The 86,163-nt window shown below is 61.9% G+C and carries 93 protein-coding genes, 1 tRNA gene and 1 pseudogene; 78 read left to right on the top strand and 17 right to left on the bottom strand.

Annotation, left to right across the window (positions count from 1 at the left end):
* From AC1DZP_RS31035 to rpoC, 13 genes are all read left to right on the top strand, one after another.
* Positions 1-363: EF-Tu C-terminal domain-related protein (locus tag AC1DZP_RS31035; RefSeq protein WP_477307634.1), on the top strand; the 363-nt coding region annotated here is incomplete at its 5' end.
* A 159-nt stretch (positions 364-522) separates the two neighbouring features.
* Positions 523-2,196, top strand: a complete 1,674-nt coding sequence (locus AC1DZP_RS31030; RefSeq protein WP_477307638.1) for a COG3904 family protein — start codon at positions 523-525, stop codon at positions 2,194-2,196.
* Positions 2,197-2,320: 124 nt separating this feature from the next.
* On the top strand, positions 2,321-2,803 hold the full coding sequence (locus tag AC1DZP_RS31025) for a group II truncated hemoglobin (protein ID WP_477307632.1): 483 nt from the start codon (positions 2,321-2,323) through the stop codon (positions 2,801-2,803).
* Between the two features lie 30 nt (positions 2,804-2,833).
* Complete coding sequence (locus AC1DZP_RS31020; protein WP_095090663.1) at positions 2,834-3,385, top strand: putative glycolipid-binding domain-containing protein; 552 nt, start codon at positions 2,834-2,836, stop codon at positions 3,383-3,385.
* Positions 3,386-3,466: 81 nt separating this feature from the next.
* Positions 3,467-3,542, top strand: a tRNA-Trp gene (locus tag AC1DZP_RS31015).
* A 396-nt stretch (positions 3,543-3,938) separates the two neighbouring features.
* Entirely contained in the window at positions 3,939-4,142 is a 204-nt protein-coding gene (secE, locus tag AC1DZP_RS31010; protein ID WP_013531408.1) for a preprotein translocase subunit SecE, read from the top strand.
* 27 nt (positions 4,143-4,169) lie between these two features.
* Positions 4,170-4,697, top strand: a complete 528-nt coding sequence (nusG, locus tag AC1DZP_RS31005; protein ID WP_013895710.1) for a transcription termination/antitermination protein NusG — start codon at positions 4,170-4,172, stop codon at positions 4,695-4,697.
* A 173-nt stretch (positions 4,698-4,870) separates the two neighbouring features.
* Complete coding sequence (rplK, locus tag AC1DZP_RS31000) at positions 4,871-5,299, top strand: 50S ribosomal protein L11 (protein ID WP_006333334.1); 429 nt, start codon at positions 4,871-4,873, stop codon at positions 5,297-5,299.
* A 4-nt stretch (positions 5,300-5,303) separates the two neighbouring features.
* The gene (gene rplA, locus AC1DZP_RS30995) at positions 5,304-6,002 is read left to right on the top strand and encodes a 50S ribosomal protein L1 (RefSeq protein WP_095089662.1); all 699 of its coding nucleotides are present in this window, start codon (positions 5,304-5,306) and stop codon (positions 6,000-6,002) included.
* 396 nt (positions 6,003-6,398) lie between these two features.
* Positions 6,399-6,917, top strand: a complete 519-nt coding sequence (gene rplJ / locus AC1DZP_RS30990; RefSeq protein WP_095089664.1) for a 50S ribosomal protein L10 — start codon at positions 6,399-6,401, stop codon at positions 6,915-6,917.
* 54 nt (positions 6,918-6,971) lie between these two features.
* Complete coding sequence (rplL, locus tag AC1DZP_RS30985; RefSeq protein WP_095089666.1) at positions 6,972-7,349, top strand: 50S ribosomal protein L7/L12; 378 nt, start codon at positions 6,972-6,974, stop codon at positions 7,347-7,349.
* 253 nt (positions 7,350-7,602) lie between these two features.
* Complete coding sequence (gene rpoB / locus AC1DZP_RS30980; protein WP_184879345.1) at positions 7,603-11,739, top strand: DNA-directed RNA polymerase subunit beta; 4,137 nt, start codon at positions 7,603-7,605, stop codon at positions 11,737-11,739.
* Positions 11,740-11,924: 185 nt separating this feature from the next.
* Positions 11,925-16,121, top strand: a complete 4,197-nt coding sequence (gene rpoC / locus AC1DZP_RS30975) for a DNA-directed RNA polymerase subunit beta' (RefSeq protein ID WP_095089695.1) — start codon at positions 11,925-11,927, stop codon at positions 16,119-16,121.
* A gap of 264 nt (positions 16,122-16,385) precedes the next feature.
* On the opposite strand, the gene AC1DZP_RS30970 is transcribed toward rpoC, so the two are convergent.
* The 4 genes from AC1DZP_RS30970 to AC1DZP_RS30955 all read right to left on the bottom strand — a co-directional run bounded on the left by AC1DZP_RS30970 (position 16,386) and on the right by AC1DZP_RS30955 (position 19,108).
* Complete coding sequence (locus AC1DZP_RS30970; protein WP_457153011.1) at positions 16,386-16,580, bottom strand: hypothetical protein; 195 nt, start codon at positions 16,578-16,580, stop codon at positions 16,386-16,388.
* Between the two features lie 101 nt (positions 16,581-16,681).
* A complete protein-coding gene (locus AC1DZP_RS30965; protein WP_457153010.1) occupies positions 16,682-17,608 on the bottom strand; it encodes a Gfo/Idh/MocA family protein in 927 nt (308 codons plus the stop codon).
* Between the two features lie 89 nt (positions 17,609-17,697).
* On the bottom strand, positions 17,698-18,810 hold the full coding sequence (locus AC1DZP_RS30960) for a PLP-dependent cysteine synthase family protein (RefSeq protein WP_477307629.1): 1,113 nt from the start codon (positions 18,808-18,810) through the stop codon (positions 17,698-17,700).
* A gap of 16 nt (positions 18,811-18,826) precedes the next feature.
* A complete protein-coding gene (locus AC1DZP_RS30955; RefSeq protein WP_477307627.1) occupies positions 18,827-19,108 on the bottom strand; it encodes a transcriptional regulator in 282 nt (93 codons plus the stop codon).
* A gap of 477 nt (positions 19,109-19,585) precedes the next feature.
* Here AC1DZP_RS30955 and rpsL point away from each other — a divergent pair, with 477 nt between their 5' ends.
* The 31 genes from rpsL (at position 19,586) to rplQ (ending at position 38,492) form a co-directional block, all read left to right on the top strand.
* Positions 19,586-19,957, top strand: coding sequence for a 30S ribosomal protein S12 (gene rpsL / locus AC1DZP_RS30950; RefSeq protein ID WP_006333356.1), 372 nt, complete (start codon positions 19,586-19,588; stop codon positions 19,955-19,957).
* Positions 19,958-20,032: 75 nt separating this feature from the next.
* On the top strand, positions 20,033-20,503 hold the full coding sequence (gene rpsG, locus AC1DZP_RS30945; protein WP_008875664.1) for a 30S ribosomal protein S7: 471 nt from the start codon (positions 20,033-20,035) through the stop codon (positions 20,501-20,503).
* A 29-nt stretch (positions 20,504-20,532) separates the two neighbouring features.
* Complete coding sequence (gene fusA / locus AC1DZP_RS30940) at positions 20,533-22,623, top strand: elongation factor G (protein ID WP_095089675.1); 2,091 nt, start codon at positions 20,533-20,535, stop codon at positions 22,621-22,623.
* Positions 22,624-22,689: 66 nt separating this feature from the next.
* Positions 22,690-23,865 carry an elongation factor Tu gene (gene tuf / locus AC1DZP_RS30935; protein ID WP_013531404.1) on the top strand — a complete coding sequence of 392 codons (1,176 nt, stop codon included), beginning with the start codon at positions 22,690-22,692 and terminating at the stop codon, positions 23,863-23,865.
* Between the two features lie 69 nt (positions 23,866-23,934).
* On the top strand, positions 23,935-24,243 hold the full coding sequence (gene rpsJ, locus AC1DZP_RS30930; protein WP_010909272.1) for a 30S ribosomal protein S10: 309 nt from the start codon (positions 23,935-23,937) through the stop codon (positions 24,241-24,243).
* A gap of 61 nt (positions 24,244-24,304) precedes the next feature.
* Positions 24,305-25,033, top strand: coding sequence for a 50S ribosomal protein L3 (gene rplC / locus AC1DZP_RS30925; protein WP_184874355.1), 729 nt, complete (start codon positions 24,305-24,307; stop codon positions 25,031-25,033).
* Positions 25,033-25,653 (top strand): 50S ribosomal protein L4, encoded by a 621-nt coding sequence (gene rplD, locus AC1DZP_RS30920; protein ID WP_006333366.1) that lies wholly within the window; start codon positions 25,033-25,035, stop codon positions 25,651-25,653. Before rplC ends, rplD begins: the two co-directional genes overlap by 1 nt.
* Positions 25,650-25,943, top strand: coding sequence for a 50S ribosomal protein L23 (locus AC1DZP_RS30915; RefSeq protein ID WP_010909275.1), 294 nt, complete (start codon positions 25,650-25,652; stop codon positions 25,941-25,943). The genes rplD and AC1DZP_RS30915 overlap by 4 nt, the downstream gene beginning before the upstream one ends.
* A 22-nt stretch (positions 25,944-25,965) precedes the next feature.
* Complete coding sequence (gene rplB / locus AC1DZP_RS30910; protein ID WP_095089679.1) at positions 25,966-26,799, top strand: 50S ribosomal protein L2; 834 nt, start codon at positions 25,966-25,968, stop codon at positions 26,797-26,799.
* A gap of 16 nt (positions 26,800-26,815) precedes the next feature.
* Positions 26,816-27,094, top strand: coding sequence for a 30S ribosomal protein S19 (gene rpsS / locus AC1DZP_RS30905; RefSeq protein WP_006205463.1), 279 nt, complete (start codon positions 26,816-26,818; stop codon positions 27,092-27,094).
* A gap of 2 nt (positions 27,095-27,096) precedes the next feature.
* Complete coding sequence (rplV, locus tag AC1DZP_RS30900; RefSeq protein ID WP_006205462.1) at positions 27,097-27,486, top strand: 50S ribosomal protein L22; 390 nt, start codon at positions 27,097-27,099, stop codon at positions 27,484-27,486.
* Complete coding sequence (gene rpsC / locus AC1DZP_RS30895) at positions 27,486-28,211, top strand: 30S ribosomal protein S3 (protein ID WP_013895697.1); 726 nt, start codon at positions 27,486-27,488, stop codon at positions 28,209-28,211. Before rplV ends, rpsC begins: the two co-directional genes overlap by 1 nt.
* 27 nt (positions 28,212-28,238) lie before the next feature.
* Positions 28,239-28,652, top strand: a complete 414-nt coding sequence (gene rplP / locus AC1DZP_RS30890) for a 50S ribosomal protein L16 (RefSeq protein WP_013531427.1) — start codon at positions 28,239-28,241, stop codon at positions 28,650-28,652.
* Between the two features lie 13 nt (positions 28,653-28,665).
* The gene (gene rpmC / locus AC1DZP_RS30885; protein WP_006205459.1) at positions 28,666-28,866 is read left to right on the top strand and encodes a 50S ribosomal protein L29; all 201 of its coding nucleotides are present in this window, start codon (positions 28,666-28,668) and stop codon (positions 28,864-28,866) included.
* An 11-nt stretch (positions 28,867-28,877) separates the two neighbouring features.
* Positions 28,878-29,117, top strand: a complete 240-nt coding sequence (rpsQ, locus tag AC1DZP_RS30880; protein ID WP_010909280.1) for a 30S ribosomal protein S17 — start codon at positions 28,878-28,880, stop codon at positions 29,115-29,117.
* Positions 29,118-29,188: 71 nt separating this feature from the next.
* On the top strand, positions 29,189-29,557 hold the full coding sequence (rplN, locus tag AC1DZP_RS30875) for a 50S ribosomal protein L14 (RefSeq protein WP_006205457.1): 369 nt from the start codon (positions 29,189-29,191) through the stop codon (positions 29,555-29,557).
* A gap of 12 nt (positions 29,558-29,569) precedes the next feature.
* Positions 29,570-29,884 carry a 50S ribosomal protein L24 gene (gene rplX / locus AC1DZP_RS30870; RefSeq protein WP_013531428.1) on the top strand — a complete coding sequence of 105 codons (315 nt, stop codon included), beginning with the start codon at positions 29,570-29,572 and terminating at the stop codon, positions 29,882-29,884.
* Complete coding sequence (gene rplE / locus AC1DZP_RS30865) at positions 29,877-30,476, top strand: 50S ribosomal protein L5 (protein WP_477307625.1); 600 nt, start codon at positions 29,877-29,879, stop codon at positions 30,474-30,476. Before rplX ends, rplE begins: the two co-directional genes overlap by 8 nt.
* Positions 30,477-30,504: 28 nt before the next feature.
* Positions 30,505-30,810, top strand: a complete 306-nt coding sequence (rpsN, locus tag AC1DZP_RS30860) for a 30S ribosomal protein S14 (protein ID WP_013895695.1) — start codon at positions 30,505-30,507, stop codon at positions 30,808-30,810.
* Positions 30,811-30,822: 12 nt separating this feature from the next.
* Positions 30,823-31,221: a 30S ribosomal protein S8 gene (rpsH, locus tag AC1DZP_RS30855; protein WP_006205453.1), complete on the top strand. Its 399-nt coding sequence runs from the start codon at positions 30,823-30,825 to the stop codon at positions 31,219-31,221.
* Between the two features lie 90 nt (positions 31,222-31,311).
* The gene (rplF, locus tag AC1DZP_RS30850; protein ID WP_095089683.1) at positions 31,312-31,845 is read left to right on the top strand and encodes a 50S ribosomal protein L6; all 534 of its coding nucleotides are present in this window, start codon (positions 31,312-31,314) and stop codon (positions 31,843-31,845) included.
* A gap of 140 nt (positions 31,846-31,985) precedes the next feature.
* A complete protein-coding gene (gene rplR / locus AC1DZP_RS30845) occupies positions 31,986-32,345 on the top strand; it encodes a 50S ribosomal protein L18 (RefSeq protein WP_023757972.1) in 360 nt (119 codons plus the stop codon).
* Between the two features lie 86 nt (positions 32,346-32,431).
* Positions 32,432-32,995, top strand: coding sequence for a 30S ribosomal protein S5 (gene rpsE / locus AC1DZP_RS30840; protein ID WP_006333394.1), 564 nt, complete (start codon positions 32,432-32,434; stop codon positions 32,993-32,995).
* Positions 32,996-33,019: 24 nt separating this feature from the next.
* Positions 33,020-33,217 (top strand): 50S ribosomal protein L30, encoded by a 198-nt coding sequence (gene rpmD, locus AC1DZP_RS30835; RefSeq protein WP_023736690.1) that lies wholly within the window; start codon positions 33,020-33,022, stop codon positions 33,215-33,217.
* A 22-nt stretch (positions 33,218-33,239) separates the two neighbouring features.
* Entirely contained in the window at positions 33,240-33,713 is a 474-nt protein-coding gene (rplO, locus tag AC1DZP_RS30830; protein ID WP_027028844.1) for a 50S ribosomal protein L15, read from the top strand.
* A gap of 184 nt (positions 33,714-33,897) precedes the next feature.
* On the top strand, positions 33,898-35,238 hold the full coding sequence (gene secY / locus AC1DZP_RS30825; protein ID WP_379097713.1) for a preprotein translocase subunit SecY: 1,341 nt from the start codon (positions 33,898-33,900) through the stop codon (positions 35,236-35,238).
* Positions 35,235-35,831 carry an adenylate kinase gene (locus AC1DZP_RS30820; protein WP_095089687.1) on the top strand — a complete coding sequence of 199 codons (597 nt, stop codon included), beginning with the start codon at positions 35,235-35,237 and terminating at the stop codon, positions 35,829-35,831. The genes secY and AC1DZP_RS30820 overlap by 4 nt, the downstream gene beginning before the upstream one ends.
* 192 nt (positions 35,832-36,023) lie before the next feature.
* Positions 36,024-36,392 (top strand): 30S ribosomal protein S13, encoded by a 369-nt coding sequence (gene rpsM / locus AC1DZP_RS30815; protein ID WP_006205445.1) that lies wholly within the window; start codon positions 36,024-36,026, stop codon positions 36,390-36,392.
* Between the two features lie 125 nt (positions 36,393-36,517).
* Complete coding sequence (gene rpsK, locus AC1DZP_RS30810; RefSeq protein ID WP_006205444.1) at positions 36,518-36,907, top strand: 30S ribosomal protein S11; 390 nt, start codon at positions 36,518-36,520, stop codon at positions 36,905-36,907.
* A gap of 105 nt (positions 36,908-37,012) precedes the next feature.
* Positions 37,013-38,023 carry a DNA-directed RNA polymerase subunit alpha gene (locus AC1DZP_RS30805; protein ID WP_013531438.1) on the top strand — a complete coding sequence of 337 codons (1,011 nt, stop codon included), beginning with the start codon at positions 37,013-37,015 and terminating at the stop codon, positions 38,021-38,023.
* A 37-nt stretch (positions 38,024-38,060) separates the two neighbouring features.
* Positions 38,061-38,492 carry a 50S ribosomal protein L17 gene (rplQ, locus tag AC1DZP_RS30800; RefSeq protein WP_477307623.1) on the top strand — a complete coding sequence of 144 codons (432 nt, stop codon included), beginning with the start codon at positions 38,061-38,063 and terminating at the stop codon, positions 38,490-38,492.
* A 70-nt stretch (positions 38,493-38,562) separates the two neighbouring features.
* On the opposite strand, the gene AC1DZP_RS30795 is transcribed toward rplQ, so the two are convergent.
* Positions 38,563-39,168, bottom strand: a complete 606-nt coding sequence (locus AC1DZP_RS30795; protein ID WP_477307621.1) for a hypothetical protein — start codon at positions 39,166-39,168, stop codon at positions 38,563-38,565.
* Between the two features lie 140 nt (positions 39,169-39,308).
* On the opposite strand from AC1DZP_RS30795, the gene AC1DZP_RS30790 reads away from it, so the two are divergent.
* From AC1DZP_RS30790 to AC1DZP_RS30740, 11 genes are all read left to right on the top strand, one after another.
* Complete coding sequence (locus AC1DZP_RS30790) at positions 39,309-40,796, top strand: DegQ family serine endoprotease (protein WP_477307619.1); 1,488 nt, start codon at positions 39,309-39,311, stop codon at positions 40,794-40,796.
* Positions 40,797-40,838: 42 nt separating this feature from the next.
* Entirely contained in the window at positions 40,839-42,146 is a 1,308-nt protein-coding gene (locus AC1DZP_RS30785) for a replication-associated recombination protein A (RefSeq protein ID WP_477307617.1), read from the top strand.
* Positions 42,147-42,151: 5 nt separating this feature from the next.
* Positions 42,152-42,823, top strand: a complete 672-nt coding sequence (locus AC1DZP_RS30780) for a DUF930 domain-containing protein (RefSeq protein WP_477307615.1) — start codon at positions 42,152-42,154, stop codon at positions 42,821-42,823.
* Between the two features lie 160 nt (positions 42,824-42,983).
* Positions 42,984-43,814: an aspartyl/asparaginyl beta-hydroxylase domain-containing protein gene (locus tag AC1DZP_RS30775; protein ID WP_477307613.1), complete on the top strand. Its 831-nt coding sequence runs from the start codon at positions 42,984-42,986 to the stop codon at positions 43,812-43,814.
* A gap of 284 nt (positions 43,815-44,098) precedes the next feature.
* Positions 44,099-45,757, top strand: a complete 1,659-nt coding sequence (locus AC1DZP_RS30770; RefSeq protein ID WP_477307611.1) for a hypothetical protein — start codon at positions 44,099-44,101, stop codon at positions 45,755-45,757.
* Positions 45,758-45,762: 5 nt separating this feature from the next.
* Positions 45,763-45,891: a hypothetical protein gene (locus AC1DZP_RS30765; RefSeq protein WP_477307609.1), complete on the top strand. Its 129-nt coding sequence runs from the start codon at positions 45,763-45,765 to the stop codon at positions 45,889-45,891.
* 6 nt (positions 45,892-45,897) lie between these two features.
* Positions 45,898-46,272, top strand: coding sequence for a fluoride efflux transporter CrcB (crcB, locus tag AC1DZP_RS30760; protein ID WP_477307607.1), 375 nt, complete (start codon positions 45,898-45,900; stop codon positions 46,270-46,272).
* A 59-nt stretch (positions 46,273-46,331) separates the two neighbouring features.
* A complete protein-coding gene (locus tag AC1DZP_RS30755) occupies positions 46,332-47,312 on the top strand; it encodes an RluA family pseudouridine synthase (RefSeq protein ID WP_256753646.1) in 981 nt (326 codons plus the stop codon).
* A 47-nt stretch (positions 47,313-47,359) separates the two neighbouring features.
* Positions 47,360-48,232 carry a DMT family transporter gene (locus tag AC1DZP_RS30750; RefSeq protein ID WP_477307636.1) on the top strand — a complete coding sequence of 291 codons (873 nt, stop codon included), beginning with the start codon at positions 47,360-47,362 and terminating at the stop codon, positions 48,230-48,232.
* Positions 48,233-48,244: 12 nt separating this feature from the next.
* Positions 48,245-49,036, top strand: coding sequence for an ATP12 family chaperone protein (locus tag AC1DZP_RS30745; protein WP_477307605.1), 792 nt, complete (start codon positions 48,245-48,247; stop codon positions 49,034-49,036).
* A 192-nt stretch (positions 49,037-49,228) separates the two neighbouring features.
* Entirely contained in the window at positions 49,229-51,118 is a 1,890-nt protein-coding gene (locus tag AC1DZP_RS30740) for an MFS transporter (protein ID WP_477227540.1), read from the top strand.
* Between the two features lie 76 nt (positions 51,119-51,194).
* Here AC1DZP_RS30740 and AC1DZP_RS30735 read toward each other — a convergent pair whose 3' ends face one another.
* Positions 51,195-51,392, bottom strand: coding sequence for a DUF2735 domain-containing protein (locus AC1DZP_RS30735; protein ID WP_457155357.1), 198 nt, complete (start codon positions 51,390-51,392; stop codon positions 51,195-51,197).
* Positions 51,393-51,708: 316 nt separating this feature from the next.
* Here AC1DZP_RS30735 and AC1DZP_RS30730 point away from each other — a divergent pair, with 316 nt between their 5' ends.
* Positions 51,709-52,749 (top strand): glutamine synthetase beta-grasp domain-containing protein, encoded by a 1,041-nt coding sequence (locus AC1DZP_RS30730; protein ID WP_477227099.1) that lies wholly within the window; start codon positions 51,709-51,711, stop codon positions 52,747-52,749.
* Positions 52,750-53,440: 691 nt separating this feature from the next.
* Here AC1DZP_RS30730 and glnA read toward each other — a convergent pair.
* Together glnA and AC1DZP_RS30720 are read right to left on the bottom strand one after the other, a co-directional pair.
* Positions 53,441-54,850: a type I glutamate--ammonia ligase gene (gene glnA / locus AC1DZP_RS30725; RefSeq protein ID WP_095091650.1), complete on the bottom strand. Its 1,410-nt coding sequence runs from the start codon at positions 54,848-54,850 to the stop codon at positions 53,441-53,443.
* A 66-nt stretch (positions 54,851-54,916) separates the two neighbouring features.
* A complete protein-coding gene (locus AC1DZP_RS30720) occupies positions 54,917-55,255 on the bottom strand; it encodes a P-II family nitrogen regulator (protein ID WP_006205430.1) in 339 nt (112 codons plus the stop codon).
* 358 nt (positions 55,256-55,613) lie between these two features.
* Here AC1DZP_RS30720 and AC1DZP_RS30715 point away from each other — a divergent pair, with 358 nt between their 5' ends.
* Both AC1DZP_RS30715 and AC1DZP_RS30710 read left to right on the top strand, forming a co-directional pair.
* Positions 55,614-57,146, top strand: a complete 1,533-nt coding sequence (locus tag AC1DZP_RS30715; protein WP_477307603.1) for an NAD(P)H-hydrate dehydratase — start codon at positions 55,614-55,616, stop codon at positions 57,144-57,146.
* A complete protein-coding gene (locus AC1DZP_RS30710; RefSeq protein WP_477307602.1) occupies positions 57,143-59,146 on the top strand; it encodes a hypothetical protein in 2,004 nt (667 codons plus the stop codon). Before AC1DZP_RS30715 ends, AC1DZP_RS30710 begins: the two co-directional genes overlap by 4 nt.
* A gap of 46 nt (positions 59,147-59,192) precedes the next feature.
* On the opposite strand, the gene AC1DZP_RS30705 is transcribed toward AC1DZP_RS30710, so the two are convergent.
* Positions 59,193-60,725 carry an acyl-CoA carboxylase subunit beta gene (locus AC1DZP_RS30705; protein ID WP_477307600.1) on the bottom strand — a complete coding sequence of 511 codons (1,533 nt, stop codon included), beginning with the start codon at positions 60,723-60,725 and terminating at the stop codon, positions 59,193-59,195.
* Between the two features lie 409 nt (positions 60,726-61,134).
* On the opposite strand from AC1DZP_RS30705, the gene AC1DZP_RS30700 reads away from it, so the two are divergent.
* Positions 61,135-62,556, top strand: a complete 1,422-nt coding sequence (locus AC1DZP_RS30700; protein WP_477307598.1) for a DEAD/DEAH box helicase — start codon at positions 61,135-61,137, stop codon at positions 62,554-62,556.
* A gap of 105 nt (positions 62,557-62,661) precedes the next feature.
* Here the strand turns inward: AC1DZP_RS30700 and AC1DZP_RS30695 are convergent, their stop codons facing one another.
* Both AC1DZP_RS30695 and AC1DZP_RS30690 read right to left on the bottom strand, forming a co-directional pair.
* The gene (locus AC1DZP_RS30695) at positions 62,662-63,636 is read right to left on the bottom strand and encodes an alpha/beta hydrolase (protein ID WP_457153881.1); all 975 of its coding nucleotides are present in this window, start codon (positions 63,634-63,636) and stop codon (positions 62,662-62,664) included.
* A gap of 96 nt (positions 63,637-63,732) precedes the next feature.
* Positions 63,733-64,554 carry an SDR family oxidoreductase gene (locus tag AC1DZP_RS30690; RefSeq protein ID WP_095091643.1) on the bottom strand — a complete coding sequence of 274 codons (822 nt, stop codon included), beginning with the start codon at positions 64,552-64,554 and terminating at the stop codon, positions 63,733-63,735.
* Between the two features lie 227 nt (positions 64,555-64,781).
* On the opposite strand from AC1DZP_RS30690, the gene AC1DZP_RS30685 reads away from it, so the two are divergent.
* The 5 genes from AC1DZP_RS30685 to AC1DZP_RS30665 all read left to right on the top strand — a co-directional run bounded on the left by AC1DZP_RS30685 (position 64,782) and on the right by AC1DZP_RS30665 (position 68,693).
* Positions 64,782-65,816: a cysteine synthase A gene (locus AC1DZP_RS30685; protein ID WP_477307596.1), complete on the top strand. Its 1,035-nt coding sequence runs from the start codon at positions 64,782-64,784 to the stop codon at positions 65,814-65,816.
* Positions 65,816-66,559 carry an alanyl-tRNA editing protein gene (locus AC1DZP_RS30680; RefSeq protein WP_477307594.1) on the top strand — a complete coding sequence of 248 codons (744 nt, stop codon included), beginning with the start codon at positions 65,816-65,818 and terminating at the stop codon, positions 66,557-66,559. The genes AC1DZP_RS30685 and AC1DZP_RS30680 overlap by 1 nt, the downstream gene beginning before the upstream one ends.
* 144 nt (positions 66,560-66,703) lie before the next feature.
* The gene (sseA, locus tag AC1DZP_RS30675) at positions 66,704-67,555 is read left to right on the top strand and encodes a 3-mercaptopyruvate sulfurtransferase (protein WP_477307592.1); all 852 of its coding nucleotides are present in this window, start codon (positions 66,704-66,706) and stop codon (positions 67,553-67,555) included.
* A gap of 5 nt (positions 67,556-67,560) precedes the next feature.
* Entirely contained in the window at positions 67,561-68,124 is a 564-nt protein-coding gene (locus AC1DZP_RS30670; protein WP_477307590.1) for a GNAT family N-acetyltransferase, read from the top strand.
* Between the two features lie 101 nt (positions 68,125-68,225).
* Positions 68,226-68,693 carry a DUF1203 domain-containing protein gene (locus AC1DZP_RS30665; protein ID WP_477307588.1) on the top strand — a complete coding sequence of 156 codons (468 nt, stop codon included), beginning with the start codon at positions 68,226-68,228 and terminating at the stop codon, positions 68,691-68,693.
* A 231-nt stretch (positions 68,694-68,924) separates the two neighbouring features.
* Here AC1DZP_RS30665 and ald read toward each other — a convergent pair whose 3' ends face one another.
* Positions 68,925-70,040: an alanine dehydrogenase gene (ald, locus tag AC1DZP_RS30660; protein ID WP_095091638.1), complete on the bottom strand. Its 1,116-nt coding sequence runs from the start codon at positions 70,038-70,040 to the stop codon at positions 68,925-68,927.
* Positions 70,041-70,196: 156 nt separating this feature from the next.
* Here ald and AC1DZP_RS30655 point away from each other — a divergent pair, with 156 nt between their 5' ends.
* Complete coding sequence (locus AC1DZP_RS30655) at positions 70,197-70,670, top strand: Lrp/AsnC family transcriptional regulator (protein WP_010909317.1); 474 nt, start codon at positions 70,197-70,199, stop codon at positions 70,668-70,670.
* Here AC1DZP_RS30655 and AC1DZP_RS30650 read toward each other — a convergent pair.
* Both AC1DZP_RS30650 and AC1DZP_RS30645 read right to left on the bottom strand, forming a co-directional pair.
* Entirely contained in the window at positions 70,667-71,080 is a 414-nt protein-coding gene (locus AC1DZP_RS30650) for a hypothetical protein (protein ID WP_477307586.1), read from the bottom strand. The two genes, AC1DZP_RS30655 and AC1DZP_RS30650, sit on opposite strands and share 4 nt — an antisense overlap.
* Positions 71,081-71,281: 201 nt before the next feature.
* Positions 71,282-71,932 (bottom strand): 5-formyltetrahydrofolate cyclo-ligase, encoded by a 651-nt coding sequence (locus AC1DZP_RS30645; RefSeq protein WP_477307584.1) that lies wholly within the window; start codon positions 71,930-71,932, stop codon positions 71,282-71,284.
* Positions 71,933-72,096: 164 nt separating this feature from the next.
* Between AC1DZP_RS30645 and AC1DZP_RS30640 the strand changes: the two genes are divergently transcribed.
* A complete protein-coding gene (locus AC1DZP_RS30640) occupies positions 72,097-73,362 on the top strand; it encodes an NAD(P)/FAD-dependent oxidoreductase (protein WP_477307582.1) in 1,266 nt (421 codons plus the stop codon).
* 148 nt (positions 73,363-73,510) lie between these two features.
* Entirely contained in the window at positions 73,511-75,490 is a 1,980-nt protein-coding gene (locus AC1DZP_RS30635) for a bifunctional 2',3'-cyclic-nucleotide 2'-phosphodiesterase/3'-nucleotidase (RefSeq protein ID WP_477307580.1), read from the top strand.
* A 38-nt stretch (positions 75,491-75,528) separates the two neighbouring features.
* On the opposite strand, the gene AC1DZP_RS30630 is transcribed toward AC1DZP_RS30635, so the two are convergent.
* Both AC1DZP_RS30630 and AC1DZP_RS30625 read right to left on the bottom strand, forming a co-directional pair.
* Positions 75,529-76,785, bottom strand: coding sequence for a class I SAM-dependent methyltransferase (locus AC1DZP_RS30630; protein WP_477307578.1), 1,257 nt, complete (start codon positions 76,783-76,785; stop codon positions 75,529-75,531).
* Positions 76,786-76,917: 132 nt separating this feature from the next.
* Positions 76,918-77,025, bottom strand: a pseudogene (locus AC1DZP_RS30625) (DUF1365 family protein); the annotation flags it as partial.
* A gap of 106 nt (positions 77,026-77,131) precedes the next feature.
* Between AC1DZP_RS30625 and AC1DZP_RS30620 the strand changes: the two are divergent.
* The 6 genes from AC1DZP_RS30620 to AC1DZP_RS30595 all read left to right on the top strand — a co-directional run bounded on the left by AC1DZP_RS30620 (position 77,132) and on the right by AC1DZP_RS30595 (position 80,292).
* Positions 77,132-77,266: a hypothetical protein gene (locus tag AC1DZP_RS30620; protein WP_280952844.1), complete on the top strand. Its 135-nt coding sequence runs from the start codon at positions 77,132-77,134 to the stop codon at positions 77,264-77,266.
* A 184-nt stretch (positions 77,267-77,450) separates the two neighbouring features.
* Positions 77,451-77,741, top strand: a complete 291-nt coding sequence (locus tag AC1DZP_RS30615) for a Dabb family protein (protein ID WP_457153997.1) — start codon at positions 77,451-77,453, stop codon at positions 77,739-77,741.
* Positions 77,742-77,785: 44 nt separating this feature from the next.
* A complete protein-coding gene (locus AC1DZP_RS30610) occupies positions 77,786-78,676 on the top strand; it encodes a VOC family protein (RefSeq protein ID WP_477307576.1) in 891 nt (296 codons plus the stop codon).
* The gene (gene kdsA, locus AC1DZP_RS30605; RefSeq protein ID WP_378921899.1) at positions 78,673-79,518 is read left to right on the top strand and encodes a 3-deoxy-8-phosphooctulonate synthase; all 846 of its coding nucleotides are present in this window, start codon (positions 78,673-78,675) and stop codon (positions 79,516-79,518) included. The genes AC1DZP_RS30610 and kdsA overlap by 4 nt, the downstream gene beginning before the upstream one ends.
* Before the next feature lie 121 nt (positions 79,519-79,639).
* The gene (locus tag AC1DZP_RS30600) at positions 79,640-79,843 is read left to right on the top strand and encodes a dodecin family protein (RefSeq protein ID WP_019858016.1); all 204 of its coding nucleotides are present in this window, start codon (positions 79,640-79,642) and stop codon (positions 79,841-79,843) included.
* Between the two features lie 83 nt (positions 79,844-79,926).
* Positions 79,927-80,292, top strand: a complete 366-nt coding sequence (locus tag AC1DZP_RS30595) for a PRC-barrel domain-containing protein (protein ID WP_477307574.1) — start codon at positions 79,927-79,929, stop codon at positions 80,290-80,292.
* Between the two features lie 55 nt (positions 80,293-80,347).
* Here the strand turns inward: AC1DZP_RS30595 and AC1DZP_RS30590 are convergent, their stop codons facing one another.
* On the bottom strand, positions 80,348-80,473 hold the full coding sequence (locus AC1DZP_RS30590) for a hypothetical protein (RefSeq protein ID WP_095091814.1): 126 nt from the start codon (positions 80,471-80,473) through the stop codon (positions 80,348-80,350).
* Between the two features lie 286 nt (positions 80,474-80,759).
* On the opposite strand from AC1DZP_RS30590, the gene eno reads away from it, so the two are divergent.
* The 5 genes from eno to AC1DZP_RS30565 all read left to right on the top strand — a co-directional run.
* Complete coding sequence (gene eno / locus AC1DZP_RS30585) at positions 80,760-82,034, top strand: phosphopyruvate hydratase (protein WP_184874324.1); 1,275 nt, start codon at positions 80,760-80,762, stop codon at positions 82,032-82,034.
* Positions 82,035-82,196: 162 nt separating this feature from the next.
* Entirely contained in the window at positions 82,197-82,520 is a 324-nt protein-coding gene (locus tag AC1DZP_RS30580; protein WP_184874323.1) for an FtsB family cell division protein, read from the top strand.
* Positions 82,521-82,714: 194 nt separating this feature from the next.
* Positions 82,715-83,752, top strand: coding sequence for a pyruvate dehydrogenase (acetyl-transferring) E1 component subunit alpha (gene pdhA, locus AC1DZP_RS30575; protein ID WP_477227108.1), 1,038 nt, complete (start codon positions 82,715-82,717; stop codon positions 83,750-83,752).
* A gap of 15 nt (positions 83,753-83,767) precedes the next feature.
* Positions 83,768-85,153 (top strand): pyruvate dehydrogenase complex E1 component subunit beta, encoded by a 1,386-nt coding sequence (locus tag AC1DZP_RS30570; protein WP_477307572.1) that lies wholly within the window; start codon positions 83,768-83,770, stop codon positions 85,151-85,153.
* Positions 85,154-85,171: 18 nt separating this feature from the next.
* Positions 85,172-86,163: 2-oxo acid dehydrogenase subunit E2 (locus AC1DZP_RS30565; protein WP_477307570.1), on the top strand; the 992-nt coding region annotated here is incomplete at its 3' end.

Below are 86,163 nucleotides of genomic sequence, written 5' to 3'. Positions count from 1 at the left end.
ATCGGCGCACTGCTGCGCGGCGTTGACCGTGAAGGTGTCGAGCGCGGCCAGGTTCTGGCCAAGCCCGGCACGGTGAAGCCGCACAAGAAGTTCGTGGCCGAAGCCTACATCCTGACCAAGGACGAAGGTGGCCGTCACACGCCGTTCTTCACCAACTATCGTCCGCAGTTCTATTTCCGCACGACGGACGTGACCGGCATCGTGTCGCTGCCGGAAGGCACCGAGATGGTGATGCCGGGCGACAACATCACGGTCGATGTCGAGCTGATCGTGCCGATCGCCATGGAAGAGAAGCTGCGCTTCGCTATCCGTGAAGGCGGCCGCACCGTCGGTGCCGGCATCGTCGTCACCATCAAGGAATAACTGACCCCGGCATCCGCTGGGTCAGGTTCGAGACGGAAAGGGCGGTCCTTGGGGCCGCCCTTTTCCTTTTGCCCGGCGGTCGTCGGGTGTTGTCGGTCGAACCCTGTTGCAAGCCTTTGGACCTCGTCTAGGATAGCTTGCATGGCGGGGCTTTTCCAAATGGTTCCAGGGCGCCTTTTGCATCGTCGGGCTTTGTGGTCGCTGTGGCTGATCTGCCTGCTGGCGTCGCTTGTCGCGGGGCATGCCGCCTTTGCGGCGGATACGGCGCCGGATCTCGGTCCGACGATGCGCTTCGTCGTCGTCCGCAGCAACGCACCAGGCTGCGAGCCGATCTGCCCGGAATGGATCTCCGCCGAAGGCTCGATAGAGGCCCGGACGCCGGTTCTGTTCAAACGCATGCTCAAAACGCTTGGCGGCCGAAATCTGCCGATCGTCGTCGATTCTCCCGGCGGCAATGTCGAGGCGGCGCTTACGCTTGGCCGGCTGATCCGCAAAAGCAAGTTCGATATCGCTGTCGGCAAGACCCTGTTCGACGGCTGTCTGCCTGATGCGAAGGACTGCGCGGAAAACGATGGCAGGGGCGCCCGTTATTTCGGCGATGCCTACGCCAGCGGCGCCATGTGCAATTCCGCCTGTCCGCTGATGTTTGCCGGCGGTATCCGGCGGTTGGTCGGTGAATCGGCCTATCTCGGCGTCCATCAGATCACCACGACCTATATCCGCACGAAACTGCAATATCGCACCACCTATCGCATCGTGGGCGGCAAGAAGAAGGTACTCAGCACTAGGATCGTCAGCCGGAAGAGTGCCGGCAGCTACAAGACCTACGAAATGAGCAAGGCGGTGGAGAAAAGGCTGGCAGCCTATCTCGACGGGATGGGCGTCGGACCGGGCGTGCTCGAAACGATGAAGGACACCCCGGCCAGCGCAATCCACCAACTGGAAGTGCAAAACATGCTTCGGATGAATATGGTCACTAGCCTGGATTCCGTTGACATACTGACCGCTGGAACCATCTGCCGCGCCACTCCATTGCCCGAGAATTGCCGGGAAGTGCCGTCTCCGGCAGACAAGGCCACCCGGCCGGCCGCTGCCGAGGTGGGAAAAGTCGAGCCCGCCGCCATCGCGCCGATCGGACCCGAAAGCGTACAGCGGGACAATGTCGCCGACATGCGCTTCGTTCTGGTGCGCGGCAAGAGTTTCCTCTGCGATCCCGATTGTCCGGAGTGGATCGCAGCGGAAGGCAGGATTACCGCCGAGACGCCACAGAAGCTGCGCGAACTGCTTGGCACCCTGGAGGATCGGCGGCTGCCCGTCGTGATCAACTCACCGGGAGGCGACCTTTCCGGTGCTCTTGCCGCCGGGAGGCTGATCCGCGAACGCAGGCTCGACGTGGCGGTCGCACGCACGGAGTTCATGGAATGCGAGCCGGAGAAGCCGGGCTGCACGGCTCAGGACGGCGTCTATGTCGGGCTCACCAATGATGCGTTGGGCGAATGCGATGCAGCCTGTCCGATCATGCTTGCGGGCGGTGTCAGACGCCTGGTCGGCCCCCATGCGCGATTGCGCTTGCGGTCGCTGGAACTGGACCGGCAGGTCAAGACCTATCTCGAAGAGATGGCGGTCGGGCCTGACCTGTTTGCCGCGATAAAACTCCATTCGAGCCAACGGCAGCTCGACCCCAGGAAGATGCTCAAAGTCGGGCTGACGACAGGGCCTCAATCGGCGGATGAACTGACCGGAGCTTCCATTTGCAAATCGGCCCCGAAGCCGGGCAATTGCCGCCTGGTATCGGCGCCCAAACTCCAGGCCAACGCGCCCACCAAGTCATAGTTTCGGCGGTACGGTCGGGCGGACTGGCCGTCGAGGCAGGTTGAGCCATCCCCGATAGTTCCGCTATCGTCATCTCCGGCATTGCCATCTCTGGCGCTGCTTAAGGGGCCAGTGGAGGAAACAAATGAGCCAGGACGTCCCGACATTGTACGAATGGGCTGGCGGCACCGAGGCGCTGAACCGGCTGACGGAAACCTTCTACGTCAAGGTGCTTCGCGACCCGGTCGTTGGGCCGGTGTTCAGGACCATGTCGCCGGACCATCCGGCCCACGTTGCGGCGTTCATCGGCGAGGTTTTCGGCGGACCGAAAACCTACAGCGAAAAATTCGGCGGCCACCGCGAGATGGTCATGCACCATCTGGGCAGGCATCTGACCGAGGAGCAGCGCCGCCGCTGGATCAATCTTCTGGCCGATGCCGCCGACGCGGTCGGCCTGCCCGACGATCCTGAATTCCGCTCTGCCTTCATGGGCTATGTCGAATGGGGCTCGCGGCTGGCCAAGATGAACTCCAATCTCGGCGAGACCTGCGATCCCGAGACGGAGCCGATGCCGGCCTGGGGCTGGGGTGTGCCGGGTGGGCCGTACAGGCCGCCGGAAACAAAGTAGCCTCCAGTCGCCACGGGAGGTGTCGGGCTGATGCTGGAAGATATGAATATCGTGCGCTGGCACGAGTGGGATGGCCCCGGCCTCGAACACTTGCTGCTGCAGGAGCGGGCAGGGGAAGTCTCGGCCGACTCTGTCGTGATCTGTTCTGGTGAAACGCCTTTTGCGGTGCGCTACCGCATCGCCTGCAACGCGAACTGGCATGCCAGGAGTGTCATGGTCGACGTGATCGGCAGCGGCCAGACACTTGTCCTTGCCGCCGACGGCGATGGTCGCTGGACCAGGGATGGCCTGCCGATGCCCGAGCTCGACGGCGTCCTCGACCCTGATCTCACCGTCACGCCGTTCACCAACACGCTGCCGATCCGGCGATTGCGGCTTTCGACGGGACAAAGTGCCGAGATCACCACCGCCTTCATCGATTTCCCGGCCCTCACCGTTGTCGCCAATCCGCAGCGCTACACATGCCTCGAAGAGGGCAGGCGATATCTCTATGAATCGCGCGCCAGCGACTTCAAGCGGGAGCTCGAGATCGACCGCGACGGGCTGGTCGTCAGCTATCCCGATTTCTGGCGCAGGGGTTAAGGCGCGTTTGCTTGCAAACCACTCTTTACAGAGCGAGCGGAAGCTTTTAGGAAGCGCCTGCTGCGCCGACATGCGCACGATACGGGCATAGCTCAGTTGGTAGAGCGGCGGTCTCCAAAACCGCAGGTCGTAGGTTCGAGCCCTGCTGCCCGTGCCATTTCTCGAAATGGCACTCAACGCGATATTTCGCCATTTCTCGAAATGGCCCTCGAAACGATATTTCGCGGCGGCCCTTTGAAAATCGGCGACCCGCTTGCCATATTAGCTCGATTGGGGCATAAGGGCGCCATAGCCGGGACGGAACGACTGGATGGTTCCGAGGCGGCGTTTGGTCATAAAGCGGACACTTGCCACTTGCGTGGATCAAGAATCGGTTTTATGTAGACGAAACAGACACGCGACGCGTGGAGCTGGGAAGCCGGCTTTACGCGTCTGATTTGCATGGGCGAAATGATTGCGCTGATTCGGCGCGAAAACAAGCCCAGGCGGCACGTCCCGGCCAGCGGGATCATCCAGGGGACCCGGCCAACGGGTCTTGAAGACAGAGCGGCATATGGCTTCGAAAACCACAAATCCTTTCGTCTTTCTCCAGCAGGTTCGCGCGGAGACCGCCAAGGTGACTTGGCCGTCGCGACGCGAAACGATGATCTCGACGGTGATGGTCCTCGCTTTCGCTGTGATCGCGATGATCTTTTTCTTCACCGCCGATCAGCTCATGGGCCTCGCGGTCGAGCAGATTCTTGGCATCGGACGCTAAGTCCGGCGATTACGGAGAAGTCTTGAAATGACTGCGCGGTGGTACATCGTCCACGCCTATTCGAACTTTGAAAAAAAGGTCGCCGAGGATATCGAGAACAAGGCCAAGCAGAAGGGCCTGTCCGCCGATATCGAGCAGATCGTGGTGCCGACCGAGAAGGTCGTCGAGGTTCGTCGTGGCCGCAAGGTCGATGCCGAGCGCAAGTTCTTCCCGGGCTATGTGCTCCTGAAGGCCAATCTGACTGACGCGGTGTTCTCGCTGGTCAAGAACACGCCAAAGGTCACCGGCTTCCTTGGCGACTCCAAGCCGGTGCCGATCACCGAGGCGGAGGCGCAGCGCATCCTGAACCAGGTGCAGGAAGGCGTCGAGCGGCCGAAGCCTTCGGTCACGTTCGAGATCGGCGAGGCAATCCGCGTTTCGGATGGTCCCTTCGCGTCGTTCAACGGTTTCGTCCAGGAAGTGGACGAGGAGCGGGCGCGGCTCAAGGTGGAAGTTTCGATCTTCGGGCGCGCTGTGCCTGTCGATCTGGAATTCGGACAGGTCGAAAAGGGCTGATCCGAAATCCCGCCGCCAAGCGCGGCGGGGAAGGGCGGCGCGGAGATCGCGCGGTTCTGAGAACGGTGGGAGACGAATGCGGCTTAGCCGGCCGCATGGATCGCACCACCAGACTGCAACCGCCGGTTTTTCCCTGATGGTGGGGGCCGGCATAGACAAAGGCAGGAAAAGAGATGGCTAAGAAAATTGCAGGCCAGCTCAAGCTCCAGGTCAAAGCGGGATCGGCCACGCCGTCTCCCCCGATCGGCCCGGCGCTTGGTCAGCGTGGCATCAACATCATGGAGTTCTGCAAGGCGTTCAACGCGCAGACCCAGGAAATGGAAAAGGGATCGCCGATTCCGGTCGTCATCACCTACTACCAGGACAAGTCCTTCACCTTCGTCATGAAGACGCCGCCGGTGAGCTACTTCCTGAAGAAGGCGGCGAACCTGACGTCGGGTTCGAAGGAGCCGGGCAAGATCAAGGCCGGCACGATCGGCCGCGACAAGGTTCGCGCCATCGCCGAGCAGAAGATGAAGGATCTGAACGCAAACGACGTCGAAGCGGCCATGCGCATGGTCGAGGGCTCCGCCCGCTCGATGGGTCTGGAAGTGGTGGGCTAAGATCATGGCAAAGATTGCAAAGCGTGTATCGAAGACCCGCGAAGGCATCGATCCCAACAAGGCTTACGCCCTGGGTGAAGCGCTGAAGCTGCTCAAGGACCGTTCCTCGGTCAAGTTCGACGAGACCGTCGAAGTCGCCATGAACCTCGGCGTCGACCCGCGCCATGCCGACCAGATGGTCCGCGGCGTGGTCAACCTGCCGAACGGCACCGGCCGCTCGGTTCGCGTTGCCGTGTTCGCCCGTGGCGACAAGGCTGACGAAGCTCGTGCCGCTGGCGCCGACATCGTCGGTGCCGAGGATCTGGTCGACATCGTCCAGAAGGGCACGATCGACTTCGATCGCTGCATCGCCACGCCGGACATGATGCCGCTGGTCGGCCGTCTCGGCAAGGTGCTCGGCCCGCGCGGCATGATGCCGAACCCGAAGGTTGGCACCGTCACCACCGACGTTGCCGCCGCCGTCAAGGCATCGAAGGGCGGCGCCGTCGAGTTCCGCGTCGAGAAGGCCGGCATCGTTCATGCCGGTGTCGGCAAGGTCTCGTTCGAGGTCAAGGCCCTGGAAGAGAACATCCGCGCCTTCGCTGACGCGGTGACCAAGGCAAAGCCGACGGGCGCCAAGGGCAACTACGTCAAGAAGGTGTCGGTCACCTCGACGATGGGCCCGGGCCTCAAGCTCGACGTCTCGACGCTCGCGGCGTCCTGATAACTTTACCTGGGATCGGCCGTTAAAGGGCTGATCCGCAAAAGAATTCCGGGCCTCCGATTTAGGTTGGCGGCCCGGTGCCGGAAGTCGAAAGGCTTCCGGACATCCTGTCCGAGATTGCAGGCGGCCCAAAAGCCTTAATTCATGTGGGCCTGCATGAGACGGGTGAAGACCGGACAACGGAGCGACTGCTCCAATGAAAGGTTCGAACCGTGTTTGCCTTTTGTCTGCGCATCGTCGGCCTGGCCGTCGTTGTGGCGAAAGGGGGCAGGATCCTCGAGCGTCGTTCGGGAGATCCGTTACTGGATGGCCCGGCCGACAAAAGGCAACCCGACGCCTGTCCTCGTGAATGGGAATGTTCCCGTTAACAGGATGGGGGTCAACTGGAGATAGGCAGTGGACAGAGCGGAAAAACGCGAACTCGTCACGGGCCTGAACGGTGCGTTCTCGAACGCAGGTTCAGTGGTCGTGGCCCACTACGCCGGTATCACCGTCGCGCAAATGAACGACCTTCGGTCGAAAATGCGCGCTGCCGGTGGCACCGTCAAAGTCGCGAAGAACCGTCTCGCCAAAATCGCTCTTCAGGGCACGGACTCCGCATCGATCATCGACCTGTTCAAGGGACAGACGCTGATTGCTTATTCGGAGGATCCGATTGCGGCGCCGAAGGTCGCGTCCGATTTCGCCAAGGGAAATGACAAGCTCGTCATTCTCGGCGGCGCAATGGGCACCACCTCGCTCAATGCCGACGGTGTGAAGGCACTCGCCACACTTCCGTCGCTCGATGAGCTGCGCGCCAGGCTGGTTGGCATGATCGCCACGCCGGCAACCCGGATCGCCCAGATCGTCAATGCGCCAGCGGCTTCTGTCGCGCGCGTCATCGGCGCTTACGCCCGGAAGGACGAGGCGGCATGAGGCCGTTCCTCGCTATCACAAACACACGTTCGAACCTGATGAAGGAATACAACAATGGCTGATCTCGCAAAGATCGTAGACGACCTTTCGAAGCTGACCGTCCTCGAGGCGGCCGAGCTGTCGAAGCTTCTGGAAGAAAAGTGGGGCGTCTCCGCCGCTGCTCCGGTGGCTGTTGCCGCCGCTGGCGGTGGTGCGGCTGCTGCTGCTCCGGCCGAGGAAAAGACGGAATTCGACGTCGTCCTCACCGAGGCAGGTGCTCAGAAGATCAACGTCATCAAGGAAGTCCGCGCCATCACCGGTCTTGGCCTCAAGGAAGCCAAGGATCTGGTCGAAGCGGCTCCGAAGCCGGTCAAGGAAGGCGTTTCCAAGGCCGACGCTGACAAGTTCAAGGCCCAGCTGGAAGCAGCCGGCGCCAAGGTCGACCTGAAGTAAGCGTAAAAGGCGGCGGACGGCCTCGCGCCGTCCGCCACTCCCTTCGGCTGGAGGGAGCACGCGTAGCGCGAGACGTACGAGAACCTCTTTCCTGAGGGCCGCAAATCGGCCTTCAGGAAACGGGTTTTCTCCCGTTTTAGCCGGCCGCCGACAGGCGCCGGGAAAAACAGACAAAGGGTCGCCGCCCAGGTGGCCCAGAATGCAAGGCGAGCCGCGGCGAGGTTCGTCCCGAGTTTAGAGCTAAGGAGCGACGATGGCCCAGACCCAGACTTTCAATGGCCGCAGACGCGTACGCAAGTTCTTCGGAAAGATCCCGGAAGTTGCGGAGATGCCGAACCTGATCGAGGTTCAGAAGGCATCCTATGACCAGTTCCTGATGGTGGCGGAGCCCAAGGGTGGGCGTCCGGACGAGGGACTGCAGGCCGTCTTCAAGTCGGTCTTCCCGATTCAGGACTTTTCCGGCTCCTCAATGCTGGAGTTCGTGAAGTACGAGTTCGAAGGACCGAAATTCGACGTTGACGAATGCCGTCAGCGCGACCTCACCTATGCCGCGCCGCTGAAGGTGACGCTGCGCCTCATCGTGTTCGATATCGACGAGGATACCGGCGCCAAGTCGATCAAGGACATCAAGGAACAGGACGTCTACATGGGCGACATGCCGCTCATGACGCTCAACGGCACCTTCATCGTCAATGGCACCGAGCGCGTTATCGTCTCGCAGATGCACCGCTCGCCGGGCGTGTTCTTCGACCATGACAAGGGCAAGTCGCACTCGTCGGGCAAGCTTCTGTTTGCCGCGCGCGTCATCCCCTATCGCGGCTCGTGGCTCGACATCGAGTTCGATTCTAAGGACGTCGTGCACGCGCGCATCGACCGTCGCCGCAAGATTCCGGTGACGTCGCTGCTGATGGCGCTCGGCATGGACGGCGAAGAGATCCTGTCGACCTTCTACAACAAGATCACCTACAAGCGCGCAGGCGACCACTGGCGCATTCCGTTCAACGTCGAGCGTTTCCGCGGCCTCAAGGCCGTCGGCGACCTGGTCGACGCCGATACGGGCGAAGTTGTTGTCGAAGCCGGCAAGAAGATCACTGCCCGCCAGGCCCGGGCGCTTGGCGAAAAGGGTCTCAAGGCGATCAAGTCGACCGACGAGGATCTGCTCGGCAACTACCTGGCCGAGGACATCGTCAACTACGCCACCGGCGAGATCTTCCTCGAAGCCGGCGACGAGATCGACGAAAAGACGCTGAAGGTGCTGCTTGGCACCGGTGAAAACGAGATCAAGGTTCTCGACATCGACCACGTCAATGTCGGTGCCTATATCCGCAACACGCTCAACGTCGACAAGAACGAGAGCCGCCAGGACGCGCTGTTCGACATCTATCGTGTCATGCGCCCCGGCGAGCCGCCGACACTCGAGACCGCCGAAGCCATGTTCAACTCGCTGTTCTTCGACAGCGAGCGCTACGATCTGTCGGCCGTTGGCCGCGTCAAGATGAACATGCGCCTCGAGCTCAAGGCCGAGGACACCGTGCGCGTGCTGCGCAAGGACGACATCCTGGCCGTGGTCAAGACGCTGGTCGAACTGCGTGACGGCAAGGGCGAGATCGACGACATCGACAATCTCGGCAACCGCCGCGTTCGGTCGGTCGGCGAGCTGATGGAAAACCAGTACCGCGTCGGCCTGCTGCGCATGGAGCGCGCGATCAAGGAGCGTATGTCCTCGATCGAGATCGACACGGTGATGCCGCAGGACCTGATCAACGCCAAGCCGGCGGCCGCCGCCGTGCGCGAGTTCTTCGGTTCCTCGCAGCTGTCGCAGTTCATGGACCAGACCAACCCGCTGTCGGAGATCACCCACAAGCGCCGCCTCTCGGCGCTTGGACCGGGCGGTCTGACCCGCGAGCGCGCCGGCTTCGAGGTGCGCGACGTGCACCCGACGCATTACGGCCGCATCTGCCCGATCGAGACGCCGGAAGGCCCGAATATCGGTCTGATCAACTCGCTGGCCACCTTCGCACGCGTCAACAAGTACGGCTTCATCGAGAGCCCGTACCGCAAGATCGTCGACGGCAAGCTGACCAATGACGTCGTCTATCTCTCGGCGATGGAAGAAGCCAAGCACCACGTCGCGCAGGCCAACGCCGAGCTTGACAAGAGTGGCGGCTTCGTCGACGAGTTCGTCATTTGCCGCAGCGCCGGCGAAGTGATGATGGCGCCCCGCGAAAACGTCGACCTGATGGACGTGTCGCCCAAGCAGATGGTTTCGGTGGCCGCGGCCCTGATCCCGTTCCTCGAGAACGACGACGCCAACCGCGCTCTGATGGGCTCGAACATGCAGCGTCAGGCCGTGCCGCTGGTGCGCGCCGAGGCGCCGTTCGTCGGCACCGGCATGGAGCCGATCGTCGCCCGTGACTCGGGCGCCGCCATCGGCGCCCGCCGCGGCGGCATCGTCGACCAGGTGGACGCGACGCGTATCGTCATTCGCGCCACCGAGGACCTCGATCCGGGCAAGTCCGGCGTCGACATCTACCGGCTGATGAAGTTCCAGCGTTCGAACCAGAACACCTGCATCAACCAGCGTCCGCTGGTCCGCATGGGCGACCGGGTCAACAAGGGCGACATCATCGCCGACGGTCCGTCGACCGAGCTCGGTGATCTGGCGCTCGGCCGCAACGTGCTGGTCGCGTTCATGCCGTGGAACGGCTACAACTACGAGGACTCGATCCTCCTGTCCGAGCGCATCGTCGCCGACGACGTCTTCACCTCGATCCATATCGAGGAGTTCGAGGTCATGGCGCGCGACACCAAGCTTGGTCCGGAGGAAATCACGCGCGACATTCCGAACGTCTCGGAAGAAGCGCTGAAGAACCTCGACGAAGCCGGCATTGTCTATATCGGTGCCGAGGTTCAGCCGGGCGACATCCTGGTCGGCAAGATCACGCCGAAGGGCGAAAGCCCGATGACGCCGGAAGAGAAGCTTCTGCGCGCCATCTTCGGCGAAAAGGCATCGGACGTGCGCGACACCTCGATGCGCATGCCTCCGGGCACCTTCGGCACGGTCGTCGAGGTGCGCGTCTTCAATCGCCACGGTGTGGAGAAGGACGAGCGCGCCATGGCGATCGAGCGCGAGGAGATCGAACGCCTCGCCAAGGACCGCGACGACGAGCAGGCCATTCTGGATCGCAACGTCTACGCGCGTCTTTCCGACGTGCTCGTCGGCAAGGAAGCGATCGCTGGACCGAAGGGCTTCAAGAAGGGCTCGACGCTGTCCAAGGACACGCTCGACGAGTATCCGCGTTCGCAGTGGTGGCAGTTTGCGGTGGAGAACGAAAAGCTCCAGAGCGAACTGGAAGCCCTGCGTGGCCAGTACGACGATTCCAAGAAGGCGCTCGAACAGCGCTTCATGGACAAGGTCGAGAAGGTCCAGCGCGGCGACGAAATGCCTCCAGGCGTCATGAAGATGGTCAAGGTCTTCGTGGCCGTGAAGCGCAAGATGCAGCCCGGCGACAAGATGGCCGGCCGTCACGGCAACAAGGGTGTCGTGTCGCGGATCGTTCCGGTCGAGGACATGCCTTTCCTCGAGGACGGCACGCATGCCGATATCGTGCTCAACCCGCTGGGTGTGCCGAGCCGCATGAATGTCGGCCAGATCCTGGAAACGCATCTGGGCTGGGCTTGCGCGGGCATGGGCAAGAAGATCGGCGAGCTGATCGACACGTACAAGGCAGCCGGCGACATCAAGCCGCTGCGCAAGACGCTCGAGAGCTTCATGCCGGCCAACGACCGCAACGAGCCGGTCCGCGAATATGACGACGAGAGCATCGTTCGCCTCAGCGAGCAGATGCGCCGCGGCGTCTCGATCGCGACCCCGGTGTTCGACGGCGCGCACGAGGCTGACATCAACATCATGCTGGAGCAGGCGGGCCTGCACACCAGCGGTCAGTCGCAGCTCTATGACGGACGCACCGGCGAGCCGTTCGATCGCAAGGTGACGATGGGCTATATCTACATGCTCAAGCTTCACCATCTCGTGGACGACAAGATCCACGCGCGTTCGATCGGTCCGTACTCGCTCGTCACCCAGCAGCCGCTGGGCGGCAAGGCGCAGTTCGGTGGCCAGCGCTTCGGCGAAATGGAGGTCTGGGCGCTGGAAGCATACGGCGCCGCCTACACGCTGCAGGAAATGCTGACGGTGAAGTCGGACGACGTCGCCGGCCGTACCAAGGTCTACGAGGCGATCGTCCGTGGCGACGACACCTTCGAGGCCGGCATTCCCGAGAGCTTCAACGTTCTCGTCAAGGAAATGCGGTCTCTCGGCCTCAATGTCGAGCTGGAGAACACCAAGCTCGACGACAACCCGGTCCGGCTGCCCGACGCGGCCGAGTAAGGCAACGGCGCGCCGCGGAAAGCCGCGGCGCGCCAGAGCATGATCCCGAAAAGTGGCTACCGGTTTTCGGACAGGGTCATGCTCAACCAAGAAGTATTCGACGGCCAGTGGCCGACAAAGACGGCGGGCGTTTGGCTCGCGACTAGATGCAAGGGGTTTTCGAGGACCCCGAAAAGGAGAACGGCATGAACCAAGAGGTCATGAATCTCTTCAATCCCCAGGCGCCGGCACAGGTGTTCGATTCCATCCGGATATCGCTCGCCAGCCCTGAGAAGATTCTGTCCTGGTCGTTCGGCGAGATCAAGAAGCCGGAGACCATCAACTACCGCACCTTCAAGCCGGAGCGTGACGGTCTGTTCTGCGCGCGCATTTTTGGCCCGATCAAGGACTATGAGTGCCTGTGCGGCAAGTACAAGCGCATGAAGTACAAGGGCGTCATCTGCGAGAAGTGCGGCGTCGAAGTCACGCTGTCGCGCGTCCGCCGCGAGCGCATGGGCCATATCGAGCTCGCAGCGCCCGTCGCCCACATCTGGTTCCTGAAGTCGCTGCCGTCGCGCATCGGCACGCTGCTCGACATGACCCTGAAGGACATCGAGCGGGTCCTCTACTTCGAGAACTACATCGTCACCGAGCCTGGCCTCACCGCGCTGAAGGAGCACCAGCTGCTCAGCGAGGAAGAGTACATGATCGCCGTCGACGAGTATGGCGAGGACAGCTTCACCGCCATGATCGGCGCCGAGGCCATCCATGACCTTCTGGCCGGCATGGACCTGGAGAAGATCGCCGGCGACCTGCGTACGGAACTGGCTTCGACCACCTCCGAGCTGAAGCAGAAGAAGTATCTGAAGCGGCTCAAGGTCGTCGAGAACTTCATGGAATCCGGCAACCGTCCGGAATGGATGATCATGAAAGTGGTTCCGGTGATCCCGCCGGACCTGCGTCCGCTCGTCCCGCTGGACGGCGGCCGTTTCGCCACCTCGGATCTCAACGATCTCTATCGCCGCGTCATCAACCGCAACAACCGTCTGAAGCGGCTGATCGAGCTGCGCGCCCCGGGCATCATCGTGCGCAATGAAAAGCGCATGCTGCAGGAAGCCGTCGATGCGCTGTTCGACAACGGCCGTCGCGGCCGCGTCATCACCGGCGCCAACAAGCGCCCGCTGAAGTCGCTGTCCGACATGCTCAAGGGCAAGCAGGGCCGGTTCCGTCAGAACCTGCTCGGCAAGCGCGTCGACTATTCCGGCCGCTCGGTCATCGTGACCGGTCCGGAGCTCAAGCTGCACCAGTGCGGCCTGCCGAAGAAGATGGCGCTCGAACTGTTCAAGCCCTTCATCTACGCCCGTCTCGACGCCAAGGGTTACTCCTCGACCGTCAAGCAGGCCAAGAAGCTGGTCGAGAAGGAACGTCCGGAAGTCTGGGATATCCTCGACGAGGTCATCCGCGAGCATCCGGTGCTCCTGAACCGTGCGCCGACGCTGCACCGTCTCGGCATCCAGGCGTTCGAGCCGATCCTGATCGAAGGCAAGGCGATCCAGCTTCACCCGCTGGTCTGCACGGCCTTCAACGCCGACTTCGACGGTGACCAGATGGCCGTTCACGTGCCGCTGTCGCTGGAAGCGCAGCTTGAAGCCCGCGTGCTGATGATGTCGACCAACAACATCCTGCACCCGGCTTCCGGCGCGCCGATCATCGTGCCGTCGCAGGACATGGTTCTGGGTCTCTACTATCTCTCGATCGTCAACCAGAACGAGCCGGGCGAGGGGATGGTGTTTGCCGACATGGGCGAACTCCAGCATGCGCTCGAGACCAAGGCGGTGACGCTGCACTCCAAGATCCGCGGTCGTTTCCGCTCGGTCGATGCCGATGGCAAGGTCGTGTCGAAGATCTACGACACCACTCCTGGCCGCATGATTATCGGCGAGCTTCTGCCGAAGAACGTCAATGTGCCATACGAGACCGCCAACCAGGAGATGACCAAGAAGAACATCTCCAAGATGATCGATACCGTCTACCGCCACTGCGGTCAGAAGGAGACGGTCATTTTCTGCGATCGCATCATGGCGCTCGGCTTCAGCCATGCCTGCCGTGCCGGCATTTCGTTCGGCAAGGACGACATGCTGATCCCGGATGCCAAGATCAAGCTGGTCTCCGACACCGAGGCTTTGGCCAAGGAATACGAGCAGCAGTACAATGACGGCCTGATCACGCAGGGCGAGAAGTACAACAAGGTCGTCGACGCCTGGGCCAAGTGCTCGGAAAAAGTCGCCGACGAAATGATGGCCCGCATCAAGGCGGTCGAGTTCGAGGACAACGGCCGTCAGAAGCCGATGAACTCGATCTACATGATGTCGCACTCCGGTGCGCGTGGCTCGCCCACCCAGATGCGCCAGCTCGCTGGCATGCGCGGCCTGATGGCCAAGCCCTCGGGTGAAATCATCGAGACGCCGATCATCTCGAACTTCAAGGAAGGCCTGACCGTGCTCGAGTACTTCAACTCGACCCACGGCGCCCGCAAGGGTCTGGCCGACACCGCCTTGAAGACGGCGAACTCGGGTTACCTCACCCGTCGTCTGGTCGACGTGGCGCAGGACTGCATCGTCAACTCCGTCGACTGCGGCACCGACAAGGGCCTCACCATGCAGCCGATCGTCGATGCCGGCCAGGTCGTCGCTTCCGTTGGCCAGCGCGTGCTGGGCCGTACGTCGCTCGACGACATCAACCATCCGGTGTCGGGCGAGGTTCTGGTCAAGGCCGGAACGCTGATGGACGAGCGCGACGTGGAAAAGATCGAAAAGGCCGGTGTCCAGTCGGTCCGCATCCGCTCGGCACTGACCTGCGAGGTCAGGGTTGGCGTGTGCGCGGTCTGCTACGGACGCGATCTTGCCCGCGGCACCCCGGTCAACCAGGGCGAAGCCGTCGGCGTCATCGCGGCGCAGTCGATCGGCGAGCCGGGCACCCAGCTCACCATGCGTACCTTCCACATGGGCGGTACGGCGCAGGTGGTGGACTCCTCGTTCCTTGAAGCCTCCTACGAGGGCAAGGTCGAGATCCGCAACCGCAACGTGGTGCGCAACTCGGACGGCCAGCAGATGGTCATGGGCCGCAACATGGCGGTGCTGATCCTCGACGAAACCGGCAAGGAGCGCGCCACGCACCGTCTCACCTATGGTTCGCGTATCTTCGTGGACGATGGCGACAAGGTGAAGCGCGGCCAGCGTATCGCCGAGTGGGATCCCTATACCCGCCCGGTCCTCACCGAAATCGAGGGCAGGGTGTCGTACGAGGATCTGGTCGACGGCATTTCCGTTCAGGAAACGGCAGACGAGTCGACCGGCATCACCAAGCGTGAGGTCATCGACTGGCGCTCGACGCCACGCGGCAACGACCTCAAGCCGGCGATTGCCATCCAGGACGCCAAGGGCAAGGTCGGCAAGCTGTCGAAGGGCGGCGACGCCCGCTTCCTGCTCTCGGTCGAGGCCATTCTTTCGGTCGAGCCGGGTGCCCAGGTTCGCCCCGGCGACGTGCTGGCGCGTATCCCGATGGAGAGCGCCAAGACCAAGGACATCACCGGCGGTCTGCCGCGTGTTGCCGAACTGTTCGAGGCACGCCGTCCGAAGGATCACGCCATCATCGCCGAGATCGATGGCACGATCCGCTTCGGCCGCGACTACAAGAACAAGCGTCGCATCATCATCGAGCCGCATGACTCGACGCTTGAGCCGGTCGAATACCTGATCCCGAAGGGCAAGCCGTTCCATCTCCAGGACGGCGACGTCATCGAGAAGGGCGACTACATCCTCGACGGCAATCCTGCGCCGCACGACATCCTGGCGATCAAGGGCGTGGAGGCACTTGCTTCCTACCTCGTCAACGAGATCCAGGAAGTCTACCGTCTGCAGGGCGTGTCGATCAACGACAAGCACATCGAGGTGATCGTTCGCCAGATGCTGCAGAAGGTCGAGATCACCACGCAGGGCGACTCGACCTACATTCCGGGCGACCACGTCGACGTGATCGAGCTGGAAGAGGTCAACGAGCGTCTGATCGAGGACGGCAAGAAGCCGGCCGAAGGCCAGCCGGTGCTGCTCGGCATCACCAAGGCATCGCTGCAGACGCCGTCCTTCATCTCGGCCGCCTCCTTCCAGGAGACGACCAGGGTGCTGACGGAAGCCGCGGTTGCCGGCAAGACCGACATGCTGCAGGGGCTGAAGGAAAACGTCATCGTCGGCCGGCTTATCCCGGCCGGTACCGGCGGCACGATGAGCCAGATCCGGCGCATCGCCACCTCGCGCGACGAACTGATCATCGACGAGCGCCGCAAGGCCTCCGGTGTGGAAGTCGCCGAGCCGATGCTGGCCGACATGACAACCGCCGCGCAGTAAGCGCGGCGGCCAGACAAAAAAAACGAGCGGTTCATTGTTTCGGTGAACCGCTCAAGGAATCTCAGGCAACAGGGCCGTCGGGGCAACCCGGCGGCTTTTTTGTATACTGAACCAACTGTCGGTATTCATGGCAGATGGACCAAGGAGCCCGCAATTGGAAGAAGCTGCCCTTTGGGAGTTGATAAACGATGGCCGGGATCGCATGGGCTTTGCTCAGAAAAGGCTCTGGGACGCGATCACGATCCGGAAAGATGGACGCACACCTCAGCGAATGGCGCCGAACACTGCTTCTGGGTTGTTGCTTTGATCGGGCAGAGCGTCGTTTCTTACAACGATGTCGAACACGGCTTTGACCGCTCGACCTTCATCCGCTTTGGCGAACTCACTGAGCTGGGCTGGGGGCAGGCCGGTCTCGACGTGGTGGTCCAGGATATTCTGAACGAACTTGAATTCGGACACCCGACAGCGCCACGGGTTTCCTCTCCGCAACCCGGAGAGTGTCCCGATTCCAATAGCAAGTAGCCCGCTGACCAGGCGATCTTGCCGAAAATCGCCGGTGCTCAGTCGAAAAACGCTTCCACCACATTGCGCTTGCCGAGCATGAAGGCATCGGCGACATGCTGGAGCGGCGCCAGATCGACGTCGGAGCTGCCGGCGTGGACAATCTCGGCAAACCGCTTGTAGAGCATCGGGTATTCCGCTTCCGGTTCGTCATGGACGACGCGGCCGTCGATGGCGAGCTTCGAGCCGCCGCCTGAGAGCACCATCGCGCCCTTGTCGGTGTCGGCAACGATGTCCCAGCTTTGCGGGCCTGTCTGGAGCCAGTCGAGATCCATCGTCACCGGCAATCCATTCGAAGTGCGGAAGGTGACCTGTGCCGCGACCGGCGCGGCGCGGTTTTCGGGAAAATCGAGCACGGCAGAGGTGATGAACATCGGCGGCAGGATGTGGGTCACGATCGATAGCGCATTGATGCCGGGATCGAAGACGCCGAAGCCGCCGGGAGCCCAGATCCATTCCTGGTTGGGATGCCAGCGACGCACGTCCTCCTTCCAGTTGATGGCGGCGGACTTGATCTTGGCCGAACTCAGGAAGGCGCGCGCGGCCTCGACCGCCGGCGCATAACGCGAATGCCAGCTGGCAAACAGCGAGACGCCGTTCTTCAACGCCAATGCCTTGAGGTTCTCGACCTCGCTGACAGTGGCGCCGGGTGGCTTCTCCAGGAAGACGTGTTTCTTGGCTTCCAGTGCCGTGCGCGCCGCGTCGTAGCGAAACTGCGGCGGCATGCAGAGCGATACCGCCTCGAGCTCCGGCACCGCGTCGAGCATGGCTTCGATGTCAGGAAAATTCGGAATGCCGTCGACCTTGCCGTGCCGGCTGGCGGCGGCGATGAGGCGATAGTCCTGGTCCTTCGCCAGGGCCGGCAGGTGCTGGTCGCGGACGATCTTGCCGACACCGACGATGCCTATCTTGATGGGCTGGGACACGGCCGCTCCGTCTGTTGAATGATGGTGGTGGCTTCTTATCAGAACACTTGCCCCCGACAAGCCGAAGCCAGCGAGCCGACGCCGAAAAGTCAGCCCCAGCTTTCCTCGAACGGCAAGATCAGTTTTCCACCCGCCAGGAAGGCCTCGATCGCCGGCTCGAAAGGCGAGGGGTCGAGGCTGTTCGCAGCCAGCCATCCGTCGGAATAATAGGTGTTGGCATAGCGATCGCCGGAATCGCAGATCAGCGTCACCAGCGAACCCGCCCTTCCTTCCTCGATCATGCGCGCGGCCTGAAAGCACATGGCGATGAAGTTGGTGCCGGTCGAGCCGCCGACACGACGGCCGAGCCGTCGCGACAACACCCGCATCGCCGCCAGCGACACCGCGTCCGGCACCCGCAGCATATGATCGATGACGCCAGGCACGAAGGACGGCTCCATGCGCGGCCGGCCGATCCCCTCGATCCGCGACGGCTGTTCGCAGCGGCAATTGCGATCATGCGTAGCAAAACCGTCGAAGAAGGCCGAGCGCTCGACGTCGGCAACCGACAGCCGCGTCGCATGCTGCTTGTAGCGCAGGAAGCGCCCGATCGTGGCGGTGGTGCCGCCGGTGCCGGCGCTCATCACGATCCAGGCCGGAACCGGATGCCGCTCCTCGCGCATCTGCCCGAAGATCGATTCGGCGATGTTGTTGTTGCCGCGCCAGTCGGTGGCGCGCTCGGCGTGGGTGAACTGGTCCATGAAATGGCCGCCCAGTTTCGCCGCGAGTTCGGCCGACTCGGCGTAGATGCGCCTGCCGTCGTCGATGAAATGGCAGTTGCCGCCATAGTGCTCGATCGCGGCGATCTTTTCGCGCGAGGTCGAGCGCGGCATCACCGCATAGAACGGCACCCCGATCATACGGGCAAAGTACGCTTCCGATACCGCGGTCGAACCCGACGACGCTTCGATCACCGGCGCGCCTTCGCGGATCAGGCCATTGCATAGCGCATATAGAAACAGCGAGCGCGCCAGCCGGTGCTTCAGGCTGCCGGTCGGATGGGTGGATTCATCCTTGAGATAGAGATCGATGCCGGCCAGTGCCGGTAGATCGAGCTTCCACAGATGCGTGTCGGCCGAGCGGCGCTGATCGGCCTCGATCGCCGCGACGGCCTGGTCGGCCCAGGTCCGGGATGCAGGTCCAACCGCTTTTGCTCCGGCCATCGTCAGCGCACCCGATTCAGATCGGCACGTCGAAAGTAACGATCGACACTTCGCCTTCGAGCGCGCCCTGGAAGGCGGAAAGATGAGGCTCATCGTCGGGTGCGCCGTCCATGTCGCCGATCTGGTCGAGTTCGGCCTCGGCGTAACCTTCCGCCGCAAGCGATTCGAGCGCCCGGCTCACCGCCGAATCGTCGTCGGGGGCGACCAGCATCACGTGCACGCCTTCCGGCTTGCCGCCCTTTTTCTTCCACACCCGGCCGGTGATGATGGTGACCGGGCGCTCTTCATTGTCGTTCACGGGCCGATTCCTCTTGGCAGATTGGGGGCGGGCGAGGGGATTTTCACTGCTCATGCGGCCTTTTCGCATGAAGCAGGGCCGCGCAACAGCGCAAAGCCGGTCACTTTCTTCCTCGCCCTTGCAAAATTGCGAAACAAAATTACATGCGTTTTTCGCATGGCTGCCGAGCCTTGGTTGGCGCGCAATATTTGGCGCTCCGGGCTTGACGGTTCGCGGTCTTACGAGTAGAAGCCGCCCAGTCAGAACCGATGTGAGGCTCTCCCTTCCGAAGCGACACGCTTTGGAGTTTGCCTCAAACAGGGTTCGTTTTACGAGCGAAAAGACATTTCCGGCGTGCACGAAGCGGGTCCGCTTCCTCTGCCATTTGTTCGGGCAAAGACCGCGAGGCGCGGTTTGTGGCCCGAATTTGCGTTTGGAAATGACGCTTTGAGCGGCCCTGACCGGGCGAGACACGGAATTGAGAGACAAGAGGGTTTAATGCCTACCGTCAACCAGCTGATCCGCAAGCCGCGCATTGCGCCGGTGAAGCGCAACAAGGTCCCGGCCATGCAGCAGAACCCGCAGAAGCGGGGCGTCTGCACGCGCGTCTATACAACGACGCCGAAGAAGCCGAACTCGGCGCTGCGCAAGGTGGCCAAGATCCGCCTGACCAATGGTTTTGAAGTGATCGGGTACATCCCCGGCGAAGGTCACAACCTTCAGGAGCACTCCGTGGTCATGATCCGCGGCGGCCGCGTCAAGGATCTTCCGGGCGTTCGCTACCACATCATCCGCGGCGTGCTCGACACGCAGGGTGTGAAGAACCGCAAGCAGCGCCGTTCGAAGTACGGCGCCAAGCGTCCGAAGTGACCGAAGCGTAGCGAAGGTCATCCCGGGCAAGCGTCCGGGATCAAGGCCACCACGCATAATTGAGGCAGAGAAAAAATGTCGCGTCGTCACAGTGCAGAAAAGCGTGAGATCAATCCGGACCCGAAGTTCGGCGATCTGATCGTCACCAAGTTCATGAACGCCGTCATGTATGACGGCAAGAAGTCGGTTGCCGAGACCATCGTCTACGGCGCGCTCGACCAGGTTCAGTCGAAGACCAAGCAGGAGCCGGTCACCGTCTTCCATCAGGCGCTCGACAATGTCGCGCCGCATGTGGAAGTGCGGTCGCGTCGTGTCGGCGGCGCCACCTACCAGGTTCCGGTCGACGTGCGCCCCGAGCGCCGCCAGGCGCTGGCCATTCGTTGGCTGATCGCCGCGGCCCGCAACCGCAACGAGACCACCATGGTCGACCGCCTCTCCGGCGAGCTGATGGACGCGGCCAACAACCGCGGCACCGCCGTCAAGAAGCGTGAAGACACCCACAAGATGGCTGAAGCCAACCGCGCTTTCGCGCACTACCGCTGGTAAAGCGCGTACGAGACTGAGAGGCAGCTACGATGGCCCGCGAATACAAAATCGAAGACTACCGCAATTTCGGTATCATGGCGCATATTGACGCCGGCAAGACGACGACCACCGAGCGCGTCCTCTATTACACGGGCAAGTCGCACAAGATCGGCGAAGTCCACGACGGCGCTGCCACCATGGATTGGATGGAGCAGGAGCAGGAGCGCGGCATCACCATCACGTCCGCCGCGACCACGACCTTCTGGAAGGGTCGCAGTGGCAAGATGTACCGCTTCAACATCATCGACACCCCCGGACACGTCGACTTCACCATCGAAGTCGAGCGTTCGCTGCGCGTGCTCGACGGTGCCATTGCGCTGCTCGACGCCAACGCCGGTGTCGAGCCGCAGACGGAAACCGTCTGGCGCCAGGCCGACAAGTATCGCGTTCCGCGCATGATCTTCTGCAACAAGATGGACAAGATCGGCGCCGACTTCTACCGCTCGGTCGAGATGATCGGTTCGCGCCTCGGTGCGCATGCCGTCGTCATGCAGCTGCCGATCGGCGCCGAGACCGAGTTCAAGGGCGTTGTCGACCTCGTCGAGATGAACGCGCTGGTCTGGCGCGACGAGACGCTGGGCGCTGCCTGGGACGTCGTCGAGATCCCGGCCGACCTCAAGGCTCGTGCCGAGGAATACCGCGAGAAGATGATCGAAGCCGCCGTCGAAATGGACGAGACGGCACTCGAGAATTACCTCGAAGGCAAGATGCCGTCGAATGACGAGATCCGCGCGCTGATCCGCAAGGGCACCATCGCGGTGAAGTTCTACCCGATGTTCTGCGGCTCGGCCTTCAAGAACAAGGGCGTGCAGCCGCTGCTCGACGCCGTCGTCGAATATCTGCCGTCGCCGGCCGATGTTCCGGCCATCAAGGGCGTCGATGCCAAGACCGACGCCGAGATCGAGCGTCACGCCGACGACAACGAGCCGCTGTCGATGCTCGCCTTCAAGATCATGAACGACCCGTTCGTCGGTTCGCTCACCTTTGCCCGCATCTATTCGGGCAAGCTGACCAAGGGCATCTCGGTCGACAACACCGTGAAGGGCAAGAAGGAACGCATCGGCCGCATGCTACAGATGCATGCCAACTCGCGCGCCGACGTCGAAGAGGCTTTCGCCGGCGACATCGTTGCTCTGGCTGGCCTCAAGGACACCACCACCGGAGATACGCTGAGCGATCCGCTGCATCCGGTCATCCTCGAGCGCATGGAATTCCCCGATCCGGTCATCCAGATCGCGATCGAGCCGAAGACCAAGAACGACCAGGAAAAGATGGGCCTTGCCCTTCACCGCCTGGCCGCCGAAGATCCGTCCTTCCGCGTCAAGACCGACGAGGAAAGCGGCCAGACCATCATTTCCGGCATGGGTGAGCTTCACCTCGACATCATCGTCGACCGCATGCGTCGCGAATTCAAGGTCGAGGCCAATGTCGGCGCGCCGCAGGTGGCCTATCGCGAGACGATCACCCGCAGGCACGAGCAGGACTACACGCACAAGAAGCAGACCGGCGGTACCGGTCAGTTCGCCCGCGTCAAGATCGTCTTCGAGCCGAATCCCGACAGCAGCGAATTCGAGTTCGAAACCAAGATCGTCGGCGGTGCGGTTCCGAAGGAATACATCCCCGGTGTCGAAAAGGGCATCAACAGCGTCATGACCTCGGGTCCGTTCGCGGGCTTCCCGATGATCGGTGTCAAGGCGACGCTGATCGACGGCGCTTACCACGATGTCGACTCCAGCGTTCTGGCGTTCGAAATCGCCGGCCGCGCCTGCTTCCGTGAAGCCGCACCCAAGCTTGGCGTGCAGTTGCTCGAGCCGATCATGAAGGTCGAAGTGGTGACGCCGGAAGACTACGTCGGCAGCGTCATCGGCGATCTGAACGGCCGTCGCGGTCAGATCCAGGGCCAGGAAGCACGTGGCGTGGCAGTGGTCATCAACGCGATGGTGCCGCTCGCCAACATGTTCAAGTACGTCGACAACCTGCGTTCGATGAGCCAGGGCCGCGCGGCCTACACGATGCAGTTCGATCACTACGAGCCTGTGCCGACTGCGGTCGCCCAGGAAGTTCAGAAGAAATACGCGTAACTCGAACGGGTTGCAGCGGTAACTTAATTCAAGGCCCGCACGGGCGAGCAGGATTGGAGACATCACATGGCAAAAGGTAAATTCGAGCGTAACAAGCCTCATGTGAACATCGGCACGATTGGTCACGTTGACCATGGCAAGACGTCGCTGACGGCGGCGATCACGAAGTATTTTGGCGAATACAAGCGCTATGACCAGATCGACGCGGCACCTGAGGAGAAGGCGCGCGGCATCACGATCTCGACGGCGCATGTCGAATACGAGACGGCCAACCGCCACTACGCTCACGTCGACTGCCCCGGGCACGCCGACTATGTGAAGAACATGATCACCGGTGCGGCGCAGATGGACGGCGCGATCCTGGTTGTGTCGGCTGCCGACGGCCCGATGCCGCAGACCCGCGAGCACATCCTGCTTGCCCGTCAGGTCGGCGTGCCGTCGATCGTGGTGTTTTTGAACAAGGTCGACCAGGTCGACGACGCCGAGCTGCTCGAACTGGTCGAGCTCGAGGTTCGTGAGCTGCTGACCAAGAACGAGTTCCCCGGCGACGACATTCCGATCGTCAAGGGCTCGGCGCTGGCTGCTCTGGAAGATTCCGACAAGAAGATCGGCGAGGACGCGATCCGCGAGCTGATGGCTGCGGTCGACGCCTACATCCCGACGCCGGTTCGTCCGCTCGACAAGCCGTTCCTGATGCCGATCGAGGACGTGTTCTCGATCTCGGGCCGTGGCACGGTTGTGACCGGTCGCGTCGAGCGTGGCGTGGTCAAGGTCGGCGAGGAACTCGAGATCATCGGCATCCGTCCGACGACCAAGACGACCTGCACCGGCGTCGAGATGTTCCGCAAGCTGCTCGACCAGGGCCAGGCCGGCGACAACATCGGCGCGCTGCTGCGCGGCGTTGACCGTGAAGGTGTCGAGCGCGGCCAGGTTCTGGCCAAGCCGGGCACGGTGAAGCCGCACAAGAAGTTCGTGGCCGAAGCCTACATCCTGACCAAGGACGAAGGTGGCCGTCACACGCCGTTCTTCACCAACTACCGTCCGCAGTTCTATTTCCGCACGACGGACGTGACCGGCATCGTGTCGCTGCCGGAAGGCACCGAGATGGTGATGCCGGGCGACAACATCACGGTCGATGTCGAGCTGATCGTGCCGATCGCCATGGAAGAGAAGCTGCGCTTCGCTATCCGTGAAGGCGGCCGCACCGTCGGTGCCGGCATCGTCGTCACCATCAAAGAGTAATTTGGACTTAAACCGATCTGTCGCGGGCGCAGGAGTTGCCCGCGCCGCGCCAGAACAAGGAAGTGACGCATGAACGGACAGAATATCCGCATCCGCCTGAAGGCGTTTGATCACCGCGTGCTCGACGCCTCGACGAAGGAAATCGTGTCGACGGCCAAGCGCACCGGTGCCAACGTCCGCGGCCCCATTCCGCTGCCGACGCGGATCGAAAAGTTTACGGTCAACCGGTCGCCTCACGTCGACAAGAAGAGCCGCGAGCAGTTCGAGATGCGCACGCACAAGCGTCTGCTCGACATCGTCGATCCGACCCCGCAGACGGTCGATGCTTTGATGAAGCTCGATCTGGCCGCCGGTGTGGACGTCGAGATCAAGCTCTAAGGGAATGAGAGAGCGGTAAGGGGCGGTGCCCCTGGCCCGGAACTCTAAAGGAATTGAACCGATGCGTTCAGGTGTGATTGCAAAGAAGGTGGGAATGACCCGCATCTACAACGATGCCGGGGAACATGTTCCCGTCACCGTTCTCCAGATGGAGAACTGTCAGGTCGTGGCGCAGCGCACGCAGGAGAAGAATGGCTACACTGCCGTTCAGCTCGGCGTTGGCCTTGCCAAGGTGAAGAACACGTCGAAGGCGCTGCGCGGCCATTTCGCGACCGCTTCCGTCGAGCCGAAGGCGAAGGTCGCCGAGTTCCGCGTCTCCGCCGACAACATGATCGATGTCGGCGCCGAGATCACCGTCGAGCATTTCGTCCCCGGCCAGAAGGTCGATGTGACGGGCACGACGATCGGCAAGGGTTTTCAAGGCGTCATCAAGCGCCACCACATGGGTGGTGGCCGCGCGACGCACGGTAACTCCGTCTCGCACCGTACGCACGGTTCGACCGGCCAGCGCCAGGACCCGGGCAAGGTGTTCAAGGGCAAGCATATGGCTGGCCACATGGGCGACACCCGCGTCACCACGCAAAATGTCGAGATCGTTTCGACCGACGCCGACCGCGGCCTGATCCTGATCCGCGGTGCGGTTCCCGGATCGAAGGGCGCCTGGATCCTGGTCCGCGATGCGGCCAAGGTGGCACTGCCGGCCAATGCGCCGAAGCCTGCCGCGATCCGCCCAGTTGCAGCAGGGAGTGCTGCTAAGAACGAGGCTCCGGCCACAGAGGGAGCGGAATAATGGATCTCAAGATCACAACGCTTGGCGGCAAGGACGCCGGCAAGGTGGAACTCTCCGAGGAGATTTTCGGCCTTGATCCGCGCGAGGACATCCTGCAGCGCGTCGTGCGCTGGCAGCTCGCCAAGAAGCAGCAGGGCACGCACAAGGCCAAGGGCCGCGCCGAAATCGCGCGCACCGGCGCCAAGATGTACAAGCAGAAGGGTACGGGCCGCGCCCGTCACCATTCGGCACGCGCTCCGCAGTTCCGCGGCGGCGGCAAGGCTCACGGCCCGGTCGTTCGCAGCCATGAGCACGAACTGCCGAAGAAGGTTCGCGCGCTTGGCCTCAAGCATGCTCTCTCGGCCAAGGCCAAGAGCGCGTCGATCATCATCATCGACGAGCTGAAGCTGACCGAGGCCAAGACCAAGGCGCTGATCGCGAATTTCGCGACGCTGGGCCTGACCAACGCTTTGGTGATCGGCGGTGCCGAGCTTGACAAGAACTTCAAGCTGGCGGCGACGAACATCCCCAACATCGACGTGCTGCCCATCCAGGGCATCAACGTCTACGACATTCTGCGCCGCGGCACGCTGGTCCTTTCGAAGGCCGCCGTCGAGGCTCTCGAGGAGCGCTTTAAATGACCGACCTTCGTCATTATGACGTGATCGTCTCGCCGGCGATCACCGAAAAGTCGACCATGGCCTCCGAGCAGAACCAGGTCGTCTTCAACGTCGCCAAGAAGGCGTCGAAGCCGGAAATCAAGGCCGCCGTCGAAGCGCTGTTCGGCGTCAAGGTGATGGCCGTGAACACGCTTGTCCGCAAGGGCAAGATCAAGCGCTTCCGCGGCACGATCGGCCGCCAGAGCGACGTCAAGAAGGCGATTGTGACATTGGCCGACGGCCAGTCGATCGACGTCGCGACGGGTCTCTGAGCAAGGCCGCGAGGACAGAACAATGGCACTGAAAAAATTCAACCCGGTAACGCCGAGCACCCGCCAGCTGGTCATCGTCGACCGCTCGGGTCTCTACAAGGGCAAGCCCGTCAAGGGTCTGACCGAGGGCCTGACCAAGTCGGGCGGCCGCAACAACTACGGTCGCATCACCGCCCGCTTCATCGGTGGTGGCCACAAGCGTTCGTACCGCATCATCGACTTCAAGCGCCGCAAGTTCGACGTTGTCGGCACGGTCGAGCGCATCGAATACGATCCGAACCGCACCGCCTTCATCGCGCTCATCAAGTACGACGATGGCGAGCTGTCCTACATCATCGCTCCGCAGCGTCTGGCGCCCGGCGACAAGATCGTTTCCGGTGAAGCCGTCGACGTGAAGCCGGGCAATGCGATGCCGTTGGCCTCGATGCCGGTCGGCACCATCGTCCACAACATCGAGCTGAAGCCGGGCAAGGGCGCCCAGGTTGCCCGTTCTGCAGGTGGCTACGGCCAGCTGGTCGGCCGCGATCAGGGCATGGCGATCCTGCGCCTCAACTCGGGCGAGCAGCGTGTCGTGCACGGCTCCTGCATGGCCACCGTTGGTGCCGTGTCCAATCCGGACCATGGCAACATCAACGACGGCAAGGCTGGTCGTACGGTTTGGCGTGGCAAGCGTCCGCACAATCGCGGCGTGACCATGAACCCGGTCGACCATCCGCACGGCGGCGGCGAAGGCCGCACCTCGGGTGGCCGCCATCCGGTTTCGCCCTGGGGCAAGCCGACCAAGGGCAAGAAGACGCGGTCCAACAAGGCGACCGACAAGTTCATCCTGCGCTCGCGCCATCAGCGCAAGAGCTAAGAAGAGGTAACGCCAAGTGACTCGTTCTATTTGGAAAGGCCCCTTCATCGACGGCTACCTTCTCAAGAAGGTGGACAAGGTTCGTGAAGGTGGTCGCAATGAGGTGATCAAGATGTGGAGCCGTCGCTCCACCATCCTGCCGCAGTTCGTCGGCTTCACCTTCGGTGTCTACAACGGCCAGAAGCATGTTCCCGTCTCGGTGAACGAGGACATGGTCGGTCATAAGTTCGGTGAATTCGCTCCGACCCGGACCTATTACGGTCACGGCGCGGATAAGAAGGCGAAGAGGAAATAATCATGGGCAAGGCCAAAGCTCCGCGCAGGCTTGCTGACAACGAAGCGCGCGCCGTATTGCGCACGATCCGTATCAGCCCGCAGAAGCTGAACCTCGTTGCCGCGCTGATCCGCGGCAAGAAGGTCGCGACAGCGCTTTCCGATCTCGAATTCTCGGCCAAGCGGATTTCCGGCACGGTCAAGAAGACGCTGGAATCGGCAATCGCCAACGCGGAAAACAACCACGACCTCGACGTCGACGCACTGATCGTGGCGGAAGCCTATGTCGGCAAGTCGATCGTCATGAAGCGGTTCCATGCCCGTGGTCGTGGTCGCGCCAGCCGTATCGAGAAGCCGTTCTCGCACCTCACGATCGTCGTTCGTGAAGTCGAAGAAAAAGGGGAGGCTGCATAATGGGCCAGAAAGTCAATCCGATCGGTCTTCGCCTCGGCATCAACCGCACCTGGGATTCGCGCTGGTTCGCGAACACCGGCGAGTACGGCAAGCTGCTGCATGAGGACATCAAGATCCGCAAGTATCTTGAGAAGGAACTCAAGCAGGCTGCGATCTCGAAGGTCGTCATCGAGCGTCCGCACAAGAAGTGCCGCGTCACCATCCATGCCGCGCGCCCGGGTCTGATCATCGGCAAGAAGGGCGCCGACATCGAGAAGCTTCGCAAGAAGCTGATGGAGATGACGAAGTCCGAGACGCACCTCAACATCGTCGAAGTGCGCAAGCCGGAAATCGACGCGACCCTGGTCGCCCAGTCGATCGCCCAGCAGCTCGAGCGTCGTATCGCTTTCCGTCGCGCCATGAAGCGCGCCGTGCAGTCGGCGATGCGCCTTGGTGCCGAAGGCATCCGCATCAACTGCGCCGGCCGTCTTGGCGGTGCTGAGATTGCGCGCATGGAATGGTACCGCGAAGGCCGCGTGCCGCTGCATACGCTGCGCGCCGATGTCGACTACGGCACGGCCGAGGCGAACACGGCGTACGGCATCTGCGGCGTCAAGGTCTGGGTGTTCAAGGGCGAGATCCTCGAGCACGACCCGATGGCGTCGGAGCGTCGTGCGACCGAGGGCGATGCTGCACATGGCGGTGGTGGTGATCGCGAACGCGGTCGTCGTCGCGAAAACGCCTGAGACATTTAGGAATTTGGAGTTAGAACGATGCTGCAGCCAAAGCGCACAAAGTTCCGCAAGCAGTTCAAGGGCCGTATCCATGGTACCGCAAAGGGCGGCACTAACTTGGATTTCGGTGGTTTCGGGCTGAAGGCGCTTGAGCCGAACCGCGTCACCGCACGTGAGATCGAGGCGGCCCGCCGCGCGATCACCCGTGAAATGAAGCGCGCCGGTCGCGTCTGGATCCGTATTTTCCCGGACGTGCCGGTCACTTCGAAGCCGACCGAAGTCCGCATGGGCAAGGGCAAGGGCGCTGTCGATTACTGGGCGGCGCGCGTCAAGCCGGGCCGCATCATGTTCGAGATCGACGGCGTCAATGAAGAAACCGCCCGTGAGGCACTGCGTCTCGGCGCGGCCAAGCTCTCGGTCAAGACGCGCTTCGTGCAGCGCATCGCAGAATAAGGACGGGCTGATCATGAAAGCCGAAGACATCCGGACCAAGACCCAGGACCAGCTGACCGACGACCTGGCCAGCCTGAAGAAGGAGCAGTTCAACCTGCGCTTCCAGAAGGCCACCGGCCAGCTCGAGAAGACCGCGCGCGTGAGACAGGTCCGTAAGGACATTGCGCGTATCAAGACCATCGCTGCGGAAAAGTCCGCGGCTAAGAAGGCTTAAGGACGAAAACCATGCCAAAGCGCATTCTGCAGGGCACCGTCGTCAGCGACAAGAACGAGAAGACGGTTGTCGTCAAGGTCGAACGGCGCTTCACGCATCCCGTGATGAAGAAGACCGTGCGCATGACCAAGAAGTACAAGGCGCACGACGAGAACAACGCCCACAAGGTTGGCGATCAGGTGTTCATCCAGGAATCGAAGCCGATTTCCAAGGATAAGCGCTGGATCGTCGTGTCTTCGGACCAGGCGTAAACAACGAATTTTGGACAGACCGGGGAGGGGCTTTGAGCCCGTCCCGTTAGAAAAGAAGAAGGCGGCCAGTCATGATTCAGATGCAAACAAACCTCGACGTCGCGGATAATTCCGGCGCCCGTCGTGTCATGTGCATCAAGGTGCTGGGCGGCTCGAAGCGGAAATACGCTTCCGTGGGCGACATCATCGTGGTGTCGATCAAGGAAGCCATCCCGCGCGGCCGCGTGAAGAAGGGCGATGTGATGAAGGCGGTCGTGGTTCGCACGGCCAAGGACATCCGCCGCCCGGACGGCAGCGTGATCCGTTTCGACAAGAACGCAGCCGTTCTCGTCGACAACAAGAAAGAGCCGATCGGCACGCGTATCTTCGGACCGGTTCCGCGCGAACTCCGCGCCAAGAACCACATGAAGATCATCTCGCTCGCGCCAGAAGTGCTGTAAGGAGCCGGACCAATGCAAAAGATTAGAAAAGGCGACAAGGTCGTCGTGCTGGCCGGCAAGGACAAGGGCCGTTCGGGCGAAGTCCTCTCGGTTCAGCCGAAGGAAGACACCGCGCTGGTGCGCGGCGTCAACATGATCCGTCGTCACCAGAAGCAGTCCCAGTCCCAAGAGGGCGGGATCATCACCAAGGAAGCGCCGATCCAGCTGTCGAACATCGCGCTGGCCGACCCCAAGGATGGCAAGCCGACCCGCGTCGGCTTCATCTTCCAGAAGGACGGCAAGAAGGTGCGCGTCGCCAAGCGCTCGGGAGAAGTCATCAATGGCTAAGGCTCAAACCGCGAAGCCCAAGGCTGAAAGCAAGCAGTCCAAGGCCCAGAACACGCCGCGCCTCAAGCAGGTCTACAACGAGACCATCCGCAAGGCGCTGCAGGAGCAGTTCGGCTACGACAACGAGATGCAGGTTCCGCGCATCGACAAGATCGTGCTGAACATGGGCGTTGGCGAAGCGACCGGCGATTCGAAGAAGCCTTCGATCGCGGCCGAAGACCTGGCGATGATCGCCGGCCAGAAGGCCGTCGTCACCCGCGCCCGCAACTCCATCGCCGGCTTCAAGGTCCGCGAGAAGATGCCGATCGGCGCCAAGGTCACGCTGCGCAAGGAACGCATGTACGAGTTCCTCGACCGCCTCGTGAACATCGCATTGCCACGCGTCCGCGACTTCCGCGGGCTCAATCCGAAGAGCTTCGATGGCCGTGGCAACTACGCCATGGGTATCAAGGAACACATCGTGTTCCCGGAGATCAACTACGACAAGGTTGATCAGATCTGGGGCATGGACGTCATCGTTTGTACGACTGCGAAGACGGACGACGAAGCCAGGGCATTGCTCAAGGCTTTCAACTTCCCCTTCCGCCAGTAACGGCAGCGAGAAAAAGGAAAAATCTGAAATGGCAAAGACCAGCTCAGTCGAGAAGAACAACAGGCGCCGCAAGCTTGCCGACCAGTACGGTCCCAAGCGCGCTGCGCTGAAGGCGATCATCATGGACCAGTCCAAGCCGATGGAAGAGCGTTTCCGCGCTCAGCTCAAGCTTGCCGCCATGCCGCGCAACTCGGCCAAGATCCGCATCCGCAACCGCTGCGAAGTCACCGGCCGTCCGCGCGCCTACTATCGCAAGCTCAAAGTATCGCGCATCGCGCTCCGTGATCTCGGCAACAACGGCCAGATCCCGGGCCTGGTCAAGTCGAGCTGGTAAGGAGGACATAACATGTCATTGAGCGATCCTCTCGGCGATATGCTGACCCGCATCCGCAACGCCTACGGCCGCAAGAAGTCGAGCGTCTCGACGCCGGCCTCGCGCCTGCGTACCCGCGTCCTCGACGTGCTGAAGGCTGAAGGCTATATCCGCGATTACAGCCAGACCGACTTCGACAACGGCAAGTCCGAAATCGAGATCGAGCTGAAGTATTTCGACGGCGCGCCCGTCGTGCGCGAAATCGCCCGCGTTTCGAAGCCCGGCCGCCGCGTCTACGTTTCGGCCAAGTCGATTCCGCACGTCGCCAACGGCCTCGGCATCGCCATCCTTTCGACACCGAAGGGCGTGATGGCCGACCACGAAGCGCGTGAACAGAACGTCGGTGGTGAAATCCTCTGCCAGATCTTCTGATCTGGCGTGATCGGAAAAATTGGAATCCGGTCTTCGGGGTCATGCCCGAAGACAGAGACCTGAAACAAGAGAAGTGACGAGGACAACAAAATGTCTCGTATTGGAAAGAAACCCGTTTCGCTGCCGCAGGGCGTGACCGCGACCGTCAACGGCCAGACCGTGACGGCGAAGGGCCCCAAGGGCGAGTTGAAGTTCGTGGTGAACGAAGAAGTGCTGGTCAAGATGGAAGGTAGCGAGATCGCTGTCCAGCCGCGTGACCAGACCAAGACGGCGCGCTCCAAGTGGGGCATGTCGCGCACGCAGATCGTCAACATCCTGCAGGGTGTGAAGGACGGCTTCGAGAAGAAGCTCGAGATCACCGGCGTCGGCTATCGCGCCGCCATGCAGGGCAAGAACCTGCAGCTGGCACTTGGCTTCAGCCATGACGTCGTCTACGAGACGCCGGCGGGCATCACGATCGCTGTGCCGAAGCCGACGGAAATCACCGTGACCGGCATCGACAAGCAGCAGGTCGGCCAGGTTGCCGCCGAGATCCGCGAATACCGCGGTCCCGAGCCCTACAAGGGCAAGGGCGTCCGCTACGCTGGCGAGAAGATCGTCCGCAAGGAAGGCAAGAAGAAGTAGTGGGCATGGCCCCGAAAAGTTGCAGACTTTTCGGAAAGGGCCAAGCCAAAGAAGTGTAACGCCGCGGGGAGCGGTCGCGGGAGGCGCTTTCGCCTACCGCATATGGCAGCCCCCGTTTTTTGAAGGCAAGGAAGACTATCATGGGTACCAAGGAATCCACGCAGCGCCGTGCGCAGCGCGTCCGTCGTCAGATCAAGAAGGTCGCCGGCGAGCGTCCGCGTCTGTCGGTTCACCGCACGTCGAAGAACATCTACGTGCAGGTCATCGACGACGCCAAGGGCCACACCATCGTCGCTGCCTCGACGCTCGAGAAGGACCTCAAGGGTTCGCTCAAGACCGGCGCCGACACCGCCGCTGCCGCCGCCATCGGCAAGCTGATCGCCGAGCGCGCCACCAAGGCCGGCGTCAAGGAAGTCGTCTTCGACCGCGGCGCCTACATCTATCACGGCCGCGTCAAGGCGCTCGCCGAGGCCGCCCGTGAAGGTGGTCTGAGCTTCTAAATCCAAGGAATTTCGCCCCCGGTGACCCACAGAGGCGCCGGATCTTATCAGCAACCGTGCTTCCGGAAAAAAACAAGGAACAGGATATGGCACAGGAACGTAGGGATGGCGGCCGCGGCCGCGATCGTGAAGAACGCGATGACGGCATGGTGGACAAGCTCGTCCACATCAACCGCGTCGCCAAGGTCGTCAAGGGCGGCCGTCGCTTTGGTTTTGCAGCACTCGTCGTCGTCGGCGACCAGAAGGGCCGTGTCGGCTTTGGTCACGGCAAGGCGCGCGAAGTGCCGGAAGCTATCCGCAAGGCAACTGAATCGGCCAAGCGCGACATGATCTTCGTGCCGCTGCGCTCGGGTCGTACGCTGCACCACGACGTCGAAGGACGCTGGGGAGCGGGACGCGTTCTGCTGCGCGCTGCCAAGCAAGGTACCGGCATCATCGCCGGTGGCCCGATGCGCGCCGTCTTCGAGACGCTCGGCATGCATGACGTGGTTGCCAAGTCGATGGGTTCGTCGAACCCCTACAACATGGTTCGCGCCACCTTCGACGCGCTGAAGAGCCAGATGCATCCCAAGGATGTGGCTGCTGCTCGTGGCATCAAGTATTCGACCCTTCAGGCCCGCCGCGGCACCGCCGTTGCGGCTGAAGAATAGTCGATCTGACCAGGGATTTTGACCATGGCCAAGAAAGCAACAAAGACCGTCACCGTTGAGCAGATCGGCTCGCCGATCCGCCGCCCGAAGGAACAGCGCGCGACGCTGGTCGGGCTCGGCCTCAACAAGATGCACAAGCAGCGCACGCTGGAAGACACACCCTCCGTGCGCGGCATGATCGCTGCCGTCCAGCATCTCGTCCGCGTCGTGGACGAGGGCTGAGCCAGAGCGCAGGAGAACCCAGATGAAACTCAACGATCTGCGTGACAAGGACGGCGCGACGCACTCCAAGAAGCGTCTCGGCCGTGGCATCGGCTCCGGCTCCGGCAAGACCGGCGGTCGCGGCGTCAAGGGCCAGAAGGCGCGCTCCGGTGTCGCCATCAACGGCTTCGAGGGTGGCCAGATGCCGCTCTACAGGCGTCTGCCGAAGCGTGGCTTCAACAACATTTTCGCCAAGAGCTTCACCGTCGTCTCGCTGGCCCGTATCCAGGTGGCCATCGACGCCAAGAAGCTCGACGCCAAGGCAACCGTGACGGCTGAATCGCTGGTCGCTGCCGGCGTAATCCGCCGCGTCAAGGACGGCGTGCGCATCCTCTCGGACGGCGAGATCAAGGCGAAGCTCGCCTTTGACGTCGCCGGCGCCTCCAAGGCCGCGATCGAGAAGATCGAGAAGGCCGGCGGCTCGGTCAAGTTGCCGGAAAAGGCAGCTGCCGAGTAACGGCAATTTGAAGCGCGAGCGGGATCCGTTTTTGCTCACGATCGTGCTTTGATCTGCTCAATTAGGCGGCCGCGTCAACGCGGCCGCTTGCATGTTTAGAGCCCGGAGCTTATCTCGTGAGCTTCGGTGAAACGCGCCGCCTGAGCTCAAGGGCCATCAAGCGTTACCAAGCGGAGAATCAGGCATGGCTTCGGCTGCTGAACAACTAGCCTCGAATCTGAATTTCTCGGCCTTCGCCAAAGCGGAGGACCTGAAGAAACGCATCTGGTTCACCATCGGCGCGTTGCTTGTCTATCGCCTCGGCACCTATATTCCGCTTCCCGGCATCAATCCCGACGCCTTCGCTCAGGCCTTCTCATCGCAGAGCAAGGGCGTGCTCGGCATGTTCAACATGTTCGCCGGCGGCGCCGTGCAGCGCATGGCGATCTTTGCGCTCGGCATCATGCCTTACATCTCCGCCTCCATCATCATGCAGCTGATGACGTCGGTTATCCCGTCGCTGGAAGCGCTGAAGAAGGAAGGCGAACAGGGCCGCAAGGTCATCAACCAATACACGCGCTACGGCACCGTGCTGCTTGCGCTGGTTCAGGCCTATGGCATTTCGGTCGGCCTGGAGGGCGGCAACGGCATCGTCAGCGATCCCGGCATGTTCTTCCGCATCTCGACCGTCGTGACGCTGGTCGGCGGCACCATGTTCCTGATGTGGCTGGGCGAACAGATCACCGCCCGCGGCATCGGCAACGGCATCTCGCTGATCATCTTCTCCGGCATCGTCGCCGGCCTGCCGCATGCCATCTCCGGCACGCTGGAGCTTGGCCGTACCGGCGCGCTGTCGACCGGCCTGATCCTGGCGATCATCGTGCTGGCCGTTGTCGTCATCGCCTTGATCGTGTTCTTCGAGCGCGCCCAGCGCCGCTTGCTGATCCAGTATCCGAAGCGCCAGGTCGGCAACCGCATGTTCCAGGGCGATACCTCGCATCTGCCGCTGAAGCTCAACACGTCAGGCGTCATTCCGCCGATCTTCGCGTCGTCGCTGCTGTTGCTGCCGGCCACCGTCGCCGGCTTCTCGCAGACGACCAACATGCCGGCCTGGGCCAGCACCGTGCTGGCGTCGCTCGGCCACGGCCAGCCGCTCTACATGGCATTCTACGCGGCGATGATCGTGTTCTTCGCCTTCTTCTACACTGCGATTGTCTTCAACCCGAAGGACACCGCCGACCAGCTCAAGAAGCATTCGGGCTTCATCCCGGGCTATCGTCCGGGCGAGCGCACCGCCGATTACATCGACTACGTTCTCACCCGCATCACCGTCGTCGGCGCCATCTATCTGGTGCTGGTGTGCTTGCTGCCGGAGTTCCTGATCTCGGCGACTGGCGTACCATTCTACCTTGGTGGCACATCGCTTCTGATCGTGGTCAGTGTCACGCTCGATACGGTTGCGCAGATTCAGGGCCACCTGATCGCGCACCAGTATGAAGGCCTGATCAAGAAGTCGAAGCTGCGCGGGGGGAAGAAAGCCAGATGAGGTTGATATTGCTTGGGCCGCCAGGGGCGGGCAAGGGGACACAAGCACAAAGACTGGTAGAAAAACACGGCATACCCCAGCTCTCGACGGGTGACATGCTGCGTGCTGCAGTCCAGGCTGGCACCGAAGTCGGCAAACGCGCCAAGGCGGTGATGGATGCCGGTGAACTGGTTTCCGACGCCATCGTCAACGCCATCGTCGCCGAACGTATCGATCAGCCGGATTGCGCGAAGGGTTTCATCCTCGACGGATATCCGCGGACCCTGGTGCAGGCGGACGCGGTTGAGCAGATGCTTTCGGATCGCTCGCAGGGCCTCGATGCGGTCATTGAACTTGTCGTCGACGACAAGGCGCTGGTTGGTCGTATCGTCAAGCGGGCCAACGAAGCGCAAGCCGCCGGCCAGCCCGTGCGCAAGGACGACAATCCGACCGTGTTCGAGGAGCGTCTGAGGGAATACTACAAGAAGACGGCGCCGCTGATTGGCTACTATTACGCCAAGGGCACGCTCCGCAGCGTCGACGGCATGGCCGATATCGACGCCGTGACGGGACAGATCGAAGCGGTGCTAAGGGACGCAACGCGGGGAATTTAAACGATTGCACTTGACGGGAGCGGTTCGCTGCGGTATGGCGGCCCGTCTTCCTATCAGGCATCGGCTTTGCTTGTCCGCAAGGGCAAGGCAGCCGCTTTGAACTGGAAACTCCCGCATGGGCCGGCCTCCACCGGACGCGGGGCAACTTAAGATAGCGCCGGTTCGTCCGGCCCACATGGAGAAGAGAAGAATATGGCTCGTATAGCCGGCGTCAACATTCCGACCAACAAGCGCGTCGTCATCGCGCTTCAGTACATTCACGGCATTGGCAAGAAGTTCGCCCAGGAGATCGTCGACAAGGTCGGCATCCCGGCCGAGCGTCGCGTCAACCAGCTCACCGACGCGGAAGTGCTGCAGATCCGCGAAACCATCGACCGCGACTACCAGGTCGAGGGCGACCTGCGCCGCGAAGTCTCGATGAACATCAAGCGGCTCATGGACCTCGGCTGCTATCGCGGCCTGCGTCACCGCCGCTCGCTTCCGGTTCGCGGCCAGCGCACGCATACCAATGCGCGCACCCGCAAGGGCCCGGCCAAGTCGATCGCCGGCAAGAAGAAGTAATTGAGCAAATAGCGATTGGGTCGTGGCGAATAGGTTTCTACCCACCATTCGCTACGCCCTACTCGCTTTTGCAAGGTGGAGCCGCTGGCATTACGGCGGTGTAGAGATCAACTGAAAGGACTATCATGGCCAAGGAAGCCGCTCGTGTTCGCCGTCGCGAACGCAAGAACATCTCGTCGGGCGTTGCCCACGTCAATTCGACCTTCAACAACACGATGATCACCATCACTGACGCACAGGGCAATTCGATTGCCTGGTCGTCGGCCGGTGCCCAGGGCTTCAAGGGTTCGCGCAAGTCGACCCCGTTCGCTGCCCAGATGGCTGCCGAGGACGTTGCCAAGAAGGCCCAGGAACACGGCATGCGCATGCTCGAAGTCGAGGTCTGCGGACCCGGCTCCGGTCGTGAATCGGCACTGCGCGCCCTGCAGGCGGCCGGCTTCACCATCACCTCGATCCGTGATGTGACGCCGATCCCGCACAATGGCTGCCGCCCGCGCAAGAAGCGCCGCGTCTAAAAAAATTACCGAACGCCGCGCGAGCGCCCTTTGTGGCGCTCCTCCACGGCATTCCAGGTCGCCCGCCACGATTGGATGGTGGCGGGTCAACGGAAGGAAAGCATCATGATCCAGAAAAATTGGCAGGAACTGATCAAGCCGAACAAGATCGAGTTCTCGTCGAAGAAGAAGACGCTGACCACGCTGGTCGCCGAGCCGCTCGAGCGTGGCTTTGGCCTGACGCTCGGCAACGCGCTGCGCCGCGTGCTTCTGTCTTCGCTGCGCGGTGCGGCTGTTACCGCCGTGCAGATCGACGGCGTTCTGCATGAATTCTCGTCCATCGCCGGCGTGCGTGAGGACGTGACCGACATCGTCTTGAACATCAAGGAAATCGCCATCCGCATGGAAGGCGATGGCCCCAAGCGCATGGTCGTGCGCAAGCAGGGACCGGGTGCGGTTCTCGCCGGCGACATCCAGACGGTTGGCGATGTCGAAATCCTCAACCCCGACCACGTCATCTGCACGCTGGACGAAGGCGCTGAAATCCGCATGGAATTCACCGTCGACACCGGCAAGGGTTACGTGCCGGCCGACCGCAACCGCGCCGAAGACGCGCCGATCGGCCTGATCCCGGTCGACAGCCTGTATTCGCCGGTCAAGAAGGTCTCCTACAAGGTCGAGAACACCCGCGAGGGCCAGGTTCTCGACTATGACAAGCTGACCATGACGATCGAGACCGACGGTTCGATCACCGGCGAGGACGCGGTGGCTTTCGCCGCCCGCATCCTGCAGGACCAGCTCGGCCTGTTCGTGAACTTCGACGAGCCGCAGAAGGAAGTCGCCGCCGAAGCCGTCACCGAGCTCGCCTTCAACCCGGCGCTGCTCAAGAAGGTCGACGAGCTCGAGCTTTCGGTGCGTTCGGCCAACTGCCTGAAGAACGACAACATCGTCTATATCGGCGACCTGATCCAGAAGACCGAAGCCGAGATGCTGCGCACCCCGAACTTCGGCCGCAAGTCGCTGAACGAGATCAAGGAAGTCCTGGCGGCGATGGGCCTGCACCTCGGCATGGAAGTGCCGGACTGGCCGCCGGAAAACATCGAAGACCTCGCCAAGCGTTACGAAGATCAATATTGAGGCGTTGCCTCTGAACCCGCAATGAAGGAGAAGAGCCATGCGCCACGGATTTAAGGGCCGCCGGTTCGCCCGCAGCATAAGCCACCGCAAGTCGATGTTCGCCAACCTGGCCGTGTCGCTGCTCGAGCACGAGCAGATCGTCACCACCCTGCCGAAGGCGAAGGATCTGCGTCCGATCGTCGAGAAGCTGGTGACTCTCGGCAAGCGCGGTGACCTGCACGCCCGTCGCCAGGTGATCGCGCAGATCGGCAATGAAGGCGTCGTCAAGCGCCTGTTCGACACCATCGCCCCGCGCTACGCTACCCGCAACGGCGGCTATCTGCGCATCATGAAGGCGGGCTTCCGTCACGGCGACAATGCCGCGATGGCTGTCATCGAGTTCGTCGATCGCGACACCTCGGCCAAGGGCGCCGGCGACCGCGCCCGCATCGAAGCCGAAGGCACCGACACGGACGCCGCAGCCGCATAAGGCTTGGTTTTCCGGAGTGAATGCAAAGGGGCCCACGGGCCCCTTTTTTATTGTTGAAGGGCTCTGTCCCTTACCGGGCAAGATCGAGATAGTCTCGACCGCCAATCGGCTTCCAATCGATCGCTTGTGTAATCTGTTCAACTGCCGGATGCGGGTAGGAGTAGATGCTGTCTACCGCCGTTCGATGGTCGATATCGCTGATCAATTGGGAAGCCGTAACGCTGTTCAGATATTTTCCGATGTCCTGATCTTCGATGAAATCTGCATCAACCCGGAAATGAATCTGGATGGGACCGGCACATATGTTCAGCTCGATATCGCCGCCTGCCGCGGTATAGAAGACCATGACCTCTTCTGGCGGCCACAAGGCCGCAGCCAGGAATTCCGATGGCTTCGTGTTTCCATTGAAGCCATCTAGCGAAAGCGCAAGGGTCTCGGTAAGAACCTCGAAATCGCCTTCGAGGCAACCGGCTACTTCGATTTGAAACCAGTTCATCTGGCACGGCGTCTCGTCATCAAAGGAAATTTCGAGCTTTCCGAAAGTCCAATAATCTGGATCGGCGTGATCAGGTGTCCCGAGCACTTCGGCGATCTCGATCACTTTCATGCCATGGAAGACCGGGCCTAGTTTGCCGGTCCTCAAAAAGTCACGGAATGAAACGAACTGTCTTTTCATGAGGGCCGACGAAGGTTTTCAGGCTCAGGTCGAGCTATAGCTGCTTTGCTGCATAAAATAATCGGATTTCAGCGGCTTAGCCTTTCATTTTGCACAATCGTCGGGACAATGCCCCCGAACTTGCCTTGGAGGATTCGTGAATGCGCGCCAACCGACTGTCCCTTGTCCTGCTCTTCGCCATGATGGCGTTCGCAGCCGCACCGGTGGCCAGGCAGGCATTGGCCGAGGAGACCAAGACCGATCCCGGCCTGTCCGACGTGCTGACCGACCTCTTGCATGGCGTCGAAGGCGAGAACTCGACGTCCGGTCCCGACAAGCGCGTGCCGTTCGGCCGTGAAGAGGTGCAACTGTCGTTCGCCCCGCTGGTCAAGCAGACGGCGCCGGCCGTGGTCAATGTCTATGCCTCGCAGACCGCCAAGGTGACGTCGCCCTTCGACGGCGATCCGTTCTTCGAGGAGTTCTTTGGCCGTTCGCAGCCGCGCGCGCAGTCTTCCCTGGGCTCCGGTGTGCTGGTCGACCCGACCGGCATCGTGGTCACCAATTACCACGTCATCAAGGACGCCGACCAGGTCAAGGTGGCGACCGCGGACGGGCGTGAGTTCGACAGCAAGGTGATGCTGAAGGACGAGACACTCGACCTTGCAGTGCTCAAGATAACCTCGGACAAACCGTTTCCGGTCATCGCCATCGGCGATTCCGACGCGCTCGAGGTCGGCGATCTGGTGCTGGCCATCGGCAATCCCTTCGGTGTCGGCCAGACCACCACCAGCGGCATCGTTTCGGCACTTGCCCGCAGCCATATTGGCGTCGCCGATTCAAGCTTCTTCATCCAGACCGACGCCGCCATCAATCCCGGGAATTCGGGAGGTGCGCTGATCAACATGGGCGGCCAGCTGGTCGGCATCAACACGGCGATCTACAGCCGCAGCGGCGGCTCGATCGGCATCGGCTTTGCCATCCCCGCCAACATGGTGCGTGCCTTCGCCGATGCGGCCAAGGCCGGGCTCGACTTCTTCGAACGGCCCTATATCGGTGCCGAGTTCGAAGCGGTGACGCCGCAGATTGCCGAATCGCTCGGCATGGAGAAGCCGACCGGTGCTTTGGTCTCGTCGGTCGAGGCGACCGGCCCGGCCGCCAAGGCGGGGCTCAAGCCTGGCGACGTCGTGATGCAGCTCAACGGCAAGTCGGTCGAGAGCATCGAAGCGCTGGATTACCGTATGGCGACGCTGTCGATCGGCACCAATGCAAATTTCGCGGTTCTGACCAAGGGCCAGCAGGCCGCGATGGACATCGCGCTGGAGCGCGCTCCGGAAGGCATGAAGGCGGCTGAAGTGACGCTGCACGGCCGCAGCCCGTTCTCGGGCGCCAAGGTCGCCGAACTGTCGCCCCGGCTTGCCCAGAAGCTTGGCCTGCGCACCGACATCAAGGGCGTCACCGTGGTCGAAATCAACCGCGACTCGCCGGCCGCCGATTTCGGCTTCCAGCCGGGCGATATCGTGCGCGAGGTGAACGGCACCACCATCGATACCGCGGCGGCCCTGGAGCAGGCCGCCCAGGCGGATACGCGCTGGTGGCGCTTTACCGTCGAGCGCGGCGGGCAGATACTGCGTCAGGTATTGCGTTATTAAAGCACGTCCCTTCGGGTTCATGCTCCAACCAAAAAGAAGTGCATGGCCGATCTGTTCAGCGTCTATGAACCGGAAAAGGCGTCGCCCGGGCGGCCGCTCGCCGACAGGCTGCGGCCGAAAAACCTCGGCGAGGTCGTCGGCCAGGAGCATCTGACCGGCCCTGATGGCGCGCTGACCCGGCTGATTGGTTCCGGTTCGCTCGGCTCGATGATCTTCTGGGGACCGCCCGGCACCGGCAAGACCACGGTGGCGCGGTTGCTTGCCGGCGAAACCAGCCTTGCCTTCGAGCAGATATCGGCGGTGTTTTCCGGCGTCGCCGACCTGAAGAAAGTGTTCGAAGCCGCCAAGCTGCGGCGCACCAACGGTCGCCAGACCTTGTTGTTCGTTGACGAGATCCATCGCTTCAACCGCGCCCAGCAGGATTCTTTTCTCCCTGTCATGGAGGACGGCACGGTCGTGCTCGTCGGTGCCACCACCGAAAACCCGTCCTTCGAACTGAACGCGGCTCTGTTGTCGCGCGCGCGTGTGCTGGTCTTCCATTCATTGGGCGAGGAAAGCATCGCCAAGCTGATGGCGCGAGCCGAGGAGACCGAGGGCAGGGCGCTGCCGCTCGACGACGAGGCGAGGGCGATGCTCATCCGCATGAGCGATGGCGACGGCCGCGCCTCGCTGACGCTTGCTGAAGAGGTGTGGCGAGCCGCCAAGCCAGGCGAGATCTTCAACCCCGAAGGTCTGCAGCGCATCGTCCAGCGCCGCGCGCCGATCTACGACAAGGGCCAGGACGGGCACTACAATCTGATCTCGGCGCTGCACAAATCGGTGCGCGGTTCGGATCCCGACGCCGCGCTCTATTATCTGGCGCGTATGTTCGATGCCGGCGAGGACCCGCTCTATCTCGGCCGTCGGCTGGTGCGCATGGCCATGGAAGACATCGGCCTTGCCGACCCGCAGGCGCTTGTCGTCGCCAATGCCGCCAAGGACGCCTACGACTATCTCGGCTCGCCCGAGGGCGAACTCGCCTTTGCCGAGGCCACCGTCTATCTCGCCACCGCGCCCAAATCCAATGCCGTCTACACCGCCTTCAAGGCAGCCACGCGTGCGGCGAAGGAACATGGCTCGCTGCTGCCGCCGAAACACATCCTCAACGCGCCAACCAAGCTGATGAAAGAGGAGGATTACGGCGCTGGCTATCGCTACGACCACGACGAGCCGGATGCCTTTTCGGGCCAGGACTATTTTCCCGAGAAGATGGGGCGGCAGACCTTTTATGATCCGCCTGAACGCGGCTTCGAGCGCGACATCAGAAAGCGGCTCGACTATTGGGCGAAGCTGCGCAAAGAGCGGGAATAGCAGGCTTGCATGCCCCGGTCGTCGTCACGCTTCCAAACCAGGCTTCGCCTTGGGGCATCTCCGCTTCGGTCGTTCTCCACACGCTGCTGGCTGCGACGCTGGCCCTGATGCCGTTGCCGAAGCGGCCCAAGCGGCTCGAGGAGGACCGGGTGTCGGTCGACATCCTGACGCCGCAACAATTCGAGGCGGCGAAAAGGCCACCGCCTGCTCCAATGACGCCGGCACTGCCTGAAGCGCCTGCAGCGGCGCCTCCGCCTGCTTCGATCCCGCCCGAACCGCCCCCCGCGCCGGCCATGATCCGGCCGACCGAAATGCTGTCGGCCAAGACACTGGCCGATCCGCGCAGCCGGCAGGCGCGCGCCGATCTCGCCACCTTCACTTCCGACGAGCGCATGGTTCAGCTGTGCAATCTCGAAGCCATGGATCAGATCCGCAAATGGCGTACGGATTTCAAGCCGGAGCGGGTCGTGCCCTACGCAATGGCGGAGGAAAAAATCACTGGAACCACCATCGCCGCGAATGGCGCGGCTTTCCGCAGTCGCAGAAACTGGTATAGCCTGAAGTTCAGATGCCAGTTGGCTGGGGACGGCGAAAGCGTCGTCGGCTTTGAGTTCCTGGTTGGCGATCTGGTCCCCAGGGAAAAATGGGACGAGTTTGGCCTGCCGGCGGTGCATTGACCGAAATGCGGCAGGCTTCACAAGGCAGCCAGCCGGCCGCGATACCGCGACCGTTGTGTGGTGACCCAAAAAACCTTATCAAGGCGCACGGCCGGGGGGTGGTCGTTGCCACGATTTTGGCGCCTCATTCGCAACAGGATCGCGCTTCGCGCGTGGAAAAATGACAAGAACCCTTCGCAAAACCCTTCGCAAATTCGCCATTGCCATCCCGCTTCTCGCCCTTGGCTTTTACTTCATCCCGATCCTGACATCGGTGTTTATCGTCCTCGGCCTCATCGATGTCCTGCGCAACGACCGCAAGGACCTGTCGCTGTTCTCGGGCTATTTCCTCGGCAACGGCCTCTTCACCTGGCTGCTTTCGCCTTTCAATCTGCTGGTCGATCTCCTGTGCTACCGCAATCCCGGCGTCTGGAAGCTGGAACAGTTCCCCGCCGACTATCAGCGCGAGGTCAATGAGGTCCTGGACATCTTCAAGGCGCGCAAGGACGAGATCATCGCCGACATCGACGCCAATTTCGGCGCCGGCCGGCGCGGCATGTATGTCTATCAGTGGTACGGCAAGCACAAGATCGACAACGTCGCCGAGTTCAACAAGGACTTCAAATACATCAAGACCATCGCCGTTTCCGTCTTCAGCAAGCGCGAATCGACTTCATGGCACTTCGGCCCGCTGCGGCTCAGCCTGCGCATTCTCTACAATCTGATCCCGGTGAAATCGGAGATTTTCGTCGAATGCGGCAACGTCAAGAACTACTGGTATGACAATCCGCTGTTCATCTTCGACGACACGCTGCTGCATCGCTCGGTCAACGAATATGATGGCCGCCGCTACTGCGTGTTCATGGACATTATCAGACCATCCCCGGTTCCCGGGCTGATCGCCGGCATGCTCGCCGTCGTCTCGGTGAGTGTCGAGCGCATCAACTCGATGTTCTACAAGAACTGGAAGATGATCGGTTCGAGCAAGCCGAAGAAGGTCGGGACGACCTGAGCCTGAAATCGTCAATGCTGCCGGCCCTGCCGGCGGCATTGAGGCGCTTTTAACGCGCCACTCATCCCACCGCCCCGTGCTCGCTGTTCCGCCCCGTGTCTTCTGAGGGCGTTCTGAATGCTTGCGATGGCCGCGCGTTCAAGTATACATCCCGCCAAGCTCTCAACAGTTCCTGATACGAATCGCGTGGGGTTCCTGTTTGCCGAAACGGCTTCCTGGCTGCATCGGCGGGAGTCCCGGTTTGCCTCGACAGTCCTGCCTCTTCCCTTCCTTGGCGGCCTCAAGTGACGAAGAACGAAACCCTCGGATTCTGGCTAAAAATCTACATATGTACGGCGTTGCTGGGCGGTGCTTTCGCCGCGATGTACGTAAGGCTTGAGGAGCCCGTCTACTATTGGGATTTTGCCGCTTACTTCAATGGGTTTGACCAGTATGGCTCACTCCTGGCCGAGAGCCCGCTCCAGTGGCTGAGCCAATTGCGGGCTTCTGTCGCGAGGGATGACTACAGCGCGGCAATTCTGGTGCCGCTTATGCCGTTTCACATGTTTTTCGGCGGTTCAAGGCTTTCCTATATCGCTGGAATAGTCATCGTTTACCTGGTCCCGACCGCTCTTTTCATAGGACGAATGAGCTACCTGGAGGCGGTCTCCGACACTCCTTCGCCCCGAAGCTGGTTTGTCGTGTGGATCGCGGCCTTTCTCTACACGCCGTTCTGGTCGGCGACGCTTCGTGGATTGCCGGATATTGCCGGCTGCCTGGCGCTTTCTGCGGCAACTTATTTTCTCTGGAAATCGAGGTTCCTGACACGCCAACCGGTGATCAACGGGATACGCATCGGCATATGCCTCTGGTTGGCGTTCATGCTGCGCCGTTGGTATGCATTTGCCGTCATAGGGATCGCACTTTCTGCAGCCTTCTTTTGTTCGTTGCAGGTCGCAAAAGACCGCGACTTCGCGGCATTCCGGAACGCGGCGTTAGGGGGCGTGTGCACGCTTTTTGTGATTGCCGGAGCCGCATTGGCCTTCCAGCAACCGCTGATCCTCAAGATTCTGGGAACGAGCTACGGTGACCTTTACAGCGGATACAAAACCAACTTCGTTTCGCAGATCGACCAGGTGGGATCGCGGCTGAGCTATGTGAACTGGCTGTTGATCATCGTGGGCCTTTATATCTCCATTGTACGCCGCAACAGTTTCGTTTTGTTCTGTGCTCTCGCCTCGGTACTGACCTTCTTCCTCTTCACCCGGACGCAGGATCCGGACCGTCATCATTCGATGCCAATGTTTCTTTGGCTCTTTCCTGCATATGCCCAGGCAATCGTCTCGATCGTTTCGATGCCGGCGCTGAAATCTCGATGGTCAACCGTCGTCATAGCCGTCGTCGCCGGGTTTGCGTATTTGGGTACCTTCTTCCCAATCGGCCGCCAGTTGCTGTCACCGATCGGCTATGTTTTTGCCAGGGAAGATACGCTTCCTCTTCACCTCGACAATCTTCCCGAATACAGGCGCCTCATCGACGATCTCATTACGGAAATGCGGCCCGAGGACCGCTTCTCGGTGTTTGCCTCAGGCGCGGTCATGAATAGCTCGCTGTTGTTTGAAATGGATATGGACCTTTTCCCTCGTGTCGGATGGTCTTGCCAGGTTGATAGTCGCGATCAATTCGCACAGGAGGCATTGAAATCGAGATATGTCGTCGTAACCGATCCTCCTGTTACCCATTTGCAATCGGGTGCGCAGATCTGCGTCACGATACCGGACCAGGATATTGTCGAAGGGAAGGGTGTCGGCGCCGCCTATAAGCGCATTGCGACATATCAACTGTCCGGCGGCGTCACGGGCTACCTTTATGAACAGGTGCGCCCGGTCAGCAAAACGGAACTCGATGCCCTTTACGGCGAGTTCAGGAAAAAATACCCAGGCTGGACAACGCCTCAGTGGTGACGATCATGTTGACGACCTCTGAGCAACTCGACGATAGCCGCGAAAGGCGGCTCGCGCCCGATTGTCTGCGCGATCCCAACCGCATCGTCGTCAGCTTCAGGGGATTGACCATGCCGCGCTTGTGGAGGCAGTAAACGGTCATGTTCAATCTGTTTCTCGTTGTGGTCGGCGGCGGCATCGGCGCCGGCATTCGTCACCTCACCAACATCGGCGCGCTGCGCCTTGTCGGCCCCAACTATCCCTGGGGGACGATGGCCATCAACATCGTCGGCTCGTTCGCCATGGGCCTGTTCATAGCCACCCTGGCGCGCCGCGGCGGATCGAACGAGCTCAGACTGTTCGTCGCCACCGGCATCTTTGGCGGCTTCACTACCTTTTCCGCGTTTTCACTCGATTTCGCGACTTTGTGGGAGCGAGGAGCCACGCTGCCGGCGTTTGGATATGCCCTTGCCAGCGTCATTGGCGCCATTGTCGCCCTGTTTCTGGGACTTTGGCTCGCAAGAACCGTTTCATAGTGTTATTGCCGCGCCAAGAGCGGGCCGAACCCTGCTCGGGAAACGGATAAGCGAAAAATATGGCAGGCGTTGAACAGATCACAGTAGAGGCCGGCGAGGCGGGCATGCGGCTCGATCGCTGGTTCAAGACCCATTTCCCGGGCCTGGGCTTCGGCCATCTGCAAAAGCTGCTGCGCTCCGGCCAGATCCGTGTCGATGGCGGCCGGGTCAAGGCCGACACCCGCGTCGAACCCGGCCAGATGGTGCGCGTTCCGCCGCTTGAGGTGGACAAGAAGGGCGAGAGCGCGCTGACCGGTCACTCGATCCGCAACCAGGGCGATGCCGACGTCCTGGCGAAAATGCTGATCCATGAAGATCCCAAGGTCTTCGTCTTCAACAAGCCGGCGGGCCTTGCAGTGCAGGGCGGATCGGGCGTCACCCGCAATGTCGATGACATGCTGGAAGCCTGGCGCAACCAGAAGGGCGAGAAGCCGCGGCTGGTCCACCGGCTCGACCGCGACACTTCGGGCGTGCTGGTCGTCGCGCGCACCCGGCTTGCCGCCATGAAGCTGTCAGAAGCGTTTCGCGCCCGCGAGACCAAGAAGACCTATTGGGCGCTGGTCAAGGGCGTGCCGCCCAAGCGTGAGGACAAGATCTCGACCTGGCTGATCAAGGAGCCGACGCCCGATGGCGATCGCGTGCGCGTCGCCGCGCATGGCGAAAAGGGCGCCGACCACGCCGTGTCGTACTATCGCATCATCGAGCAGGCGGCGCAGACGATGACCTGGCTGGAAATGGAACCTTACACCGGCCGCACGCACCAGCTTCGTGTTCATGCTGCCTATATCGGCTGCCCGATCATCGGCGACCCGAAATATTTCGAGGCCGACACCAATTGGGATTTCCCTGGTGGCATTCAAAACCGCCTGCACTTGCATGCGCGCCGCATCATCATTCCGCACCCGGACAAGGGCGTCATCGATGTCACCGCGCCGATGCCGCCGCATATGCGCCAGAGCTGGAACCTGATCGGCTTCGACGACGCCAGCGCGGAGGACTGATCGTGAGCGGCGCGACCGATACGCTCGACCGGCGCGACACGGTCGACATGGCCGCCGCCGCAATCATGGTCGGCCTGACCTTTTCCTGGGGGCTGAACTACGTCGCCGCCAAGATCTCCTACGCCGGGTACGATCCAGTCTTCCTGTCGATCGCGCGCTCGATCATCGGCGGCCTGTGTGTCTTCGCCTGGTGCCGCTGGCGCGGCATCGCGCTTTTCACGCGCGACGGGACATTGCCCGCCGGTATCGCGGTTGGCGCGCTGTTCGGCATCGAGTTCCTCTGCCTCTATGTCGGCCTGGAGCACACGACCGTCGCCCGCAACACGCTGCTGGTCAATACAATGCCGTTCTGGATGCTGATCGGCGGCCATTTCCTTCTTGGCGAGCAGATCACCTTGCGCAAGTTCCTTGGCCTGCTGCTGGCCTTTGCCGGCCTTGCCGCGGTATTTTCCGACAAGCTTGGCGGCGGCGGGGACATGCTGTTCGGCGATCTCTTGAGCCTTGGCTCCGGATTTTTCTGGGCCTTGACCAACATCCTCATCAAGCGGTCGAAGCTGGTCGAGGCGAGTGCCGAGAAGCTGCTTCTCTATCAACTCGCCGGTGCGGCAATCGTCGGAATACTGGTGTTGCCTCTCGCCGGTGCGCCCGTTCGCGACCCTGCCGTGCTGCCGACATTGGCTCTGCTTTTCCAGGCAGTCTACATCGTTGCCTTCACCTATGTGCTTTGGTTCTGGCTGCTGAGGCGCTATCCGGCTTCAGGCCTGTCCAGCTTCACCTTCCTGTCACCGGTTTTCGGCGTGCTGTGCGGCGCCATGTTCTTGAATGAGCCGCTGACCATGCGCATCTTCCTGGCACTTGGCCTGATTGCCGCCGGCCTCATCATCGTCAACCGGCCGTCGCGCAAGCTCGTGCCAGTTTGAGAGAGCCTTTCAATGCGTGATATCCTCAACGACCTCGAAGCGGGCAAGCAGCTTTCCGATCCGGATCCGGTGCGCCGTGCCCAGATCCAGATGAAGACGCCTTTGCCGAAGCGTTTCTACAAGACCGTCGCGGTGGCGCCGGTGGAAGACGGCTTTGCCGTGCATCTCGACGGCAAGCCGGTGCGCACGCCGGGCAAGGCGCTGCTGGCGCTGCCGACCGAGGCGGCGGCTGCACTCGTCGCCGACGAATTCGCAGCGCAGGGCGAAACCATCAACCCGGTGACGATGCCGGTGATGCGCCTCGTCAACACTGCTATCGACGGCGTCGCCAGCGATCCGCAGGCGGTGCTGGAAGACATTCTGCGCTTCGCTTCGTCCGATCTGCTCTGCTACCGCGCCGATGCGCCGCAAGGCTTGGTGGAGCGGCAGAACGAACATTGGGACCCGGTCCTTGATTGGGTGCGCGGCAGCCTCGGGGCTCGCTTCAATCTCGCCGAAGGCATCATCCATGTCGAGCAGCCGCGTGGGACGATCGCCGTGCTGGGAAGTCATCTTGCCCAGCGTGCCGAACCGCTGCGGCTCGCTGCCATCCATGTGATGACCTCGCTGACCGGTTCGGCGCTGCTGGCGCTGGCTGTCGATTTCGGCGAACTCGACGCCGAGGCGGCCTGGGCGGCCGGCCATGTCGACGAGGACTGGCAGATCGAGCATTGGGGACAGGACGCCGAAGCAGTCGCGCGCCGCTCGGCCCGCAAGCGCGACATGATGGCTGCCGCCGGGCTATTGGAAGCGCTCAAGGGCTGACGGCTCCGCCGCTGGCTCCGCTTCATCCCGCAGCGCACCTAATACCAAAGTCATAATCCCAAAGACGCCCTGACGTTGGCGCACGCTTTCTGTCATTTTTTCCGTGATCGCAGTGCATGAGTCCATGTTCGGAGGAGAACGCGGACAATGAGGCACAGCATCGAGGACAAGGTCTCACGGGAGGACAATTCTATGGCAATGGCATCGACTGCCGGCGGAGCAAGCCGCGGCATGACGCGGGAGGAAAAGAAGGTCATCTTCGCTTCCTCGCTGGGCACCGTTTTCGAATGGTATGATTTCTATCTCTACGGCTCGCTCGCGGTGTTCATTGGTTCGACCTTCTTCAGTCCAACCATTCCTGAAGCGACGCGCAATATCTTCGCGCTGCTGGCGTTCGCCGCCGGCTTCCTGGTACGACCGTTCGGCGCGCTGCTGTTCGGCCGCATCGGCGACCTTGTCGGCCGCAAGTATACGTTCCTTGTCACCATGACGATCATGGGCCTTTCGACCTTCCTGGTCGGCCTGCTGCCTGGATATGCGACTTTGGGCATCGCGGCTCCCGTGATCCTGATTGTCCTGCGCATGCTGCAAGGCCTGGCGCTGGGCGGCGAATATGGCGGCGCGGCCACCTATGTCGCCGAGCATGCACCCGACAACCGGCGCGGCTACTACACCTCGTGGATCCAGACGACGGCGACGCTCGGCCTGTTCCTGTCGCTGGTCGTCATCCTGATTGTCCAGGGTTCGATGAGCAAGGAAACCTACGCCTCATGGGGCTGGCGCATTCCGTTCATTGTCTCCTTCCTGCTGCTCGGCATCTCGATCTGGATCCGGCTTTCGCTCTCCGAATCGCCGACCTTCCAGCGTATGAAGGATGAGGGCAAGGGCTCCAAAGCGCCGCTTTCGGAAGCATTTGGTCAATGGAAGAATGCCCGAATCGCGCTGCTGGCGCTGCTCGGCCTCACCGCCGGTCAGGCCGTGGTCTGGTACAATGGCCAGTTCTACGCGCTGTTCTTCCTGCAGAACGTGCTCAAGGTCGACGCGCAGTCGGTCAACATCATGATCGCCATAGCGCTCGCCCTCGGCTCGATCTTCTTCGTCGTCTTCGGCTGGCTCTCCGACAAGATCGGGCGCAAGCCGATCATCATGGCGGGCCTTGCCTTGGCGATCGTCTGCACCTTCCCGCTGTTCAAGGCATTGACCTGGGCCGCCAATCCGGCGCTCGCCACGGCCCAGCAGAACACACGTGCTACGGTGACGGCGGCACCCGGCGACTGCAAGTTCCAGTTCAATCCGGTCGGCACGGCGAAGTTCACGACGTCTTGTGACATCGCGACCTCGTTCCTGACCAAGAACTCGGTTCCCTATGACGTGGTGTCGACGGCCGCGGCCGGGACGGCCGCGTCGGTCAAGATCGGCAACGAGACGGTGGAATCCTACGATGCCATCGCCGCTGGCGATCAGGCGAAAGCCAAGGACGCCGCCTTCATCAAAGCCGTCAACATGTCGCTGCGGGACGGCGGCTATCCGCTGAAGCGCGCGGCGATCAAGATCCCGGACCAGAAGCTTGACGCGTTTGTCGCCGCCAACCCGGAACTGAAGCTCGATGCCGCCGCCATTCGCGCCGGCGAGAAGGCGACGGTCCCGACCGATCAGGCGATCAAGGACAAGCTGCTGACCGCCGACGAGGCCGCGGGTGCGCCCGAGGTCACCGTCTACAATATACCGGGCGGCGGCGCTTTCGCCATGTTCGCCGATCCGGCGGGAATCAACTGGCCGATGACGATCGGCATCCTGTTCATCCTGGTCCTGTTCGTGACCATGGTCTACGGCCCGATTGCCGCGATCCTGGTCGAGATGTTCCCGACCCGCATCCGCTACACCGGCATGTCGTTGCCCTATCACATTGGCAATGGCTGGTTCGGTGGCCTGCTGCCGGCGACGGTGTTCGCACTCAGTGCCTACAGGGGCGATATCTACTTTGGTCTGTGGTACCCGGTGGTGATCGCCGCGATGTCGCTGGTCATCGGCATGATCTTCGTCAGGGACACGCTGGGAACCGATCTGAACACCAAGCAGTAACGACTGCTCGGTAGTCAACGAAAACCCGGCGCGAGCGATCGCGCCGGGTTTTTCAATGATAGTCATGCGATGGGGCTTAGCTTTGACGGTCCTGCTTCGCGTCCTCTATCGCCGCATCGTGATACCAGCCGTCGCCGAAATCCGCCCGAACACCGCGCAGTGAGGCAAGCTCTGCCGCAAACTTAGCCTTGCCGCTCAAATTTGAGGCAGAGACGCGCGCTGCCGCCGGGAACATCAGAATTTTTGCCGACGGACGCGTGGAAATGATTTCCATTGTCGGGCTCCTTTCTTATGCCGAACCTTGTCGATTCAACCTACCTCGAAGATAAGGTCTGCAATCAAGTTAGGCAATATGCCTATGAAAAGATCAGTATTTGCCTATTATTTGTGCGAATTGCGATTGTGATTGATCTCGACGCATTGCTTAGGCGGCTTGCCAACTTCAATCGAATGCGGCGTCAATTTTGCCGCACCCTGCAGCTCAAGAGTGGCACACGAATTGCATTTTAGTGATCCGGCAGGCCGGCTGCTGGTGGCAGACGTATGTCGACGCCGTCCAGTGTTCGGTGATCAAGCAACGAGAGGCTAGAATGACGAAATACAAGCTCGAGTACATTTGGCTCGATGGATACACCCCGGTCCCCAACCTTCGCGGCAAGACGCAGGTCAAGGAATACGCCGAATTCCCGACGCTCGAGCAGCTTCCGCTGTGGGGCTTTGACGGTTCGTCGACACAGCAGGCCGAAGGCCACAGCTCCGATTGCGTGCTGAAGCCGGTCGCTGTCTATCCGGATCCGGCCCGCAGCAACGGCGTGCTTGTCATGTGCGAAGTCATGATGCCTGACGGCGTCACGCCGCATGCCTCCAACAAGCGCGCCACCATTCTCGACGACGAGGGCGCCTGGTTCGGTTTCGAGCAGGAGTATTTCTTCTACAAGGACGGCCGTCCGCTGGGCTTCCCGGAAAGCGGCTATCCGGCACCGCAGGGCCCGTACTACACCGGCGTCGGCTATTCCAATGTCGGCTCCGTCGCGCGCCAGATCGTCGAAGAGCATCTCGATCTCTGCCTTGCAGCCGGCATCAACCACGAAGGCATCAACGCCGAAGTGGCCAAGGGCCAGTGGGAATTCCAGATTTTCGGCAAGGGCTCCAAGAAGGCCGCCGACCAGATGTGGATGGCCCGCTATTTGATGCAGCGCCTGACCGAGAAATACGGCATCGACATCGAGTACCATTGCAAGCCGCTCGGCGACACCGACTGGAACGGCTCGGGCATGCACGCCAACTTCTCGACCGCCTATATGCGCGAAGTCGGCGGCAAGGCTTATTTCGAAGCGCTGATGGCGGCCTTCGACAAGAACCTGATGGATCACATCGCCGTCTATGGCCCGGACAACGACAAGCGCCTGACTGGCAAGCATGAGACCGCGCCGTGGAACAGGTTCAGCTATGGCATCGCCGATCGTGGTGCTTCGATCCGCGTCCCGCATTCCTTCATCAAGAACGACTACAAGGGCTATCTGGAAGATCGCCGTCCGAATTCCCAGGGCGACCCCTACCAGATCGCCTCGCAGATTCTGAAGACGATCGCCTCGGTGCCGGCGAGCGCTGAGGTTTCGGCAGCCGCATAGTCATTCGAATCGGGACTTCACGTCCATGCCGTGACAGTCTGAGATTCATCCAAGTCCATCCAAGAACCCCGGCGAAAGCTGGGGTTCTTTTTTGCCGTTGCCCGGCGGATCGGGCCTCGGGCAAAACATACCCAGAAAAAGTCAGGCAATGCAGGCGGTCGCGAATCCGGTCGAGCCCTTGGCTGCCACTGTTCCAGTTTCCGGCGGCAGCCCGCCAGAAAGCCCGGAAAACTGGCATTTTGAGCACTATCCGTGACCTCGCACCCTTCCATAACCATCTGTTCATGTTGCGGAATCGGCTGTCCGCAGCCGGTTTGGCGGCGTTGACAGATCGCAGTGCAGCATGCGTATTCGAAGCGCTTGGGGTTACGTCACGCGATGCTGTTCGGACGGGCGGGGTTTACTTGAACGGCAGCATAGGCGTGGGCGCCGGACGAGCGGTCACTGTAGCCTGAGGCAGTGCGCCGCTCGCTCCTGGCTTTCATGTTCACCATCGACCGAACTGTTTCTGCCAGCCCATGAAACGCGGGCTCAGCAACCCAGGCATTCACACACGCCGAAAAGCTCAATGGCAAAGGTGCGTCCATCGCGATGGGCGCGGACCTGTCGGTACAGGCGGGGCCCATCGGAGCGCAGCAAAAAGCCCTTGAAAGAGGGAACTCTTTCAAGGGCTTGAATAGTCTGTCGAATCTTAGACCGAGTAGTACATGTCGTACTCGACTGGATGCGGGGTCATTTCGAAGCGCATCACCTCAGCCATCTTCAGCTCGATGTAGCTGTCGATCTGATCGTCGTCGAAGACGCCGCCGGCTTTCAGGAAGCCGCGATCCTTGTCGAGGCTCTGCAGCGCTTCGCGCAGCGAACCGCAGACGGTCGGGATCTTCTTCAGCTCCTTCGGCGGCAGGTCGTATAGATCCTTGTCCATCGGCTGGCCGGGATGGATCTTGTTCTTGATGCCGTCGAGACCGGCCATCAGCATGGCGGCGAAAGCGAGGTAGGGGTTCGCGCCCGGATCGGGGAAGCGGACCTCGACGCGTTTGGACTTGGGCGAGGAGCCGAACGGGATGCGGCAGGATGCCGAGCGGTTGCGCGCCGAATAGGCGAGCAGCACCGGCGCTTCGTAGCCCGGCACCAGACGCTTGTAGGAGTTGGTTAGCGGGTTGGTGAACGCGTTGATCGCCTTGGCATGCTTGATGATGCCACCAATGTAGAACAGGCAGCTTTCCGACAGGCCGGCATATTCATTGCCGGCGAAGGTCGGCTTGCCGTTCTTCCAGATCGACTGGTGGACGTGCATGCCCGAGCCATTGTCGCCGAAGATCGGCTTCGGCATGAAGGTGGCCGTCTTGCCGTAGGCGTTGGCGACCTGGTGCACGACATACTTGTAGATCAGCATCTTGTCGGCGTTGCGCACGAGCGTATCGAACTTGATGCCGAGTTCGTGCTGGGCGGCCGCCACCTCGTGGTGGTGCTTTTCGACCCGCACGCCCATTTCGGCGAGCACAGTCAGCATTTCCGAGCGCATATCCTGCGCGGAATCGATCGGCGGCACCGGGAAATAGCCGCCCTTGATGCGCGGACGGTGGCCGAGATTGCCGGTCTCGTAGTCGGTGTCGTCGTTCGAGGGCAGTTCGGTGGAATCAAGCTTGAAGCCGGTGTTGTAAGGGTCGGCCTTGTATTTCACATCGTCGAAGACAAAGAATTCGGCTTCGGGGCCGACGAAGATCTGGTCGCCGATGCCTTCCGACTTCATGTAGGCCTCGGCCTTCTTGGCCGTGCCACGCGGATCGCGGTTGTAGGATTCACCCGAAACCGGATCGAGGATGTCGCACAGGATGACCATGGTCGACTGCGCGAAGAACGGGTCCATGTGGACCGTGTCCGCATCGGGCATCAGCACCATGTCGGACTCGTTGATGGCCTTCCAGCCGGCAATCGAGGAGCCGTCGAACATGACGCCATCAGCGAACATGTCTTCCTCGACCTCGATGACATCCATCGTCACGTGTTGCAGCTTGCCCTTCGGATCGGTGAAGCGCAGGTCGACGAATTTCACGTCGTTGTCCTTGATCTGCTTCATGATGTCTTTGGCTGTCGTCATGTCATGTATCCCTGTTTGATGACGTTTTTTGATGATGACGGTTTTCAGGCGGATGGCGGGGTCGGATCAGACCGCGTCCATGCCGGTTTCGCCAGTGCGGATTCGCACGACTTCCTCGATGTTGGAGACGAAGATCTTGCCGTCGCCGATACGGCCTGTCTGGGCCGCCTTGCGGATGGCTTCGATCGCGCCTTCGACCGCGTCGTCGCCAAGCACGACCTCGATCTTCACCTTGGGCAGAAAATCGACGACATATTCGGCGCCGCGGTAGAGTTCGGTATGGCCTTTCTGACGCCCGAAGCCTTTGGCCTCGGTGACGGTGATGCCTTGCAGTCCGGCCTCCTGAAGCGCTTCCTTCACTTCGTCCAGCTTGAATGGCTTGATGATCGCTTCGATCTTTTTCATGTAAAAAGTGGCCTCCACTGCCAAAAAAACGGGTTGTGAACCCCCGCTTGCGCCTCCATCAAGCACGAACTGTGCCAATTGGACAGATTTGAAGCGGTCTCATACGATTTCAAAGCCGCGCCGCGCCGGGAAGCAAATTCGCGTCATTCACTGCATCAGGTGCGCCATGGGCCGCTGGAGCCACGAAGGAGCCAGCAAGTGCATCCGCACAACAATTAGGCATATCGCCTATTCAGCGGGCAGTTTTGTGCCTGCGACGCCCTCATTCCAACGATATGGCCGCAAATTTCGCCACTCCCCTTCGTTTGCTTCGGATCGAAAAGTGGACAATGCTTGATCGAATGCAGATCGGCAATCCATGAGCAACGAACTTCTTTCCCCGGCCGAAATGAGCGAGGCCGATCGGCTGGCGATTGCCGCTGGTCCGCTCGATGGCTTCGGGCTGATGCGCCGTGCCGGCGAAGCGGTCGCGGCCGTGGTCCTGGCGCGTTATCCCGCAGCGACGCGTGTCCATGTGCTGTGCGGCCCCGGCAACAATGGCGGCGATGGCTATGTCGTTGCCCGGTTGCTGGCCGGCAGCGGCGTAAGCACAACGATCTGGGCGAGCGGCACGCCGAGGCCGCAAAGCGATGCGGCGCTCGCCGCCGCGCAATGCCCGGTGAAACCTCGGCCACTGTCGGATTTTGCCGCCGAGGCCGGCTCGATTGTCGTCGACGCGCTTTACGGAGCAGGGCTGTCCAAGCCGCTGGCCGGCGATGCCGTGAAAGCCGTCGACACTGCAACAGCTCTGCGCCTGCCTGTGGTCGCGGTCGACCTGCCGTCGGGTGTCTCAGGAGCCAGCGGCGCAATATTGGGCAGGGCGTTTCACGCCGAGGTCACCGTCACCTTCGCGCGGCAAAAGCCCGGCCACTTGCTGCTCCCGGGACGAGAGCAATGTGGTGAAATCGTGCTCGCTGATATCGGCATAGGCGACGGCATCATCGCCCAACTCGCCGTGTCGACTTTTGAGAATGTGCCAGACCTGTGGTTGCGGGAATTTCCCGTGCCGGCGGTGGACGCGCACAAATACAAGCGCGGCCATGTCGGCGTCTTTTCCGGCGGTCCGAGCGCCACCGGCGCGGCGCGGCTGTCGGCACTTGCCGCCGCGAGAAGCGGGGCAGGGGCGGTCACCGTGCTGTCGCCGGCCAATGCCATGCAGGTAAACGCTGCGCATCTCACCTCAATCATGCTGCGCAAGGCCGATGACAGCGTCGACATCGCCTCGTTCATCGACGAACGCCGGCCGTCGGCTTTTGTTCTCGGGCCCGGTTTCGGCATTGGCGAAAAGACCCGGCAATTTGCACTCGCGCTGCTCAGCCCTGCCCAGCCAAGGGATACGTCAACCCGGATTGACGGCCTCGTGTTCGATGCCGACGCGATCACCTCTTTTCGTGAGGCGCCGGACGTCCTGTTCGAAGCGTCTCGCCAACCGGGCGCGCCGGCCCTGGTGATGACGCCGCACGAAGGGGAGTTCGCCAGGCTGTTTCCCGATATCGCCGATGAAGTTGCGTCCTCCAAGCTCGACAAGGCCCGCGCAGCCGCCGTGCGTGCCAATGCCGTCATCGTCTGCAAGGGCGCCGACACCGTCATCGCCGCTCCTGACGGCAGGGCGGCGATCAACGCCAACGGCGCGCCGTGGCTGGCCACCGCAGGGTCGGGCGACGTGCTGTCAGGCGTCACAGCAGGGCTGCTTGCGCAAGGCATGCCGGCATTCGAAGCGGCCTGCGCCGCGGTGTGGATTCATGCTGAGGCCGGCAGCCGGTTCGGGCCGGGGCTGATCGCCGAGGATCTGCCGCCGGCGCTGGTACCGGTGCTGCGCGACCTTGTCGAAGCACGTACGGCCGCTCGATGAGCCGCGCCCTGGCTCTGCTCGTCGCCACGCTCTTTGCTGCCTTCCTGGCGTCGGCAGCTTGTGCCGAAGGTCCAGTGACGATCGTCGATGATCCGGCGATGCTCGCCGCACTTGATGCCAAGGGCTACGGCTTTGCCGATATTTTTGGCGCGGCGGGCGCGGGTGACCTGAAAGCTCTCTACGACAAGGCGCCGGCCTATCACGCTGTCGTCGACACTGTGGCGGCCGATGTCGCCGCGCTGCGCGCCGAGATGAAGGCCGGCGGGCGGCCGCTCTACGAGGTTACCGACGGCAATGTCGGCCGCATCATGGACATGCGCTGGCTGAAGACCGATGCCGCGCGCTTCCGACTGGTCGGCGTCGTCAACCGGCTCGACCGTCGCGACTTCGCGGCCCTGCTGGGTGACAAGAGCTGCGGCGAGGTGCGCTTCATCTACCGCCTTGCTTACAGTTTCCGCAAAAATGGCAAGCTGTTGGCGTCGCGTCTGCCGTTCAATTTCAACGCCGTCTACAGCGCGGCGCCCGATGCCGACGGCGGCTGCGTCGGCGTTGCCGGACGCTGGACGCCACAGCTTGACGAGACCGTCGATGCTGGCTGGCTGACTGGCGGTCCGCTGGAGAAAGCCGGGCTGACCTTCAAGCAGCTGGAACTCAACGCGCAGGTGGTGCGCTTTCCCTCTGGCCAGGAAACCGAGTTCGGCGGCCAGGCCGCCTATCTCATGCGGATATTCGGCATCGATGGCGACGCCGTCAGCGAGAAGCCGCTGGAGAACACGCCTGACGCCGCACGGCTTTCGCAAGACGCGGCCCTGAAAGCAAGGCTCGCCGCCTATGTCAGCGCCAATCTGCCGGCCGTCGACGAAGGCGTCTACGAAATTCCCGACGAATTCCTGGCCAGGAAGGTCATCTCGTGGTCGACCTTCGGCAGCGCGCGGCAGGCCAACCACCCGTTCACGCCATTGCTTCAGCCCGGGGAATTCGCATCGCTCGACTATTCCGGGCTCAAACTGCTGCGCACACCGGAAGCTCTCATCGAGCGGCTGGACAATGGCGCCTGCCAGGGTTGCCATCAGGCTGGTTCCACCGCCGGTTTCCATTTCATCGGCCTCGACGACAAGACGACCTCGCCGCTCAACCGCATCGAGGTCGGCATTTCGCCGCATCTTCACGCCGAGATACCGCGCCGCCAGGCCTGGCTGCGCGCCATGGCGCAAGGCAAGGAGCCGAACCGCTTCCGCCCGCTCTCCTTTGCACCACCGGCTGCCTGGACGGACGCCGGCGCGATCGACTACGCGCCCGCAGAGATGGCAATGCCGTGCCTGATGCCGGACGATGCCGCACGCTTCGGCAAGACCTGGCAGTGCGGCGGCGGCACCATCTGCACGCCGCTAGCCAGCGCTTCGGGTGTGCGGACGAAGCTGGCGCAATGCCTGCTGCCCAAGGACAGTCCCGACATGTTTTCCGGCCATCCCTGTCTGACCGGCTCGATCGCCAGCAACGCCACGCAGCCTTTCAACGACCGCTACAAAATATCAGGCCAGTTCGCGGCCTTCGCGCCGGATGTCTCGCGCACCGCCTACACCTGCCGTCCGCCGAAGATCGGCGTGCCTGGCGGCATCGCTTATCGCGGCTGCGACGACAAGGACCGCGCCTTCGCTGCCTTCAAATCCGGCAAACCGATGCCGAACGAGATCTGCGGGCTGGTCGGCGGCAAGAAATTCGACATCTGCGTGGCCACCAACAATTTCGACCAATGCCTTGGCGGCGCCGTCAATCGCGGCAACCGGCCGGCCTGTTCGACCGATCATTTCTGCCGCGAGGACTATATGTGCCAATCGCTGCCGCCCGATACGCCTGGCATCGGCAAGATCAAGGGTATCGGCTTCTGCTCGCCGACCTATTTCATCTTCCAGATGCGCATCGACAACCACGCGACGCCCTGGGGCAGTTCCGTCCGTGCCACCATGGGGGCAGGATTTGGCGCGGCGGAAGAGGAGTGATCTGCCCTGTTGCGACGAACTGGATACGTCCGCCCGACAGGACGCCTCACAGTGGAATATTGTCGTGCTTCTTCCAGGGGTTCTGCATGTCCTTGTTGCGCAGCATCCGGAGCGCGCGCGCGATGCGGCGGCGGGTCGAGTGCGGCATGATCACCTCATCGACATAGCCGCGCTCGGCGGCGACGAAGGGCGACAGGAAGCGATCTTCGTAAGCCTCTGTGTGGGCTGCGATCTTCTCTGCGTCACCGATATCCTTGCGGTAGATGATCTCGACCGCGCCCCTGGCGCCCATTACCGCGATCTGCGCCGTCGGCCAGGCGTAATTCATGTCGCCGCGCAGGTGTTTTGACGCCATCACGTCATAGGCGCCGCCATAGGCCTTGCGGGTGATGACGGTGATCTTCGGCACGGTCGCCTCGGCATAGGCGAACAGGAGTTTCGCACCATGCTTGATCAGCCCGCCATATTCCTGCGCCGTGCCGGGCAGGAAGCCCGGAACATCGACCAAGGTGACAATCGGGATCGAAAAGCAGTCGCAGAAGCGCACGAAACGCGCCGCTTTGCGGCTGGCGTCTGAATCGAGCACGCCGGCCAGCACCATCGGCTGGTTGGCGACGAATCCGACGGTGCGGCCCTCGACCCGTCCGAACCCGGTGACGATGTTCTTGGCGAAATTCTGCTGGATCTCGAAGAAGTCGCCTTCGTCGGCGACTTTAAGGATCAGCTCCTTGATGTCGTAGGGCTTGTTAGCATTGTCGGGAATCAGCCGGTCGAGCGACTGATCATGGTCGGTGACCGACTGATAGCATTCGATCTCCGGCAGCTCCGACGTGTTGGAGGCGGGCAGCAGGTCGACCAGCCGGCGCATCTGCAGCAGCGCCTCGACGTCATTGTCATAGGCGCCGTCGGCGATCGAGGATTTCGTCGTGTGGACAGAGGCACCGCCGAGGCTCTCGGCGGTCACGGTCTCGTTGGTGACGGTCTTCACCACGTCCGGTCCGGTGACGAACATGTAGGAGGTGTCGCGCACCATGAAGATGAAGTCGGTCATCGCCGGCGAATAGACGTCGCCGCCGGCGCAGGGGCCCATGATGAGCGAAATCTGCGGAATGACACCGGAGGCGAGCACGTTGCGCTGAAAGATCTCGGCATAGCCGCCCAGTGCGGCCACGCCTTCCTGGATACGCGCGCCGCCGGCATCGTAGAGGCCGATGATCGGCGCGCGGTTGCGCAGCGCCATCTCCTGCACCTTGATGACCTTTTCGGCATGCGCTTCCGACAGCGAACCGCCGAACACGGTGAAGTCCTTGGCGAAGAGATAGACCGGGCGGCCGTTGACGGTGCCCCAGCCGGTGACCACACCGTCGCCGGCGATCTTGGTCTTCTCCATGCCGAAATCGGTCGAGCGGTGCTCGACATACATGTCGAACTCCTCGAACGAGCCCTCGTCGAGAAACACCTCGATGCGTTCGCGCGCGGTGAGTTTGCCCTTCTTGTGCTGTGCATCGATGCGGGCCTGGCCGCCACCCATGCGGGCGATGTCGCGGCGGCGCTCGAGTTCCTTCAGCACGTCCTTCATCGGTTACCTCCCAAGCCAGCGGCATTTCGTGGTAATCGTGCGGGCGAGCGAGCGCAAGCACCGCTTGCGCCGTGGTTTTGTTGCGCTGCAGCATGACGCCCCTTGCATTTTACCGCGAACTGGGCCATATGCGGCGACATAGGCGCTTGGGCCGGGAACAATCCGGCCTTCTCGACAAATGAGACTGGTTGCGTCTGTTTTCCCTCTTTCCGGTATATCGGCCCCTCTTTCCGGTACATCACAAAGTGGCGAAAAAGCCCCGTGGCATGATGCCTGCGGGCACGACAGCGCAGCCGAGTGGACGAAACCGTCCGCCCGCCATGTCGTTCCATGACAATTTATCCGACGGCAGGTTGCGCCCTGCCGCCATTGATGTTTGCGGCCAGAGGCCGCGTGAAAGAAGAATATTTTGACCAACGAAAACACTTTGCTTGCTGATAAAACTGGGGAACTCTCCGGTTTCGCAGCACTGGGAATTACGGGTGCGCTGCTCAAGGCGACCCATGCCGCCGGCTTTACCGATCCGAAGCCGATCCAGGCTCAGGCGATCCCGCCGCAGATGGAAGGCCGTGACATTTTCGGCATCGCCCAGACCGGTTCCGGCAAGACGGCTGCCTTCGCGCTGCCCATCCTGTCGAAGATCATCGCTCTCGGCACCAAGCGCCGGCCGAAGACGGCGCGTGCGCTGATCCTGGCGCCGACGCGCGAACTCGCCGTGCAGATCGAGGACACCATCAAGATCCTCGCCAAGGGCGCGCATGTCTCGACCGCACTTGTGCTGGGTGGCGTCTCGCGCTTCAGCCAGGTGAAGAAGGTCGCGCCCGGCGTCGACATCCTGATCGCAACGCCCGGTCGCCTGACCGATCTGGTGCGCGAAGGCGACCTCATGCTTGCCGACACCAAATGGCTGGTGCTGGACGAGGGCGACCGCATGCTCGACATGGGCTTCATCAACGACGTGAAGCGCATCGCCAAGGCGACCGCGCCCGACCGTCAGACGGTGCTGTTCTCCGCGACCATGCCCAATGAAATCGCCGACCTGGCCAAGGGTCTGCTGAAGAACCCGATCCGCGTCGAAGTCGCGCCGCAAAGCACCGCGGCCGCCGAGATCGTGCAGGGCGTCGTCTTTGCCCGCACCAAGCAGAAGCGCCAGGTGCTGTCGACGATGCTCGCCGACGAGGCGATGAAGTCCGTCATCATCTTTTCGCGCACCAAGCACGGTGCCGACAGGGTGACCAAGGACCTCGAGCGCGACGGCTTCAAGGCCGCCGTCATTCACGGCAACAAGTCGCAGAATGCCCGTCAGAAGGCGCTGAACGATTTCCGTGAGGGCTCGGTGCGCATTCTGGTGGCTACCGACATTGCGGCGCGCGGCATCGATGTGCCCGGCATCAGCCATGTCGTGAATTTCGACCTGCCGGACGAAGCCGAAAGCTATGTCCACCGCATCGGCCGGACCGGCCGCAACGGCATGGACGGCATCGCCATCACGCTGTGCGATCCTTCGGAGAACAGCAAGCTGCGTCAGGTCGAGCGTATCATCCGCACCAAACTGCCGATCGTTGCCGACCATCTCGGCAGCCCTGATCCGCTGCGCAATCCGGCTGAAAAGAACGAGCGCTTCGAGCCCGCCAATGACCGCAACGACCGCAATGGTCGTCGTGACGGCAGGCGGCCGGGTGGCGAGAACAAGGGCAACGGCTTCGGCAAGAAGCGCTTCGGCGACAAGCCGGCCTTCGCTGGCGAGCGCAAGCCGGAAGGCGCCAAGCCTTTCAAGGGCAACAACAAGCGCCGCTTCGGCAGCAAGCGTCCGGCGGCGCGGGCTGCGTAAGCCTGACAGCGTTTTGGTCGGCCAAGCTTAGGCTGGCTGATTGCCGTGACTGACAAGGAAAGGGCGGCCGAAGCGATACTTCGGTCGCCCTTTTTCGTCAGGAGCCTATTTGGCCACCGCCTCGACCCAGACGGCAATCCTTTGCGCGAGATAGGCCGTGGTCGAAGGCGACAGCGCGTCGCCGGCGATGACGTGGTGGTCGGGATCGCCAGTGTCGTCGACCGGCACTAGTTCATGCGGCGCGCCCCAGCGCCCGGCGATTTCGCGGGTGCGGTCCTCGCGCACCACCCTGTCGGAATCGGAAAAGATGAACAGGGCAGGGATGGTCGCCTTTTCCACCGGCGCTGCGTAGGCGAGCTCCGTCAGCGCCGCCATCGGCAGTGTCGCGGCCATCGGATATTTGTGCGTCCAGAATTTTTCGTGCAGGGCGTTACGGGTCGGAAAGCTGCGTTCCTTGCCGCCGACAAGCTCGGCAATCTGCTTGCCCCAGGGCATGGTCAGCAGTTCGGCGCCGGACGCCCTGACGCCGAAATTCGGCGAGATGAACGCGATCGCCGCCACCCCGTCCGAGGCGCCCGGCTGCGTTGCAGCCCATGTCGCCAGCGAGCCGCCTGTCGAGGTCGAGATGACGATCACCTTGTCGCCAATCGCCCTGCCGATGGCGAGCGCCTCCTCATAGTCGTTGATCCAGGCATTGACGCTGCCTTGCGTCATCGCCGCGCCGTCCTGCCCGTGACCGGTAAGGCGGGTGTAGAACAGATTGGCGTCGAGCTGGTCGGCCACCTCGTCCGACAGCGGGCGGACCTCGCCCTTCGATGCGGAAAAGCCGTGGATATAGACAATCGACAGCGGCGTCCTGGCATGCACCATCGGATTGGCCCAGACGATCTCTTTCTCCAGCCCGTCACGGATTCCGGGTATGGCGCCCTCTGTCTTCGCCACATAGGCCTGCGGATCGTCGCCGATGACCGAGGGATCGAAACGGATCGTGGTGTCGACGGGTACGCGCGGGCCAAGCACGAAAGCCAGTGCGAGGACAACGACAAGGCCAAGCACAGCAAGCACGATCCGTCGCCCCATCGCAGACTCCAAAGAACAATTTCTCAACCTATGGCGGCGGTCACTATCGGGCAACGCCATGCCCCGGAGAGGGAGCCTGCCAATCTCGATGGCGTTCTATTCGCTTTGGGGCTTCCGGTCGTAGTGCAGCGGCCGCGCCTTCCAGTTGGTCATCAGGCCGATCACCCCTCTGCACAGCGGCCTCGGCAGCAGGCTGAGCACTTTCAGGGGCCAGCTCAGCCGGCGCGGGAAGGTGACTTCGAAGCCGCCGGACTTGATGCCCCGCGCCATGCGGCGCGTCGCGCGGCTGACTGGCATCAGCCCCGGCATCGGCAGCATGTTCTTCTCTGTAAGAGCGGTGTCGATGAAGCCCGGGTTGATCACCTGGACACGCACATTCATCTTGTCGAAGTCGTATTTCAGCGACTCGGCCAGGATGTTGATCGCCGCCTTGGTGCCGCCATAGGCGGCCGTGGTCGGCCAGCCGAAATAGGCGGTGACCGAGCCGACCAGCACGACATGGCCGCGTGCCCGCACACGCATGCGCTGGATGACCGGCACCAGGCCGTTGATGATGCCGAAATAGTTGACATCGAAGGACCGGCGAAAGTCGTTGACGACAAGATTCTCACCCGGCGTCGAAATGTAGTTCCCGGCATTGAAGACGGCGAGCACGATAGGCCCGAGTTCCTTCTCGATCGTGGCGACCGTCCTTGCCATGCGCGGCTCGTCGGTGACATCACAGGGAAAGGCCGTGACACTGCCCGGCATCTGCGCGGTCTCGACGACAAGCGTGTCGATCGGATCGTCGTCGAGCGCCGTCACCGCGACGGTATAGCCTTGGGCAGCAAGATCCCTGGCCAGCGAACGGCCAATGCCGCTGCTGCCGCCCGTGATCCAGGCGACGCCGTGCTTCGGATTGGCCCGATAGAGTGTCATGCTGCGCCCTGTCGACTTGCTCGTACCTTGCTCTAGCGATGAAGAAATCGAATGAAAAGAGTGCTTTCATCACAGTGAGGAAATGAACTGTGGCGCATGAAGGCGATATTGAGAAGCGTCGGCCGCGATAACAATGCCGCAAATGCGACTGGTCCAGACAAATTCTTGCCTTGAAACCGAAGCTTCGGGTTTCTACGGTTTCGGCACAGCTGCACAAGGAATCCTGAATGCCCCGTTCTGTGATCGACGCGATCGGCAACACGCCTCTGATCCGCCTCAACAAAGCGTCTGAACAAACCGGCTGCGAGATCCTGGGCAAGGCCGAGTTCATGAATCCAGGCCAGTCGGTCAAGGATCGCGCCGGCCTGTTCATCATCCGCGACGCCGAGCAGCGCGGGCTGCTGAGGCCCGGCGGTGTGATCGTCGAGGGAACGGCCGGCAACACCGGTATCGGGCTGACGCTGGTCGCCAAGGCGCTGGGATACCGCACGGTCATCGTCATTCCAGACACACAGAGCCAGGAAAAGAAGGACACCATCAGACTGCTCGGCGCCGAGCTGATCGAGGTGCCCGCGGTACCTTACAAGAATCCCAACAATTACGTGAAATTGTCGGGGCGGCTGGCCGAGCAGATGGCGCGGACGGAGCCGAACGGCGCCATCTGGGCCAACCAGTTCGACAATGTCGCCAACCGTGACGGCCATATCCGCACCACCGCGGAGGAAATCTGGAACCAGACCGGCGGCAAGGTCGACGGTTTTGTCTCGGCGGTCGGTTCGGGTGGAACGCTGGCCGGCGTCGCCTTCGGATTGAGGGCCAGGCGCAAGGACGTCAAGATCGCGCTGGCCGATCCGCTGGGAGCCGCGCTCTACAGTTTCTACACCAGCGGTGAGTTGAAGTCCGATGGCAGCTCGATCACCGAAGGCATCGGGCAGGGGCGCATCACCGCCAATCTCGATGGCTTCACGCCGGATTTTTCGTTCCAGATCCTGGACGAAGATGCGCTGCCGATTGTCTTCGACCTGATCCAGGAAGAAGGACTGTGCGTCGGCGGTTCGACCGGCATCAACATTGCCGGCGCGATCCGGCTGGCGCGCGAACTGGGCCCCGGCCACACCATCGTGACTGTTCTTTGCGACTATGGCACGCGCTATCAATCGAAGCTGTTCAACCCGGAATTCCTGCGCGAGAAGAACCTGCCGATACCGGGCTGGATGGAGCAGCGGAGCACGATTTCTGTGCCGTTCGAAAAGGTCGCGTGATGGCGCACAGGACCGAAGCGCTGTTTCGCGACGACGCCTATCTGCGGACAGCGGACGCCACAATCATTGCCGTCAACGATCGCGGCGGCATCATTTTCGACAGGACGATCTTCTACGCCACATCGGGCGGCCAGCCGGGCGATATCGGTCATCTGGAGCGCGCCGACGGCAGCCGCATCGCCATCGCCGCCACCATTACGGGCGAGACCAAGGACGAGATCATCCATGTCCCGGCGTTGGAGCAGAGGGTTCCCGAGGTCGGTGAACGCTTGAGCCTGGCGATCGACTGGGAGCGCCGGCATCTTTTGATGCGCATGCACGCGGCCTGCCACCTGCTCACTGTGGTCTGCCCGTTCCCGATCACCGGTGCGTCCGTTTCCGAGGATGACAGCCGCGTCGATTTCGATATTCCCGACGCCAGCTTCACCAGGGAAGACGTAACGGCGAGCCTGATGGATCTGGTGCGGGCCGATCACCCGATCTTCACCAGGCTGATCAGCGACGAGGAACTGGCCGCTAACCCGGGCCTGGTGAAATCCAAGAACGTCCGGCCGCCGGTTGGCACCGGCAAGATCCGCCTGGTCTGCATCGGTGATAACGCTTCGGTCGATAGCCAGCCCTGCGGCGGCACCCATGTCAAAAGCACTGGTGAGGTCGGGGAAATCCATATCGGCAAGATCGAGAAGAAGGGCCGTGAAAACAGACGCTTCCGCATCCGCTTCGGCCCGATGCCGGCGACCTGATGCATGTCGCCCAAGAAAGTGGCCTCGATGTTGGGTCACAACGACACGCATAAGAACAAAGACTTAAAGCGCGTCGCTTGAATCCGCTTCAACGCGACGCACTTTAATCGGACAATCACCGCCAAACGGCGAGCAGGAGAGAAAATGGCCGAGGATAGTCCTTTCACCGTCGATGCGGATTGGCTGCAGCAGCGCCTTGGCGAGCCGGGCCTGACGATCATCGACGCATCCTGGTATCTGCCGGCGCAAAAGCGCGATGCGCGCGGCGAATACGGCGCGGCCCACATTCCGGGCGCACGGTTTCTGGACCAGGACGCGGTTTCGGACCCGGATTCGCCGCTGCCGCATACGCTGCCGTCACCGCAGCATTTTGCCCAGTATGTCGGATCGATGGGCGTTTCGGCCGACGACACCATCATCATCTATGATGGTCCGGGCTTCTTCTCGGCGCCTCGGGCGTGGTGGATGTTCCGGGTGATGGGCGTCTTCCAGACCTATATTCTGGACGGCGGCTTCGATGGCTGGAAAGCGGCGGGCCGGCCGGTAACGGCCGAACCGACCAGGATCGCGCCAAGTGTGTTTCATGCCGATTTCGACGCCGGTCGCGTCGCCAGCCTCGCCGACATGCGCCGGATCGTCGATACCGGGGAAAGCCAGATCGCCGACGCCCGTGGACCGGGCCGCTTTGCCGGCACGGAGCCAGAACCGCGCGCCGGTATCCGCTCCGGCCATATGCCTGGCGCGCGCAATCTGCCCTACTCGGCGCTGTCGGAAAATGGCAAGCTCTTGTCGAAGGACCGCTTGCGCAAGGTGATCGAGGCGGCCGGCATCGATCTGTCGAAACCCGTCATCACCTCGTGTGGTTCCGGCATTACAGCCGCGGTGGCGACGCTGGCGCTGGAAACGCTTGGCCATACCGACAACAAACTTTACGACGGCTCATGGACGGAGTGGGGTGGGCTCTCCGACACGCCGGTCGTGACCGGCAAGGAATGAAGACGATGGAAAACGGTGCGCTGGAAGACATCGATGTCACGGTCACGTTCCTCGAAATGCATGTGCCTCCAGCCTATTCGCCGCCGGTGCCCTACAACCGTCAGGTCGCCCTGCTGAAGACCAAGGACATTCCCCTGCATTTCTACCGCTATTTGATGGATCGGGTGGGACGCAAATGGCACTGGGTGAACGTGCTGAGGCTGGATGACGAGGAGCTTTCGGCCGGCATCCACCGCGAGGACCGCGACATCAGAGTGCTCTACCTCGACGGCGCGCCGGCCGGCTTCTTCGATCTCAAGCCGCATCTGCCGGAAGAAGTCGAGCTCGCCTATTTCGGCATGATGGAACATGCGACCGGGCAAGGCATCGGCCGCTGGTTCCTGGGGGCGGCGATCGCAGCGGCGTGGTCGTACGGGCCGAAGCGGGTGACAGTGCAGACCTGCACGCTCGATCATCCGGCGGCTTTGCCGCTCTACCAGAAGCTCGGCTTTGCGCCGGTGGCGCAAAAGAAGGAAACCGTGCATCCGCTGCCTTTCGGAGAACGCTCGGCCAGCGTCATGAGGCCGTGACATCAGCCAAAAATCCGAAGCATCCGCCACTGCGCAGGAATCGGGTGGGAAGCGTGAACTTGAGGGCATAATTTCCGGTGGACAACACCGGAGATCCCACCATGACCATTCAGTTCAAAGCGCTGCCGACCGAAAATGTCAGGGCATTGCAGCACGGCGGCTCGGATGCCTACGGCCAAACGCCGGAACGAAAGATTTCCGACGGCGACGGCATGCCTTGCCGGCACTGTCTGAAGAACATCGCCGCTGGTGACGCTTACCTCGTTCTGGCCTATCGGCCATTCCCGGAGCTTCAGCCCTATGCCGAAACCGGGCCGATCTTCCTGCATGCCGAAGAATGCGACCGCGCCACCGAGAGCGGGGTGCTACCCGAGATTCTCGAAAGCCCTGACTACATCGTGCGCGGCTACGGCGGGGATAATCGTATCGTCTACGGCAGCGGCGGTGTCATCCCGACCGGAAGAATTGCAGCGCGAGCCGAGGCCCTCTTCGAGCGCGACGATATCGCCTACGTTCATATCCGCTCGGCGCGCAACAATTGCTACCAGTGCCGCATGGAGCGCGTCTGAGGCATTGGAACGCCGGGCGAGGGCTTGTCGTACTCCCGTCGCACAATCGCGCTAGAAAGCCATTGTCGATCGATTTGCCGACCGCGGATGAACCGGCGGCAAATCTCGATATCGAGGAAGCGGGGCTTTGGCTCCGCTTTTTTGTTGCCCCAGCCTCAAGAAAACCTTCGCGCCCAAGAAAAAGCCCGCCGGCATGAACCGGCGGGCTGACGGAGGAATTCTGAAATAGAATCAGGCCGCGAGAACGGCTTTCGGCTCAACCAGTTCGTAGCCGAGTGCCTCGGCGACCGCGCGGTTGGTGATCTTGCCCTTGTGGACATTGAGGCCATTGCGCAGATGGTGGTCATCGACCAGCGCCTTCAGGCCCTTGTCGGCAAGCTGCAGGCCATAATGAAGCGTCGCGTTGTTGAGCGCGTGGGCCGACGTCACCGGCACCGCGCCAGGCATGTTGGCGACGCAGTAATGGATGACACCGTCGACCTCGTAGGTCGGCTCGGCATGGGTAGTGGCGTGCGAGGTCTCGAAGCAGCCGCCCTGGTCGATGGCAACGTCGACCAGCACGGAACCCTTCTTCATGCCGGACAGCATTTCGCGGGTGACGAGCTTCGGCGCCGCGGCGCCGGGGATCAGCACGGCGCCGACGACGATGTCGGCCGAGAAGCACTCTTCCTCGAGCGCCTCGACGGTCGAGTAACGGGTGTGCACGCGGCCGGTGAAGAGGTCGTCGAGCTGGCGCAGGCGCGGGATCGAGCGATCGATGATGGTGACGTCAGCGCCAAGCCCCACCGCCATCCTGGCAGCATGCAGGCCAACGACGCCGCCGCCGAGCACAGTGACCTTGCCGGGCAGCACGCCGGGCACGCCGCCGAGCAGCACGCCGCGGCCGCCATTGGCCTTCTGCAGCGCCGTTGCGCCGGCCTGGATCGACAGCCGACCGGCAACTTCCGACATCGGCGCCAGCAACGGCAGGCCGCCACGGTCGTCGGTGACGGTTTCGTAGGCGATTGCGGTGACACCGGAAGCGAGCAGGCCCTTGGTCTGCTCCGGGTCCGGAGCCAGGTGGAGATAGGTGTAGAGAATCTGGCCTTCGCGAAGCTGCGCCCATTCGTTGGGCTGCGGCTCCTTGACCTTGACGATCATGTCCGACTTGGCGAACACGTCGGCAGCCGTCTTGGCGATTGTCGCACCGGCAGCGCGATAGGCATTGTCATCGGCGCCGATGCCGGCCCCGGCGCCGGTCTCGACCAGCACTTCATGGCCGTGGGCGACATATTCGCGGACCGAGCCGGGCGTGAGGCCGACGCGATATTCGTGGTTCTTGATTTCCTTGGGGCAGCCGACGCGCATTTTCTTCTCCTGATCCGGCCCTTTTGGGCTCGTTCCCTGTATAGGTGGAGTGAACCACGAATCGCTGCGCAGGTGTTTGCGAATGCGCTTGCGCCAACGGGCGGTTTTCGATAATCGTTGCGCAAATTGATGGGATATTCGCAGGATTCACGAAAAATGCCGCTCGACAGGATTGATATCGCCATTCTCGAGACTTTGCAGAAGGATGGCAGGATACCGAATGCTGCACTGGCCGAGAAGGTTGGCCTGTCGCAATCGGCCTGTTCGCGCAGGCTCGACAATCTGGAGAAATCCGGAACTATCCGCGGCTACCATGCCCGGCTTTCCAATGCCGCCCTTGGCCATCAGATGACGGCGATCGTGCATATTTCGCTGTCAGGACAGTTCGAGAAGACGCTGTCGGATTTCGAGGCGGCCATCAAGCGCTGCCCGAATGTGCTGTCATGCCACCTGATGTCGGGCGAATACGACTATATCCTGCGCATCGCGGCCAAGGATCTCGTCGACTACGAACGCATCCACAAGGAATGGCTGTCGGCGATGCCGCATGTGACCAAGATCAACTCGTCATTCGCCTTGCGTGAGATCGTCGACCGCACGGCGATGGGCATGAAGCCGGAAATGGCTTAACGCCAAAGGCATACCCGGACGTCCTTCCCAACATAGCATGCGCCTTCGCGGCGAAGGTCTTCCCAGCGTTCGTCACCGTGAGTTTCGGAAACGTCCGAGTTGCTATAGCCTTCCCAAAGATCACCGTCCTTGTATACTACTGCCCAGTAGTCTTTGGACATTTCACCAGCCCCACTATGCGTATCAGGATAGTCGATACCTGCAAAAACTTGCCGAGGCCCCTGGATATTAAAATCGCCGCCCTTCTCGATTTGATAGTAGCATCTTCCGGATATGCGAGTCTGACCGTCAACAATAAGCAGGCAGCGGCCCCATTTATAACCGCTCGGTAAACGATGCTGTGGTTGCGCCTGCGAAGGCGAAACGGAAAACGCAATTGCAAGGGCAGCCGCTATGGTTCGTCCGACCATCTTATCATCCGTTGTGACGCAGCCAATCCTAGGAGCTACCGGACACTGTTGGATCCGCCCGGAGCGCATGTCGAAACGCCGCGGCATGGTTCCCTTAAAGATCAGACTATTTATCGACCAAGTCGGATTTTTGTCACATGACATTTGCGCTGCTTCGCAGCGAAACAGAAATCCAGCCAGTCGCATTTTCCAAACAGGCTCTTAGGCCTCGGTGACGATCCGATCCATCGGGATGTCGTGCGGCTGCGGGTAGATGGTGGCTATACGCTGCAGTTCGTAGCCGACGCCGATCACCAGCGGCTTGAACGGCATCGCGGCCAGCGTACGGTCGAAGAAGCCGCCGCCATAGCCCAGGCGGTAGTTTCTAGGATCGATGCCGACGATTGGCGCAATGACGATGTCGGGCAGCACCGGATCACCCTCGGCCGGGATCGGGATGTTCCAGACACCTTTTTCCAGCCGGTCGCCCGGCGCGTAGGGGCGAAAGATCAGCGGCTGACCTTTCTCGATGACAACGGGCAGGGCGGTGCGGCCGCCGCGCGCATTGACGGACGCCATCCATGGGCGAAGGTCCGGCTCGCCGCGAAACGGCCAGTAGAGACTGACCATGCGGCCGGCGATCTCGCCGACGATTGCGTCGAGACCTTGCGCAATGCGCTGCGACATCACCGTTCGCGCGTCGGCCGAAACGGCGAGACGCGCGGCGATCAGGCGTTCGCGCTCGGCCTTGCGCCAGCGCCGGACGTCGGTCCAGTCGGTTGGTGGTGTCTGAAACGCGGGATCGAGTTCATGCATGAAGCAGGGAGGAGAGGCATATTGCGCCGGGCCTTGGTCGTCATGATCGTTAGCCATGCTTTACCTCATCGCGTATTTGATCACGCTATACCTCGTAACACGATACGACATGTGCGTTCACGACATTGGACGACGAGTCTCAGGCACCACCCCGTGTTGCTGCGATGCACAAAAGTACCTACATCTAGCCTAGGCAATCTTGCCCGTTAGCGGTGAATGAGATGAACCAGGCCAGCCATCATGTCGTTGTTGTCGGCGCGGGTTTTGGCGGCCTCGAATTCACCCGAGCGCTTGCCGGTGCGCCGGTCCGCATCACCATGATCGACAAACGTAATCATCACCTTTTCCAGCCTCTGCTCTACCAGGTGGCTACCACGGCGCTGGCAACGTCCGAAATTGCATGGCCGGTCCGCCACCTCCTGCGCAAGCGCAAGGATGTGACGACGCTGCTTGCCAATGTCGTCGGCGTCGATCGCGCCGGCAAACGCGTGCTGCTCGATGATGGCAGTGCTGTCGCCTACGACACGTTGCTGCTCGCCACCGGCGCGCGCCACGCCTATTTCGGCCACGACGAATGGGAACCTTTCGCGCCCGGCCTGAAGACGCTGGAGGATGCCACCACGGTTCGGCGGAACATTCTGCTGGCCTTCGAGAAGGCCGAGCGGGAGATCGATCCCGTCAAGCGCCAGGCGCTGCTGACCATTGCGATCGTCGGTGGCGGGCCGACCGGCGTCGAGCTTGCCGGCACCATCGTCGAACTGGCGCATGACACGCTGCGTGGTGAATTCCGCAACATCGATACACGGCAAACGCGTGTCGTGCTGATCGAGGCCGGCGACCGAGTTCTGGCCAATTTCGCACCAAAACTTTCCGACTACGCGATGAAGGCGCTCGAGCGGCTCGGTGTGACCATCGAACTCGGCAGGGCTGTTACGCGGTGCGACGCAGAGGGCGTGGTCTTCGGCGACAAGCACCTGGCAGCAGCCACAATCCTGTGGGCAGCGGGCGTCGCCGCCTCGCCTGCCGCCGAATGGCTAGGCGCGGCGGCGGACCGGGCGGGCAGGGTACTCGTCGAGCCTGACTTGAGCGTGCCGGGTAGCCCGGAGATTTTCGTCGTCGGCGATGCCGCGCATGTCCTGCGGCCGGACGGGCGGCCCGTTCCCGGCGTGGCGCCGGCCGCCAAGCAGCAGGGCCGGCATGTCGCCGCCACGCTGAAGGCGCGGCTTGCCGGCGACGCCAGCCCACGGCCGTTCGGCTACCGGCATGACGGCGACCTCGCCACGATCGGCAAGCGCGCCGCTGTGATCGATTTCGGCTGGATCAAGCTGACCGGCTGGGCGGCATGGTGGCTGTGGGGCATAGCCCACATCTATTTCCTGATCGGCTTTCGCAACCGGCTTGCGGTTTCACTGAGCTGGCTATGGATCTACGCGACGGGCCAGCGCAGCGCGCGGCTGATCACCCAGGGCGACGACGACAAGGGCTGACTTCTTCTCCCCAGACCGTTCATCCGCACGTCATCTGTTGCTGATCGAGTGACGGCATTATGCGCTCGACTTGTTGAATGGACTCGGATCGGCTTCAGCGCGAAGTTCGCTTCGGGGCAGGGCTTGTCACTTTGTCGAAGGAGAAAACATGTCTCGACTGCTCCATCCCGTCTCCCGCCGCGATCTCCTTGGCGGTGCCGCCGCCGCAGGAGCGATGATCATGTTGCATCCGTTCTCCGCCCGCGCCCAGGCCAACCAGGCCCATCTTCGGATCATGGAAACCACCGACATCCATGTGAACGTGCTGCCTTACGATTACTACGCCGACAAAGCGAACGACACGATGGGCCTGTCGCGCACGGCTTCCCTGATCGACGCAGTGCGCAAGGAAGCCGTCAATTCGATGCTCATCGACAATGGCGACCTGCTTCAGGGCAATCCGATGGGCGACTACATCGCCTATGAGAGGGGCATGAAGGACGGCGACCTGCATCCGATCATGAAGGCCATGAACCTGCTCGGCTACGAATGCTCGACGCTGGGCAACCACGAGTTCAATTACGGCCTGTCGTTCATGGACAAGGTGCTGGCTGGCGCCAATTTCCCCTTTGTCTGCGCCAATTTGATCCGCGGCACCGAGCTTGCCGCGAACCCGCGTGACGACAAGCTTTATCTCAAGCCCTATGTCATCCTCGACAAGAAGATCAGGGACGGGTCAGGCGCAGAGCAGCCGATCAGGATCGGCATCATCGGCTTCGTACCGCCGCAGATCATGGTCTGGGATCTCAAGAATCTGGAGGGCAACGTCAAGACGCGCGACGTCGTCGAGGCGGCCAAGGCCTGGGTGCCGCAGATGAAGGAGGAAGGCGCCGACATCGTGATTGCGCTCTCGCATTCCGGCATCGACGTGAAGCAGGGCGACATGATGGAGAACGCGTCGTTCTTCGTCGCCGGTGTCGACGGCATCGATGCGGTATTCACCGGCCACCAACATCTGGTTTTTCCCAGCAAGAAGGACTTCCAGTCGCTTGACGGCGTTGACACGCAAAAAGGCACGCTGCAGGGCAAGCCCGCCGTGATGGGCGGCTTCTGGGGCTCGCATATGGGGCTGATCGACCTGATGCTGGAGCGCGACGGGTCGAAATGGAAGGTCGTTTCCGCCACCTCAGAGGCGCGGCCGATCTTCGAACGAGTCGACAACAAGGCCAAGCCGATCGTCCCCGACGACAAGCGCATCATCGCGGCACTCGAGCAGGACCACCAGGCAACTCTGGCCTATGTGCGCCGTCCCGTCGGCAAGACCTCGGCGCCGCTCTATTCCTATTTCGCGCTGGTCGCCGACGATCCGTCGGTGCAGGTCGTCAGCCAGGCGCAGACCTGGTACCTGAAGGATATTCTCAAGAACACGCAATGGAAGGACGTGCCGCTGCTGTCGGCCGCCGCACCCTTCAAGGCCGGTGGACGCAGCGGCGCCGACTACTATACAGACGTGCCGGCAGGCGACATCGCCATCAAGAACGTCGCCGACCTCTACCTCTACCCGAACACCGTGCGGGCCGTCGAAATCACCGGCGCACAGGTCAAGGAATGGTTGGAAATGTCGGCCGGCATCTTCAACCGGATCGAACCGGGCAAGGCCGACCAGGCCCTCATCAACACCGACTTCCCGTCCTACAATTTCGACGTCATCGACGGCGTGACCTACAAGATAGACCTGTCGCAGCCGCCGAAATACGATGCCAAGGGCGGACTGGCGAATGCCGGCGTCAATCGCATCGTCGACTTGATGTTCGATGGAAAACCGATTGATCCAAAACAGAAATTCGTCGTTGCGACCAACAACTACCGTGCCGGCGGTGGCGGTAATTTCCCCGACATCAATGCCTCGAAGATCATCTACGAGGCGCCGGACACCAATCGCGACGTCATCGTTCGCTACATCATCAGCGAGGGCACTATCAATCCGTCGGCGGACGGCAACTGGTCGTTCGCGCCGCTGCCTGGAACCAGCGTCGTGTTCGAGACCGGCGCTAAGGCAAAGGATTTCATTACCGAGGTGAGGTCGCTGAAGATCGAGCCGGTAGGAGAGGGCGAAGCGGGATTTGCGAAATACCGAATCCTTCTCTGACCGTCGGCATAGGTCCGCGCCGGTACGGCAGCGTGGTTCTATGCCTTGTAGACCACCTGGCGCACGTCGATGTAGCTGGCGCGGAAGCCGGCCTCGCAATAGTGCAGGTAGAATTCCCAGAGCTTCTTGAAGCGGTCGTCGAAGCCGAGCGGGACGATCTTTTCCCATGACGCCCAAAACCGCTGGCGCCATTCGGCGAGCGTGCGCGCATAGTCGTCCGGAAACACGCGCTCGCGCAGATGGGCAAGACCGTGATCGTTGCCGAGTGCCTTCAGGATCGACGGCGTCGGCAGCATGCCACCCGGAAAAACATAGCGCTGGATGAAGTCCGGCCTTGCGCGATACGTGTCGTAGGCGGCTTCGTTGATGGTGATGATCTGCAGGCCCGCAGTGCCGCCGGGCCTCAGGCAGGCTTTCATCTTGCCGAAGAACACCGGCCAGTACTTCTCGCCGACCGCCTCGAACATCTCGATCGAAGCGATGCGGTCATAGGTGCCGGTTTCGTCGCGATAGTCCTGCAGCTTGATGTCAACCTTGTCGGCAAGCCCGGCCTTGGCGAGGCGCGCCTTGGCGAAGTCGTGCTGCTCGCGGCTGATCGTCAGCCCGGTCACACGGCAGCCGATCTCGCGAGCCGCGAATTCGGCGAAGCCGCCCCAGCCGCAGCCGATCTCCAGCACGTGATCCTTCGGCCCGATCCCCGTATCTTTGGCCAGTGCGCGATATTTTGCGGCCTGGGCGCTTTCGAGGTCGTTGGCGCCGGTGGCATAGAGTGCCGAGGAATAGGTCATGCTCGGATCGAGCCATTCCTTGTAGAAGGCGTTGCCGAGATCGTAATGCGCCGAAATATTGCGCTTCGAGCCGGTGCGTGTGTTCTCGTTGAACCAGTGCCGGATGCGCTGGACGGTGTTGATGAGCCAACTGGCGCCGCCCGCAACGCGTTCGCCGATGGCCGAATTGACCACGAACAGTTCCAGGAAGCTGGTGACGTCAGGGCTTTCCCAATCGCCGTCCATGTAGGATTCGGCAAGGCCGATCGTGCCGCCGGAAAAGGCACGGCCGGGCAAGCGCCAGTTCTTGAGCACCAGTTCGGCGTCCGGGCCTGGTCCCTTGCCACCGACCAGGACGGCGCGTCCGTCCGGCATCCTGACCTTCAGCGATCCCCGCGGCAGGTTCATCGCCGCCGACAGCACCATGCGCGCCTTCGCCGGCAAGCCCTTGACGATCTCGGCGAAATTGAATTCGTCCAGCCTGACCGCGTCGCTCAACGCCAGACCATGATGTTCCTTGTTTGTCATCTCACGCCCCTGCGCTTCCGCGGCGTCGGCGCAAATTGCCGAGCCTCGGTTCTCGCGGTTCATTCGCCGGGTTCGAACGCCATTGCCTGATCCCGGCAGTTGACCGGTTTCGGCGACAGGCGGGCTCGAACGAAAGCGCGCGCCCTTTAACCAGAGCTTCAGCGCTACCCAGTGAATCCCTGCGACAATCTTCCACGTCATGAGGGGGAACATCAAGAGGCAGGCTGCAAGCCGGGCTGTGCCAAGTGGAGGCGCTCGCCGTCGTGGATATGGCTTCTACACAGCAAAGGCCGAACACGCCTAAAACGCCTATGGTTGCAACCGTGCTTGTGCGATAGCTTTAGCCATGCGTTATGTGATCGTCATTGCTGCCATCACCTTTTTCCTGATCTGGGACGGCCTCTACAATCAGGGCCGGTATCTCGACACGGCGGTAAGGGGTGTCACGCACGTCGTGCGATCCGTCACCGGCGAGAGCTAGCGCCCATCCGCATGAGGCGCTGCCGCGACATCCTTGTCGATTGACGCGGCCGTCCTGTCGTCACAAAAGACCCCGGCGCTTAATGCATGTCGTCCAAAAGTGGCCCGGTCTTGGGGCAACGACATGCATAGAGACAAAGACCCGAAGCGCGTCGCCCGACGCGCTTTCGATCGAGGAGGCGGCGTTGATCCGGCATATCGTTTTCTTCAGCGCGCGGCGTAAAGAGGATGTGGAAGCCGTTCGCACCGGCCTGCAGGCGCTCGGCAACATTCCCCATTCCAGCCTCTTCGAGGTGACCATCAACACAAAGGTGGACCCGCTGTCGGACGAGATCGATGTGGTCGTCTATGCCGAGTTCGCCGATGACGCGGCATTGGCCGCCTACAAGGCGCACCCGCTCTATGGGCAGACGACCAGCAAGGTCAAACCATTGCGCGAGCTGCGTTATTCCGCCGATGTCGTGGCCGGTGCCTGATTGAGACTTGAACCGGTTTGCGGAATGATGCACATCGCGCCTGCATGAACCGAACAACAGCCGCCGGCACTCATCCGCTCGATCATCTGGTGCTGCCGACACAGAACCTCGATGTGGCACGAGCCCGGCTCACTGCGCTTGGCTTCGTGGTTGCCCCGACCGGCATTCATCCCTTCGGGACCGAAAACTGTTGTGTTTTCCTCGCCGACGGCACCTATCTCGAGCCGCTCGTGGTCGGCGACGAACAGGCCGCGACGGCGGCCATTGCCGAGGGCAATGTTTTCGTCGCGCGCGACCGTATCTATCGCAACAGGCACGGTGACGAGGGGTTTTCCGCCGTGGTCCTGGGGACCAGCAACGCAGATGCCGACCAGGCACGCTATGTCGAAGCCGGCATCTCCGCGGGAGACATGCTGAGCTTTTCGCGCGCGTTCACCGACACGGCGGGTAAAAGCGACATTGCATCGTTCAAGCTCGCCTTTGCATCCGATAGCAACGCTACAGATGCTTTCCTGTTTGCCTGCGAACGGGTCAACGCGCCGAAAGTGGATCGGACGGCCTTGCAGGCGCACGCCAACGGCGCCACGGGAATTGTCGAGATCGTGGCGGTCAGCGACCGGCCCGCCGAGCAGCGCCGGCTGATCTCCTTGGCGGTGGACGATCCGGCCGCCAGCGGGCAAGGCGGCGCGTTTCACTTGCCGAATGTAACCTTGAGTGTGCTTGCCCCGACGTCTTTCACCGCACGCTTTGGCTTGCCTGCCGACGCGCCGACGGACCTACGCTTCGCCGCCGTGGTCTTTTCGGTCCGCAGCGCCGATATCACCTTGAGGCTGCTTGCAGCCAACTCCGTCAAACACGATATAGCGGGCAATGATATTGTCGTGCAGCCGGCATCCGGACAGGGCGCGGCTTTCATCTTCCGGGAGATCCAATGAGCAAACCCCTGGCGCCCAATTCGTCGGTAACCGTCGGCAATGTCGTCTTCGACAACAACGCGGCCTTGTCGCTGATTGCTGGTCCTTGCCAGTTTGAATCGCGCCAGCATGCCTTCGACATGGCCGGCGCGCTGAAGGAACTGACCGGCAAGCTTGGAATAGGCCTCGTCTACAAGACCAGCTACGACAAGGCCAACCGCACCTCGCTGTCGGCGACGCGCGGTGCGGGCATGGACGCGGCACTTCCCGTCTTCGACGAACTGCGCAAGGAGTTTTCGCTGCCGGTGCTGACCGATGTCCACACCGAGGAACAGTGCGCGATCGTCGCGCCGCATGTCGATGTCCTGCAGATTCCGGCCTTCCTGTCGCGCCAGACCGACATGCTGGTCGCCGCCGCGAGGACCGGCAAGGTGATCAACGTGAAGAAGGGGCAGTTCCTGGCTCCCTGGGACATGAAGAACGTGGTTGCCAAGATCACCGGTTCCGGCAACGCCAATGTCTTGACCACAGAGCGCGGCGCGTCGTTCGGCTACAACACGCTGGTGTCCGACATGCGCGCTCTGCCTATCATGGCCGAGATCGGCGCGCCGGTGATCTTCGACGCCACGCATTCGGTTCAGCAGCCGGGCGGACAGGGCGGCTCCTCCGGCGGCGAGCGCCGCTTTGTCGAGACGCTGGCCCGGGCGGCTGTCGCCGTTGGTGTGGCCGGCGTGTTCATTGAGACCCATCAGGATCCGGACAATTCGACCTCTTCCGATGGCCCGAACATGGTGCCGCTGAAGGATATGCCGGCACTGCTGGAAAGACTGATGGCGTTCGATCGTATCGCCAAGGGTCACTGAAGCGTCCCACGGACGTTCCAGCGTCGGTTACTGACAATGGCGCCATGGCCCCGGCGCTTGTGGAAGACATAAGCCGGCTGTACGCTCGCCTCGCAAATGAGCGTTTTGGCAGGAGGAAGCCATGTCTGTCGCCCGCGTCACCGAAATCACCTCATCGTCGAAGAAGAGCTTTCAGGACGCCATCGAGAAGGGGATTGCGCGTGCCGCAAAGACCTTGAAGAACGTCGAAGGCGCGTGGATCCAGGACCAGAAGATCGTCGTCGAGGACGGCAAGATCGCTGCCTATCGCGTCAACATGAAGGTCACCTTCATCCTCGCGGAGTAACCGGCTGCCGCCGAAAAAGTCGGGAACTTTCGCCCGCGCCCCTCATTGTCAAAGCATAGATCAACGACAATGAGGAGCACATCATGACAACCCAGACAGGCCACACCGAAGCCATTGCCGCTTCGCGCGTCATCGGCACGTCCGTCTACAACACCGAGGGCAGGAGCATCGGCAGCATCGAAGACATCATGCTCGACAAGACCTCGAACGGCATCATGTTCGCGGTGATAGGCTTCGGCGGTTTTCTCGGCATCGGCGAGAAGTACCACGCCATTCCGTGGGCCAGCCTCGACTATGACGAGGACAAGGGTGGCTATGTCGTTCCGTTCTCCAAGGAACAGCTGAAGGCAGCACCCGCTTATTCGATCAGTGAACTGGCCGGCGCGGATGGCGAGACGGCGCGCGACGCGTCCTATGATTACTACAAGGTCACGCCTTACTGGCATTGACGCCTGCAAACAAAAGGCCCCGTTCAGACGGGGCCTTTTGGATTCGATGCAGCGCCTATTCGCTGACATGCAAGGCCGGTAGCGGCCCTGCTGCCTTGGGTGGCGATTGCTGATTGTCGCACGACGTCAGAAACGCCGCCGCGATCAGGAACAGACTCACGATACCACTCAACTGGGACATGGCGAAACTCCTCCTGTTTCGCCCCGCGCACCCGCACCATAGCCGGAAGTACATCCGCCGCACATGACTTATGATGACAGCGATTTGCGCTTCGTGAATCGCCTGATGCATATCGCCACAAAGTAGTCCCCGGTTTTGAGACACCGCATGCGGCGCCTGACTCCGTTCAGGCGCGGCGCGCGTTAGGCTGACGCCACGGCAATAATTGCGACCGGGCCGATTGCCTTTTGCGGCACTTTGGCTAAGACGTGCGCGACCCTTCTTCAGATCAATCGAGGACATCGCAATGACCGCCATCATCGACATTGTCGGGCGTGAAATCCTGGACAGCCGTGGAAATCCGACCGTCGAGGTCGATGTCGTTCTCGAAGATGGCTCGATGGGCCGCGCTGCGGTGCCGTCGGGCGCCTCGACCGGCGCCCACGAGGCCGTCGAACTGCGCGACGGCGGCGCCCGCTATCTCGGCAAGGGCGTGCTCAAGGCCGTCGAAGCGGTGAACGGCGAGCTGTTCGAGGCCATCGGCGGCATGGAAGCCGAAAACCAGATCCATATCGACCAGACCATGATCGAGCTCGACGGAACGCCCAACAAGAGCCGCCTCGGCGCCAACGCCATCCTCGGCGTCTCGCTGGCCGTGGCCAAGGCCGCGGCCGATGCCGCCGGCCTGCCGCTCTACCGTTATGTCGGCGGTACCAAGGCGCATGTCCTGCCGGTGCCGATGATGAACATCATCAATGGCGGCGCCCATGCCGACAACCCGATCGACTTCCAGGAATTCATGATCCTGCCGATCGGCGCGCCGACACTGCGCGAAGGCGTTCGCTGGGGTTCGGAAATCTTCCACACGCTGCGCAAGAAGCTGAAGGATGCCGGCCACAACACCAATGTCGGCGATGAGGGCGGCTTTGCCCCGAACCTGAAGAGCGCGCCGGTGGCGCTCGACTTCATCATGGAATCGATCGAGAAGGCCGGCTTCAAGCCCGGCGAAGAGATCGCGCTTGGCCTCGACTGCGCCGCGACCGAGTTCTTCAAGGACGGCAACTACGTCTACGAGGGCGAGAAGAAGACCCGCGACCCCAAGGCCCAGGCCAAGTACCTGGCCAAGCTCGCCGCCGACTATCCGATCATCTCGATCGAGGACGGCCTTGCAGAGGACGACTGGGAAGGTTGGAAGTATCTGACCGACCTGATCGGCAAGAAGACCCAACTGGTCGGCGACGATCTGTTCGTCACCAACACGGCACGGCTGCGTGACGGCATCCGAATGGGCGTTGCCAATTCGATCCTGGTCAAGGTCAACCAGATCGGCTCGCTGACCGAAACGCTCGACGCCGTCGAGACCGCGCACAAGGCCGGCTACACCGCCGTCATGTCGCACCGCTCGGGCGAAACCGAGGATTCGACCATAGCCGATCTCGCCGTTGCCACCAATTGCGGACAGATCAAGACCGGCTCGCTGTCGCGCTCGGACCGCATGGCCAAGTACAACCAGCTGATCCGCATCGAGGAAGAGCTCGGCAAGCAGGCGAGCTACGCCGGCAAGTCGGTGGTCAAGGGCTGATCCGGAAACACCCAGGCATGGGATATCGATGAAAGGGCGGGAGCATTCCCGCCCTTTTTCATTTCGGGTCTCGCGCAGCCGGTCATCCGTAACCGTCCGTTAAGCACAATCGGGCGAAAAAGATGGGGAGCCGCAGGAGTTCGCGGCCGCGAGGACTTGGATATGTGGACGCGTCAGCACAAGCAGAGAAACACCGGCCGGTTGATCATTCCCTCGCTCTGCGTGGCGTTCCTCGCCTATTTCGGCTTTCATGCCTACCACGGCGAATTCGGCATCAACTCGAAATATCAGCTGGAAGCCCAGACGGTTGCGCTGCAAGGTCAGCTCGACGCGATCAAGGCACGCCGGATGGAGCTCGAACGGCGCGTTCGGCTCATGCATGAAGGGTCGATCGAGAAGGACATGCTCGACGAGCAGGCGCGCAAGGCGCTCAATCTGTCCCAGGCTGACGAAATCACCATCATGTTGCCGGTCTCGGCGAAGTAACCAGTTTTCAGTTAATAGCCAATATTTTCAATGATTTTAATCGCTTAGACGCATGTGAGCTATGCAATTTCGGCATGGCATAACGCTCTAGCGCGTGTTAGCCTCTCCAAAATCGGTGGGGAGGAGCTGATCTCCCCAGGGCGGATTTGATCCTGCCCTAATGTCCGCAAAGAGACGCCAACAGGGAGTGATGCATGGCCACCGCAGCCAGAAAAGCGCCTGCCAAATCCAAATCCGACGGCAAAATGGGGCTTTCGGCCCCCAAGCCTGCAGAGTTCACCAAGGATGAAGAGCTTGCCGCCTATCGGCACATGCTGCTCATCCGCCGTTTCGAGGAAAAGGCCGGCCAGCTTTACGGCATGGGCTTCATCGGTGGTTTCTGCCATCTCTATATCGGCCAGGAAGCGGTCGTCACCGGCATGAAGATGGCGCTGATCCAAGGCGACCAGATGATCACCGCCTATCGCGACCACGGCCACATGCTGGCGATGGAGCTTTCACCGCGCGGCGTCATGGCTGAGCTGACCGGACGTCGTGGCGGCCTGTCACGGGGCAAGGGCGGCTCCATGCACATGTTCTCCAAGGAGAAGCATTTTTACGGCGGTCACGGCATTGTCGGCGCGCAGGTGTCGCTCGGCACTGGTCTCGCCTTCGCCAATCGCTACCGCGACAACAACAATGTGTCACTGACCTATTTCGGCGATGGTGCGGCCAACCAGGGCCAGGTCTATGAAAGCTTCAACATGGCCTCGCTGTGGAAGCTGCCGGTGATCTACATTATCGAGAACAACCGCTATGCTATGGGCACTTCGGTCTCCCGCTCGTCAGCTGAGACGGACTTTTCGCATCGCGGCGCTTCCTTCAAGATTCCTGGCCTCCAGGTCGACGGCATGGATGTCCGCGCCGTCAAGGCTGCGGGCGATCTGGCCACCGAATGGTGCCGCGCCGGCAACGGCCCGCTGATCCTCGAGATGCAGACCTATCGCTATCGCGGCCACTCGATGTCCGACCCGGCGAAGTACCGTTCCAAGGAAGAAGTACAGAAGATGCGCTCTGAGCATGACCCGATCGAGCAGGTCAAGGCGCGGCTGATAGAGAAGAAGTGGGCGACCGAGGACGAACTGAAGACCGTCGACAAGGAGGTTCGCGATGTCGTCGCGGATGCCGCCGAATTTGCCCAGAACGACGCGGAGCCGGATCCGTCCGAGCTCTGGACCGATATCGTATTGTAACGGGAGGGCAAGGACATGCCGATCGAAATTCTCATGCCCGCTCTCTCGCCGACCATGGAAGAGGGCAATCTTTCCAAGTGGTTGAAGAACGAGGGCGACAAGGTCGTCGCCGGTGACGTCATCGCCGAGATCGAAACCGACAAGGCGACGATGGAAGTTGAAGCCGTCGATGAAGGCACGCTTGCCAAGATCGTGGTTCCTGCCGGCACCGAAGGCGTCAAGGTCAATGCAGTAATCGCCGTACTCGCGGTTGACGGCGAAGACGTCGACAAGGCCGGCGAAGGCATCGGCGAAGAGCCCCCGAAGGCTGAAGCAGCGGCGCCTGCGCCGGCGGCAGCCAAAAGCGAGGCCTCAGCACCGGTCGCAGCCGCCCCGAAAACGGAAATCGCCGCCGATCCGGATATTCCGGCCGGGACGGAAATGGTCTCGACCACCGTGCGTGAAGCGCTGCGTGATGCGATGGCCGAGGAAATGCGCCGCGACGGCGATGTCTTCGTCATGGGCGAGGAGGTTGCCGAATACCAGGGTGCCTACAAGATCACGCAGGGACTGCTGCAGGAGTTCGGGCCGCGGCGCGTCGTCGACACGCCGATCACCGAGCATGGCTTTGCCGGCGTCGGCGTCGGCGCGGCGATGGCCGGCCTGAAGCCGATCGTCGAGTTCATGACCTTCAACTTCGCCATGCAGGCGATCGACCAGATCATCAACTCGGCTGCCAAGACGCTCTATATGTCGGGCGGCCAGATGGGTGCGCCGATCGTGTTTCGTGGACCGAACGGCGCCGCCGCTCGCGTCGCAGCCCAGCATTCGCAGTGCTATGCCGCCTGGTATAGCCACATTCCCGGCCTCAAGGTCGTGATGCCCTACACCGCTGCCGATGCCAAGGGCCTGCTCAAAGCGGCGATCCGCGATCCCAACCCGGTTATCTTCCTCGAGAACGAAATCCTCTACGGTCATTCCTTCGATGTGCCGAAGCTGGATGATTTCGTGCTGCCGATCGGCAAGGCGCGCATCCACAAGACCGGCAAGGACGTCACCATCGTCTCCTTCGGCATCGGCATGACCTATGCGGTCAAGGCTGAAGCCGAGTTGCGCGGCATGGGCATCGACGCCGAGATCATCGACCTCAGGACCATCCGCCCGCTCGACCTCGACACGGTCGTCGCCTCGGTCAAGAAGACCAACCGGCTGATCGTCGTGGAAGAGGGATATCCGCAGAGCTCAGTCGGCGATCACATCGCCAACCAGGTGTCGCAGCGCGCCTTCGATTTCCTTGACGCCCCGGTCATCACCATTGCCGGCAAAGACGTGCCGATGCCCTATGCGGCGAACCTCGAAAAGCTGGCGTTGCCGAATGTCGGCGAGGTCATCGAGGCGGTTAAAGCCGTCACGTATCGCTGAACCGGGCGGGAGGACAAAATGCCAATCAACATCACCATGCCGGCCCTGTCGCCCACGATGGAAGAGGGCAATCTGTCAAAGTGGCTGGTCAAGGAGGGCGACAAGGTTTCGCCCGGCGATGTCATTGCTGAGATCGAGACCGACAAGGCAACAATGGAAGTCGAAGCTGTCGACGAGGGCACGGTTGCAAAGCTGGTCGTTCCGGCCGGCACCGAGGGCGTCAAGGTCAATGCGCTGATCGCCGTGCTCGCTGCCGAAGGCGAAGACGCCGGCGCCGCCGCGAACAGCGGTGGCGCTGCTGCGCCAGCGAAAGCGGAAGCGCCGAAAACGGAGGCTCTGAAGGCGGAAGCACCAAAGGCTGAGGCGCCAAAGGCCGAGCCTGCGCCCGCATCCAAGGCAGTAGCGGCTCCGGCCGCCAACGGCCATGCCGCTGGCGAGCGCACCTTTGCATCGCCGCTCGCGCGCCGCATCGCCAGGGAAGCCGGGGTCGATGTGTCTGCCGTGACCGGCACCGGCCCGCATGGCCGCGTGGTGAAAGCCGACGTCGATGCGGCGATTGCCGGTGGCGGCGCCAAGCCTGCCGCCAAGGCAGTGCCCGCAGGCGCTCCGGCGGCGCCGGCTGCTGCCGCCGCGCCGGTGAAGGCGATGTCGGACGAGCAGGTGCTGAAACTGTTCGAGCAAGGCTCCTACGAACTCGTCCCGCACGACAATATGCGCAAGACCATCGCGCGCCGCCTGGTCGAGGCCAAGACCACCATCCCGCATTTCTACCTGACACTCGACTGCGAACTCGATGCGCTCTTGGCATTGCGCACGCAGATCAATGCGGCAGCGCCAGTCAAGAAGACCGAAAAGGGCGACGTGCCGGCCTACAAGCTGTCGGTCAACGACATGGTGATCAAGGCGATGGCGCTGGCCCTGAAGGCGGTGCCGGATGCCAATGCGTCGTGGACCGAAAGCGTCATGGTCAAGCACAAGCATGCCGATGTCGGCGTTGCGGTGTCGATCCC

The sequence above is a fragment of the Mesorhizobium sp. P2_F8 genome, assembly GCF_056403655.1.
Note: the sequence above shows the minus strand (reverse complement) of the source record. Positions and strands in the feature narration are given on the sequence as shown.

What these genes read in the sequence shown, in the direction of transcription:
- rplN (WP_006205457.1), top strand. Translation starts at nt 29,189, where the DNA reads ATGATTCAGATGCAAACAAACCTCGACGTCGCGGATAATTCCGGCGCC.
- AC1DZP_RS30690 (WP_095091643.1), bottom strand. Translation starts at nt 64,554, where the DNA reads ATGACACTCTATCGGGCCAATCCGAAGCACGGCGTCGCCTGGATCACG.
- AC1DZP_RS30730 (WP_477227099.1), top strand. Translation starts at nt 51,709, where the DNA reads ATGACGAAATACAAGCTCGAGTACATTTGGCTCGATGGATACACCCCG.
- AC1DZP_RS30720 (WP_006205430.1), bottom strand. Translation starts at nt 55,255, where the DNA reads ATGAAAAAGATCGAAGCGATCATCAAGCCATTCAAGCTGGACGAAGTG.
- rpsG (WP_008875664.1), top strand. Translation starts at nt 20,033, where the DNA reads ATGTCGCGTCGTCACAGTGCAGAAAAGCGTGAGATCAATCCGGACCCG.
- rplP (WP_013531427.1), top strand. Translation starts at nt 28,239, where the DNA reads ATGCTGCAGCCAAAGCGCACAAAGTTCCGCAAGCAGTTCAAGGGCCGT.
- rpsN (WP_013895695.1), top strand. Translation starts at nt 30,505, where the DNA reads ATGGCAAAGACCAGCTCAGTCGAGAAGAACAACAGGCGCCGCAAGCTT.
- rplA (WP_095089662.1), top strand. Translation starts at nt 5,304, where the DNA reads ATGGCAAAGATTGCAAAGCGTGTATCGAAGACCCGCGAAGGCATCGAT.
- AC1DZP_RS30640 (WP_477307582.1), top strand. Translation starts at nt 72,097, where the DNA reads ATGAACCAGGCCAGCCATCATGTCGTTGTTGTCGGCGCGGGTTTTGGC.
- rpsC (WP_013895697.1), top strand. Translation starts at nt 27,486, where the DNA reads ATGGGCCAGAAAGTCAATCCGATCGGTCTTCGCCTCGGCATCAACCGC.
- secY (WP_379097713.1), top strand. Translation starts at nt 33,898, where the DNA reads ATGGCTTCGGCTGCTGAACAACTAGCCTCGAATCTGAATTTCTCGGCC.
- sseA (WP_477307592.1), top strand. Translation starts at nt 66,704, where the DNA reads ATGGCCGAGGATAGTCCTTTCACCGTCGATGCGGATTGGCTGCAGCAG.
- AC1DZP_RS30745 (WP_477307605.1), top strand. Translation starts at nt 48,245, where the DNA reads ATGCGTGATATCCTCAACGACCTCGAAGCGGGCAAGCAGCTTTCCGAT.
- AC1DZP_RS30740 (WP_477227540.1), top strand. Translation starts at nt 49,229, where the DNA reads ATGGCAATGGCATCGACTGCCGGCGGAGCAAGCCGCGGCATGACGCGG.
- rplR (WP_023757972.1), top strand. Translation starts at nt 31,986, where the DNA reads ATGGGTACCAAGGAATCCACGCAGCGCCGTGCGCAGCGCGTCCGTCGT.
- secE (WP_013531408.1), top strand. Translation starts at nt 3,939, where the DNA reads ATGGCTTCGAAAACCACAAATCCTTTCGTCTTTCTCCAGCAGGTTCGC.
- AC1DZP_RS30915 (WP_010909275.1), top strand. Translation starts at nt 25,650, where the DNA reads ATGACCGACCTTCGTCATTATGACGTGATCGTCTCGCCGGCGATCACC.
- AC1DZP_RS30705 (WP_477307600.1), bottom strand. Translation starts at nt 60,725, where the DNA reads ATGAAGGACGTGCTGAAGGAACTCGAGCGCCGCCGCGACATCGCCCGC.
- rpsL (WP_006333356.1), top strand. Translation starts at nt 19,586, where the DNA reads ATGCCTACCGTCAACCAGCTGATCCGCAAGCCGCGCATTGCGCCGGTG.
- AC1DZP_RS30665 (WP_477307588.1), top strand. Translation starts at nt 68,226, where the DNA reads ATGACCATTCAGTTCAAAGCGCTGCCGACCGAAAATGTCAGGGCATTG.
- kdsA (WP_378921899.1), top strand. Translation starts at nt 78,673, where the DNA reads ATGAGCAAACCCCTGGCGCCCAATTCGTCGGTAACCGTCGGCAATGTC.
- rplO (WP_027028844.1), top strand. Translation starts at nt 33,240, where the DNA reads ATGAAACTCAACGATCTGCGTGACAAGGACGGCGCGACGCACTCCAAG.
- AC1DZP_RS30635 (WP_477307580.1), top strand. Translation starts at nt 73,511, where the DNA reads ATGTCTCGACTGCTCCATCCCGTCTCCCGCCGCGATCTCCTTGGCGGT.
- ald (WP_095091638.1), bottom strand. Translation starts at nt 70,040, where the DNA reads ATGCGCGTCGGCTGCCCCAAGGAAATCAAGAACCACGAATATCGCGTC.
- AC1DZP_RS30610 (WP_477307576.1), top strand. Translation starts at nt 77,786, where the DNA reads ATGAACCGAACAACAGCCGCCGGCACTCATCCGCTCGATCATCTGGTG.
- AC1DZP_RS30590 (WP_095091814.1), bottom strand. Translation starts at nt 80,473, where the DNA reads ATGTCCCAGTTGAGTGGTATCGTGAGTCTGTTCCTGATCGCGGCGGCG.
- AC1DZP_RS30735 (WP_457155357.1), bottom strand. Translation starts at nt 51,392, where the DNA reads ATGGAAATCATTTCCACGCGTCCGTCGGCAAAAATTCTGATGTTCCCG.
- pdhA (WP_477227108.1), top strand. Translation starts at nt 82,715, where the DNA reads ATGGCCACCGCAGCCAGAAAAGCGCCTGCCAAATCCAAATCCGACGGC.
- AC1DZP_RS30570 (WP_477307572.1), top strand. Translation starts at nt 83,768, where the DNA reads ATGCCGATCGAAATTCTCATGCCCGCTCTCTCGCCGACCATGGAAGAG.
- AC1DZP_RS30785 (WP_477307617.1), top strand. Translation starts at nt 40,839, where the DNA reads ATGGCCGATCTGTTCAGCGTCTATGAACCGGAAAAGGCGTCGCCCGGG.
- AC1DZP_RS30620 (WP_280952844.1), top strand. Translation starts at nt 77,132, where the DNA reads ATGCGTTATGTGATCGTCATTGCTGCCATCACCTTTTTCCTGATCTGG.
- AC1DZP_RS30820 (WP_095089687.1), top strand. Translation starts at nt 35,235, where the DNA reads ATGAGGTTGATATTGCTTGGGCCGCCAGGGGCGGGCAAGGGGACACAA.
- eno (WP_184874324.1), top strand. Translation starts at nt 80,760, where the DNA reads ATGACCGCCATCATCGACATTGTCGGGCGTGAAATCCTGGACAGCCGT.
- rpsQ (WP_010909280.1), top strand. Translation starts at nt 28,878, where the DNA reads ATGCCAAAGCGCATTCTGCAGGGCACCGTCGTCAGCGACAAGAACGAG.
- rpsM (WP_006205445.1), top strand. Translation starts at nt 36,024, where the DNA reads ATGGCTCGTATAGCCGGCGTCAACATTCCGACCAACAAGCGCGTCGTC.
- rpmC (WP_006205459.1), top strand. Translation starts at nt 28,666, where the DNA reads ATGAAAGCCGAAGACATCCGGACCAAGACCCAGGACCAGCTGACCGAC.
- crcB (WP_477307607.1), top strand. Translation starts at nt 45,898, where the DNA reads ATGTTCAATCTGTTTCTCGTTGTGGTCGGCGGCGGCATCGGCGCCGGC.
- AC1DZP_RS30655 (WP_010909317.1), top strand. Translation starts at nt 70,197, where the DNA reads ATGCCGCTCGACAGGATTGATATCGCCATTCTCGAGACTTTGCAGAAG.
- AC1DZP_RS30685 (WP_477307596.1), top strand. Translation starts at nt 64,782, where the DNA reads ATGCCCCGTTCTGTGATCGACGCGATCGGCAACACGCCTCTGATCCGC.
- rplV (WP_006205462.1), top strand. Translation starts at nt 27,097, where the DNA reads ATGGGCAAGGCCAAAGCTCCGCGCAGGCTTGCTGACAACGAAGCGCGC.
- rpoC (WP_095089695.1), top strand. Translation starts at nt 11,925, where the DNA reads ATGAACCAAGAGGTCATGAATCTCTTCAATCCCCAGGCGCCGGCACAG.
- nusG (WP_013895710.1), top strand. Translation starts at nt 4,170, where the DNA reads ATGACTGCGCGGTGGTACATCGTCCACGCCTATTCGAACTTTGAAAAA.
- AC1DZP_RS31020 (WP_095090663.1), top strand. Translation starts at nt 2,834, where the DNA reads ATGCTGGAAGATATGAATATCGTGCGCTGGCACGAGTGGGATGGCCCC.
- AC1DZP_RS30695 (WP_457153881.1), bottom strand. Translation starts at nt 63,636, where the DNA reads ATGGGGCGACGGATCGTGCTTGCTGTGCTTGGCCTTGTCGTTGTCCTC.
- AC1DZP_RS30595 (WP_477307574.1), top strand. Translation starts at nt 79,927, where the DNA reads ATGACAACCCAGACAGGCCACACCGAAGCCATTGCCGCTTCGCGCGTC.
- AC1DZP_RS30790 (WP_477307619.1), top strand. Translation starts at nt 39,309, where the DNA reads ATGCGCGCCAACCGACTGTCCCTTGTCCTGCTCTTCGCCATGATGGCG.
- rpsJ (WP_010909272.1), top strand. Translation starts at nt 23,935, where the DNA reads ATGAACGGACAGAATATCCGCATCCGCCTGAAGGCGTTTGATCACCGC.
- rpmD (WP_023736690.1), top strand. Translation starts at nt 33,020, where the DNA reads ATGGCCAAGAAAGCAACAAAGACCGTCACCGTTGAGCAGATCGGCTCG.
- AC1DZP_RS30645 (WP_477307584.1), bottom strand. Translation starts at nt 71,932, where the DNA reads ATGGCTAACGATCATGACGACCAAGGCCCGGCGCAATATGCCTCTCCT.
- rplX (WP_013531428.1), top strand. Translation starts at nt 29,570, where the DNA reads ATGCAAAAGATTAGAAAAGGCGACAAGGTCGTCGTGCTGGCCGGCAAG.
- AC1DZP_RS30670 (WP_477307590.1), top strand. Translation starts at nt 67,561, where the DNA reads ATGGAAAACGGTGCGCTGGAAGACATCGATGTCACGGTCACGTTCCTC.
- rplB (WP_095089679.1), top strand. Translation starts at nt 25,966, where the DNA reads ATGGCACTGAAAAAATTCAACCCGGTAACGCCGAGCACCCGCCAGCTG.
- AC1DZP_RS30960 (WP_477307629.1), bottom strand. Translation starts at nt 18,810, where the DNA reads ATGGCCGGAGCAAAAGCGGTTGGACCTGCATCCCGGACCTGGGCCGAC.
- AC1DZP_RS30580 (WP_184874323.1), top strand. Translation starts at nt 82,197, where the DNA reads ATGTGGACGCGTCAGCACAAGCAGAGAAACACCGGCCGGTTGATCATT.
- AC1DZP_RS30630 (WP_477307578.1), bottom strand. Translation starts at nt 76,785, where the DNA reads ATGACAAACAAGGAACATCATGGTCTGGCGTTGAGCGACGCGGTCAGG.
- AC1DZP_RS30680 (WP_477307594.1), top strand. Translation starts at nt 65,816, where the DNA reads ATGGCGCACAGGACCGAAGCGCTGTTTCGCGACGACGCCTATCTGCGG.
- AC1DZP_RS30765 (WP_477307609.1), top strand. Translation starts at nt 45,763, where the DNA reads ATGTTGACGACCTCTGAGCAACTCGACGATAGCCGCGAAAGGCGGCTC.
- rplQ (WP_477307623.1), top strand. Translation starts at nt 38,061, where the DNA reads ATGCGCCACGGATTTAAGGGCCGCCGGTTCGCCCGCAGCATAAGCCAC.
- AC1DZP_RS30710 (WP_477307602.1), top strand. Translation starts at nt 57,143, where the DNA reads ATGAGCCGCGCCCTGGCTCTGCTCGTCGCCACGCTCTTTGCTGCCTTC.
- rplF (WP_095089683.1), top strand. Translation starts at nt 31,312, where the DNA reads ATGTCTCGTATTGGAAAGAAACCCGTTTCGCTGCCGCAGGGCGTGACC.
- rplL (WP_095089666.1), top strand. Translation starts at nt 6,972, where the DNA reads ATGGCTGATCTCGCAAAGATCGTAGACGACCTTTCGAAGCTGACCGTC.
- rpsE (WP_006333394.1), top strand. Translation starts at nt 32,432, where the DNA reads ATGGCACAGGAACGTAGGGATGGCGGCCGCGGCCGCGATCGTGAAGAA.
- AC1DZP_RS30755 (WP_256753646.1), top strand. Translation starts at nt 46,332, where the DNA reads ATGGCAGGCGTTGAACAGATCACAGTAGAGGCCGGCGAGGCGGGCATG.
- AC1DZP_RS30775 (WP_477307613.1), top strand. Translation starts at nt 42,984, where the DNA reads ATGACAAGAACCCTTCGCAAAACCCTTCGCAAATTCGCCATTGCCATC.
- rplD (WP_006333366.1), top strand. Translation starts at nt 25,033, where the DNA reads ATGGATCTCAAGATCACAACGCTTGGCGGCAAGGACGCCGGCAAGGTG.
- rplE (WP_477307625.1), top strand. Translation starts at nt 29,877, where the DNA reads ATGGCTAAGGCTCAAACCGCGAAGCCCAAGGCTGAAAGCAAGCAGTCC.
- AC1DZP_RS30650 (WP_477307586.1), bottom strand. Translation starts at nt 71,080, where the DNA reads ATGGTCGGACGAACCATAGCGGCTGCCCTTGCAATTGCGTTTTCCGTT.
- AC1DZP_RS31030 (WP_477307638.1), top strand. Translation starts at nt 523, where the DNA reads ATGGTTCCAGGGCGCCTTTTGCATCGTCGGGCTTTGTGGTCGCTGTGG.
- AC1DZP_RS30750 (WP_477307636.1), top strand. Translation starts at nt 47,360, where the DNA reads ATGGCCGCCGCCGCAATCATGGTCGGCCTGACCTTTTCCTGGGGGCTG.
- tuf (WP_013531404.1), top strand. Translation starts at nt 22,690, where the DNA reads ATGGCAAAAGGTAAATTCGAGCGTAACAAGCCTCATGTGAACATCGGC.
- rpsH (WP_006205453.1), top strand. Translation starts at nt 30,823, where the DNA reads ATGTCATTGAGCGATCCTCTCGGCGATATGCTGACCCGCATCCGCAAC.
- AC1DZP_RS30795 (WP_477307621.1), bottom strand. Translation starts at nt 39,168, where the DNA reads ATGAAAAGACAGTTCGTTTCATTCCGTGACTTTTTGAGGACCGGCAAA.
- AC1DZP_RS30805 (WP_013531438.1), top strand. Translation starts at nt 37,013, where the DNA reads ATGATCCAGAAAAATTGGCAGGAACTGATCAAGCCGAACAAGATCGAG.
- rpsK (WP_006205444.1), top strand. Translation starts at nt 36,518, where the DNA reads ATGGCCAAGGAAGCCGCTCGTGTTCGCCGTCGCGAACGCAAGAACATC.
- AC1DZP_RS30715 (WP_477307603.1), top strand. Translation starts at nt 55,614, where the DNA reads ATGAGCAACGAACTTCTTTCCCCGGCCGAAATGAGCGAGGCCGATCGG.
- AC1DZP_RS30600 (WP_019858016.1), top strand. Translation starts at nt 79,640, where the DNA reads ATGTCTGTCGCCCGCGTCACCGAAATCACCTCATCGTCGAAGAAGAGC.
- rpoB (WP_184879345.1), top strand. Translation starts at nt 7,603, where the DNA reads ATGGCCCAGACCCAGACTTTCAATGGCCGCAGACGCGTACGCAAGTTC.
- fusA (WP_095089675.1), top strand. Translation starts at nt 20,533, where the DNA reads ATGGCCCGCGAATACAAAATCGAAGACTACCGCAATTTCGGTATCATG.
- rplC (WP_184874355.1), top strand. Translation starts at nt 24,305, where the DNA reads ATGCGTTCAGGTGTGATTGCAAAGAAGGTGGGAATGACCCGCATCTAC.
- AC1DZP_RS31025 (WP_477307632.1), top strand. Translation starts at nt 2,321, where the DNA reads ATGAGCCAGGACGTCCCGACATTGTACGAATGGGCTGGCGGCACCGAG.
- glnA (WP_095091650.1), bottom strand. Translation starts at nt 54,850, where the DNA reads ATGACGACAGCCAAAGACATCATGAAGCAGATCAAGGACAACGACGTG.
- rplK (WP_006333334.1), top strand. Translation starts at nt 4,871, where the DNA reads ATGGCTAAGAAAATTGCAGGCCAGCTCAAGCTCCAGGTCAAAGCGGGA.